Below are 115,343 nucleotides of genomic sequence, written 5' to 3' on the forward strand. Positions count from 1 at the left end.
AATATCGATTTATGGCATATGCCATAAACCTAAGTTTGCAAAAATCGTAGAGTGAGTACACGAGTAGAATTCGACGAAAGAATGACATTCTGAATTAGTGACATTTTTGCCGCCTAGTCAAAATAACCATGCAATCAAATTATAGAACACGGTATTTTTACACTGCCCTGATTATTTTGACAATTTTATGCCAGACACCAATTTTATTGACATAGAGAGATCATTCTCTTGCTTTCGTATGACGTAAATTTCATAAGCAGGTCTAATATAACCCCCATAGAAAATCTTGATTCAAAGAGGGATAAAATGAAAAAGACAATGTTGGCATTAACAGGTGCGGTTATCATTCTAGCTGGCTGCCAAGACGAAAAACCAGCTGAAACGACCGCTGTAGAAGCTCCTAAGGTTGAAGCGACGCAAGTTGTCACCGCTGAAACAACGGATGCAATGCCAGTAGTAGAAGAGCAGGCAACACAAGAGCAAGGCATTTCTACAGAAACATTTGTAGACAATGAGCACAATGCGAATAATTCACTTGATTGGAACGGAACTTACCAAGGTACGCTTCCATGCGCAGACTGCTCTGGCATTGATATTAGTATCACACTGAATCAAGACGGAACATACGTGCTTGAGCAAAGCTACCAAGGCAAAGAAGATGGTCAGCTAAAATCTGAAGGACAGTTCAGTTGGAATGAGAGCGGCAACACAGTCACACTGTCCAATGAAGATGCGCCAAACCAATACTTCGTAGGCGAGAACATGCTAATGAAACTCGATATGAACGGCGAAAAAGTACCAGGTGAACTTGCCTCTAACTACAACTTAATCAAGCAGTAATAAGATTGTTAGTTATCTGAAAAATAAATAACCGAGCATTTACCGCTCGGTTTTTTCTATCTGTCCTGATAATAGCCGCTTTGCGACATCCATTTCCCAATCCCCCCAAGCCATCACTTTATCTACAAGCACTGCTGCTTCAACCAGTTGGTTAACTTTATAATCTCTGTTTGTTTGGCTCGACTCTTCTTATGCACAAAATAAAAGCTATCCCCTGTATCTAGACCATGCGATGGGATGTATACCAAATCGTGCGCCATATCGCGTTCGTTGAGCATAAAATCATTCGCGAATGCAATACCTTGATCGTAACGCGCTGCCTCTATCGCCAGTAACATGTGGCTAAAATGCTGAATATCCACATTGCCAGGTAAAGAAAAACCACCAACATTGCACCATTCCGCCCAATCTTTTCCCCGCTCACGATAAATAGAATCGGTTGAAAGCAGTGGATATTGCCAAAGCGCTTCCGGCATGGGTTTATCTTGGATCTCTTTCCATATTTTATGGCTACAAACGGGATACAAGATATCTTCGTATAAGTAGACAGACATGTAGTTTCGCTTTGGTTTCTGTACGGTAATAAAACAATCTCCGACACTGTCCGTCTGTTCGGGATCGCCCGATACCATGTTAAGCGTAAGCTCGATTTCCGGGTAGAGGCGCTTAAAATCAGACAAACGCGGGATCAGCCATTTCACCGCTAGCGAACTATAAATAGCCAGACGAATACTGCCCTTCTCACCCTCACGCACCTTCTGACTCGCCATTGCAATAGTACTAATCGCAGGGCTGATGTCTTCCAGATATCGCGTACCAGTATCAGACAAAGAGAGTTTTCTCCCTTGGCGAACAAACAGTGATTCCCCCAAATAATCTTCGAGTAAACGTATCTGATGACTCACGGCACTTTGCGTCACATTTAACTCTTCTGCAGCAAGAGAAAAACTCAAATTTCGCGCGACAGATTCAAAGCAGTGAACCGCTCTTAATGGGGGCAATTTCATTATCTAAAAATCTCATACTTAAAATAATAAATATCACTTCACTTCATCCTATGACATCACCTACTCTTGCGCAAAGAAAGAGGAGATAAAAACGTGAAAGTCACATCTGTCGGAGCAGCAATGCTGCTATTAATTGTTGGAAACCTGATTGCAGTGATGTCAGACTCTTTGATTAAAGTCGTTGGTAATGAGGTGCCTGTTTTTCAGTTCGTGTTATTTCGACAAATTTCGGCTGTGCTTTTTCTGCTACCTTTTTGCTTACTCGATCGACCAACCTATTTTATGGAAGGGTTTAAGTGGCATGCCATTCGAGCTCACGTATGGCTACTTGGTGCGGTCTTCATGGTATTTGCGATCTCTGCTTTGCCTCTGGCGACCGCGAACGCTATTTTCTATGCAGCCCCATTAATTATGCTACCTATTGCTGCGCTATTTTTCAGAGAACAGCTTTCTAAACAATCAGTTTCTGCGGCAGTCATGGGGTTTGTCGGTGTATTAGTGATCATTCGTCCGGATCAAATCGGTTGGGCGGCGATTTCTGCATTTATCGTTGCTGTATCAATAGCGATTAACAACTTATTAATTCGCAAGTTACCAGGAAATCAGTCCGTCGCACATACATTGCTCATGACCAACCTGGCAGGCATTCCCGTCGCGCTGTTGTTGGTCTTCATTGAAGCGAAACCTTGGGACTGGAGTGCTTTCCCTATCGCTGCAGGTTCAAGTCTACTTATTATGGTGTATGCGGCGACTTGTGTAATGGCGTACCGTTCGATAGACAGTAATAAGATTGCGAGCGCTGAATACAGTGGTTTGATAGGCGCGGTCGTCATCGGGTTTATCTGGTTTGACGAAGTGCCGGATATTTATATGGTCATCGGTACTGCCATGATATTAGTGCCTCTGGTTTGGCTATCGAAAAAAGAGCGTCGCATTCAAAAACAACAGGCTCAAAGAGAAGCAAGCAGAGAGCAGGAACCACATCAGGTGCACGTTACCTGAACTCAATTAAACAAAAGCCCTTTTAGTGAAGCTTTGTCGTTTAATAAGGCACAATTACTCCCTTAAGTTATTAATAGTTGCCTGTCAGACACTGGTCGCATATTATGAACGAGCTCAAGCCTAAAGCACCCAACACTCGCGGAAAGAACTCAGTTCATGGCAATTTCGCTTCCCTGTTCTGGTAGCAGGCACAATCTGTTTTTACCTTCTTTTTAGCTTCTGTTTAGGCGAGTGTGGAAGAAATAAGAAAGGTGAAAAATGCAATCTCAAAATAGCTTCTCTATTAACCTAAAACAGCAAAAAGCCATCGCGAAAAAGCGCTTAAAAGCGATTCGTCAAAGTGACCATTCCGCTCTGGAGCAGGTAAAAAAATTCCACTCTCAGCCTGATGCGCTATCTTTCAATACTATTCAACTTGCTGATGTTCAACATGCTTTAGCCAGAGAACTGGGGTTGCCAAGCTGGAGCAAACTTAAAGCTCATGTGGAAAATTTAGAATCTCATAAGCGCGCTATTTCGTTAAAAGGACGGGCATTGGACCATGACCTAAGCACGCTCCATGTTCGCTGCGGTCACGATATTCAACAACGTCTCGTAGAGAGTGGTTTTGAAGGTCATTTTTTACCAATGATTGACCCATTATGCATTGGTCCAATACCAAATAACGAGCAATCATTTTTAGCACTTCGTGCTCACTATGTAGCCAGCACACTTTTGCCAGTAATGGGACAAGCAGATTCTGTACAAGATATAGTGCAGCAGGGACAAAGAAACCTAGACACACTGCTTAACGATAAATTTGAACGAATCGTATTTTGGGTAGAGCATGATAGCTATGATCAACTCATGCTTCTTCGCTGCCTGACTTACCTTGAGGATGTGAAAGATAAGGTCATTGAAATCATCGAGCTCAATCAATTCCCTGGTACTGAACGTTTTATTGGTTTTGGTCAGCTACCAGTAGAAGCAATACGCTCATGCTGGCAATACCGGAAACCTCTCAGTACAAAATTGATGAGTCAGGCTAAACGATGTTGGCATGCCGTGACGTCAGAAAATCCAAACGCTATTGTGAACCTTTTACAGCAACATGAATTAGATAGCCTGCCAAATATTCGCGCTGTCCTCATACGACATTTACAGGAGCTTCCCCATTCAGTATCCGGTTTAAGCTCAACTCAACGCCTCGCACTTGATGCACTAAAAGATCAGGTTAACAACATATCCGTAATCAACTGGTTTCAGCTCTATCAACAACGCGAGCCTCTACCCTATTTAGGCGATGTGATGTTTTACGCATTGATGATGCCGCTAGTAACAAACGAATCACCGCTAATTACAATAGATTCAATGCATAAAAACTGGTGGGAGCAACAAGTAAGCATTACCCAATACGGTAAGCACTGTTTAGAAGGTAAGGCTAAGTTCACACAAGAATATTGGGTTGGCGGTATCCGAAATAATGAGCAAAGTCGCTGGGTATGGGATCACTTACATCTATCCACTCTCTCCAATGAACAACATTCATACAGCTAAATAACACGGTTATAGATTGCATATCCACTGGCTAGCTATTCTAAAGTGTTAGAAGTGAGATGAGATATGCAATTCAAATCACAACTCCCCCAATTGTAACAATGCATTGCCGTTAGTTTTATATTCGATAAATATGTTAATTTTTAAACGTTAACCCCACTCCAAAGGTTAAAATACAGTTAAAATAACATTTTAATTGGTGATCGTAGTCACATCTATCAACCAACCATTGGGATTTTCTTTCGTGTTCTTTCACTCCGCTGCTAATCTGCACGCCACTTTGAAATGAACTCAGAGTGCATAACTATAAGGAGTGTTCTCATGAATACCAAGAAACCGATGTCGCTTACTAGCCGTGTAATTTTAGGTATGGTAGCGGGTATCTTGACAGGATTTGCAATCCGCACACTTTTTGCCGACAACGGATTTGTCGACGCATACATTGTTAATGGATTATTTGAAGTTGGTGGCCAAATTTTTGTAGCCAGCTTGAAAATGCTGGTAGTACCGCTAGTGTTTGTCTCACTGGTTTGCGGTACTAGCTCTCTGAAAGACCTATCAACGTTAGGTCGCATGGGTGGCAAAACGATTGGTTTATACGTAGCAACCACAGCAGTAGCCATCACTCTTGCTCTGACGATGGGCACATTGTTTCAGCCAGGAGCGGGCGCAGATCTTACAGCAGTAAGTTCATTCAAGTCTGCTGAAGCGCCATCTTTGGGTCAGGTGATCATCGATATGTTCCCTACAAACCCAATCAGCGCAATGGCTGAGGGTAAAACTCTTCAAGTGATCGTGTTTGCCGTTCTATTCGGCATTGCGATCAGCGCTGCGGGTAAGTCGGGTGAACGTATCGCTTCATTTTTTACTGATCTGAATGAAGTGATAATGAAGCTGGTTGCAATTTTGATGAACCTTGCACCTTACGGTGTGTTCTTCTTAATGGCGAAACTGTTTACTGGCCTTGGTCTGAGTGCAATCATCAATCTTGCGGAATACTTCGTTGTTCTTGCAGGTACACTACTGCTTCACGGCCTAGTCACGTACAGCTTGATGCTAAAAGGCTTTACTGGTCTGAACCCAATTACGTTCCTACGTAAGATGGAAGACGCCGTGATGTTTGCATTTTCTACTGCATCATCTAACGCGACAATTCCTGTTACTATGGAAACGGCTAAACACCGAATGGGCGTTGAAAACCGTATTTCGTCATTCACAGTACCATTAGGTGCGACCGTGAATATGGATGGTACAGCGATCATGCAAGGTGTAGCGACGGCGTTTATCGCTCAAGCATTCAACATTGATTTGACCATGGGTGATTACCTAATGGTTATCATGACGGCTACGCTAGCATCTATTGGTACTGCAGGCGTTCCTGGTGTTGGTCTGGTCATGCTGGCAATGGTACTAAACCAAGTAGGCTTGCCGCTAGAAGGCATCGCACTAATTATGGGTGTTGACCGTCTGCTAGATATGATTCGTACCGCAGTGAATATCACCGGTGATAGCGTTGTAACTGTTATTGTTGCGAAATCAGAAGGCGCATTGGATGAAGCTCGCTTCAACGATCCAATGGCTGGCGTAGCCGAAGAAGAAGTACATCTGAAGCGCGCAGACGCATAAACCGTTTTACGGTTACCATTATCCTGTCTAAAACAAAGCCCTGATGGAAACATCGGGGCTTTGTTTATTTAAACCATGTTGTTATTTCGCCATCGAATGTAGCTTCTCTCTGGCCTGCTTCTCGTGCTCTGGCGTAATGGCATTGCCAACTGTGTTCGCAGCCAGTGTTAGCGCTGCCATATCATCAGTAAATCCAACACCAGCTAATACGTCTGGCACCAAATCGGTTGGCAGAACGAAATATGCTAACGCACCGCCAAGAATCGCTTTGTGGCGAACAGAGGTACTGGAATCTGTCATCGCAAGCCAGGATTTAATACCCATTACCGCAAGCTCTTCACCTGCTTTCCTGACAGATTTCTTCATCTTATGCCAGAAGGTTATCTCATCTGGCACTTTTAGTGTTTCACTACCGGCGTCATTAGGCGTCGATTTTAAAGACATGGCTGTAGTCATCGTTGCCTCCTGATATTTATGACTGTGACGCTCATACTAATAGCGTGAACCTGAACGCGAGATTAATAGCATAAGATTATCTTAGGTGGCAGATGAGATAAGAAAATATAAAAACCCCCAAGCCAAGGGTTGGGGGTTGAGAGCTATATTAGTGCAATGAACGTTTTATTGAGCGATCTTCTCTAGTACACGCATCAACATCTTGATGCGAGGCTCAATAGATTCTAAAAGTAAGTATTCCTGCTCACTGTGGAAGCCCGCGCCGATTGGACCAAAGCCATCTAATGTTGGAACTCCTAAAATAGCGGTATTGTTAGCATCAGAACCGCCACCAACCTCTTTCCAATTAATATCAATAGAAAGCTCACTGGCAGCCTTTTCAACCAACGCCATTAAACCTTTGGTTTGCAAACTCGGTAACATTGATGGTTTATACGCTTCTCGATCTAACTGAATGCTTACCCCGTCAATAAACGGAGTTTCAACTAACCCGTTCAGCTTAGTGTCGACCTCATCGTACTCTTCGTTGCTCCAAAAGCGCACATCCACGATCGCTTCAGCTTGTGCTGGCACAATGTTCGCCCCATTACCGCCCGACACAATACCCACGTTTAAGGTAGTGCCAGAGTTGAAGTTGGTCATCGAATTAATAGCGAGAATCCAGTTCGCCATTTCGGTAATCGCACTACGACCATTCTCTGGCTCATTACCCGCGTGAGCCGCTACACCATTGAACGATATTTTGTAACGCGCCATGCCTTTTCTTGCTTTCACCAACCCACCGTCTGCACGTGCGGCTTCTGCTACCAGCACATTCTTGGCATTTTTCGCAACAGACTGAATCCAATCAACCGAACCTAGTGAACCTGTTTCTTCATCCGGGTTCATGCAAACACAGATCGACAGCTTTTCTAATACCGCTTTATCTAAATTTCGCATCGCATAAACGATGTTTAACAAACCAGACTTCATATCTGACACGCCAGGTCCGTACGCTTTATTTTCATCCATAGACATCGGACGTCGCTCAGCTGTACCTATAGGGAAAACCGTATCCATATGGCCAATCAGCATCACATCTATCTGTTCTGCCTCTGGCTTATTACGAATCTCTAGCCCTACTCCTGCTTTGCCACAATCAATACGCTTTACATTCCAGCCGGACAACGCTTGAAATTTTGCCTCAAACTGAGAAGCAATAAATTCAATGCCATCGGTAGTGTAAGTTCCGCAATCAACGTTGATTAATGGACGTAGCTCTTCGAGATAATCTTTGAGAGAAAACAGCATGATTGACTCCTAAACAAACAGGTTCATGACCAACATTGCACCAAATGCGTTTAGCACTGAGATTGCAATCATGATAGGGATATAGCGACCTTCTGTACCGATAGGACCCATGATGCGTCCCATATATTGGACCTGAGAGCCCATCAGGTAAATTGCAGGAGCAAGAATCGCGATATGAGTGCCATTTAGAATACCTTGGTCAAACAGCGTGATAACCACACCTACAGCGCCACCCATCGACATCCAGGCGCCAATAAGTACGGCTGCCGCTTCACCTGGCAAACCAAATATCGCCATCACCGGAGAGAAGATAGACCCCATTAAATCCAGCGCGCCTGTGATCTGAAGCGCTTTGATAATGACAAATGCCATAAGAACGTTTGGTAAAGTAGAAGTTGTCGCGATCACCCAACCTTTCTTTGCGCCTTCAACGAAAATATCCGTCACCATAGGCTTACTTGTTTTTACATCACCCATTATGCTGTCTCCTCTTTCAAATTCTCAGATTTGTTTTGTTCTTGTTTGTCTTCTTTACCTTCAGTGATGTTTAAGTAGATGCGGAACAAGTTTGCACCGATAATCTTAAACACAAACATGACCACAACCGCCAAACCGATAGAAGACGTCACAGCTAATGATCCATCCGCCATGGTTAAGGTAAATAACACAGCGCCTGATGAGAAGAAGTTAACGATGGTTGCACCTGCCGTGAACTGGAACATAGTAAATACATCCGTTTCACGTTTGGTGAGATGACCTTCATCTTTAAGTTGACGCGTCATTGCAGCACCAGCATCGGTACTTTGAAGAGAAGCAATAAGCGCCAAGCCTGAGTTACCCGGAATACCCATCAGAGGTCGTAGTAAGGGAGTCAGCAGTTTACGTGCGGCATCTAATGCACCGTAGTGTTCTAGAACGTTGATCATCCCTAATGCGAACATCACGGTTGGGATAAGTGTAAGGGCAAAAAGAAAGCCATCTCGGGCACCGCTACCACCAGTACCACGAAGAGATGTTGTCGCGACTTTTAAACCATCAGCCGTTTCAGTGACACCATACGCCACCTTACCAAAAGAGCCATTCAACGTTGTGAAGTCAAAGACTCCATACCATTGGTTTGATTGCAACATGCCAGAGAAGAAAACAACGGCAAACGCCAGTGCGATATAGCACCCTAACGTCACCTTACGATCAGTTTGAATCAGATTTTTCATAAGATTACCTACACATGGGGGATATGACACATATGTTCAACTTAATCAGATGCTCGAGATAAGATCGAAATCAATCAGTTATTCAAACTAATATAAAAAACTAAAACGATATTTTATTTTATGATTGCAATCACAATTGAAGTATAAGAATAAATAATAGATAAAATTAGGAATTTTAATCTTACTTAATTTTGTGGGAATTACTTCGAGATAATATTCAGATTTGAAATAAAAGCCCTTCTTTGAAAATCCAAAGAAGGGCTTTTAACTGCTTATTTCTAGCCTGGAATTACCTATCACGGCCTACAAACGCAATCACGACTTTGTCATTACCAAGTGAACGTGAGAATACGTACGCTCCGTCTTGAGCGATCACTTGATGCTTGCCAGCACCAACTGCAGGGTGTGCTTTACGGAACTGACCAAGCGTCTGCCAGTGTTTAAGCAACGCTTGTTTGTCATCAGTCAATTCCCAAACCATGTCAGAACGCGTGCCTTGATGAAAGTCATCCGCATACGGGCCAATGTTACGCCCGATTTCATCGCCATAATAAACCTGAACTGCGCCAGGGCTTAATAGCAATGCATTCGCCGCGTTGCGCTGCATACCGTAATCTTTGAAGCGAGAGAAGAACAACTCGGTATCGTGAGAAGACATATAACTAACCGGGTTAAAGTCTTTCTCGTTGGCAATGGTATCGGCATAGCTTTGGTAGGTCTCTGCCATTTGGCTAAAACAGGCGGCACCTTTGTCGAGCTTCTTCTGCATGTCAAAGTTGATCAGAGCATCGAATCCATCGTCAAAATAAGGGCTGCGATATGCGGTGTGTCCCCATACTTCGCCCATCATCCAAAATGGTTGACCCGACTTACCGTTCTCTTTACGCCACTGTTGTAAGCTTTGAGAGGCCTCCTGCTTCAGGCGTTTCCAAACATCACCTTCCACATGTTTAACTGTGTCAACACGGTAGCCATCAATACCAAAGCGTTTCACCCAATCCGCCTGCCATTCAATTAAATAATCCGACACGGTGTAATTGTCACGAGCCTTAACACGAGTACCCGGGTTGTCGAGTAACCACTTTGGCGGTGTCACCGCTTTATCTGATTCGGTGACAAAGTCCGGTAATCCAGCGAGCGACATGGTGATATCACTGCTGCCTGGCTCGGGATAGCCCGGCAAACCGGCTCTTACCCAATCACCGCCCCACCAGTTAATCCAGTTCGGGCTTTGGTAATCGATGTTTTGATGGTAACTATGCCAGTTTTCCCCACTCAGAGGCTGCCAGTCCCCCCACTTTTCAGGTAAATCAGCGCCCGACTTTAGCACTTCAAGACCATCAAACTGCAAGTCGGCTAATGTAGAATATCCTGTATGGTTGATTACCGCGTCTAGCAGCACTTTCAGACCACTTTTATGCGCTTCTTCCACCAGCGTTTTCAGGTCATCTTCGTTACCAAAGTTCTCATCTATCTTAGTGAAATCACGAGTCCAGTAGCCGTGATAGGCATAAAATGGGAACGAACCACTGTCCCCACCACCAACAAAGCCATGCACTTGCTCTACAATCGGTGACAGCCAAATCGCATCCGTACCCAAGCTCTTGATGTAGTCCAGTTTCTCAATCACACCTTTAAGATCACCACCATGGAAGGTACCAATTTCTTCTTTTCCATCTTTTTTACGGCCGTAGCTTTCGTCATTGCTACTATCCGCATTATTAAATCTATCTACCATTACAAAGTAGATATTGGCATTGCGGTAATCGAATGGTACTGCTTCTTTGGTCTTTTTGATGGGTTCAAGCAATACAATGCCACCAGAAGCTTTGTCAGGAGTGAGCGATACTTTTTGGTCTTTGACCTCTACGATTTGCCCTGAATAGGCATCTCGCAATTTCGTCCCATCAGGAAAACTATCTCCCAACGCGATAGACACTTCACCACCTTGGTAGACCTCACATTGAACTTGTGGAATTGGGCGTTTGAACTCGGTTTTCGCCGCTTTCTTTGGTTCACGTTTGAATAGGAGCGTTTTCGCTTCGTCATCATAGGCAAATGAGTAATCGCCGGTAAAACGAATCTGTAGAGGAAGCTCTGTTGGTTCACCACAGTTTAACGAGATCGGCTGATTAAACTTGACGGTTTGGCCTTCTGGCGCCGTACAGTCTCCTTCAACACCGGTTATTTTTAGTGTGTAGCTATCTTTGGTCAGTGGTACAACTAACGCTTGTGCAGAACTAAGTGGGAAGTCGCGGCTATTCGTTGTGGTCGATATGGAAATATTGGGTTCGGCAATGGCACTTGCCGACACAAGTAATAATGTCGTCGTGATCAGGTTCAGTTTCATCGTTCAGTCCATTGGTTACGCAGACAAGCTGCGTGAATGTAATAGTTTTATTCACGCTAATCTTGCCTGTATAAGAAACTGAACACATCATTCTAAAAGACTACGCCCCAAAGCTTGGGATAACTCACACTTTGCTGGTGAAGAGGCGTAGTTCGTCTAATTTACAACTGAACACTGCCAAGGTTACGCATTTGGTTCAAAGCCCACCTTGTACGGCGCTGAGTGTAATTACTTTGCGGGAAAACTTTAATTCGGTAAGGATTGGGTAACACCACCGCTAATTGTGCCGCTTGCCACTGGGACAACCTGTCTGCACTCACACCATAATAGTTCTGTGCAGCCGCTTCAGCCCCATAGATACCCGGACCAAATTCCACCACATTGAGGTAAACCTCCAAAATGCGCTCTTTGCTCCACATGGCTTCCATCAGCAGGGCAAAGTACAACTCGTAAGCTTTGCGAACATAAGAATGAGATGGAAACAAAAACAGATTTTTTGCGGTTTGCTGAGTGATCGTACTTGCGCCTCGGGATGGGCCATTTTCATCCGCATTGGCTATTACGTTAAACAGAGACTCAAGGTCGATGCCATAGTGCGTAGGGAATTTCTGGTCTTCGGTCGCAATCACAGCAAGTTGCATGTTCTTAGAGATTTGAGACAAAGGCACCCATTCATGGAGGCTATGCTCTGGATAGTTCGTTGGCGGCGAAATGAGTCGACTGAGTTTCCATCCCCAGATTGGAGGATCGACGAACTTTCCCGCGCCCACTAAAACTACGGGAACGAGTAATAGTATCAACACCATTTTAAACAGAAATGACTTCAGCCTTTTCAACATGTGTAAGATCCCAACAACTCCGAGCTTTAAAAGCAAGCGAGCAAGAGTGCCGGATTATGTGACGAAGAACAAGTTTTGAAGGTCAAAGTTTGGTCAAAAAAAGCCCGATTTACAATGTAAAGCGGGCTTGTTTCAGTAGGTGTGCTTATTTAACAAGTTTGTAGAATACGGTAGATAACGGAGGCAGGCGAAGTCCAAGAGACTGAGGAAGTGACTCACTCTCTATCTCTTCTGTCTCCACACTCGTATGAACCTTAAAGCCACTACCATGATATTTGCTATCATCGGTATTAAGCAAAAGCTCATATCGACCTTCATTCGGAACGCCTAAGCGGAATTTCTCGTGTGGCACCGGCGTGAAGTTAGTGATGACCAAAATACGCTCACCATCTTGGCTAATACGCTCATGAGCCAAAATACTTGCATCCGCTTCGTCTTGAAGACGCCATTCAAAGCCTGCCGACTCACAGTCTTGGTCATGCAGCGCAGGATCATTACGGTAAAGATGGTTCAAGTCGCGAGTCAGAGCCTGAACACCTTGGTGACGTTCAAAATCCAGCAAGAACCATTGCAACTGATCATCGTGGTTCCATTCCGAGGTCTGGCCAAATTCAGCGCCCATAAAGTTCAGCTTCTTACCCGGCTGACCGTACATGTAACCATAGTATGCACGTAAGTTTGCCGTTTGTTGCCACTCATCACCCGGCATCTTATTGTGGATAGACGCTTTACCATACACCACTTCATCATGCGACAAAGACAACACATAGTTTTCGCTGTGTGCATAAATAAGCGGGAACGTGATGGTATTGTGGTGGTATTTGCGGTGAACAGGATCTTCTTTCACGTATGCAAGGCTGTCGTGCATCCAACCCATGTTCCACTTAAATCCAAACCCTAAACCACCCATGAATGTTGGAGCCGAGACACCTGGGAACGCCGTAGACTCTTCAGCAATCGTCATGGCGTTCGGGAAGTGCTTGTACACCTCCTCGTTCATCCACTTCAGTGTCGCGATGGCATCGTAGTTCTCATTACCGCCGTCGATGTTAGGAATCCATTGATCGTGGCTACGTGAGTAATCAAGATAAATCATAGAAGCGACCGCATCTACGCGAATACCATCGATATGGAATTGTTCGAACCAGTACAGCGCATTCGCGACGAGGAAACGACGTACATGCTCACGACCGACATCATAGATATAAGAGTTCCAGTCTTGATGCCAACCACGGCGAGGATCAGGATCATGGAATAGTGGTGTACCATCGAAGTTGGCTAAACCGTGACCATCTGAAGGGAAGTGTGCTGGTACCCAGTCAAGAACTACGCCAATGCCTGCTTGGTGACAGACATCCACGAAGTACTTAAAGTCATCTGGCGAACCGTAGCGGCTGGTTGGCGCAAATAGGCCAACTGGCTGGTAACCCCAAGAGCCATAGAATGGGTGCTCAGAAATCGGCATTAGCTCTACATGGGTATATTCCATATCGACTAAGTAAGGCACTAAATGATCCGCCAACTCGCGGTAGTTCAAGAACTCGCCCTGCTCATTACGTTTCCACGAACCGACATGAAGCTCATAGAAAGAGAGCGCTTCATCGCGTTTTTTTGTTACTGGACGCTTTTGCCACTTCTCATCTTGCCATTGGTAACGGTTATGGTCGTACGTAATCGAAGCAAAAGATGGGTATTGTTCTGAGTAAAAGCCCCAAGGGTCTTGTTTATGAGGAAGCCCTTCCCCATGTGGACCTTTGAGTTCAAATTTGTATTGCACACCCTCTTGCAGTTCCGGAACAAACAACCCCCAGATTCCGTAATCCAGACGTTGCATCGGATGGCGACGACCATCCCATTGGTTGAAGCCACCAATCAGACTGACTGCTGAGGCATGTGGGGCGTATACAAGGAAACGGACACCAGAGATGTTTTTACCACCACGCTCTAACGTAACAAATTGTGAGCCCATGTAGTGGTACATATCTATCGGTGTATGCAGATGTTCGTACTCTTGGTAGATATTATGATATTGGTATGGGTCATCAATAATCTGCTCAACACCAGCCCAATCCACCGCTAAACGGTAGTGCGTGAGATGTAATTCGCGCTTTTCTTTGAGTATAAAACCACTCTCGCCTTCGCGTTGAAGCTCTACGCGAGGTTCGCCGTCAATGATCAGCTCAACCTTATCTGCACCTGGCATCCAGACTCTCAGGGAACCCTCACCATTATCAATGAATGGCCCGAGTGTCGCAAACGGGTCTGAGTAAGATGCCTGATCTAGCAATTCATAGGCACGTTCGTACTTTTTCTTTGTTCTCTTTAATTCATTGGTTTTAGTGTTTTTCAAACCTTTCTCCCTAGAGCCAACACCCACCTAAAACGAATAAATTTTAAGCAAATATTGGTTTGCACAACCAGCGTAAACTTACTAAAAAGCACTGCTTTACACGTCAATGTTACAAAGCAGTCACAAAAAACGAAAATGCCCGCTATTATCGCGGGCATAATAACAGTACTCCATCCTAACGGATTGTTCCTGAAGAATGAGTGACCTAGATGGAAATTTCTTACCTGAGAACCAACAAATTGAATATCAGCTCATATGTCTAAATCACTCTATTCATTTTACTTGCCTGCCTGCGCACGAACTTCAGTCAGGCGTTTCGCAATTCGATTCACATCTTCACGGCTGAAAATTTCATCTAGGTTCATTGACAGCTTACGACGCCAGTTAGGATATTCATCTACTGTACCAGGGATGTTGACTGGTTGATCCATTTCCAGCCAGTCTTCGAGCTGAACACTAAGTAGCGCTGAATCACCAGAGGCAACGTGAAGTTGAAGTGCTTCGCTCAGGTAAGAATCCATTGGGACATACTGCGCATCGTGACCAATGCCTTCAGGTAGGTAACCATGCCAGCGAACGCTATCCAGAATGCCTTGTTTGCACTTCAATCGGTCAGCAAACAGACCTTCCAGTTGCTCTTCATCTGGGTACAGGCCAATCTCACGACCCATTTTCAAGTCATCACAGTGCCAGAAACCACGTAACGTTGGCATATCGTGTGTACACAGTGCCGCCATAGACTGCTCTGCGTAATGTTCCGGAGAAATGAAACCGCCATCTTCTTTTGATGTTTCGAAGAAGAATACTTTGTAAGAGTGCACACCCGCATCGCGAAGGATATCGACGATTTCATCTGGCACAGTACCTAAATCTTCACCGATCACAGAACACTGATGGCGATGAGATTCAAGCGCTAAGATTGCCAGCATATCTTCTACTGGGTAGTACAGGTATGCGCCTTCAGTTGCCTTCTCACCTTTAGGAATCCACCATAGGCGTAGCAAACCAAGCACATGGTCAATACGCAGCGCACCACAGTGCTTCATGTTTGCACGCAGTAACTGGATGTACGCCTCGTAACCTGTTGCTTCCAACACTTGTGGATTTAACGGTGGCAGCCCCCAGTTTTGGCCCAGAGGACCAAGCACATCAGGTGGTGCACCAATACTTGCGTCCAGAACAAGGGTACCTTCGTCAGCCCAAGTTTCGCTACCGGAATCTGCCACGCCTACTGCCAGGTCACGGTACAGACCAACAGACATACCTTTTTCTTCCGCAAGTACTTGAGCTTCTTTGATTTGATCGTCTGCAATCCACTGTAGGTACATGTACAAGTGAACACGATCCTGATTGTCTTTGATGTATTTCTGAGTACCCACAGAATCAAACGAACGGTACTTATCAGGGAACGCTGGCCAACCCCACATATTTGAGTCTTCAGCGTGAAGATCAGCATGGATTGCATCAAACGCCGCTTGATGCAACAAGCTTTCGCCGCCTTTCTCGACAAAGTCTAAGAAGGTTCGGGCACGTTCAGTATTCTTGTCCAGGTGGCGTGTTTTAAACTCGCTAAACAGAAGCGGTAATACGCTCATCTTAAGCGCAGAAACTTCTGTGTAATTCACCCAGTGTGAGTCACGAGCTTTTTGCAGACGTTGCTGGAACTCAGCGCTGCCAACTTGTTGTTGCGCTTCTGCACTTAGTGCGAATTCAGGTACAGAAACCACATCAATGTACATGATGTTCAACCAACGACGAGACGATGGGCTGTATGGGCTAGCACCTTCTGGGTTTGCTGGGAACAGTGAATGAATTGGGTTCAAACCAATGAAGTCACCACCGCGAGACGCAATGTCGCTGACAAGTTGCTTAAGGTCGCCAAAATCACCAATACCCCAGTTATGCTGAGTACGCAGTGTGTAAAGCTGGATGCTCGGACCCCAAAGCTTTTTGTGTTGGTTTAGCTCATCCTGTTTGTAACAAGCTTTAGGTGTAATGATCAGTGACATTTCATAAGGTGTTTTACGACGCTTACGGCTGATGATCAATTTGTGATAACCCCATGCCAAATTTTTTGGCAATGCAAACACTAGAGGGCCACCCTCGGCACGTTCGTCACGAACAATCTGAGACTGAAGATAGCCTTCAAGTACCTCTCCTTGCTCTGTTTCTAAACGCCAGCTGAATTCACTCTCACGAGCACTCGTACCTAGGTTTAGTTCCACTTCGACAGGGTCGCCGTCACGTAAAACAAGAACAGGGGCTAGTACGTCTTTCTTATGTTTTCTCTCAGCAGAAGCTAATAGTTTTTCGTCGCTGCTAATATCGTAGCCAAGTGACGCGAGCAAACGGCGCAAAGTCTCATCAGACACTTTAGCCTCTTCTCCCCAGGCGCTCACGTAGCTATCAGCCAATCTCGCCATTGCCGCGACTTTCTTTAATACTGTTTGTTCTTTCATCGCTTTCTCCGAAGGTAATACAAACACCTTCCATGTAGGGTTTTATAGTTATCAATAACTTATATTTGGAAATAACCAAAGGTAGCGCTCGGCTACCTTGGTCGTATACCCAAGTGACTTCAAGATGCAAAGTTTAGAGCAGGGTTACTTGGGTATATTCTCTTATTAACGGTGAACCGGTTCTAGTTTCCAGATGTTATTCACATAGTCGCGAATTGAGCGGTCTGATGTGAACTTACCTACTAGAGCAGTATTAAGGATGGCTTTCTTAGCCCAACCAGCCTGATCTTTATATTGCTTATCCATATCTTCATGCGCTTTCACGTAAGACGCGAAGTCTGCAAGACATAGGTATGGGTCACCGCCATCAAGCAGGCTATCGTACGTTGCACGCAATAGACCCGGTTGACCTGGAGTAAACTCTTCACCCGCTAGTAAATCCATCGAAGCTTTCAACAGGTGATCCGCATTGTAGTAATCAAATGGGTTGTAACCTTGAGCTTTCAGCGCTTTCACGCCTTCAACGTCCAGACCGAAGATGTAGATATTCTCGTCACCAACTTCTTCACGAATCTCAACGTTCGCACCATCCATCGTACCGATAGTCAAAGCACCGTTAAGCGCCATCTTCATGTTACCAGTACCCGATGCTTCTTTACCCGCTAGCGAGATTTGTTGTGATACATCCGCTGCTGGAATAATGATTTCTGCCATACTCACGCGGTAGTCAGGAATGAATACCACTTTTAGCTTGTTACCGATGCGAGTATCGCTGTTGATCTTCTCTGCAATTTTGTTGATTGCGAAGATGATTTCTTTCGCTAGGTGGTAACCCGGTGCCGCTTTCGCTGCGAAAATAACAACACGTGGTACACATTCGAAATCAGGTTCGTTAAGAATGCGGTGGTATAGAGACAATACGTGTAGCAAATCTAAGTGTTGACGTTTGTACTCATGCAGACGCTTGATTTGAACATCGAAGATTGCATTGGTATCAAGCTCGATACCCATGTGCTCTTTCACCCATTTAGCCAAGCGTTCTTTGTTCTCTTTCTTTACTGCCATGAATTCTTTTTGGAATTTCTCGTCAGTTGCGTACTTCGCGATACCTTCTAACAGCTCAAGCTTCGCAGGCCATTCGTCACCGATTTTGTCTGTGATTAACTTAGACAAACCAGGGTTACAGAACTTCAACCAACGACGTGGGGTGATACCGTTCGTTACATTATGTAGGCGAGTTGGGTACATTTCGTGGAACTCTGGGAACAGGTCTTTCTTAACCAATTCAGAGTGAAGCGCTGCCACACCATTTACTGCGTAAGAACCGATAACACTTAGGTTAGCCATGCGAACCATGCGGTGGAAACCGTCTTCAATAATAGAAAGCTTCTGTTGCTTCGCTACGTCACCTGGCCACATCGCGCGTACTTCTTGTAGGAAACGATGGTTGATCTCGTAAATGATCTCCATGTGACGTGGAAGTAAGTGCTGGATAAGCGACTCTGGCCATGTCTCTAGTGCTTCTGGTAGCAAAGTATGGTTAGTGTACGCAAATGTGTGCGAGCAGATTTCCCATGCCGCTTCCCAAGTCAAACCTTTCTCATCTACAAGGATGCGCATTAACTCAGGGATCGCGATTGTTGGGTGTGTATCGTTAAGTTGGATTGCCTCTTGCTTAGGCAGTTCTTCTAGTGAGTAACCTGCTGCTTCATGACGGCGCAGAATATCGCGTACTGACGCTGCAGAGTGGAAGTACTGTTGCATTAGACGAAGTGTTTTACCTTTCTCGTGGTTATCGTTCGGGTAAAGCACTTTAGTGATGTTACCTGCGTCGATCAGCGCGTGCTGAGCTTCGAAGTAATCACCATTATTAAAGCTAGCTAGAGAGAATGGTGCAATTGCCTGACATTCCCAAAGACGCAGAGGGTAAACCGTGTCTGATTCGTAACCTACGATTGGAAGATCCCACGGCATCGCTTTTACCGTCATGCCAGGAACCCATTTACGAACTTCTTTGCCATTCTCGTTAACCACGTCAACATGACCGTAGAAGCCGATTTCCTGTGCAAGTTCTGGACGAGCGACTTCCCAAGGGTAACCTTCAACTCCACACCATGCATCTGGCGCTTCTTGTTGACGGCAATCTTTGAATGACTGTTTGAACAGACCGTATTCATAGTGAAGGCCGTAACCTACAGTAGGGAATTCTTGTGCTGCACATGAATCCATAAAACATGCTGCCAGACGACCAAGACCGCCGTTGCCTAATGATGGATCGCGTTCTTCTTCTAGAAGGTCAGTTAAGCTATGACCTAACTCAGTCATTGCCTCTGTCACTTGCTCGTACAGACCCATGCTGATTAAGTTGTTACCTGTTAAGCGGCCGATCAGGAACTCTAGAGAAAGGTAGTTAACACTCTTCGCGCTCTTGATACGAGGATCTTCTTCAGTTGCAAGCAAATCAAAAGTAGTGAACTCAGCCAATGCGCGACCCATTGCCAGGTACCATGCGCGGCTATCTGCGTTTTCAACGGTGTGTGCGTAAGTCACTGATAAGTGTTTTTTTACGCTGTCCTGGAACGACTTTTTATCAAATTTTTTCTGTTGTGTAGGTTTCATTAAGAAATTCTCACGTCTTTTAGTAATTCATCTGCCATACATCGTGCATTTAGCGGTGTGAATAAACATCCTCCTAATTCTCCTCCTTTGAAGGAGGAGGAATGAGGGCGTAGAGGGGGGTACCCTCGATCAGTTAGTGATCTAAATCTCAACAACACTTAGTTCGTTCGAGTTCTTAGTGATTTCGATCACAACCGAATATGAGAAAAGCATGAATTATAGTTATGACGGTTTTTAGGACTCATAGAACCTACGATGCAAAATTTGTCTTAGCGATCACATTTGCCCAGTTAACGACAATGAAATCTGCCAAACGCTGTGCAGAAAAATACATACTTTACCAATCTAAAACGCCTTAAAGTGATCTTGTTCACAAATCAAGGGCGTAGTTAGTGCCATTTAGGTTCTCTCGTGAGAATTAAGAAGTGGATCAAAGTAAGCTGCATTTCTGATGTCGTAACATCCCAAACGCTTTATAAGACTTGTACACTTTTTAAACACACTAAAATCGAGTAATTGTTCGTTTTAGTTCATTTTTATACCTAAATAACCTTGAGATAAGTACCGTAATCACCAGAAATATAACAACATAATTAGGTTCACCTTATTAGCTGAACTGCAAAAGGGTTGCTCAGTAAGGCAAGTACTAAAATGTATCTTGGCACATATGAGAATCTTGAAGTTATTTAGGTATACATAAATTAAGGACATAATTACTAATGTGGATTCCATCTAAGCTTACTCGCCCAGGTCGTTTACACAACGCCATTGTACGTCCTCGAGTGCTGGACCTCCTGCAACAAGCCCCTTACTACAAATTGGTTTTGTTTCGCTCTCCTGCTGGCTACGGTAAAACGACAATGGCTGCTCAGTGGCTGTCAGATAAGCCCAACGTTGGTTGGTATAGCATCGATGACAGTGATAACGACGGCTTTCGTTTTGTCAATTACCTGTTGCAAGCATTGAACAAAGCAACCAACTACAGTTGTGCTAATGCCCAAAAACTGGCGGAAAAGCGCCAAATATCCTCGTTGCGCTCTCTATATAGTGAACTCTTTGCAGAAATGGCTGACTTTCATCAGGAATGCTACGTAGTACTTGATGACTACCACCTGATCACCAATGATGAAATTCATGAATCCATGCGCTTCTTCTTAAAACATATGCCAGATAACCTGACCGTAGTGGTCACTAGCCGTGCTACACCACCTTTGGGTACAGCGAATCTGCGCGTACGCGACTTGATGATCGAAATCGGCAATGAAATGTTGGCATTCGATACAGAAGAAACCACACGCTTCTTTAACCAGCGTATCGCCGATGGTATCGATGAAGATATGGCGAATAGCTTGCGAGCGTATGTTGAAGGCTGGCCTTCTGCGCTACAACTCATTGCTCTGCAAGCGCAACATCAAAACCGTACTTTGGCACAAACCGTTGAGTCGGTATCTCAGTTCAATCACGCGCATCTATGGGATTACCTGGTAGAAGAGGTGTTTGATCTGCTCGATCACGAGACTCGCCACTTCTTAATGCAAGTATCGGTTTTAGACCATTTTAACGATGAGCTAGTGTTTGCGTTGACTCAGCGTGAAGATGCGCTTGGTATGATCGAATCCTTAAATCGTTACGGCTTGTTTATTTATCCTCTTGAAGGCGAACATAACTGGTTCCGATTCCACAACTTGTTCGGCGAGTTTTTATCTCACGAGCGTCAGGCTCGAATACCTCAACAAGAGAAAGACCTGCACCGTAACGCGGCGTTGGCATGGTTACAGCAAAAGTCGCCACATCAGGCGATTCACCACGCTCAAAAGTCAAATGACAAACACTTAGTCGTTGAAATTTTGAATGAATTTGGCTGGAAAATGTTTAACCAAGGCGAGCTAAGTACCTTGGAGCGGGCGATTCATCAGCTAGATTCGGAGCTGCTGTTCAGTCATCCGAAACTGACCATGTTACGAGCCTGGCTGGCTCAGAGTCAGCATCGCTACAACCAGGTCGGTCAGTTACTAGAAGAAGCCGAAGCCGAGCATAAAAAACGCAATATTGAGCTTGATGTTCATTACCAAGGTCAGGCAAACGCTTTACTAGCGCAGGTGGCGATTAACAGTAACCAACCAGAAAGAGCGCTTGAGCTGGCAGAGCTTGCGTTAAGTAAGCTCGATCACACTATCTATCGCAGCCGAATCGTCGCAACGTCCGTCGTTGGAGAAGTAAACCACGTACTGGGCAAACTCGATCGCGCATTGCCAATGATGCAACAAACTGAAAAATTGGCACGTCAGTATCAGGTTTACCATCAGGCACTGTGGGCGATTTTGCAGCAAAGTGAAATACTGATTGCTCAGGGTTACGTCCAGGCCGCATTCGAAGTGCAGGACTCAGGCTTCCGCTTAATCGAAGAGCACCAGCTCCAACATGTTCCGCTGCATGAATTTTTGCTGCGTATCCGTGCGCAAGTCCTCTGGTGCTGGAATCGTTTAGACGAAGCCGAAGAGTGTGCTTATAAGGGTTTACAGATCCTTGAAAACCACTCACCAAGTAAGCACTTACATAGCTACTCGATGCTGGCTCGTATAGCCATAGGACGCGGTGAACTCGACAAAGCCGGTAAGTTTATTGAGCACATTCAACACTTGATGAAACAGTCTACTTACCACGTTGACTGGACTGCGAATGCGTCACTGTCTCTAATCCTATTCTGGCAAGCCCGCGGTAATACCGAAGCGATACAGGAGTGGTTAAACACCGCAGTTCGTCCGGAATCTGCGTGTAACCACTTCTGCCAGTTACAATGGCGTAACATCGCCCGAGCGTACATTAACCTCGGACAGTATGACGAAGCACGTCAAGCGCTGGACTTTTTACAAAGTGAGGCACGCCGAAGCAAACTGGTAACCGATACAAACCGAAATCTGGTCGTAGAAGCCGTTTTGGCCGCACGCCAAACAAATGAAGAACAAGCGAAAGCATTATTAAAAGAAGCACTGGTTATGACCAACCAGACAGGTATGGTTGGAAATTTCCTGATTGATGGATCAACAATTGGCGGCCTGCTAGAGAAGCTCAGCCTTCGCCATGAGCTGGGTGATTTGGAGCGCCATCGAGCACAGCAACTGATGAAAGACATTTCATCGAACCAACGCAGCCGTTCAATTCACTTTGACGAAGACTTCATTGAAAAGCTGGTGAACCACCCGAACGTACCGGAGTTAGTACGCACTAGCCCGCTAACTCAACGTGAATGGCAAGTATTGGGATTGATTTACTCTGGCTTTAGTAATGAACAAATTGCACAAGAGCTCGATGTAGCAGGTACTACCATCAAGACCCACATTCGTAACTTGTATCAAAAACTGAATATTGCAAACCGTAAGGAAGCAATTATTACAGCAGAAAATTTGCTGCAGTTGATGGGGTACTAAAACAAGTTAGTCACCTTAATCAACACTAAGAAGGGTTGGCGTATTGCGTCAGCCCTTTTTTATTTAAGAACTAACAGAAACAGTAGTACACAAAGTAAGCAGAGATTTTGTTCAGACAAAAAAATAGCCAACCGCAATGATCGCGATTGGCTTATATATACTGTGAACAATCTGTATTCACTAACAACGTCAGTTGGCTAGGTGACCCTCGGCTTAAGAAGGGTCGCGGCGTATTAAGCATATAACATGCCAACTTTAATAGACTTATTTTTGCGATTAAGATCCCATACATAACTTCTTTCTGACACATCTCGTCGCAAAACGCGAAAATATATTGCAATTGGCAATTTCATTTTGCAAAAAAAAACACGCTTATTTACAGGAAAACGCATTCTGTTTTGAGATGCTGCGAAAAAGCGCCCAGCGTTTGTGAATTAATCAAAAGGTTAGATATGAGCCACAATACCAATCGTAGTAAATAACTGGACATTCTAGCTTGATAAAATACTCGATAACGGCGTTAACTTTTCGTTTAAAAGTAAGTTGATTGTAGAATAACTACTTATCGAAAAATGTTGCCTTATTCTAAAGCATTTTATCTAAGCTATTTCTGAACACTGACTTACTGTGATTGGTATAACTACTATTTCATACTTTTTTGACAGCAATGTTTGTATACTCTCTGCCATCTAAACGACTTAACCGTAGAAAAATGAATTATCTAATTACTTTCTTCAAAGGAATCGCCATGGGAGCCGCCGATGTGGTTCCCGGTGTCTCAGGCGGTACCATCGCTTTTATTACTGGTATTTACGATACGCTGCTAGAAAGCATTCGACGAATTAACCCTTACCTTTTGACGATTTGGAAAAGACAAGGAACCAAAGCCGCATTTAATCACATTAATGGCTTTTTCCTCATTTCTCTTTTCTCGGGCATTTTCGTTAGCATCGCGACGCTTGCAAAGCTGATCACCTGGCTACTGAATACGCACCCGATTCCGATTTGGTCGTTCTTCTTTGGGCTGATTTTGGTTTCGGTGTACCACATCGTTAGACAAGTAGAGAAGCGTGATGCTATTCGCTTCATTACACTATTGGTTGGCGTGGCATTCGCGTACAGCATTACTGTGCTTAAGCCTCTGCATATGGAGCCAACGATGTTGAATACGCTCATTGCTGGTTCTATCGCGATCTGTGCAATGATCCTGCCGGGTATTTCAGGCAGCTTCATTCTATTACTGATTGGCATGTATACACCGGTACTCGCCGCAGTGAAGGGATTCCAGATGGACATCTTAGCGCTGTTTTTAGCTGGCTGTGTGATTGGTCTGCTGACGTTCTCTCACCTGTTGTCTTGGCTGCTACGCAAATTCCGTGATGCAACGCTTATGTTCCTGACTGGCTTGATGATCGGGACCTTACCTAAGATTTGGCCATGGAAAGAAACGTTAACTTGGCGTACCAACTCAAAAGGTGAGCAAGTGCCGCTACTTCAACACAATTTATCTCCGTTTGAATATGAGCATATCACCTCCCAACCATCACAGTTGGTGATAGCGATTGTGATGATGCTGGCTGCGATCGCTCTGGTGCTTAGCTTAGAAAAGTTCGCAGATTCAAATAAATAAAATTCATTACCTGATAACGGAGCCGATGGCTCCGTTTTTTATTCAATCTAATAAAGCGGACACAAATTCTCGAACTGATCTCGTTGAGAGTTGCTTAGATGTGCTACGATGCTCAGCATGTTAAGTGATAAATGCTGAGCCTTAATGAAACTGTTAAACATAACAGGCGTCGCTGTGGCGCTGGTCGCTGGATTTTACGCCCCTACTTTAATCAAAAGCTTATCAACTTCCTCAGAACTCAAACCGCTTGATGAATATTGCTTTCTATCTACGACGGCTTGCGTCCAGCACGATGTCTCCATGATACTCAATGTCGACAACGCGCAACCGTTAGTTCCGGCGAAACTGACTGTTGAATGGTCAGACAGTCAGGCTGAACAACTCGTACTGAGCCTGTCGGGTCGAGAAATGGAAATGGGAGAACCCAAATTTCTCCTAAAAATGGTTTCTCCCGGAAAATACATGGGTGAAGTGGTTTTGCCTGTCTGTACTCAAGAGTCAATGACTTGGGTAGGAGAGCTAAGTGACGGACAAAACACGATTTATCCCGCCATCAAAATGCATAGATAAGGAATCCTTATGAGCCGTAACTGGTCCCTCATTCTCATAGTCGCATTCGTACTTGGGTTTGGCGCTAAAAGCTATTTAGACAACCAAGAAAAGATCCCTACCGAACAATCTGAGCCTGCAAAGTCAGAACAGACGGTCCTGTTTGGTGAAAACGAGCAACCAGTAAACATCTTTGATGAAAACGATCCACGTATTCGTATCGTATATTTTGGATTTACGCGTTGCCCGGACGTTTGTCCAACGTCGCTAGCGATGCTGGCAGGAGCGCTGAATCAAATTGATGATGCACAAAAAGCCCAGCTACGCCCGATGTTCATCTCTCTTGATCCTGAGCGTGATGAAGCCGATGCATCAGCAAAATATGCTCACTACTTCCACCCAATGATTGAAGGCTTGTCAGCGCCACTGAACATCACAACCCCACTCGCTCACAGCTACGGCGTTATTTTCCGTAAAACAGAGTTAGAAGGCTCTGAGCTGAAATATACCTTGGACCACAGTTCCTATTTCTACTTCTTAAAACCCGATGGAACGTTGATCACTAAAGTCCCGCACACGCTGACACCAGCGCCAATTGTCGAGGCAATTTCACAACTCACCAGACAGGAAGATGCGAATGAAGGTTAAACAAGTATTCAAAACGTTGGCGATGAGTGCTTTGCTTCTTAGCCCTCTCGCCCAAGCCAAATTGGACGTGATGACACATGAACCATACGCCAGAGCGATGGCACCCGGAGCAACCACCAGCGCTGTATTCGTTACCTTTGCTAACCGTAGTCAAGAAAACATCAACATTGTTGCTGCGGAAACGCCAGCGGCAGGGAAAGTGGAACTGCACGATGTCATCAAAGAAGGTGACGTGATGAAAATGCGTCAGATAGACCATATTACACTCAGCGCCAAGGAAACCACTGAGCTTAAACCGGGTAGCTTGCATATTATGCTGTTTGACCTGACGCAGCCGCTTAAAGAAGGCGATGAAATAGAAGTCACGGTGACGTTCGATAGCGGTCTGAAACAGAGCTTTAAAGCGCCTGTTAAAAATGTGATGGAAATGATGAAACACTCCGCACATTAAACTTGTCACTAAGGCTCCTGGAAGAGGAGCCTTATTTTTATTCATTTCCCAATTAGTTGACTGCTATTTATCTAAAGTGCATTTCTGTGCTTTACCCCTCATATGTGTATGCTTAATTAAGATATAAACTAATCTCCACCATCGAGAGATAGACAGGTAGTATGTTCCAAGGGCTAAAACGCATCTTTAAATTCCTGACTCAGGTGAACCCAAATATGGATCAGGATGTCGATACGATCCTGGCGGCGATCGGTGGCATTGAAAATGTTTTAGAAACTGGCGCGTGTGCCACACGTCTCAGACTGACACTCAATTCCACCGCCATAGTCGACAAAGAAGCACTGAAAAAACATGGGGCTCACGGTGTAGTAGTGATAGACGAGCGCCATATCCAGATCATCTATGGCCTGAAAGCCAACACATACTCGCAGATTATGGAAGAGAAAAGGACTAGCCGCACGTAGCGCTTTTAAGAGGAATTCTCTACCTTAATATTATGAGAGCGGCTATACTCTCCAAGTTTCATTCACCAACCGTTTTCAACGAACTAAAGAGGACTCAAAATGATTGTAATGCAAAACACTAACTGGGCATCGCAAGGGTAAACGTCCAAAAACTGTCTTAGTGGCCTAGCTACACCTCTCCCTTCTTTGCCCGGTCTTCACCGGGGTCAAATCTATCCGAATTAGACCCTAATGCGATTTGTATTAAGGCGCTTTGTTGCGTCTGGGATAATTCAATAATGAATAAAACAACTACATTTTTTGAAACACTAACCTCAACGAAAAATCCATTAAAGCGTTTAGGTTGGAAACCGTATTTTCAGCAGCAGCTAACTTTGGATGATTATGAAAATACACTGTTCGCACGAGTTATTGCTCATCACCGAAGTGGTTATTTATTAGCCAGTGAAGGTGGTCAGATTCACCTAAATGCTCACTCCACATTACCCAGCATGACAGTCGGTGATTGGGTCGTATTGGATAATAACCAGCAGTTTTTACGCTTGCTTGATCGGCGTAGTTTGTTCAGCCGTAAAGCAGCAGGTGAGAAGGTCGCCGAGCAACTCATCGCGGCCAACGTTGATACAGTATTCATCGTTTGCTCCCTTAATCACGACTTCAACTTGAGTCGTATTGAGAGATACCTGGCATTAGTCCACGAAGCCGAGGTGGAACCGGTCATCTTGCTGTCTAAAGCAGATCTGTGTGGTAACGCTGATGAGTTAAAAAACCAAGTACAGAAATTGGATCACCTTTTGGTGGTCGAGACCGTAAACGGCCTGGATCAAAACAGCGTCAGCAAGTTAATGAACTGGTGTAGCGAGGGACAAACCGTAGCATTTATTGGCTCATCCGGCGTTGGTAAATCTACACTCGTGAATGCGTTACTCGGGCAATATGAGCAAGCCACTAGTGATATCCGTGAGGACGATAGCAAAGGTCGCCACACCACCACCTCTCGTTCCATCCATCTTTTACCATCCGGCGGTATTTTGATGGACACTCCAGGGATGCGTGAAATTCAGCTCGCAGCTTGTGAATCGGGGGTTAGCGAAACGTTTTCTGATATTGAAACGCTTGCGGAACACTGTCGCTTTAGTGATTGCAAACACCAAACGGAACCGGGTTGCGCAGTACAAATTGCAATTGAGAATGGCACTCTCGATGCCCGGCGCTTTAACAACTATCAAAAGCTAATTCGGGAGCAAGCTTTTAATGGTGCTACGCTGGCTGAACAACGAGCTCAAAGCAGGCAGTTTGGTAAACTCACTCGCAACGTAATGAGCGAAAAACGTAAACGCCAGCAAAGTTACTAGCGTTTGAGTTCTTTCTGGTCAATCCAATTAAAGGAGGCATTTGTCTCCTTTTTAGTAACGTTATTCAAAAGCATCATTCATAACCCCCAATATTTTGCAACACAAAGAACTTATTTTGATAACATTGAGCAAACATTTAATCCAAAAACAAACTAAAACTAGACACAAAATATTACCAAGCTAAGATATGTGGCATTCAGCCCAAGAATGGTTGAATATACAAAAACAGGATAATTGATAATCATGTGTTTTAGTGACTAGTAGTGAAGCTACCCCTTGTTCAAACAAGGACATTATCGCCGTGTAATGTTTAGCTATTGCTCAATCACTTAAGCACAACATTGCAGGAATGAAGTATGCAACACAATAGCCTCGTTGCCCGATATGCTCGTGGTAACCTCGTTCTCCAAATCCTAGTCGGTATCGTCTTTGGTATCTTGCTTGCGACAATTTCACCAAGTCATGCTGAAAGTGCGGGTTTAATTGGTAGCCTTTTTGTTGGAGCGCTTAAAGCAATCGCCCCAATTCTAGTTTTTGTTTTGGTTGCAGCGTCTATCGCAAACCAAAAGAAAAACCAACACACTTACATGCGTCCAATCGTAGTTCTCTACCTGCTAGGCACTTTCTTTGCTGCGCTTTCAGCCGTGGTTCTAAGCTTCCTCTTCCCAACCACTTTAACGCTTGTAACTGGCGCTGAAGGTACAACACCTCCTCAGGGTATTGCAGAAGTTCTACACACACTGCTGTTTAAGGTGGTTGATAACCCAGTAAATGCTCTTGTAGAAGCAAACTACATCGGTATTCTTGCTTGGGGTGTTGGTCTTGGCTTGGCTCTGCACCATGCATCAGCGACAACGAAAGCGGTATTCGAAGATCTTAGCCACAGTGTGTCACACATCGTGCGCTTTATTATTCGTCTGGCACCATTTGGTATCTTTGGTCTGGTTTCATCAACGTTCGCAACAACAGGCTTCAGCGCGCTAGCGAGCTACGCTCACCTACTAGCGGTTCTATTGGGCGCTATGCTGATCATCGCACTGATTGTAAACCCAGCAATTGTGTACTTCAAAACCAAGCAAAACCCTTACCCATTGGTATTCCAATGTCTGCGTGAAAGTGGCGTAACTGCATTCTTCACACGCTCAAGTGCTGCGAACATTCCAGTAAACATGGCATTGTGTGAAAAACTAAAACTAGATGAAGATACTTATTCAGTGTCTATTCCTCTAGGTGCAACCATCAACATGGCAGGCGCAGCAATCACTATCACAACGCTAACGTTAGCTGCAGTGCACACCTTGGGAATTGAAGTTGATCTAATGACTGCTCTGCTTCTAAGTGTAGTTGCATCAATATCTGCATGTGGTGCTTCTGGTGTTGCAGGCGGCTCTCTACTTCTAATTCCTCTGGCTTGTGGTCTGTTTGGTATTTCAAATGACGTAGCAATGCAAGTGGTAGCGGTAGGCTTTATCATTGGTGTGATTCAAGACTCGGCAGAAACAGCACTAAACAGTTCTACAGACGTGGTCTTCACTGCCGCAGTTTGTAGCTCAGAGCACCAAAAAGAACATCAATAATCTGTTTGATATTCTATAAAAGGGGGGGAGCCAATTGGCTCCCCCCTTTTTTAAATCAACCATCCGTTAAACAACAGACAATGCCACTTCTTCAATTGGGAAATGTTTGCTTGGTTGTACAAACTCTTGTTGAGCGGCAATAGTCTGCAACTCCCACTCTCCGGCATGGTAAGTGGCACTAAGCACGCCGTAACAAGCATCGTGACAGTGTTGGAAAGACTGTTTCGGGCTCCAGCCTTTCAGCAATCCGGCCGTGAATATAGCCGAAATCAAATCACCTACGCCAACAGGTTGCTTCGCAAATTCAAAATGAGGTCGCTTGGCAAGATAAATACCTTCTTGGGTAGCAAGCAACATATTGAAGCTGCCGTTATCCAGACAGTAAAGGTGTTTTACCAACACGACTTTTGGGCCTTTCGCTAAAGCGCACTGACAAGCTGTTACGGCATCTTCCAACGTATGGATTTCCATTTCAGCAAACTGACTAAGTTCAAACTGATTAGGCACAATGACGTCAGCCATTGGCATAAGACGCGTCAGAAGATTTTCAGCTATCCCTGGAGCAACAATACAACCTTTGTCTGGTGCGCCCATCACTGGATCACAAACGTACAGCGCGTTTGAATTAGCACTTTTTACTTTTGTGACCGTCTCTTCTATTGCCAGACACTGCTCTGCGCTGCCTTGATAGCCAGTTAAGACTGCCTGGCATTTTTCCAGAGCGCCAATATTGCCTAAGCCACGAACAAGATCGCTGATATCATCAGCAGAGAATGCACGACCCGTCCAACCTTCTTGATATTGGGTATGATTAGAAAACTGCACGGTATGAATAGGCCAAACTTCAAACCCCATACGCTGCATAGGAAAAACAGCGCTGCTGTTACCAGCATGACCAAAAGAAACATGAGACTGTATAGAGAGGATACCTTGCATAAGTACCTGTCCTCTTATTTTTGTTATCAATAATTCAAAGACTGCGGCAAGCGCCAGTTTTGCGAAACGGCTAGTGTATCCGACTAGCCCCGATTTTCTAACTCAAATCTTTGTGAATATCATCAGAGTCAGCTAATGCACTGGCCTTAAGAACTATTTTTTTGATTTCCATTTTGTCCTTATTCAGAGCGATTTCTAGGGTATCTCCTTCCCTTATACCGAGTTGAAACAGTATCGCGCTTGGAATGACTACGGCGGTATCGTCACCGATTCTAACAGGTTGACTTATCATCTTTAGTCCTCCAAATGTAGAAAATGACCTTTAAGTTATTGGATGAATAGAAGTCTACAAACAATGAGCCTTCCACACCGTATATGGGAAGGCTCTTAATCATCTTTTTTAATTTGCTAGCGGCTCATGTTTCGCTGCAATCAGACCGTAAGCACTCCAACCTAAGAAAGTGACTATCGAACCCCACATCATAGCCTCGTAGCCAGAGCCATAAAGTGCGTAGAAGCTATAAACAGAGCCAATCAATGCAATAATATTGGTCGCTCTCATCTCACGTTCTGGAACATTCGCCACTTGCTGCATGATAAAGATAGCGCCCATACACAAGATATAAGGGATAACATTCGTTACTACAGCTAAGTTAACTAGCGCTTCAAACTGCTCGCTCAACGTCGGTGATATGGTCATTAGTGACAAGACAGATTGAATGATTGTGATGGCCACCATACCTTTGATTGGCGTGCCACGTTGATCTACTTGAGAGAATAGTTTAGGGAAAAATCCAGCATCAGAAGACGATTTAAACACAGAAGCAATTGTGAACTGCCAGCCTAATAGCGAACCAGCGCACGCCAATACGGCCATCCCTGCTACTGCTTTACCCGCTGTTGAGCCAAGCATGACCGACCATACTGTTGAGAATGGTGCTGTAGAAGCTGCTAGCTCAGAGTTCGCTACGATACCAGAACAGATGTTAGTCGATACAATGTAAACTACCGCTGCGATCAACGTACCGCCTAGCACGGCTATTGGTACGTTCTTCTCTGGATTGTCCACTGATTCTGAGTTAGCACATGCTGATTCAAGCCCAAGGAATGCCCAAAGTGTCATTGCAATTGACGCGCTGACCGCTTCACCAAATGGCAGGTTGTGAGGGTTCCATGCTTCAATGTACATCGTAGGGTCAAACCAGAACCAACCGATGATACCTAGTGAACACACAGGCAGAATTACACCCCATACGCTGAAAGAACCAATTTGCCCCGTAATCTTTGCCCCGCCGAAGTTGGCGAAAGTACAAACCCAAAGAATAGCGACAGTGTACAAACAGGTTTCGACTGGAGATAGCGTCACTTCAAAGAATGCAGATCCGTACCCCACACAGGTAATAGCAATTGCAATATTCGCGATAAGCAGCGACAAACCGTAAGTCCATCCGGCCATAAACGCACCAGATTTACCGAAAGCGTAAGACGCGTACCCGTTCATACCACCATCGCGCTTACTAAAGCGACCACATTTAGCAAACACATAAGCCAAAGCCAATGATCCAGCCGCCGTAATTAACCAAGACAACACTGATATCGTGCCTACTTCTGCCAGTTTACTTGGCAACATGATAATACCGGAGCCAGCCATATTGATGAACGTCAAAATGGTTAGCTGCACCACTGACATTTTTTTAGTTTCAGTACTCATAATTTATTCTCCACGAATAAGCAGTTCGCACCGACGCTAGAGCGTGGTACGAACAGCTAGATTAATCTTTTAGGACATAACAATGTGCAGTGGTTCGACCGTCGACATCTTCAAGGTAAACACCTTGAATTTCTGGCGCAAAGCCAGGGAATCTGTTGATGCCTTCTTCTAGTGATAGGAAGTAATCCACTACATGTTGAGTCCAGATTTCCCCGGTTATCACACAGATAATACCTGGAGGATAAGGAAGAGCCCCTTCAGCAGCTAAACGGCCAACGGCTTCTTTTAGCGGTAAATAGTCGCATTCACCGCGGAAGTATTTGCGTGTTGCCACGTCTGGTTTGTGGACCATTTGAGGGAAATGCTCACAGCGGAACATCGCTTTTTGTAGCTGTTTCACATTCAGCTCTTTGTACATGTCATGCATTTCCTGACATAGCTGACGGATGGTGTAGCCACGGTAGCGATGCTTGTTCGCTTGGTAGACGCCAGGTAATACGATGCTGAGAGGTGCATCATCCCGAATGAATTTTTCGAATCGATTAATTTGAGCCACAAGGTGGCGGATCTTACCCATATCTTCCGCAGGGGTGAGTAAGAACAAGATAGAGTTCAAATCACACTTCTCTGGGATGATGCCATTTTCACGAAGGAAGTTTGCCAACAACGTTGCTGGAATACCAAAGTCTGCGTAGCTACCGTCCTCTGCGATACCTGCTGTAGTTAACAGCAATTTACATGGGTCAACGAAGTACTGGCCTTCACCGTAGCCTTCAAATTTATGCCAGCTTGCATTTGGCTCAAACATGAAGAATTTCTTGTTAGTTGCGATCACGTCCGTGTCATAGCTATCCCAAAGCTGACCATCGACTTCCTTTGGAATGAAAGGACGAATAAGCTCACAACTCTTCAGTATTTCTTTCCGCGCTTCAATACCTGTTTTTACTGCACCTCTCCATAACCGTAATCCTGCCTCGCCATCGTGGATTTTTGCATTCACATCCAGCGCAGCAAACAACGCATAAAATGGAGAAGTAGACGCATGCATCATAAAGGCGTTGTTGAATCGTTTGTGGTTACAGTAACGAGCTTGTCCTTTGATATGACGGTCTTTTTTGTGGATTTGCGAAGTTTGTGAGAAGCCAGCTTGTTGTTTATGAACTGACTGAGTAACGATCACACCAGCGTCTTCTGGTTTCAGATCCAGTAACAATGGAGAGCAATCTTTCATCATTGGGATAAATTGCTCGTAACCTACCCATGCAGAGTCAAATAGAATGTAGTCACAAAGGTGGCCGATTTTATCCATGACGTAACGAGCGTTGTATATAGTACCGTCGTAAGTACCTAACTGAATGATCGCAAGACGGAATGGGCGTTCATCACGCGAACGTTCAGGTGACACTTTTGCGATTTGACCACGAATGTACTTTTCATCAAAACAGTGCTCGTCCATACCACCGATAAAACCCCAAGGGTTACGCGCAGTTTCTAAGTAAACCGGCATACCTCCAGCTTGAATTAACGCACCTTGGTGATTGGATTTGTGGTTATTGCGATCAAACAGCACCAAATCACCTTCCGTTACTAGCGCATTACACACGACTTTATTCGAAGCAGAGGTTCCGTTTAGTACAAAGTAAGTTTTGTCCGCGTTAAACACTTTTGCCGCATGTACTTGTGCTTGATGTGCTGAGCCTTCATGGATAAGCAAGTCGCCTAAATCAACATCCGCGTTACACAAATCACTGCGAAATAGGTTTTCCCCAAAGAAATCGTAAAACTGTTTACCTGCGGGATGTTTTTTGAAGAACTGACCACCTTGATGTCCAGGACAGTCAAACGCCGAGTTCCCCATCTCAACATAGTGAGTCAACCGCTTAAAGAATGGAGGAAGTAGACGACATTCATACTTGGTGACTGCTTCATTGATTTGACGGCAGTAGTAATCGATAGATTGTCTTTCTAAATCAATAACACCTGTTAACCAAACGTAATCTTCAGCAGAGACTGGATTTTCGTCGGTAACTAAGAATACAGGGATTCCATAGCCAGTTTCTGAAATTAATTTATGTAGACCAGCTTTAATGTCTACCGAAGTAATAATAGCAGCACCAACATCTGTTAATTCAACTTGATCTAAAGGTTGTAAACTACGATTAAATTGTTCATCTAGAGATTCAGCTAATATGCTAAAATCTTCTGGCATGTAATTACTAACACCTATAATTAAACGCTTCATTTGTAATATCTCTTTTTGTTCTATAAATATGACAAGGACAGATATTACAAAATAAATATTTATTTAAAATTCAGGAATCAAATTTCGTGATTAATTTTTAACATTCAAAAGACTTATTTGTTGAAATTAAAATTTCGCGATCCTCATCACTTTAGAACCTAAGTCCAAATGATATTGAAAATATAATAAATAGAAAAATAAATTAAAAATTATGTGACGGAAACCTTTGTCATAAGTAACTAAATAAAAGAAAAATAAAATTTTGAGATTTACATCACTATATAATTATCAATAGTATATTATTAGATTTTTAAATATTAATATTTAACTAAATTTAAACATATAATAAAAAAGCCATCAACATGTGTGTTGATGGCTTTTTACTTTAAGTGTAAAGGTAAACGATTCAGTTAAATAGATGACTATCTAACTTAACACCGCTGTGCGACCACTGACGGTAGCGCTTTACTGCATTACCCGACGAGTACATCGTATGTTTACAGTCCATACATTCAACGAAATATAAACCGTTCATACCCGCCATCACATGTAGCCTCCGGCTATCGCAACGCTTACAGGACAAGCGCTTAATTTTAGTATTGACGTCAATACGTCGAGCGAAGTTTAGCGTTTCGTGAGAACATAAAGCGTCCACTGCACTGTCCTTAAATGGATGCTCACTAAGTAAATAATTAATGGCGTAATCATACACAGGGGGAATCGAAGATTTTCCGCTTTCAATATTGGTTATCTTAGCTATGGAAACTCCTAACAAAGATGCAAACTCGGCTTTGCTATATTCCAAGATGAACCTTGAGGAGATAAACTTATCTGCACTAATGATTCTCAACATACACAAATCTCTAACAAAAATAATACAGCGAATGGTGCTTTCCCCATTTACTGTTAAAACATATAATGAAATTTTACTTAGAAATATTTATACGCATATTATGCGACGTTTTAATTCATTTATTATCTTGCAATTAATAAAAAGCAAAATCAACAAATAAAATTTACAATTAGATACACAAACTGAAAATTAGCAATAAAAAATTTAATATTAATTATTAGATTAAGTAATGTCCATGGTTGAACATTTTATTTATAGCAAGAAAATAAATACTACATTAAGCATAGTGAAAAATTATAAACTTTAATTTGATCCTATTAAATACCAATAAAAAAGGGGGGATTTCCCTCTATTCATAAGTTTATCTAGCATAGCCTAACCTAGGTATACAAAATCTGTTGATGAATCGAACAAGTAATAGACAAATGATTAAACTAACTTAAGTACACTCGACAATTAAGAAGAACACTGTTTTTCGTGATAGAAAATGAAGTATGGGTATCAGAATCAAGCATCGCAGGCATGAGATCAATAGCTTCAGATAACACTCACTTTTAACAATATTTATAGTTTTCAAGAAAGTGCTTTGACGAAGGAGAAATGAGGCATAGTGCAAGGTGAGTGCCAATCAAGTTGTCGAGTAAAGAAAAAACCTCTGTACCGAGGCTTTTCATAGATTAAGTTTGTAAAAAATTCTGAGTAAAATCGAGGACATCTTTGGAAGGTTGGGATGATTTTGACTCAGTACCAACCGTCACCATATGGTGCTGAAAGTTGCTGGTACTCCCGCCATGCAACCAGTCTTGTTCTAAACTTTCGTCCTCCGCCAGTACTTCACTTAACTCTTCTTCGTTAGGGAAATACGCTTCGCGTTTATAGACTTTGTTCAAGGCGCGGATAATGGCGTGTCTTTTTACCATACCAGTAGCCAATTTTCGTTGTAATGGTTTGGCAATCGCCTGTAAACCAACCACGACATCCACACCAATGTTACCTGCTACCCGATCACGCAAAATACGAGCAGGCTCGTATCCCATATTGGCCGATAGAAACAGCCAAATGTAGGCGATAGCATTACCGGTTTTACTCGAATCTTTCCAGGCTTCACCGGCATGGTACATCGCTTCTGCATGACCGCTTTCAGCCGCTCTTTCCAGCCAATAACGACCTTTCAAAAAACTCTTTTCAGCTCCTGTTCCGTTTATGTAACACAAGCCAACCTTGATTTCTCCAGCAGCGCTACCTTTCTCTGCCGCTTTCATAAACCAATAGAGCGCATCAGCTTTGTACCCTGACGTATTGTCAGGGGAAAGCTGCCATTCGCCCATATATAGCATTGCTTCAACGCAGCCTTCTTCGGCAGCAGATTCAATTAACTCGTGCCCTTTCGGAATGTTCTTTTCAATGCCTCGGCCAAATACCAACGCTTTTCCAGCAACGAATTTCGCGTCGATATCACCTTCCATTCCTTTAATGGCAGTACGCCAAAAATTTGCCTGCTCTTTAAGAACCACATCCTCACGTACGCGTTCACTGAGCCGGACGATACCATACATCGCGCTGATATTATCCAGCTTCGCGGCCTTATCGTACCAATATAAAGCTTGCTTGATATTCCCTCTTTCTGCTTCTTTAGCTAGAAATAATATCGTCGGGATATGCCCCGTTTCAGCTTTAAACTCGCGCTCTTGAAGCTCTTGCTCACGCGCCTTTTTCATCGCATTCCGGTATGCGGCATCACGCGCTTTCCTCTCGGCTTCGAGACGTTGCTTTCGCATCGACAACGTGATCATCCAGACAAATATCAGGACAAGTGAAAGGCCAGTTGCCGCAACGGCAATGCCTATACTACTCATAAATAGCCTCTTTATTAGTTGGGCTCCAATCTCCTCCCAGCAAGAGGAAATACTTAACAGTCCAATACCGTCCTAGTTGCGGCATATATAGTCTATAGCGACCACTGAGAGAAATTCTGAAGTTTAACTGCAAAGTATTAGATCATTTTATTTATGAGCCACCAACCTTATTTTTCTACGATAATTATCTCCCCATTTTTTATAGAAGGTAATCACGTTTTTGGGGCTGAGACATTCTCCTCCCCTATCATCCCCCCTAACTACTCCTACTAGAATTTACATTTTGATGATGCGTCAGATCTCTCACTATGCGCTCGTTTTAATATTAACTTTGTGAACCAAGTCAACTGTGTAAGAAAATTTTCACTTGTAAAAAACTTAACTGCCTGCACTCACATTTTGCTGATGATTCAGTGTATTAGCATCTCTTTGAACATTTCCTTTCGGCATTTGCACCAAATAGGACGTGTTGTTCTTCTCGTTCTTGAGCCAGAAAACCGACGCGCTCTTTATATCAATTCAATAAAAATGGATTTGTAAACGTGGACAAAAAAACATTCAAATTATCAACAATTGCCAAAACCATACTGCCTTTGATTTCCGTCGTGGTGATCAGCGGTTGTGGCAGTGACAGTACCGACGACAATACCACCAGCCCAAGTTCAGGCCTGTACCCTGCGGGAGAGAATGAAGTTGTTGTTTATTATAAACGTGATGTTGCCTCTGCATCGTCAGCAAGCGACTACGATGGCTGGGGTCTGCACCTATGGAACGGTGAAGGCTGTACCAGTACCGATTTAGATGCCATGGGCATTACAAGTGGCGGTACAGATTGGTCATCGCCTCGCCCATTCGATGGCATCAGCGATACCTACGGCGCGTACTACGTGCTTAAAGTGGACCCTGACGCGTCTGACCCATACGAATGTATGAACTTCATCTTACACAATGGAGATGACAAAGCCTTCGGCAGTTCAAACTCTAAGGTTGAGCTGACTAAGATTGGCGAATCCAAAGGGGTATTTGGTTTTCACGGTAGTAGCGAACTTTACTATGAGCCAATCGAAGAGCGCCCAGTCGACGTCGACGGTCAAAAAGCACATTGGTTAGATGCAACCACGATCGCGTGGGAAGCAGCAGCAAACGCTGATTCAATGAAGCTTTACTACAGCCTGACCAACGACATCCAGATGGATGAAAACAAACAGATCACTGGCGGCACGGCGGTAGAGCTAAGCAAAGCAGGTGATCTGTCTGACGAATTGAAATCTCGCTTCCGTCACCTATCGAGTCTGCAAGCAGCGGGGATCGATGTAGATGACGCGACTCTACGCACCATTCTGAAATCACAAATCGTGGTGGTGGCTTATAATGCCGATGGTGATGTTATTTCTGCCACTGAAGTTCAAAAACCAGGTGTATTGGATGCTGTCTTTGCCGATGCAGATGCTGGTAACGCCATCGGCCAGGAGCTGGGCGCTATCGTAGAAGGCGGCGCAGCAACCTTTAAACTTTGGGCACCAACGGCTCAAGACGTTTCTTTGATTATCTACGATGAGAACCTGCAAGAAGAGTCCACCGTTACCATGACGGAAGATGCCGTCACTGGTATTTGGGTTTCAGAGCCACAAAGTAACGTAGTGAACAAATTCTACCGCTACCAAGTGAAGGTTTACCATCCAACAACGGGGGTGGTGGAAACACGTTTGGTAACCGACCCATACTCATTAAGCTTGTCTCTAAACTCACTTTACTCACAAGTTGTCGACCTTGACGATGCGAGCTTAATGCCACAAAACTGGGACAACTACGATCGCCCAACAGTTGAGAAAGATGAAGATCACGTATTGTACGAGTCACACCTTCGTGATTTCAGTTTCAACGACTCCAAAGGTACACCAGCGTACAACGGTAAATACCTGGCATTAACAGAAGCAGATCGTGAGTCTGTATCTCATCTTCAAGCGCTGAGAGACGCAGGTTTAACAACACTACACATTCTGCCTGCATTTGATATCGCAACTGTAGATGAAAATGCAGACAATCGCGTAGATATCAATGACACCGTCGGCAAACTGTGTGGCATTAAACCAGATGCAGCAATCTGTGAAAGTGAAGATGATGCGAAAATCATTGAGGATGTACTGAACGGCTACGATCCTTCAACCGATTCAGCACAGGCATTGATGAGCGATCTACGCGCTTTGGATAGCTTCAACTGGGGTTACGATCCATTCCATTACACCGTACCTGAAGGAAGCTACGCGACAAACCCGAACGGCTCTCAACGTATTCTTGAATTCCGTGAAATGGTTCAGGCAACACATAAGATGAACCTCAAGCTCATCATGGACGTGGTGTACAACCACACCAACGCATCAGGCACAAATGAGAAGTCAGTTCTGGACAAAATCGTACCGGGATACTACCACCGCCTAAACGTGAATACCGGTGGCGTAGAAAACTCGACCTGTTGTGATAACACTGCAACTGAAAACCTGATGATGGGTAAACTTATGGTTGACTCTCTGAAGGTGTGGGCTAAGGACTACAAAGTTGACGGTTTCCGCTTTGACTTGATGGGGCACCAGCCAAAAGATGTGATGGTTTACGCTTTGGATCAAATCCGTCAAATCGACCCTAACACGCTATTCTATGGCGAAGGCTGGGACTTTGGTGAAGTTGCCAACGACGCGCGATTTGATCAAGCGACTCAACTAAACATGGCTGGCACAGAGATTGGTACCTTCTCTGACCGTCTGCGTGATGCGGTTCGTGGCGGTGGTCCATTCGATGGTGGTGTCGATTCAGATGGTAAACACTCACTTCGCTACAATCAGGGTTTTGGTAACGCGGCATACGCTAACGAAGAAACCAAGACTGACACAGATTCAGTGAGTGGCCGTCTGCACAATCAAGACTTAGTTCGTTTGGGCATGGCTGGTAACTTAGCTGAGTATGTACTTCTGGATTACGCAGGTGAGACCAAGCTTGGTAAAAACATAGACTACAACGGTGCGCCTGCGGGCTACACTAAATTGCCTTCTGAGAACATCTCTTACGTTTCTAAGCACGATAACCAAACTCTTTGGGATAACAACGCATACAAGATCGCAACAAACACCAGCTCGGCTGAGCGTGCTCGTATGCAAAGCGTTTCGCTATCAACAGTGATGTTGGGGCAAGGTATTCCGTTCATCCACATGGGTTCTGAGCTACTTCGCTCTAAGTCAATGCAGCGCGACTCTTACGATTCTGGTGACTGGTTTAACCGAGTATTCTTTGATGGTAGTGACAACAACTGGAACGTAGGTTTGCCTCGCGAAGACAAAGACGGCGATAACTGGGATCTTATCAAAACTATCGTAAGTGACAGCACTGCGAAGCCTGACACGGCCGACATTGAGCTAACTAAACAGCAATTCCTCGAGTTACTGAAAATCCGTACTTCAAGCGAACTGTTCCGTCTGGATACCGCTCAGGAAGTCATGAACCGAGTCGACTTCCGCAACGTTGGTCAAAATCAAGTCGCTGGCTTGATAGTGATGTCTATCGATGACGGTGTGTCCGCAGGCCAAGATCTGGATCCAAACAACGACGCGATTGTAGCGGTGATTAACTCATCGTCTGAAGAACAATCGTTCACTGTAGCGGGTGCGAGCGGCTTTGTACTTCACACCATTCAGCAAAACTCTGCTGATGATGTCGTGAAAGGTGCGAGCTTCTCCGGAGAAACCTTCACAGTACCTGCACTAACGACAGCAGTATTTGTACAACCCCAAGCTGGCACACAAGGAACAGGCCTGCCTGTGAATACGTCGAACAAAGACGTATCAAGCATCCCTCCTTACGGTGAAACTGTTGTTTACGTGAAAGGTACAATGAACGGTTGGTCTGACAGCTCTGACTGGGCTATGACCTTCATCGGTAACGGCGTGTATTCTGTAACAGGCGTATTGGAAGCAGGAGACCACGAGTTCAAATTTGCGGACGCTGGTTGGTCGAATCCAAATATTGGTTGTAGCGTAGCTGACCTGGCAGGAGATTCACTTGACCTGGGAACGGGTGATAACTGTACGCTGACTGTGGCTGAAACTGGCAAATACAACTTCATCCTTAACGCACTTAACGTTCAAGATGAAAGTGTAGACAAACCTGTCGTTTCGGTAACGAAATCTGCAGATGCACCAACGTTTGGGGATACTGCACTTTACCTACGTGGTGACGTGACAGACGCAAGCTGGGGCGCTATCGAAAGTGCGAAATTCAGCTATGTCGCGAACAATGTCTACTCATTAGACATTAACCTGACTGCAGGCACATTCGATATGAAGATCGCAAGTTCAGATTGGGCAGATGCTACTAACTTCGGTGGTCAGGGCGCAATTGAGTTCGGTACGCCACTAACGATGGAAGTCGGTGGTTCAAGCGGTAACATCAGTATCACTGTACCAGCAGACGGAAGCTACAACTTCCACTTCAATGCAGCAGATACCTCAGCACCAATCGTAACAGTCACTCAAAACTAATTGATTGTTCGATACCAAAGGGGGAAGCAATTGCTTCCCCCTTTTTTGTATTTTGATAAGCCCAAATGACCCATTATTTATCGTGATTAGTATCCACTCGAGTAGAAAAATAAAAAGCCAAGTGGTGCCTTTCAGATTGGCAACACCACTTGGCTTAAAAGAGAAAAGAGTTCATACAATCTTATTGAGAGACAGTAAAGAACCGAGCTTGCAAAGGTGACATCAGGATTTGATACTGACCGTTACTTGAGATGATCGTCTCATTCGTCAGTAGATCCACAAGATCTTTATTACTGCCGACGGAGTCCTCGCTCAGTATTACAGTTCTCGCACTGTCTAACGTATTCAACGTAAACAACACCTGCTCTGAACCAGATGTTTTCAAGTCAACATAACTGCCATTGCTCGCCAGCACGTTTGTACGTGAACCTTGGGATAACGCTGGATGCGCAGCACGCATAGCCATCAAAGATTGCAAATAATCTTTAAGGTCAGCCTGATTAGCATCTAGGGTTGCAGTAATGCCTTCTACTTTGGCGCTGCTTCTGGCGACGTGGTCATCACACAGCCCCACCAAGGCACAAGTATTGGTGTCTTCTTTTACTGCAAAGCCATCCACTTGATCACCAATTTCATCACCATAATACAAGGTAATCGGACCGGTATAAGCCGCCTGAAACGCAAACGCTGCTTTGTGACGCAGCCAGTATTCCGCGTCATTCACATCGGCCAATCCACCTCGTTGTAGCAAGTCACCAAAGCGCACCAAATCGTGGTTTCCTATCATCAAATTTGGCTGTGCATGATTTGGATATTGCTGATGCGTAATGTAGCCATCATCTAACCAGTCGACGCCTCTGCCACCAATACCGCTTTCGTTTACCGCTAAGGTTTCCACAATACGGTAACGCATCGGGAAGTCAAAAGCGGAGCACAAGGCAGGATCAGAGTCTGTGCCGTAGGCTTCATCAGCAATATCTGACTCCCCCTTCCAGATTTCAGCCACCATGTAACCGAGAGGATGAACCAGTTTACCTTCACTGTTGGCGTAAGTCACATTCTGTGAGGCTTGATCCACTGCTTTACGGAGCTGTGTCCAGGCATCCGTCGGTACCTGATATGCCTGATCCAAACGCCAGCCGTCTATTTTCAGTTCATTTATCCAATAGGTTGCTACTTCTTTGTAAAAATCGAGGCTAGCTGGATAATCAACTGGGTTATTTGACCCCGATGGCAATAAGCCGGAAGGAGATGGCTTAATCAGCCCTGCTTTGTGGTGACCAAATACGCCATCAAAAAAGACATACAAACCTCGTTTATGTGCTTCATCCACCAGCGTTCTTGCCGTCTCTAAATCACCGAAGCGTGGATCAACGGTGAAGTAATCTGTGGCAAAGTAACCCGTTGCGTCCAAGCGATCAGCCCAGTCATCCTGACCATCAATGGCTTCAGACTCAAAGATGGGAGTCAACCAAATCGCATTCATACCTAAATCCTGAATGTAATCCAGTGAATCAATGATACCTTGCAAATCACCATTATGGTGACTCGTACCATATCCTGTGCCAAAGCCGATACTGCTATCACCATCGACAAAGCTCTCAACCATGATCTGGTAGGTACGAAGCTGATTACTCTGATCCAAAACACTGGTTTGGCAAGCATAACCAGTGTCAGGTAACTCAGTACTTCCACTCCCGCCACCGGATGAGTTACAACCTGATAATGCTCCCGCCACAGCAAACGCCAAGACGGACTTATATAAATACTTATTCATAAAGCTCTCCCAAAAAATTAGCCCCGACATGTATTCATGCAGGGGCTAATTAAATAAAACGCAAAACTAAAAATAACTTAATAGAAGATTACTGACATTTATTTACCATGACACTAAGCGGCTTACCTTCCCCTTCAAATTGAAGGCTCCACACATATTTCCCGTCTTCTTTAATATCAACGACCGTGTCTGTTCCGTAACCACCAAATGTTAATGGTGTTAATTCACCCACATTCATTCGATTACCTTTAGCCGTAAATTGTGGGAACCATAACTCAGTCGCGTATTGCATTTTGAATGAGCCCACTTTCTCTTGCGTTACTGCTTGGTAGAAGTTATTTCCTTTGTAAGAATATTGGCGTTGAGGGACATGTTTCCAATTTGAATCTGCAAACGTACCAACGACAAACAGAGGTTTTTTGATTGGGCCATTGTCTGCACTATCAGGGTTATCACATGCTTGCATGAACGCAATCACTTCCGCATCAGACATAGAATTAACGGGAGTTGCAGCCGCTTCTGGTTCAGACGTAGATTGGCAACCAACTAAGGCAACAAGTAAGGCAGCGGCAAGTGAAGTCTTCATCGTATTCATATTCAAATTATTCCTTTTTATTTGGTAAAGTTCATCAAGCGAGGAAGAAATAATATTAATCCGAGCTACATTGTAATTCTGAAAAAGTTATTTCAACTTTATCTTTCTGAGCTTGATTACTTGTGTAGAATTATTTCCCAATCATTGAGAAATCAGGTGAGGAACTGTATTTAATTATTGCTCTAAGCAATATTAAAGACAAAGAAATAAAAATAAATATGTGAAAAGGTTAACTATATGTAGGGGTATTTTTTAACCGTTTATATTCTATAAAAAAGGTCAGCATAATGCCGACCCTTTTTATTCGATTATTTGCTATTTACTGCTTTCACAAACACTTCTTGAGCACCTGTAATACCCAACTCTTTCGCTTCATCAAGTAGGGTTAAGGCTTTAGGAATATTTTCTTCTGCTACCGCTCGTTCAATTGCACGGTGGTAGTAACCGGTTAATTCTGCACCTTCAGGAATATTATCGTTTTTCGCCACGATTTTTGTCGTGATGATGTCATTTGCAGATACCGATAAACGGAACTGGCCTAGTGGGCTGTGCTTAGCAAGCGGATCAGCAATATCTGGCGGCTGAGTATGGCGAGCCTTAGCATAGGCTTTAGCCGGATGCAGGATCTGAGAACTTCCTTTTAGATCATCGGAAGTGGTATAAACCAATACATGAAGGTCTTTACCACTCATGTCAGGAATAACATTGAGATTAAGTACGAATTTGTCGTTATCCAACATTTTTGCTGGTACGTACTTAAACTTTGAGAAATCTGCTGAGTAAACCGTTTTTCCATCCGAGTTTATCACTAAGACATTTGGCGCATAAAATTGAAGATCGGTATTGACGAATGTCTCAAGTTGTAGATCGAGACTACCACGATTGCCGGGAAGAGCGAATGCAGCGATAGCGCCGGCACTGTTGCCATCTAGTAGCATTTGGCTTTTATCAGTCAAAGCAAAATCAGTAGTCACAGGTACATCTAACGGTACCCATTGAATTTCACCGGATTGAGTGATCACTTGTTGCTGATCATTTGACGTCATCTCTACTTGTTCTACAGACGCACAGCCAGACGCCAACATGCCCAGCAGTACGGGAGCAAGCCATTTTCTCATTACTGTCTACCTCGAATTTTTATTGTTTTTGAAATAAATACAGCCAGATAAATTCTGGCTGTATCATTCTAGGACAATTTAGGACTTAATGGTTAGATGATTACCACCAAGCTTCAGCTTGTACACCAAATTGGAATGAATCGTCTGAATTACCGCTATCAAACGTATTTGCGTTATCATCTCTATCAGCATTTAAGTAAGATGCGTATAGACGGATTTCCGGACGAGCCCAGAAGCTAGAACCAGCAGACCATGCTTGCGCTACAGTAATCTTGCTGAATTTGTTTTTATCACCGTCGTTATCATCAACAGCGTAACCTGCTTCGAAGATAGTCTTGTTGTTTTCATCCCATTTGAACACTGGGCGAGCAACTACAGAGAATGTTTCCCACTCGTCTTGACCATCCCACATGTCGTTACCAACACCGTATACTAATTGGTGACCAACTTCCCAGTTATCGCCCAGACCAATTACACCCCAGTTGATAAAGCGGTAACCGTCTGCACCGTCTTTAGCTTCTGCGCCGTACCAGCTACCGTCACCGTAGAATGCGAACGCTTTCGAGTAACCTTCAGTACCGTATTGGAATACTGTTTTGTTGAAACCAGAATCCAGACCTTGCGTTAATTCAGCCGTAAACATAACGCCATCATTCGCGTCTTTAGCTGCGCTTGAAGCACCGTCAGTTTCGTTCACGATTGCGTAGTCAAGACCCATTTCCAGAGTTGCATTTGACCATAGAGAAAGGCCCGCGTAACGTAAGTCTAGAGTATTAACGTTTGCAGAACCGTCGTTATTTGGATCAGCAATGTCACTACGATCGTTACGAACCCAGGCAAAAGAGAGTTTACCAGGGCCAGCTTCGATACCTTCGATACCAGCACCTGCACCTGAGATGTTCCAGTAGTAGAAGTCAGAGATATGAACATCGTGACGTTGGTAGAAGCGCTTACCTGCCCAAAGTGTCGCTTCAGGAGCGAAGTTTAGCAGACCTTTTGCTTGTACGTTGAACTGACGTAGAGCGAATTGCGCGTCATCAACACACTCAACTGCGTCGCCAGCATCGTTTAGGCCACAGTTAGTAGAAGTACTTTCCCAGTCGTTAGAGCCATTAGAAGTCATTGCAACCATAGAGTCTACATAGAACGTTTTGCCGTTGTTGTTGTAAACTTCTTGGCCAAGTTGTACTTCACCGTAGATATCGCCTTCGTTACCTAGACGACCAACTTTGTTCTTTTCGAACGTTACTTGTTGACCACCATCGGCGCTTACACCGACGCCAGCACGCATGTAACCATGAAAATCCACTGCGAATGCAGAGCCAGCAGCTAAAGAAGCAGCCACTGCTGCAGCAATTACACTTACTTTTTTCATTCTTAACTCCATTAAGGGTATTTATAATTCTGTCTTCCCTGCTCTCTCTCGGTGAATAAAGGCAGATAAAACGCACCAATAGAAAGAGAGGTAAGATGGGAACAAGTCCCCGTTTGTTTCAACAGTATCGAGACTACCCGAGGCGTAAAAGGATGACTTCCTCCGCCCCAAACTAAATTAGGGGGGATGAGAAGGGAGTAGAAAATATACCGAATGGCGTTTTATCTAGATATATCACGAAATTAGGGAGTAGAACGTAAATGTTTTCAATGGCGAATGGATACAAAACGATAAATAGATCAAACTTTAAACATAAAACCCATTATTTAAAGTAATTAAATTACATGAATATTTTATCTTCTTTTCTATTTAAAGCTGTTGACCTTAGTAAGACAAAGTTTTTAACTTATAGTTTCCTATAGGTAGCAATAAATAATTAATTAAAGAATCGCCGATGACGCAACTTCGATCCCATCCTTACCCATTGGGTGCAACAGTAAATAAAGAAGGCTGTAACTTCTCTATTCATGCGCCTGAGAATAAAGACATTAAGCTGGCCTTATTTTCGGATGAAGGTAAGTACACTCTCCACGACTTACCCGGAGAGTACGCGGGTATACGCCATACCTTCATCCCTGAGATAAAAGCAGGTCAAAAGTATGGTTATGTTGTCACCCATCAAGATGAAAAACTTCTCATCTCCGACCCTTACGCGAAATCCATAGACAAAGCGCTCCACTATCAGCCCCCTTTTACTCCAGCCAAAAGCTTTGATATGCCTAAGTGTGTCGTTATTGAGGACACCTTTGATTGGCAGGAAACGGATCACCCGCGTATTCCCAGAGAAGAGATGGTGCTGTTTGAAACCCATGTCAAAGGCCTCACTCAGTTACATCAAAACGTCGAAGCAAGTAAAAAAGGGCGTTATCTCGGACTGGCTTCTCCGGAAATGTTGACTTTTTATAAACAGCAGAACATTAACACGTTGCAATTGCTACCTGTCGCAGCGTGTATGCACGAACCTCATTTATTAGAGATGAAAAAGGTAAACTATTGGGGCTACAATCCGTATCTGTTTATGGTTCCGGATCCTCGCTATGCGAAAAAGGATGCGGTCACCGAACTGAAAACAACCATTCGTGAACTTCATAAACATGGTATCGAGGTGATTCTCGATGTGGTTTACAACCACACAGCAGAAAGTGGCGAAGGCCCGACAATTTTCAACCTCAAAGCCCTTGATTCACGTTTTTACATCAAGCATGGCACCCACTTTGCGAATTATACTGGCTGTGGCAATACCGTCGATCTGACATATCAGCCCGCTTTAAACTTAGTAATGGATACACTGCGCTACTGGGTCAGCGAGTTCAAAGTCGATGGATTCCGCTTCGATTTGGCCGCTACTCTTGGCCGCCAGGGTGATAATTACAACCCTGAAGCTGCGTTTTTTAAAGCCGTAGCGCAAGATCCGATTCTGCGAGAGACAAAATTGATCGCGGAGCCTTGGGATATAGGTCCAAATGGCTATCAGGTTGGTAATTTCCCATTTGGGTGGAATGAGTGTAACGACAAGCTTCGCGATATATCTCGGAGCTTCTGGCGTGGCGATCAAGGCTATTTAAAAGAGTTTGCAACCCGTCTGATGGGTTCTCGTGACATATACAGCGCAGCAAATTGGCCATACAAGTTGACCGTCAACTACATCACTTACCATGATGGTTTCACGCTACAGGATCTGGTTTCCTACAAACAAAAGCACAATGAAGCAAATGGTGAAGAAAACCGCGATGGACACGGTGACAACCGCTCAGAAAACTACGGTGTAGAAGGCGAGACGGAAAACCTGATGATCATCGCGACTCGCGAGAAGCAAAAACGCAACCTCATCGCGAGTTTGCTATTTGCCTTTGGTATTCCTCACATCCTGACTGCAGACGTGTTGTCTCATACTCAGGGTGGCAACAATAATGCCTACTGTCAGGACAACGAAACCAGTTGGCTTAACTGGAGTCAGACGGAACGTAAGCAACATTTCAAAATATGGATGTCGCAAATGGTAGCCAACCGTAAAAAATACATGGTGCCATTTATTCGCTCGTTCAGTGGCGATAATCGACATAATAACCGCATTTTCTGGCGTAGAACCGATGGACGCTTAATGGAGCACGATGACTGGAACCGTTTGAGCTCAGTGGCACTTCATCTCGGGATTGGTAAAGACGATCAAGAGTTGGTGTATTTAATCAACCAGACCAATGCCACTGCTCGCTTTAAGTTACCAAACGATCGCAAACAGAACTGGATAACGATTTGCGATACCAACGTGCGCAACTTAAATCCAGGTCATGCCGAAGGCGAAGTTCTGCTTTCACCGACTTCTATGGCGATATTGCATTATCAACCTAAGCAGAAGTCGAAATAAACTGTATTTAGGATAAGCCAACATCCCAGTCTACAGAGACAAAAGCCGATGCATATTATGGCATCGGCTTTTATTTAAAACATTACGGGAACGTTCCCTATGATTAAATGCGCTTAAGAAAAATAAAATGGCCTTTAGCAGGTTTCACGCTCAATATTTTGGAAGGTCAGCACCACTTTGCTCATTTCCTCTCCACGACCTTCTATCCGTTCAAGTAACATTTTAGCTGCATTTTCCCCTGCTTTATCAAAAGCATAATTGAATGTAGACAAGCTAGGAATGCTGATACCTGCCAGTTCATCATTGCCGACACCCAGCACACGGACTTGCTCCCCGACCTTAATCCCAATTTCGCGCAGAGCCTTAACCGCACCAACGGCAATACGGTCGGTCGCACAAAACAGACCATCGACATCCGGATAAGTCTTTATTAACTCCTGCGCTTGTTGATAACCCGACTCAATAGTGAAATCCCCACGCGCATGGAATAGCAACGCTTGTTGATGGAAGTCTAGAGCCTGCTTCAGCCCTTGGGAGCGCAGTGTGTCAACCGCAATATCTGCACCTTGAACACCTATAAAACCTATACGTTTACAACCTGCGGCAATCAGGCGATTGCCCGCTTCGAACCCCACACGGACATCATCATGAACGACGCTTGGTACATCGTGTAGCGAACCATCCTGCCCTACCAGCACAACAGGCACATTAGATTGCTGTATGGCTTTAATCAATTGCGCATCAAGGTGGGTCGCATAGAGAATGATACCTTCGACTCGTTTTTGATTAAATATTTGAATGTACTCAACTTCCTTCTCATAGAGCTGGTGTGTATTGGCCAGTAATACGTGCTTTCCTGACTGTTCAATAACCGCCGTCAGACCATCAACGCCTTGAGAAATAGCATGAGATGAAACGCGAGGAACGATCACGCCAATTAAGTTGGTCTTTTGTGACTTAAGGTCTTTCGCAACTTGGTTCACTACGTAGCCACACTCTTCCACGGCTTTACGAACTTTGACTTTTGTTGCTTCTTTTACCCCGTACTCATTGTTAATCACGCGAGATACGGTGGATTTAGATACCCCGGCCAAACGCGCGACGTCGTGCAAACTTGCCATATTGCCCCTATTCCAATTCTTTATTGGGATTGTTTGCAGAAATCTATCTGTATCCCTAGTTAGTTAACGTGATTTTACCCTCGTTAAGCAGAATTTTGTCGACCAATATGGGGATCCCACTCACATATTTTAGTCTTATGTTTTGACCGCCAGTGAATAATCATCAAAAATCCATTTTGCAAACGTTCCCAAAAATACAAAAACGATAAGTCAGGTGTTGATATGTACTCAGACCACAAACTATGAAAGGGATGAGTAATATTAAGCCAAGTAAGCCACGAAAGTGGGCGTTAGAGCAGCAGAATCTTTCACAATGATCATGCTGACCTATTGGCGATAGCACTTGTGTACATTTTAAATTTCAGCAATACCAATCGGGGTGTGCAATGAACTATCCAGTCATAGCGAAACAACTACTCGAGCATTTAGGCGGTAAAGAGAATATTCAAGCCCTAGCTCACTGTGCTACGCGCTTGCGCCTAGCGCTAAAAGATGAAGCAAAAGTCAACGAAGAAGCTGTCGGTAACTTAGATGGCGTAAAAGGCCAGTTCAAAGTGGCAGGCCAATACCAAATTATTTTCGGCTCAGGCATCGTAAACCAAGTCTACGCTGAGATGGCAAAGCAAACCGGCTTAGCTGAGATGTCGACTAATGATGTTGCTTCTGCTGGGGCACAAAAACAAAACATCGTACAACGCGCAGTAAAAGGCTTATCGGACATTTTCGTCCCAATCATTCCAGCGATCGTTGCGGGCGGCCTTCTGATGGGGCTTTTCAATCTGCTTACCGCGCAAGGTCTGTTTATTGAAGGCCAGTCAATCATAGACGCGTATCCAGGCTTGGCTGATCTAGCGAGCATGATCAACACATTCGCCAATGCACCTTTTGTTTACTTACCCGTTTTACTGGCGTTCTCTGCTTCAAGGAAATTTGGTGGTAACCCATTCTTGGGAGCTGCACTGGGTATGCTGATGGTTCACCCAGACTTACTGAATGGCTGGGGCTTCGGCAGCGCATCTGTTTCGGGAACGGTTCCAACATGGAACATTATGGGCTTGGAGATCCAAAAGGTAGGCTACCAAGGCTCAGTGCTTCCAGTTCTAGTGTCAGCATTTATTCTGGCAAAAGTAGAACTCGGTCTGCGTAAGATTATTCCTTCAGTCTTAGACAACTTGCTGACGCCGATGCTGGCGATCTTCATCACCGGTTTCGTGACTTTCACGCTTGTGGGTCCTTTTACTCGAGACCTTGGCTTTATGCTGGGCGACGGACTGAACTGGCTATACGATTCTGCTGGTTTTATCGGTGGCGCACTATTTGGTTTTATCTATGCTCCATTTGTTATCACAGGCATGCACCACAGCTTTATCGCGATTGAAACTCAGCTTCTGGCAGACATCGCAACAACTGGTGGCACATTTATCTTTCCTATCGCAGCCATGTCGAACGTAGCGCAAGGTGCAGCAGCATTAGCGGTAGGCTTCACAACTCGTGACACAAAAATGAAGGGCATCGCAGTACCATCAGGTATCACAGGACTTCTAGGTATTACTGAGCCAGCGATGTTCGGTGTAAACCTCAAGCTGCGTTATCCATTCCTGGCAGCCATCGCAGGCTCAGCAATCGCAAGTGCATTCATCACCCTATTCAATGTGAAAGCGCAAGCGCTTGGTGCGGCTGGCTTACCTGGCATCATCTCAATCTCGCCAGACAAAATTAGCTACTACATTATCGGCATGATTATTTCTTTCGTAAGCGCATTTGCCCTGACAGTCGTACTGGGTGTGCGCGAGAAAGCAAAGCAAGGTAAACAAGCAACCGCATAACCAGTTTTAGCTCCTTGTGGTAACCACTTACTTATCTTAGTTTTTCGTGTTCGGTAGAGTAGAAGAACCGAGCTGAAAGAATAGATAAGTCCCCCCCCCCCTGCCTTAATACCTGAGCAGTAAGCCAGTCAGAATGTTTCTGACTGGCTTTTTTTATTTCTACTGCTGACTTCCTTTCCACTAGCTCATTTGGTGTTGAAAGCATTAATGAACCCATGTATATTTATGAGCTATTACTTTATATGAGCCATATTTTACGAGGCAAATGACCATGGCAACCTACCTCTATTCGCGTTATTCACCTCGGAACCGAGCCTACAGTGAAAACCTCAAGATATTAAAAGCAGCCGCTCCCGAAGCGAAACATTTTGAAGATCGACTACGAGGCTGTGTTCCACCAGCAGAACGCCAAGCATTCCAGCAATTAATTAACGCCATTCAGCCCGGCGACACTGTCATAATCTGGTGGCTTACCACCTTTGGACGTGATTTTAATCAGTCACTTAACACGATAAAGCAACTGCTTGATAAGAAAGTGACGCTTAAAACGGTGTGCGAACCTATGTGTTTTGAGCCGGACTCTGTCGAAGCTCAAACCTTGCTAACCTTGCTTTCAGGATATGGGAAAGTGCAAACCCAACATCGCTTGTTCGCGGCAGAGCAAGGTCGTCGAGCGCTCAAAGGTCAACCTGATGTATGGAAACAGAAGTTTCGTGGCAGACCTGCTGATAAAGCCAAACATCAGCAAATAGCCACATTATTGCTTGAAGGGAACACGCTACAAAATGTTGCGGAGGAGTGCGAGGTTAGCCTATCAACCGTAAAACGTATCAAGGCAAAATTGAATGACTTTGATGACGAAGGTGGATTAAGAACACGTGGTAAGACGGGGCTTTCCGATGGTGAACCGTCATGAAGCAAGGGATTCATTTTCGTGCCATTCTCATCGCCTGCCTGATCATCAGTGTCGGCCAGCTAAGTATGGGCTTAGTTATGCCTTCCCTTCCTTGGATCGCAAAAGACTTCTCTATTTCACTTGATGAAGCTCAGCTATTAGTGAGTATTTACTTACTTGGATTTGGCCCGTCACAATTCATTTACGGTCCTGTATCCGATGCATTAGGGCGTAAAAAAGTGCTCTTGACTGGCTTACTAATAGCGATGTCAGGCTTAGTTATGATCATCCTTGCAAGCGACACATTTGCAGGTATGGTCATGGGCCGTTTTCTACAAGGGTTGGGAACGGGTTGCTGTGCGGTATTGGCACGCGCTTCTACCCGAGATCGCTTTAGCGGTAGTGAACTTCCGGTTGCCTTGTCTTACATCGCAATGGCTGCTTCTATTACGCCTTTGATGGCGCCAGTAATTGGCGGTTTTATTAACTTCCACTTTGGCTGGTCCATGGTGTTTATTTCACTGCTGGGTTACGTATCAGTTGCGTGGGTCATTATCGCTTTCCGCTTTACAGAAACGATACCGAATCGCTCTTCGATACCATCACCAAAAACGATGTTGCGCCAATACCGCAACTTACTCTCGACACGTTACTTTATGAGTTTTGCCAGCATCAGTTGGATGAATTTTAGCTTGATGATCACCACCGTTTCGGTAATGCCATTTATTATGCAGAACCAAATCGGCATGACTTCTGATGAATACGCGATGTGGGCGCTAATCCCTGCCCTCGGAATGTTAGGTGGTACAACGATTTGTAATCGGGCCAGACCCATCATTGGCAATAAGAAGATGCTGCTCTGTACCCCAGTGCTACATATCAGCGCTGCAATTTGGTTGTTTTTCTGCCCTATAGAGCCTTTGTACCTGATGCTGGGCCAACTGCTGATGATTTTGGGTAATGGTATTGCGCTACCCTGCGCACAAGCTTTGGTAATGCAACCCTATAAGAAGCAAGCAGGTTCGGCCGCCGCAATGTCTGGTGGAGGTCAGATGATTACGTCTTCTCTTGTCAGCTTGACGCTGGTGCAGTTAGGTTTGAGTCAAGCCTGGCATCTTTCCATTGTCATAGCCCTGTTTTCTGCAATCACGTTAGCCAACATACTGCGTGGTTTTAACGCCCCACTTCCTGAAGAACAGTAATAAACGAAAAGCATCGCAGTGCCTGACGAATCCACTCTGAAGTGGATTCGTTTTGATAGTTTAAGAATTTTTCAGACTGACCAAAATCACACCAACAGCGATTAACCCAATCCCCATCCAGTTAATCATACTTAGCTTTTCACCCAGCAGCACCACTCCAAATATGGCCACCAGCACCACACTGAGTTTATCAATTGGCGCCACTTGGGAGGCTTGCCCTAGAGACATCGCGCGAAAATAGCAAAGCCATGATGCACCGGTGGCTAAACCGGACAAGACTAAAAATACAAAGCCTTTAGTAGAAATATCACTAAGCGCACTAAACTGCTTAGTCGAATAGGCGATCAGACTGACCAAAACGAGAATCACGCACGTCCGAATAAAGGTCGCCAAATCTGAGTTAATGTTCGCGACACCTAGCTTTGTCAGTACTGCGGTGAGTGCCGCAAAAACCGCAGACAATAGCGCCCAAAACAGCCAAGATGTTTGTAGCATTCCCTTTCCCCTTTCATTACTTAAGTACAATAGCTAAAAAGAAAAAGGCGTTACAGTTGTGCTGTAACGCCTTTATTAATTGGTTAGATTCGACTAAAAGTTTGCTGTCATACCTACATAGTAAGTACGCGGAGCTTCAACATAACCAATATCTTCAAGCGCTTTAGATACGCTCTCATCTGTCAGGTTGGTAATACCCGCACGAACTCGAAGTGAGTCATTCACCTGATATACCGTACCCAAATCTAAAGTCGTGTAAGCGTCTTGAGTCAACTCAGAATCAATTTTACGCTCACCACGGTAACGAACACTCGCAAACAGATCGAGATCTTTGGTTGGATACCAGTTCAGGCGAGCGAATGCCGAGTGCTTGTAGCGCTCATTGAGTTCTTCACCTGTCGATTTATCTTCTGTATCTAAGTAAGTGTAGTTACCTGACATTGCCCATTGCTCAGAAAGTTGAACGCTACCAGACATTTCTACGCCCTGGATAACCGCTTTCGATACGTTGGTGTAGGATTTGTATGGATTCGATATATCACGATCAATCGCGTTTCCATCTTCATCAATACAGCTCATAACAGAGCTTGACCAAGACCCTGTTTCACAGAAGACATCGGATTGTTCGATCAGGTTATCAACCTCATTGCGGAATAGCGCCGTTTCAATATTCCAGTTCCGAGCACTATACAGCGCAGAAAGTTCGTAGTTAATACTGGTTTCCGCGTCAAGGTCTTCGTTACCTACAATATCACAGTTGCCTTTACAGCTAATCAACTTAAAGTCTGGGTTATTTTGTGTCATAGTTGGCGCTTTAAACGCTTTGCCTACGCCACCTTTTAATACTAGGGAATCTGTCGTTTGGTGCACCAGGTAAATACGTGGGCTGAATTCTTCACCATATTGTTCATGTTTATCAAAACGGCCGCCAATGGTTGCGGTTAAGGTGTCTGTCACTTCCCACTGATCTTGAGCAAAAAACGCACCTTGGTAGGCTTCCGCTTTGTTACCCACTATGTTTTCTGGGTTAGTCAGTTCGCTGTTCTGGTAATCCATACCAAACGTGAGCGTATGACTTTCACCCAAGTAAGTCGTTGCCGACGCTTCAACTATTTGCGTCAGTTCTTCAATGGAGTCCGCCCCATCATTGGCAGCTTCTACGTTTTCCACATTCTCACGAGAGTATCGTACTTGAGTATCCCCCCAAGACCATAATCCAGAGTGTGAAATTGCCTGACTGTCACGTTTCACTCGCGAATTAGAAGTAAGTATCGTCGTTGCACTTTCAGCAACCGTATCACGCTCGTCATCACTGTACCCTAAGTCCAAATCGATAAACTGATTTTCCGATAAGTGCCATGACAAGGTACCAAACATCGACAACGTGTCACGCCCCTCTAACGCTGTAATTTCCGAACGGTCGTAATCAACGCCCCTTACCGTTTTAGTACCTGAGTAAGGTTGCCATGCGTCACGACTGGTTTGCGAAACAGAGAATCGTGCAAATAAGGTGTCATCAATCAACGCACCTGACGTTGTCAATCCAACGCTGTACTTCTGGCCGCCATTACTATCATTTGGTGTGGCGTTATCCAAACTAAGCTGAGAGCTCCAGTCATTTTCTGGGGACTTAGTAATGATGTTTATCGTACCGCCCATACCGTCAGAACCGTAAAGCGCCGACATAGGACCACGGATAATTTCGACACGTTCAATCGAATCCATAGGGATTGCAGAAAGGTCGAAATCGTTACCACGAACGATCGCACTTGCTGAGCTCATACGACGGCCATTCACCATAATGAGGGTGTACTTTGAATCCATACCACGGATAGAAATCTGCTGACGTCCCGCACGTGTGCTGTCGTAATCAGCCTCCACGCTGGTTTGGTTGGCAACGATATCTGCCAATGTAATACCTGGGTCATTCGCGATATCTTCTGCTGTAATGACAGACATCGACGCAGGTGCGTTTTTCAGCTCCAATTGAGTACGTGTTGCCGTTACAACCATCTGTTCATCGACATCGGTTGGTGCAGTAGTATCAGCCAATACTGAAAATGAAGTGGATAGTGCAACCGCCACTGCTAATGGTTTCGGTGCGAACAGAATCGTCTTAGACATATTAAAACCTGTTATTCTTATTGAAATTTATAATGATAATGGTTCGCATTAAATATGTTTTATTTACCTAAGACAAGTTCCCCTATATCCAGCCAATAAATTACCACTATGCAATTTATGAATAATGGAACATTTAATCATTCACCTTCAATTGAGCCATATATTTCTTTGAATAACGACTTAACCCAAATGCACATCGGATCGTTATGATATCGTTTATGCCAATACAAATAGACCGATTCGCTATCGAGACGAATTTCCTCCGGGACCGTTTTGGTCACCAGTCTACGCCCAAGACAGGCTCCTTCTGCAAATGGTGTTGGTAAATGAAAAATCACGTCCGTTTCCTCGGCGATTGTTGGTGCAACATTAAAATTTGAAAGCTGCAGTGGGATAGATAGTGGCCGGTTCTTATCCACTACCCCAAGCTCGGCAAATCGGTGATTAATCGATAACGTTTTTCCGCCTTGCAGAGAAATCTGGCCAAAGTTACATTCCAGTAGCATGTCTATGGTCAACTCTTCGACATTCGCCAAAGGATGATTTTCACTCATAAGGAATCGATAGTCGCGGCTGGCAATTTTCATTCGATACAGATTTTGCTCCGAGCTTGGTGGCGACGCAGTGGAGAGCACGAAATGCACGTCACCGGTAATCAGAGCATCGAAGTGCCTTTTAGGGATAGAGTCTACGTCGACAATCATATTGGGCGCTTCTTCCCTGATGCGCGAAATCACGCTTGGAAGCAGCATGATGACCTGTGGTACCAAACCGTAGAAGCGTATCGTACCCTTGCTCTTTTCCGGTACAAAAGACTGGCCATACATCAGCTTTTCTAATCCAGTCAGTACCGTGTTCAAATCTTGTTTGATCACCTCTGCTTTTGGTGTCAGTTCATAACCGTGGGCCGTTCTTACCAGAAGTTCATCGTTGAACAAATTTCTGAGCTTTTGTAAAGAGCGACTCACAGATGGTTGACTCATATTTAGCAAAATTGCGGTATTAGATACATGCTTCTCCTCAAGTAAGTTCTTGAGAATAAATAATAAGTTTAAGTCGACCTGAGCTAAATTCACTTTTTGAATACCCACTATTCTTATAATACTGTTGCTGCATATAGACTATCTGCTAACGTATCTGCAATCAATAATCATTCTTATTTGTTTTTAAGAAAATTTAGTAACATAGCTTTTCAGCTTACCTTGCGGTCCGTTTTTATGGTTTAGTCGCTTTTTCAGGTAGCCCGCTGATTATGCGCACCTTTTGGAAATCATTATGTTTGGTAAAACTTCTCTTCGTATAGCAACAGGGACTTTGCTACTTGCATTGGCGCCTATGGGGGCAATCGCAAAAACCTACCAACACAGCTTGGGCTCGGTAGAAATTAATGAAGTACCGAAACGTGTAGTCGTGCTGGGCTACGGTAGTCTGGATTATATCGATGCTCTTGGAATCACGCCTGTTGGTGTGCCAAAGACACTGCTTCCAGCAACGTTGGAAAAATATAAAGCCGATTCTGTGGCGAATACCGGAAGCGTAAAAGAAGTGAATTTCGAGACATTATTTACGCTCAAGCCTGATCTCATCATCGCAGAAGCGCGAATGGCAGATAGCTACAAAGATCTCAAGGACATCGCACCAACTTACATGTTCGAAATCGATAACACAGACTACTGGAAAACCACCCAAAAGCACTGGCGTAATCTTGGCGATATTTTCAATAAAGAACAGCAAGCTGAGAAGCTAATTACCGATGTTCAAGACCAGATCGATCATCTTCACGCAAAAGTGGCCGCTCACCCACCGCGCGCTTTGACGGTTTCTAACAGCGGCAACAACCTGGCAATGTTCGGTGAGAACAGCCGATTCTCATTTATTTATGATGAAGCCGGTTTTAAAACATCAAAATCAGACAACGTGAAATCCGTGGCCGGTAAACACGGCAACCTGATTTCGTTTGAATACATTGCAGACGCACAACCAGAAGTACTGTTGGTCCTAGACCGCGAGCAAGCGATCGGCCAAAGTAACGGTAAAGCAAAGGCACTGTTTGATAATGAACTCGTGAAATCTACACCAGCCGCGAGAAATGGGCGTGTCATGTTTATTGATCCAGCAGCCTGGTACTTAACTGCAGGTGGCTACCATTCAACCCAAACCATGATTAAAGAGCTTAATCAAGTCGTTGTTAACTAAGCAATCTCCCTTTAATCACCCTATTCAAGATGACCTTTCCGCTCATGGCGTGAAAGGTCATTGTCGTATTTATAAAGCTGTATCTTCACTATGAAATTACATCATATTTTGGCTTTCGTTTTGCTCATCGTCCTCGCAGGTACTTCCCTGTTAGTCGGAGTAGCAAACGTATCTCTATCGCAGATATTAGCTGGCGACAGCCACAGTTTGAACATTCTTTTGGTCAGTCGCCTGCCTAGATTACTCGCCATTATCCTGGCCGGAGCAGGGTTGAGTATCGCCGGATTAATCATGCAACAAATCGTGCAAAACCGATTTGCCGCCCCTTCCACCACGGGCACTGTGGACTGGGCAATGTTCGGTTACATCGTCGCTCTGATCTTCTTTGCAGACATGAGTAGCTGGGTTCATCTCCTCACCATCTTCGCTTTTTCTGTACTTGGCACTGTCATTTTTGTCCGCTTCCTGCAACGTTTGAAGTTTAAGAACACGGTTTTAGTCCCACTGATTGGCATCATGTATGGCAATGTGGTCTCTTCAATGACGACCTTTGTCGCGTATAAATATGATTTGGTGCAGACGCTTGGTTCCTGGACAGTAGCGAATTTCGCTTCTGTACTGCGTGGTAACTACGAGTTCTTATACTTAGCGCTGCCAGTATCTATATTGGCTTACGCCTACGCCAACCGCTTCAGCGCAGCAAGCGTTGGTGAGAGCTTCGCGAAAAACATCGGTTTGAACTACCAACGCATCGTGTTAATTGGCGTAATTTTAGTCGCAGTCTTATCGTCATCTGTCGTGATGATTGTAGGCATGATTCCTTTCCTGGGGCTTATTGTGCCGAACTTAGTATCGATATTCATTGGCGACAACATGCGTCGTAACTTGCCTTGGACAGCTTTCGCAGGCGTGATTCTCGTGCTGACCTGTGACATTTTAGGTCGCCTGATTATCTTCCCTTATGAAATCCCAATTTCGATGATCATCAGCATCTTAGGCGGTTCTGTTTTCATTTATCTGGTACTGAGAGACAAAGCGAATGCGTGATTCCATCAAAGTCATGGTACTCGCGGCTATCGCAGTACTAATTTGTGCCGTGTTTATCGGTAAAGGCTTAACGCCTGACAACTATCAATTCTTCTTATCTCGCCGCATTCCAAAAGTGCTGGCGATCGTGTTGGCGGCCATAGCGATTGCGTCCTCATCGTTAATTTTCCAGACCATTACCAATAACCGAATCCTGACGCCATCAATCCTGGGTTTTGATTCGCTGTACGTGATGATTCAGGTGATATTAGTGGTGATGTTTGGCGGTCTGAGTGCGTTTATCATCAATAGTAAACTCAACTTTGTCTTATCGACTGGCATCATGATCGTGTGTGCGATGACGCTGTTCAGCTTCTATTTTCGAGGTCATCAGCGCAACATCTTTACTCTATTACTCATTGGTATCGTGCTAAGTAGTTTGTTCAGCAGCATAACGGGCTTTTTCACTATGGTGACAGATCCGGACGAGTTTAACTTCATTCAGGGCTCCATGTTTGCCAGCTTTAATAATATCAACAGTGAGTTGGTGTACTGGTGTGTAGCTCCGTTGCTGTTGTGTGGTGCTTATTTAATGCGTATTGCCCACAAGCTGGACGTGATGTGGCTCGGTGTTGATAACGCCAGAAGTCTGGGTGTCGATACGCACAAACTGACAATGCAGGTCATGTTCATCATCACACTTATGGTGTCTATCTCCACAGCACTTATCGGCCCAATCCTGTTCTTTGGTTTAATTGTTGTTGCTCTGACCCGCCAAATATTTACCGGCTACCAGCATCGCCTTCTGATTGTCGCCAGTTCTGTGCTGTCAGTGGTTTTGCTGTCTGGCGGCCAATGGGTGGTCGAAAACCTGTTCGATTTCGACACCACCATCAGCGTTATTATCAACTTTATTGGCGGCGGTTACTTCTTAATGCTGCTTATGAAAAATAAATTCGATTAAAGGTTTATCCCATGATCCGTATTCAAGGTTTAAGCAAAAAATACAACGAAAAATACGTGGTGAAAAATGCTGATGCCCTTTTTCCACTAGGTAAAGTTACCAGCATTATAGGCCCAAATGGCGCAGGGAAAAGTACCCTGCTTTCCATGGCAAGTCGCCTGACGGAGAGTGATGCAGGTACAGTCGTCATTGGTGACAAACCACTCGATCAGTGGAACACGGAAGATTTAGCAAAACGCCTCTCTGTTTTGCGCCAATCCAACAACATCAATATGCGTTTTACGGTGCGAGATTTGGTCGCATTTGGGCGTTTCCCATACTCTCAGGGACGTTTAGCAGAAGAAGATCACCGCATCATCGAAGAGTCCATGCAGCATCTGGAAATCGACCATTTACAAGATCGATTTATTGACCAACTTTCTGGTGGCCAACGCCAAATGGCATTCATCGCTATGGTCGTCGCGCAAGACACAGATTACATTTTTCTTGATGAACCACTGAATAACCTCGATATCAAGCACTCCGTAGATATCATGAGCACACTGCACAAGTTAGCCAAACTGAAGAATAAGGCGGTAGTTATCGTGATTCACGATATTAACTTTGCTTCCTGTTATTCAGACCACATCGTCGCGATGAAACTGGGCGAAGTGATAAAAGCGGGTACGGTAGACGAAGTCATCGATGAGGCGGTACTAAGCGATATTTATGAGATTCGGTTTATCGTTCAGGAAATCGACGGTAATCGTATTTCTTTATACTATCGACATTAAGATTAAGAGGCGGCCTTGAGTCGCCTTTTTGTCTTTAGGACAGGAAAACATGTGTCTCTCCTCGCTAATAGTGGTACTGTACTGAACAGTCTGATTTAAACTGGGTTTTGTTATGCGAGCGTCCACGCAACAGAAAAGAATTCGAATCATTGAAGTGGCCACTGAGCTTTTTATTGAGCAGGGTTACAAAGACACGTCATTGGATCAAATAGTCGCCATTTGCGGCGGCTCAAAACAGACTTTATACCGCTATTTCTCCAATAAGGAAGGGCTGTTTATTGAGGTCCTATCGTATAACACGCAAGCTAGTTTAGAGTCGGCATTCCAACTTTCAGAAAAACACGGAGAGTCTCTGCAAGAGACTTTGGAAGACTTCGCGAAAAAGTATTTACGCGGCATTTGTTCCAATCCGGTTCTATCACTCTACCGAATTATTTCTGCAGACTTTTATAAACACGACTCAATACCGAGACAATTTTGGCAAACGAGCCCAATGCGGATTCATCAACACTTAATTGAGTTTTTAAAGACAGACACCGTCAGCCAACAATTACGTATCGATGATCCAGACATCGCTTGTGGGCAGCTTCTTGCTCTGATCAAACTCGACTATCAGACCAAAGCCTTAATGGGATTTGAGTTCCCGAATGAAGAAGAGTTGACTGCCCACACCCATAAAGCAGTCACTGCTTTTCTATCGCTCTATCAGAGATAGTCAGCTACGCCTCTCGGGGCCGCTCACTGAGCTAAAAAGCACCCTACTTCTGACTTGCTTCGCGTTTTGCCACTATTTTCTTGCCAATCAGAAGAATAGGCGCAAGCACAACAACCGAGAAAATAAAGACTATCAAAGCGTTACTTAATGCCAACGTCGTGGCTTGCTCTTTAACGATAGCACCGAGTTGCCCTGCCCCCACTGAGGGATTGGGTAGATGACCATTAGTCAGAATCGTACTGGCAAGCCCTTGTTGGTAACTAGAGAGTGTATCGCTCGTCTGTTCTATGGTTCGTCCAATCTCACCCGAGGCTTGCGCACTGTGCGTATTCATCACACCAGAAAAAAAGCCACCAGCGATAACCCCACCTATGGTTCGGAACAAGTAAAAATTGCAGATACCTTCGAGGCGTTCGTGATCCTTAAAATAGGTTAACACCGCAATCGTCACAGATACGTTCAACATCCCTACACCGAAACCACGCAGTAACATAGGAACAAGCAAAGACTCTGCCCCAGCATAACTTGGTAGCAAACTGAATTTATGTACCGATAGTAAGATCATCAATACACCCAATGGGACAACCGCATCAACCAATGTTCGTCGTAAATAAAACACCGATACACTAATCAACATCCCGCCTAACATGGCGTAGAAGAAAGGCAACTGGGCATATCCTGCGTTTAAGTGGTTATAGTTCATTGCCATCTCAAGAAAGTTTACAAACAGTGTATTACTTGCCATCACAGCAAAACCTGCCAGAAACGCGTTATACATGTAGACGTTGGTTTTCAGCGTGTTGTGTAATTCCGTAGATGCGGTATTTAATCGGCGTCGCTTGGTTAACAGGTAAATCAAACACAACCCTAATATGGCCGCTACCAGAGTAAGCTGGAAGAAAACCGTTGAATCAAGCCAGTTGTAGTAACGGCCTCGCATCAACAAATAAACGCTCAACCCTACCGCCAATGCTGATACCACATAAACGACTAAGTGTGATTTAGGCTTCTCAACCATTTTTATTGGTTCAGGTTTATAAACGCTGGCGAGAACAAGGGCAGAAAAATACAACCAAGCCGCGACGACACAAAACAACGACCAATCAAACACTTCTAACAATTGCGCCATTAGCCAAGGATAGAGCCCCATTGGTGCCAACGTAGTCAAGACTAACGTCAGTGCAATAATCGCGGGTAACCAGCGCTGCTCAAATACATCAAGCAAATAGATATTGACCACCACCAGCAATACACTCATGAAGAAACCACAACACAGCCAAGTCAGTGTGAATAACCATGGAATCGGTAACTGCATATAGAGAAGCATACTTGCCGCTATCTCTGCGATCAGAGCGGTGACCAAAAGCCGATAAGCACTCGAGTTACGGACCAAAATTGACGCAAATATGTAGCCCGTAACTTGAGCGATCAGCATACCAATTTTTACCCGTGCAACTTCATCGAGCGATAACCCTACCGTCGCCGCCATTTCATGCGAAAGCTCAGTAAACATCACCGAACTAATGCCAAACGCGGCAAGTGCGAATAGCACCCATATCAATAAAGGAGTACGTGATTTCATCGGAAATTACCCTTGCTTTTCGGTTTTAATCGCTACCTCCACAGAGAGCCCCGGATAAATACGTTTTCTCAGCTCTTGTGGAATATCTAACTCGATTCGCACAGGTACTCGCTGAACTACTTTGACGAAGTTACCCGTCGCATTTTGTGGTGGAAGTAAACTAAACTGAGCTCCAGTTGCAGGTGTAATAGAAGCAACTCGACCATTTAGAGGCTTGTCAGGGAACATATCCAGAACCACTTCAACCTCCTGCCCTTGAACCACATTTTCCAACTGAGTTTCTTTGAAGTTGGCTTCGACCCAAACATAATCCGGAACCATGACAATAAGACCCATACCAGGCTGAACAAACTTACCAACCTGAACTTGTCTATCTGCAATAAATCCATCAAATGGCGCTTTTACCACCGTTCTTTCTAACGCGATGTTGGCAAGACGCAGGTTCGCTTCCGCTCGTTTTTTCTGGGCAATAAGTTGTTTCTTTTCGGTTTTCAACGCTTCGTACTGCTTTTGTTCTGCGTTTAGCGCCAGCTTAACCGTTTCCAGTTTGCTGCTTGCTTCAATAGCGCGCGTCTTCTGGGCTTCGAACTGGTTTTTACTGACCGATTGCTTTTTCACCAGACTTGACAAACGATTCAGCTCCGCTGCCTGATGCTCTGAATTTGCTCGCGCGCTATGAATGCTTTGCTTTGCCTGCTCAATTTTCACCAATTGCATTTCGGTTTTAGTTTGGTTAGCTGTAATGGCAGCATTTGCAACATCTAAAGCGGATTCAGCGATCTCTTTATTGGCAATAAAGTCCTCATCATCGATTGAAAATAATGGCGTGCCTTTACTTACCCATTGGTTGTCCTCAACAAGTAACTGGCTGACTTGTCCGGCAACTTCAGGAGAGATAGCCGTCACATCGGAATGGACGTAAGCGTTATCCGTCTCAACCAAATTCGGCTGATAGAAACTGCAACCAACACCAAGCAGAGAACCTAAAACAAGCAACGAAGCGATGGCTTTCTTTTTCATTATGAATACCTCAACGAATGAACTGCACAAACTGTACTGTACGGTACAGTTTTAGTAAAGTTACTTTTGATCAAATTTAGCAATAAGGATCTAAGGCATTGAATTAAAGGTTCTTCGTCTTAAGTGAGGAGTCACATGCAGTCTGTTTATAATTGGTGTAAATATTTGTGTGGTTGCGTCAGCTCAATCTGATTGAATACTCGATAGATCCAGCAACCCAACTCTTTTCATTAACTGTATTTGTCGTGCCTCAAAAAAGAACAACCTTGTTCCAAAATAGTGCAACACTTACACACCACCAGAAAAGAACACAAATCATTTCAATATAAAACAATGAGATAAATATTGGCCCGTATTTTGCTGTATCAGATTAGATACTGAATGAATGGATGACTGATTGTTCATGCATGAGTCATCAGCAACTTACCAAGCGTTGACGCTGTACGTTGTGAGTTAAATTGTTTTGTTTACTTAGTTCTATCAAGGAAACTTCGTATGTTGTGTACAAGCCACATCAGTAATTGGATAACGTTAGATTTTAAAATCGCCTTCTTTTTCCCTGCCCAGTAACACCTCTCATTGGGTGCACAACACTGTGCGTTTTAGATTGGTTTGCTAGTCATTAACAGCACCTCCAATTTAATTACCCCCAACATTTAAAGCATACAGATACAAGAAAACTCAATCTGACCAGATTCGAAAGCATATCTGCTTTCCTATATCAAAAGTCCGTTTGATTATTCTCTACGTTTATTTCTGAATTTAAGCATTCGGGAAGGCAGAGTCTTATTTAAACCTATCTGTATGTATCAAAAACGATCAAAGAACTATTCATCTTTTAGGGAAAATAAAATGGAAAACTTTAAACACCTACCTGAACCATTTCGTATTCGAGTGATTGAGCCTGTAAAACGTACGACTCGTGAATATAGAGAAGAAGCGATACTAAAAGCGGGCATGAACCCTTTTCTTCTTGATAGTGAAGATGTGTTTATCGATCTTCTTACTGATAGTGGTACTGGTGCCATTACGCAAGAGATGCAAGCAGCCATGCTACGTGGTGATGAGGCATACAGCGGTAGCCGTAGTTACCATACACTTCAAAAAGCAGTAGAAGATATTTTCGGTTATCAATACACCATCCCAACTCACCAAGGCCGTGGTGCAGAGCAGATTTACATTCCGGTACTGATTAAAAAGCGAGAAAAAGAAAAAGGCCTCGACAGAAGCAAGATGGTCGCGCTGTCTAACTACTTTTTCGACACAACACAAGGTCATACGCAACTAAATTGTTGTGTTGCAAAAAACGTCTATACAAAAGAAGCCTTTGATACTTCTGTCGAAGCAGACTTCAAAGGTAACTTTGATCTGAAAAAATTAGAGCAGGCAATTTTAGAAGTCGGCGCAGAAAACGTACCGTATATTGTCAGCACGATTACATGTAACTCAGCAGGCGGTCAGCCTGTGTCACTTTCAAACCTTAAATCGGTTTATGAAATTGGCCAAAAATACGATATCCCTGTGATCATGGACTCGGCTCGTTTTGCGGAGAATGCTTACTTTATTCAGCAAAGAGAAGCAGGCTACAGTGACTGGTCAATCGAAGAGATTACCAAGGAAAGCTATAAATACGCAGATGGTCTGGCCATGTCAGCAAAGAAAGATGCCATGGTACAAATGGGTGGCTTACTTTGCTTCAAAGACGACTCCATGATGGATGTATACACAGAATGTCGCACTCTGTGTGTCGTTCAAGAAGGTTTCCCAACATACGGTGGACTGGAGGGTGGAGCAATGGAGCGCCTTGCGGTTGGACTCTATGATGGTATGCGTCAGGATTGGCTGGCATACAGAATCGGCCAAGTGCAATACCTGGTAGATAAGTTGGAAGACATTGGTATTGTCTGTCAGCAGGCAGGCGGACACGCTGCCTTCGTCGATGCAAGCAAATTGCTTCCTCATATTCCTGCAGAACAATTCCCTGCGCATGCACTGGCGTGTGAGCTGTATAAAGTTGCGGGTATCCGCGCAGTAGAAATTGGTTCCCTTCTACTTGGCCGAGATCCTGCGACAGGCAAGCAGCACCCATGCCCAGCGGAACTTCTACGCCTGACGATCCCTCGCGCTACGTATACACAAACGCATATGGACTTCATTGTCGAAGCATTCAAAGCGGTCAAAGAAAATGCCTCGAACGTTAAAGGTCTGGACTTTACTTATGAACCAGAAGTTTTACGTCACTTTACGGCACGACTAAAAGAAGTCGATTCCAAAGTTGAAACTGCATCAGTGAACGTAGTAGCAACTGCATAAATATTAAAATTTAAGCGCAGCTAAGCCGGTTGCGCTTTTTATTTATTTTGATAAAGGATTAGCATAATGAATAAAACCCCATCTTTAGTTGGTGGCTCTTGTATTATTGCCAGTGTATGTGTCGGTGCAGGTATGCTTGGCCTACCGAGTGCAAGTGCTGGTGCGTGGACAGTATGGTCAATTCTAGCCATTTTATTAACCATGGTAGTGATGACTATATCTGGATGGATGCTGTTAGAAGCTTTCAAGGAATATGATTTAAAAGTCTCTTTTAATACTGTTACAAAAGAGCTTCTTGGTAAAAAAATTAATTTTATTAATAACCTGACGGTGTATTTTGTTGGTGGCATTTTACTTTATGCCTATATTACCTCTTCCGGATTAATTATTCAGAGCTTGCTTGATATCGATAGTAAAAGCGCTTCAGTTATTTTTGTTGCGATCTTTTCTGCTTTTGTGTGGCATTCGACCCGGGCAGTAGACAGAATCTCAGTTCTGTTGATTCTCTTCATGATACTAAGCTTTGTATTTGGTATATCTGGTCTGGCCGCAAATATTGATACTTCTATCTTGTTGGATACGATCAGTCAGGAATCACAATACGCACCCTACGCTATGGCAGTATTACCCGTTGCTCTAACTTCATTTGGTTACCACCACTCCGTTGCCTCTATGCGTGCCTATTACGGTGAAGAACGCAAAGCTAAATATGCGATTCTGGGCGGTACTGTCATCGCTTCGGCTCTGTATTTGTTATGGCTCACAAGCATCTTTGGTAATTTGCCTCGCGTTAATTTTGGCCCTGTTATTCAACAAGGTGGTAACGTCGATGCACTGTTAGGTGCCCTGAGTTCTGTGATTGAATCAGAAAAAGTAAGTCAGGCGATCAACAGCTTTTCAATGGCTGCGATTCTGTCATCCTTCATCGGCGTAGGTCTGGGAGTCTTTGATTTCTTGGCGGATCTATTTAAGTTTGAAGACAACCGTACTGGACGAGCTAAAACATGGGCTGTTACTTTTGTACCGCCTCTGGTTTTATCCGTTATCGCTCCGTTTGGCTTTGTCAGTGCCATTGGTTATGCTGGCGCAGCCGCAACGGTATGGACCTGTATTGTACCTGCACTATTGGTTAAAAAAGCACGCAAAGAAAGTGGCACTAAAGGGGGCTTTAGAGCGCCAGGTGGTCAACCTATGTTGATGGGCGTCATCGCTTTTGGTGTACTTACTGCCGCGTTCCACTTTATGGCTATGATCGGACTACTACCAGCTTACACTGGTTAGAATCCATGATCGCTCAGTCAATGAGCTCTTAATACTGAAAATAAACATAAACGTCACCTAACGTACGGTGGCGTTTTGTTGTCCTTCATCCAGCTTTAAATATCGAATCACTTTATAAGCTAGCCATTCTGGATTATCTAAAGGGATATCGTGACCATCACCGTGGTTATATATGATCGGCATGTCCCAAACTTGAGCAAGTGATTGAGTAGCAATATTACTGACCAGCGAATCTTCGAGTGAAGAGATAAACAGTATTTCATTGTTCGGACGTTTCGCTTTGAACATAATGGCTGCGAATAACTGACGCAAAAAATTCATGGTTGTCGTTGGATATAACTTGCCAAGCATCACCCAATCATCAATAACTTTTTGGCTTAACGGCTGATTCGAAACCATTGAATAAATGATGGACTCTTTTTTCTCTGGGCCAGAAAGTAAGGCTTGAATGATGTTGAGGTAGTTCGCGGGCTTTAATCGTTGGTAAAACGGGCTTACGCCCCGACTGCTGGTATTGATACAAATCACCCGCCTTACCTGATCGGGATACAATTCTGCCCACTTCAGCGCAATCATACCTCCCATGGAAATGGCGATGATATCGACCTGAACATTTGAGGCTAGTTGAAATCGTATGCTCTCAACCATTTCCTCAATAGAACATGGCGACTTGTCTCCGGAAAGCGCACCAGTACCAGGAATGTCCACGGCGATCACTCTCTGGTCAGGAAGAAGCTCATTCAGTAGCTGTGAAAATTCTCCCCAATGATATTGACCACGAAAAAGCCCGCGTATCAATACGATATCCTTGCTCATTTATCGTCTCCCTGCTCACTTATTCACTCAGGTTGGTTGGCGTCGACTAATGGCCCGACTTCAACATCAGAGCACCCGCTGTGCTCGGTTAGCCATTGTTCAACTGCCAAACGATCCTCTTCTGAGGATGAATCGTAGCGGCGCTCCGGGACAATGAAGCCATCAAAGGATGTCAGGTCAGCTCCACCGCCCATCACTAAGCCTCGCTCTTCGATAAACGACAAGAAATCATCGATAATTTGATCACATTCCGCTGCTTGCTTTACGTGCAGGTGACAAAAAAATGCAAAGCCTAAAACTTTAAACTCATCGACATAAAGCTTTTTTCTCAATCTTCTGGATCGGTTAGTCGCCATATTGATTCCTTGAAATCTACGATATTACTTAAAGTCCAAATTTCTACATTAATACAGTGTAGTCGCCTCATTTAAAGCGTGTTAACCGTTTTGGGCCAAGATAGTTTGTTGGAAGCGATAACGATAGAAAGGAAGGTAACGCAGATGCCCTTAAATATTTATTGTTAGAATAAATATTTAAAGCATTTGATAGAATTAATAACACCGGGCAGATGCCCGGCGTTATTGAGAACTTTGGAGAAAAAATTTAACTATGCGTCCGGCTTTATTGCGTACTTTCCTGAGCCAAGAAATATGATCGCAATTGAGGCAAACAGATACACGCCAATGCCTTCAACCGCCCATGCACCAAACTTATTTAAGGTGAACAAATCTCCCATGTTTAGAAGGTAAATAACCATTAAACAGGTGCCGGCAACAACCACTGAAGCCAAACGAGTGTAAACACCAATAATCATCAATACTGGTGCAACAACCTCACCTAAGTAGACCCCATAAGCGATAAAAGCGGGTAAACCATGGTCCACTAACAGGCCCTGTATAAAATCCGTACCGCCGATAACTTTGTGGATGCCGTGTAATAAAAATAGAAATGCAAAACTGACACGTAACACTAATTTACCCAGATCGGGTTTCGCCAATACTCTATCGATAAAATTCATTAATTCACCCATAACCACTGCCCTTTTGAGTCTAATAATACTCACTATAGAGATCTGCAACGGCTATTATCAGCTCAAAGGATTAATCAACTCCATCAATTTTTCTGAACAATATCATTGATATGAATCAATTAAGCTTCGCGAACTTTCCTATATGCCCGAGCGCCATCGGGAGTCAGCGATTCTCCCCCTTTCACCACCGTTTATGTTGTAGGTGTGAATATTTGTTTGAGTTCATCGAATAACCACTGAAATACTGGTCCATTCATTCTGCCTTTTTTAAACACTAAATCGACGGGAGCGTTCCAGGGTTTATGGTCAAAAGCCACTTTAATTTTATGGAGTTCACCAGAGTCTATTAAGTCATTCACCAAAAATGAAGGCAAATAAGCCCAGCCTACCTGCTGCTTAACTAACTCCAGAGCACTGTAATGACTTGAACTCCACCAAACTTTTGGTGCAATGCTGATCAATGCCTGCGATTCTACTTTTGATTTCCCTCGAATTGCCAGTTGGCGAAATGGCGCCAAATCAGATTGCAGTTCAACCTCAATATCCGCAAGCGGGTAATCCGGATGACAAACCGGTAGGTAATCAATACTCCCCACATAACAGAAGTCGACCTGCTTTAGCACTTCGATCTCGGTAAACATCACACCGATATCCACATCACCATTTGCAACTTCAGTGGAAATATCACCAGAGGCTAAACTCAATACATCAATCTGAATAGTGGGAAACTGTCTATCTAAACGTTTAAATAGATCAGCTAATTTAGGGCTATATACACCGTCATCTATAGCGATCGTTAACTGGCTTTCTTCCTGATTCTCAATAGATTGAGCGATTTTCTCAAACTCGTCCGCCTGAGCTAACAGGTTTTTCGCACTGCGGATTAAACGCTCTCCCGCCGGAGTCAGCTTTGGGCTTCTGGCCGAACGGTCAAACAGTTCGACTCCCAAGTCGATCTCTAACGTACTGATACCATGGCTCACTGCAGATTGAACCTTGCCCATTTTCCTTGCACATGCGGAAAATGATCCCAGCTCAGCAGAGAGGACTAACATCCTGACTTGTTCCAAACTCAACATATGAAAAAATTCGATAGTTATTAACTTTTATCTATCGTAATAACAGATACCATGACCCGCAAATGTTTTTATACCCAATTAGGTGGAAATTATGAGCTGGTTATATCTGCTTTTAGCTGGTCTTACGGAAATTGGATGGCCGGTTGGATTGAAAGTTGCTCAGTCAGGGCACAAGGTATTAGGGATATCAATGGCGATACTATTCATGGCGATCAGTGGTGCACTGTTATTTGCGGCACAACGTGTGATCCCTATGGGTACAGCCTATGCGGTCTGGACTGGCATTGGCGCTGCAGGGACATTTCTTGTCGGCGTTTATTTCTACGGAGATCCGACTTCAATGGTGCGCTACATTGGCATTATGCTGATTTTGTCTGGTGTAGTCATGCTGAAACTTGGTCATTAATTCAGAATAAGCATTAACGCAGCTATTGCTGTACCAGCGTTAATGCTTTTCTAAACACTCCTATACATTAGGTTAATCCACCATTGAAAAGTTGGCGGAAGCCAGATCAAAAGAGCTGAGTAATGGGTGTGGATTCACTCCGGAAACGAGCACAATATCGACAGCAGGCAATGGTGGCATATTCGCTAGAATTTGCAGGTCGCTTGAGACGCTTAAACGCCCCATCGCACCAATTGCCAGTCCTTCTCTGACTATAGCCCTTTGAGCTGACGCGGTATTACAACACGCTAAAAGCTGGTAAGAGATGCCCCTTTTCGTTAACCCATCAATTGCCGCTGCATGGTATTTGCAATCTGGCTGGAAAAGCGCGAGTGGTAAAGGCTTAGTCTTATCCATTTGGTAATCCTGATTGGCAATCCAAACACCTTTATCGTGGGCAAGCCAGTGTCCTTCTTCGCTATCAGCAGAACGCGTCAGTATGGCTGCATCAATTTTACCTTCATCCAGCCACTCTCGCAGTGTGACACTAGGCTGGCTAAACACTTGAATGGAACATGTGGGTTCTGCTTGTTTCAGGATACCAATAACTTTTGGCAGAATGGCGTCGTTGTAATCTTCCGGACAACCTAGCCTGAGTGGCAGCTTATCCTGATAACGACTCACCTGATTAACCGCATGATTGTGTAAAGTGACTAACTGCTCAGCATGAGCTCGTAATGCGAGTCCGGCTTCACTCAGCACAAGGTTACGCCCTTCTTTGACGAACAGACGAATGTTCAGTTCATCTTCCAACTTGCGCATCTGGGCACTAAACGCAGACTGAGTTCGGTTAATTTGCTTCGCTGCCCGGGTAAAGCTACCAGTATCTGCAAACGCGAGAAGACTTTTTAAAGCATCAATATCCATACTAAGCTTATCTATCGGTTTTATTAATGTGTCCTATCAAAACTATCCGTTAGTTTTCGATAAAACAATCCGTTACCGTAAATGTTCCTTATAAGTGCTGAAAAAACAAGGAAGTATTGATGAAACTTTACATCGGCAATCAAAACTACTCGAGCTGGTCATTGCGTGCATGGCTTATCTTTATGCAATATGACATCGATGTTGAAATCAAAAAGATCAAACTGTTCACCGATGATTTCTACAAAACGTTAGAGGGTATTACACCAACCGCCAAGGTTCCGACACTGGTTTGTGACGACGTTACGGTCTGGGACTCACTGGCGATTCTCGAATACGTTAACGAAGCTTACCTGAATGGAAAAGCATGGCCACAACATCAGTCAGAGCGAGCCAGAGCGCGTGCAATTTCAGCGGAAATGCATTCTGGATTTATGGCACTACGTAACGAAATGCCAATGAACTGTCGCGCCAAGAGAACGGTATCTTTGAGTCAAGAAGCACTTAAAGACATCGCACGGATTGATCAAATCTGGTCAGAGCAAATGGAACAGTACCCGGGAGGCTGGCTCTTTGGAGAATGGTCAATTGCAGACGCCATGTACGCACCGGTTGTATTGCGCACACTCACTTACGGCATCACACTGTCAGAAAAAGCGACCCAATATCAGCAAAAAGTGCTGCATAGCGAAACCATGCAGCGCTGGCTAGCGGAAGCCAACTTAGAAACAGACATCGTCGAGGAAGATGAAGCAGGAGAACCAATTTAGTTCTCCGCATCACCACATAAATAAAAAGAGCCTTTGACTACAACGGAGCGTTCTCGTCAAAGGCTCTTTAATTGGGTTGCTTGTTAAACATCAATCAATAGCAAGGCTACACACTAAAAAATCGATCGACGTGCTTAACCAGCTCCCCCGTATCGATGGCCTTGCAGTTGTAACCTGCTGGTTTAAACGTCGTTACGTCTTCAGCCGCGACCATGGCATTGACCACCGACTCCTCAACAGCCTGAACCGCAGCCATGTAGAAATCGTCAAACAGCTCATCGTTCACACACGTCATTGACGCGTAATGTCCTGACAACTGAGGCAAATCTTGTTGGTTCGCGGTACTGAACGCCAAAAAGATATCGCCCGAGTTATTGCCGCCCGGTGAGCCATTTCTACCAATGCCAATTGCCGCGCGCTTAGCCATGCGTTTCAGTTGATGAGGGAGCATCGGTGCATCCGTGGCAAGTATCACGATGATTGACCCCATCTCTTTCTCTTCAGGCATCATCTCATCTTGCATGTATTTCCCGATAGGCACACCCAGCACATTAAACCAAGGACGAATTCCGTGATTAGCCTGGACAAGCGCTGCGACGGTATAGCTATCGTCACCCACTTTGACTACTCGGGAAGACGTCCCCGTACCGCCTTTAAAACCGTAGGCGATCATGCCTGTACCACCACCCACATTGCCTTCGGCAATCACACCATCTTGGGCGCTTTCTAACGCATCAAACGCATCTTGCTCTGTTACGTGCATTGCATTGATGTCATTAAGAACACCATCATAAGTTTCTGCGACAACGGGCATTGCCCATAAATGATTGTCTGCCCAGGCATCTTTGTAATGATTCACCATCCACTTTACCGCAGCATGATGAGTGATCCCGACACCATGAGTATTCGTGATCATCAGTGGCCCACAAAAATAACCGCCGTCCTGAATCCAGTGAGTTCCGGTCATTTCGCCATTGCCATTCAGTGCATAGCTTCCCGCCCAAACTGGCTGCGGAGTCTTTGAGTATCCGCGAGGCAATATCGCTGTTACCCCAGTTCGTACTGGTGAGTCAGGATCATCTTTGAGCAGGGTCTTATAGCCAACCAACACTCCAGAAACGTCGGTAATCGCGTTGTTCGCACCAGTCACACCAGGAAACGGAAGACCTAGCTCTCTAGCTCTGAGTTTTCTCGTCATATCTAAACTCCATATCCTTATATTGAGCTTTTCTTAGATTTAAAGTAGATGCCCACATAAGCGATAACTAATGAGAACAGCAGCATTAGCGTCGCTATAGCATTGATTTCCGGTTTAATTCCTTTTCGGATCATGCTGAGTATGTACACAGGCAAAGTGGTCGAATCCGTACCACTGATAAAGTAAGTGATCACCACATCATCAATAGAGATGATGAAACTGAGTAAAGCGCCACCAATCACACCGGGCAGAATTAAAGGCAAAGTAACGCGTTTAAATGTTTGCCATTCATTGGCACCTAAATCGGCAGACGCACTTTCTAATAACGGGTCCATCCCTGCCAGTCGTGAACTGACAACGATAAAGACATAACTGATTAAGAACGTACAATGGCCGATAACAATGGTCGTAGAGCCGAGAGTCAGACCTGAACCGATGAAAAATATCAGCAGCGCAATTCCCAGCACGATGTCTGGCATCACCATAGGAACGTGCATTAACATTTTATAAAACGGCTGCAGTTTGAAGCGAAATTGCGCTAATGCGAGCGCAACCATGGTGCCTAATACAGTGGAGATTACGGTTGCACTGCTTGCGACGACTAAACTGTTTTTTAGTGCATTCAGCAGTTGCCCGGTTGAATCAATATACGTGTCCGGCAATTGCATTTCTGTCTCCAAGCCAAACATGATTCGGTACCAGTCCAAACTCGCACCTTCCCAGTTCATGATGTTTACAGGGTTAGCGTTGAAGGAATACACCACAATCAAAATGACTGGGGCATAGAGAAAAACAAAAAACAGTAAACTGTAAGTCGATAAGATCCTTTTAAACATCGAGTTCCCTTGCATACTATTTCCTTACTGGTTTGCCGGAGAGCGGTTAATCCGATAGAAAAACACGCTTAGTAACACCAACATAAACAGCGTGATAATCATCGATAACGCGGCACCAAATGGCCAGTTTCTCGCGTAGAGGAATTGCTGCTCGACCATATTGCCAATCATCAGGACCTTGGCACCGCCAAATAGCTCAGGAATAACGAAATTGCCTAAACTCGGAATAAATACCAACACACTGCCCGCCATAATGCCTGGCAGCGTCAGCGGAAATATCACTTTGCGAAAAGTTGTAAATGGCGTTGCTCCAAGATCTTCAGACGCCTGAATCAGCCTTGTGTCTAGCTTCTCAACACTTGAGTAGATAGGCAGGAACATGAACGGCACAAAAATGTAAACCATGCCAATGATCACAGCGGTACCTGAATACATGATGCTCAAAGGCTCAGAGATAACGCCTGTCCACTCTAAAAATTGATTGGCGAAACCGGAGTCTCGCAGAATGAGGATCCATGCATACAAACGAACGATCATGCTGGAAAAGAAAGGAAGTGTTATCAATAAGATAAACAGTGACTTCATCTTAGGTGATAAGCCGCTGATCCAAAACGCGACTGGGTAGCAAACCACTAATGAGCAAATAACCGTTGCAGCAGCTAAGCCAATTGAGCGAAGTAAGATCTCCAAATAAACAATGTCGAACTCTTCATAAAAACCGTCAGCCCAGCCTAGAATTCTGCCGTAGTTCCAGTGGTAAAAACTCCATTCAACACCGCCGTAAAGCCCCGGCTCCAAAAAGCTGTAGGTCAGCATGATCATTAGCGGAATTAAAAAAAACACGCCCAGAAATATCGACGTCGGGGACAGCATGACTAGCAGCGATACTTGTTCTCGGGAGAGCGTCTTTGAGGATGGCTTCATGCAACCTCCCGCTCAGTTTTCCTTTCAAAACTGATCCCATGTGGGGCACTGACCTGATAATAAAGTGTCACTGTATCACCTGCGTGATAACTGCCATCACTGCGGCGAGCCAAAGCGGTGACGGATTGGCCGTTGACTAATTTACCATGCAACTGGTAATCGGCACCGACGAAAACGACTTCGTCGACGGTCATATCGATACCATGAGTCAGCCCTTGATCAAGCGCCGGTTTCAATGAAAATTGCTCAGGTCTCAGCAATAATTCAACACGATCGCCAACGTGGTAATTATCCGCTTCACAGAAAATCTTCACCCCTGCACAGTCGACAACCGCTACGTGGTTCTCTACCAAAATCACCTTACCGTTAAATAAATTACTTTCGCCGATAAATGTCGCAACGAATTTATTTTTAGGCGTATGGTAGATTTCATCTGGCGTCCCCATCTGCTGGACCTTACCGCCGTTGAGCACGACGATACGATCTGACATGGTCAAGGCTTCTTCCTGATCGTGTGTAACAAAAACAAAGCAAATACCGAGCTCGGCCTGCAAACGTTTAAGCTCTAGTTGCATCTTCAGTCGCAGGTTCTTATCCAACGCAGATAACGGTTCATCGAGCAACAAAAGTTTAGGGCGATTGATAATAGCGCGCGCCAGAGCGACGCGTTGTTGCTGGCCTCCGGAAAGCTGCGACGGTACGCGCTTTTCAGTCCCGCTGAGGCCAACCATTTCCAGCGCCTCTTTGACGCGCTGATTACGTTCATCTTTTTTGACTTTGGCAACATCTAGTCCGTAGCCGACATTGTCTTTGATGGTCATATGCGGAAATAGCGCATACGACTGAAAGACGGTGTTCACTGGACGTTTGTGAGCAGGGAGTTTAACGATGGACTCGTTATCAATTAACACGTCACCTTTATCTAAACTTTCAAACCCGGCAATAATTTTCAGCAATGTGGTTTTGCCACAACCCGATGGGCCTAACAAAGTGATGAACTCTTTTCGCGCGATGGCGATATCAACCCCATCGAGCGCTTTAATCACACTGCCCTCAGGCGTAGTAAACTGACGATAGCCACGGCGTATACGAATGTATTCTTCGGATAGAGAATCTGACATCTGAGTCACCATTTACAATAGTTGAGCACGGGCTCAGGAGATAAGCCCGTATTTTGAGTTAATTAGTGAGTGCGGATCTTGGTCCAAACACGATCATACAGCTTGATGTCTTTGCCTAGTTCAGCAAAGAGTTGCAGCTTTGAACGAACTTCAGCTGTTGGGTTGATGTTTGGATTATCTCGAATGTATTCAGGAAGAAGTGCTATCGCATCTTTGTTAACGGAGCCGTTCATTTGCTGCTTGGTATTCAGTGCGGCAATTTCAGGCTGAGTGAAGAACTCTAAGAACTTTTTCGCATTGCTCTTGTTCGGTGCCGACTTAAGTACACACATGTTTTCCTGATACATGGTCGCCCCCTCTTTAGGGATGACGTAACCAAGCTCGTCCGGCGTTTGGAATACGTATAACATTGCACCGACATACCATTGCGCAGCAGCGATATCACCCGACTGTACCAACGGCGCGCTGTCATACGTAAATGAAGAGATATAAGGTTTTTGTTTAATGATGAACTCTTGCGCCTTTTTCAGATCATCACGATCTGTCGAGTTCACGCTCTTTCCCTGCTCTATCAAACCAATGCCGATAACTTCACGCATGTCATCCAGCATTGCGATTTTCTTACCCTCTTTTGGCAGCTCGAAGAACTGTTCCCACGACTCGATGGAGCTGACCTGTTTCTTGTTATAAAGAATACCGACCGTACCCCACGCATATGGTAAGCAGTATTCACCTTTAGGGTCTGATTTCGCGTTTAAGAAACTGGTATCGATATGTGAAAAACCGGCAGTTTGGTTAATATCCGTTTTCTCCAGAAGGTTAAGCTGAAACATGATGTCTTGCATGTGAACAGAGGGAAATACGATATCGTACCCTGTCGCGCCAGCTTGCAATTTCGCTAACATTTCTTCGTTGGAGGTATAGGTATCAATACTGACTTCGATACCCGTTTGTTTGGTAAATTCTTCAAGAACGGCAGGGTTGATGTAATCGCCCCAGTTGTATAGCTTAAGCGCCTCCGCAGAGACGGCTTGTTGAGATATCCCTAATCCCACCGTTGCGATTGCTGCTGCCATTGTTTTTCGATTTATTAAGCGGGTGTAACTATTAACATTTAATGCCTTCATGTATCCACCTTCCATGTGTTTAAAGCAAGCTGTTTAAAACTCTTTTAATCCACTAAATCATCGTTTCGATGTCAGTAACAATTCTTTTACATTGGCATGTTTATTTCAATATCATGATATGTTATTCATGTAACATATTAATAAGCGTCTGATAAACAGTAAGTTAGAGACGCCAGTATAGAAAATAGCCAAAAATTTGAGTTAAAACGGCTAGTTAAAGCACCGTCACAGGGCAACGCCGCCCCACATAAGTGCATCTAAACACAAGGAAGTGTTATGGTTCATACATTTAGTAATCCGTCAGACATTGTAACCTCGGCAACCGCACAAAAGTTAAAGTCATTGATACCCAAACTTTCTGTTTCCGAAGCAAGAGTAGCGCAGTATATCTTGCTAAATCTGGAGCAGATCAGTTTTGAAACCGGGGTATCTATTGCAGAAAAAGCAGCAGTCAGCCAGATAACCGTCAGCCGTTTTTTAAAGAAAGCGGGATATCACGGCATTTCGTCTTTAAAAGATGAAGTAAAAAAAGAGCATATCGAGAACAAATACAACAGCGATGCTGATATTCCAATTGATAGCTTTTATCAAGAGCATATGAAGAACGACATGCAAGCTTTGATGCGGCTCTATGAGCAGTTTGGTACCGCAACCTGGGATGGACTGGTTGGCTGTGTCAGTGCCGCACAAAAAGTGTATGTAACAGGTTTTCAGTCAATCAGAGGGACGGCTGAGGACATTACCCGGAGGCTTTCTTTTGCACGGGACAATGTTCAATACCTCTCTGCCCACGACGGGATGCTCGCAGAATGGCTGGGAATGGAAATACAGCCCGCGAACAAAAAAGGCTACGATGTACTGGTTGTGCTGGATATCGTCCCGTACGCAGCTGAAACGAAAAAGCTATGTGAAGAGGCCAAGAAGCGCGGTATTCAGATCGTCATCATCACCGATGAATTCTGTTATTGGGCGGAAGACTTCACACCTCACGTCTGCCACACCAAATCTAAAGCGGGGTTATTTCTGGAATCGACCTGGGGAATCGTCATGGCAGCAAATATGCTGGTGCACAGAATTGCCCAGCAGAATCCTAACAGTCAGCAACGCGTAAAACGTTGGCACAACCTGTCTAAAAGCATGAACCTATTCTAAGCAAGACTAGATTAGCACTTGTTAACCAAACACATTTCCCCCAGCGCAAGAGCTAGGGGAAATGTGAATTAGCCAAGGAATTGAGTGCTATTTATTGCTTGGGAATGCAAATTGCGCGGTTTCGTTGTTTTGCGGCTTTGGCCATTTCTGAGTAATGGATTTGCGTCGAGTATAAAAACGCACACCGTCAGGACCGTAAGCATGAAGATCGCCGAATAACGAACGTTTCCATCCACCAAAGCTGTGATAAGCCACTGGAACCGGAAGCGGTACGTTGACACCGACCATCCCCGCTTCAACTTCGTCACAGAATATCTCTGCAGTTTCACCATCGCGTGTAAAGATACACGTCCCGTTACCGAACTCGTGTTCGTTAATGAGCTGAATACCTTCTTCAAGGGACTTCACACGCACTACACAGAGCACAGGACCAAAGATTTCATCGGTGTAAATCTTCATGTCTGGAGTGACGTTATCGAACAAGCTGCCGCCAATAAAGTAGCCGGTAGAGAAGTCAGGAACAGAAAGACCTCGACCATCCACGACTAACTCAGCACCCGCCTCAACACCACTCGCAATATAACCACAAATCTTCTCAAGATGCTCTTTGGCAATCACTGGCCCCATATCAACTGAATCTTGTGTATAGGCACCAACTCGCAGTTCTTGAATCAGGGGAGTCAGTTCTTTAACCAGATTATCTGCCACTTCATCACCAACACACACGGCAACAGAAATCGCCATGCAGCGCTCACCACACGAGCCAAAGGCCGCACCCATGAGTGAGTTAACTGTGCTCGATACTTCTGCATCCGGCATGATGATCGCGTGGTTTTTAGCTCCGCCAAGGGCCTGTACACGTTTGCCGCGCTTAGTGCCTTCTGCATAAATATATTCAGCAACAGGTGTTGAGCCGACGAAACTCATCGCTTTCACTTCTGGTGCTTCGATTAATGCGTTGACGACCTCTTTGCCACCATTAACAACGTTGAGTACACCGCTTGGCAGCCCTGCTTTATGTAATAGTTCAACAATGAACAGGGTTGAAGCTGGCACCTTCTCAGACGGCTTAAGAATGAAACAGTTACCGCACACAATCGCAAGTGGATACATCCAAAGTGGTACCATCGCTGGGAAGTTAAATGGCGTGATACCGGCAACGATACCTACAGGCTTGTGATCACTCCACGCGTTGATACCCGGTCCAGTTCCTCTTGTGTATTCGCCTTTCAATAGCTCTGGCGCGCCACAAGCGTATTCAACATTCTCGATACCACGCTGAAGCTCGCCTAATGAGTCTTCTATCGTCTTACCATGTTCTTCACTGATCAAACGCGCGATTTGGTCTTGGTTCTCTTCTAATAGATCTTTAAACGCAAACATGATTCGCGCTCTTTTCAGAGGAGGCGTTTTGCTCCACGTTGGGTATGCGTGTTTCGCCGCCTCTATCGCTAAAAAAACCGTTTCTGCGCTTCCCATTTCAACCTGACGAATCGGCTCGCCAGTTGCTGGGTTGTAAACATCAATCGTTGAACCTGAATGTGAGAATTTGTCGCCGGCAATAAAATGCGAAATAACGTCCATGCTTTGACTTCCTTTTCTTGATTTTTAATTTAGTTGATTCAGTGTTTCGTAAACCGCGTCAAATAAACGCTCAAGGTCATCAGCTTTGGCATTAAACGTCGGACCAAATTGAATCGTGTCTCCGCCTGAGCGAACATAAAATCCTTTTTCCCACAGAGATAATGTACATTCGAACGGTCGAATGGTTGGATCATTGTCTCTTGGTGCGATCTGAATTGCGCCAGCTAAACCACAGTTTCGGATGTCGATAACATGGTTCGCCCCTTGGATCGCATGCAGCTTGCTTTCGAATATAGGCGCAAGTTCGTGTGACTGCTGAATCAGCGAGTCTTTTTCTAACAGATCCAGTGTAGCTAGACCTGCGGCACATGCGACCGGATGCGCGGAGTACGTGTAGCCATGTGCAAATTCGACCATGTGAGAAGGTAAATCCTGCTCCATAAAGGCCTGATAGATCTCATGAGAAGAGATCACCGCGCCCATAGGGATAGCGCCGTTGGTCAGTTGCTTAGCCGTGTTCATGATATCTGGCGTCACGCCGAAATACTCAGCACCACTCCAGCATCCCATGCGTCCGTAGGCCGTGATAACTTCATCAAAAATCAGCAGGATGTCATGCTGATCACAAATTTCGCGCAAACGCTGTAGGTAACCTTTTGGTGGCACAATCACGCCCGCAGAGCCTGACATGGGTTCAACTATAATTGCGGCAATATTCGAGGCGTCATGAAGTTCGATGAGTTTCAAAAACTCATTCGCGAGTTCTTCACCACCCGTTTCCGCGCAGCCTTTTGTAAAAGCTAAATCGGGTTGCAGAGTGTGGGGTATATGGTCAGCATCGACTAACTGGCCAAAGGTTTTTCTATTACCGCCAATGCCGCCTAGGCTGGTTCCACCAAAGTTAACGCCATGATAACCACGCGCTCGGCCTATTAACTTGGTTTTCGACGCTTTGCCTTTTACACGCCAGTAAGCTCGTGCCAATTTGAGTGATGTGTCGGCACATTCAGAGCCAGAACCGGTAAAAAGCACATGATCGAGTCCTTTAGGCATCTTCTCGACAATTTTGTCCGCCAGTTTAAAGGAAAGCTCATGGCCAAATTGAAATGCCGGTGAGTAATCCAACGTGCCTAACTGTTCGGCCACCGCTTTTTGGATCTCTTGACGACCGTGCCCCGCACCACATGTCCACAGCCCGGACAAAGAGTCATAAATATCTCGGCCGTTGGCATCTTTCAGCCATGAGCCTTGAGCTTGAGTGATGATGCGTGGGTTTTGGTGAAAGCTTCTATTGGAAGTAAATGCCATCCAATGAGCAGAAAGATCTGGATTGATTCCATCTTGTGCAAATTTATAGTTACTCATCGTTATACCGTCCTTGTATTGACTGGACTTATTTTTACCACATGAGTATGTTAAGTAGATTATAAATTTACCTTACATAAGTTATGAAAAAGCTCAACAATAATAACAAAAGCATCATCCATCAGATCACCGATTTTGATATCAAACTGATTCGTCTGTTTAAAACCGTGGTTGAGTGCGGTAGTTATACCGCTGCGGAACCTGTTCTTGGCATCACAAAGTCGGCGATATCCTTGCAGATGAGTGACCTTGAAAAACGCTTGAATATGAAGCTTTGTCATAGAGGCAGAGGCGGTATCACCCTGACCGACGAAGGGGAGGCGGTATTAGAGTCTGCCGACATTCTCCTTGCTTCTATCGAACAATTTCGTAATGACGTAAACCAAATCAATAATGAGCTGCGTGGCGAACTTAATATCGCACTGGTCAACAATCTGGTCACGCAGCCTCACATGAAAATTACCCGCGCGTTAACGCACATTCGTAAGATGAGTGAAAAAATCAATATTAACATCACGATGTCTTCTCCTGCGGATATAGAAAAAGGCTTAATTGACGGGCGGTTTCACGTTGGTGCATTCCCTGCAAACAACAAAAGCAATAACTTCGATTACCGCACTTTATATAACGAAAGTTATTGCCTTTATTGCAGTCATGAGCACCCATTCTTTACTGAAAGCGATCAGGCTATCGAACGCCTTAAGCAGACCAATTCCGTCATCACAAGACACAAAATGTCTACAGAAGCGACCGATCTGTATCAAAAGCTAAAATGCACGGCAACTGCGTCCGACCATGAAGGCATCGCTTTCTTAATACTTACAGGTACTTACATCGGATTTCTACCACAACATTATGCCGATTATTGGTGTAATAAAGGACAAATGCGAGCCCTATTCCCTGATGAGTTTCATTTCAGTTCAGATATTTCATTGGTGACAAGAAGTGGATTAAAACACAACCAAATCCTTAATAAGTTCATTGAAATCATAGAGTAAGTATTTATTAGCAATCGTTATCTTTACGACAAAAAACTTCTTCTTTATTTGCGGCATTTTTTATTGCGCGTGAAAACTTATGACCTTAATATCGCGCTGCTTCTTGATGATAGCCAATCCGAGTACATCACAGCTGTTTTGTGGCAAGGCGATAGAGCAACTATCCAAGAGTTTCTTTGACGGCGGTAACCCCGCTTTTATTGACGCTCCACTTTTCATCACAATGCCCATGAAAAGTGCCTACTTAACTTGGAGGTTTGCTATGGCTAATTCTGCGTCTGTATTGGGTTTTCAATCTTTTTCTTCTCCGGCTCTACCTGCTGAGACAGTCGATCTTATCGAAACTGCGGTTGCACAACTTGGTGCACCTTTATTGATGCTGGACTGCAATATTGTTCGTAAAAATTACCGCGCCCTAAGCCAAGCATTGCCGAATGTCACTCTGCATTTTGCGCTTAAACCGCTACCTCACCCAACAGTGGTCAATACCCTATTGGAAGAAGGCGCAAGTTTCGACTTGGCGACGTCTGGTGAAGTAGATTTGGTGAAACAACAAGGCGTACCAGCAGAACGTACTATTCACACTCACCCTATCAAACGTGATCGTGATATCCGTGATGCGCTTGCGTATGGCTGTAATGTGTTTGTGGTTGATAACTTAAATGAATTGGAAAAATTCAAAGCTTACAACCATGACGTTGAACTGCTTGTTCGTTTGAGCTTCCGTAACTCAGAAGTATTCGCGGATTTATCGAAAAAATTTGGCTGCACACCAGAGCAGGCACTGAACATCATCGAAACAGCAAAAGAGTGGAATATTCGTATTAAGGGTCTATCGTTCCATGTAGGTTCACAAACGATGAATCCTCAAAAATACGTCGATGCTATCCGCACTTGTAAACAAGTGATGGACGATGTCGTATCGCGTGGTTTACCAGCATTGAGCACACTTGATATCGGTGGTGGCTTCCCTGTGGAATACACTGAGAATGTAATGCCAATTGGTGAGTTCTGCGTACCGATTAACGAAGCGCTAAACGAATTACCAGAAACCGTTCAAGTGATTGCTGAACCAGGACGCTTTATTGTTGCAGAAGCAGTCACCAGTGTTGCATCGGTCATGGGTCAAGCAGAGCGTGACGGGCAAATTTGGTACTACCTGGATGACGGTATCTACGGTTCATTCAGCGGTCTGATGTTTGACGATGCACAGTACCCAATTGTGACATTGAAACAGGAAGGTGAATACCTACCGAGTGTATTGTCGGGCCCAACCTGCGACAGCATCGATGTGATAGCAGAAAATGTGATGCTACCAAAACTGGAAAACGGTGATTTGATCATCGGCCGTATGATGGGCGCTTACACCAGCGCAACGGCAACAGATTTTAACTTCTTCAAACGTGCAGAGACCGTTGTTATCAACGAGTTTGAAGAAAACAGCCAACGTATGTTTGGTTAAGAACTACTCAAAACTTATTAACGCATAATAACGCTGCCAATATAAAAACGCCACTGGACTGAAGTTCAGTGGCGTTTGTTTTTTAAATTGGTGAACCTAAAAAGCAAGTGCGAATACAGACCTCTTAGACTCTGACTTATGAAGACAATACTTCTATTAGTTCAACGTGATCTGTACTGAACGTTCAAGCTGAGCGTTATTACCGTTCGTCAGCGGTTGTTGGTCCGAAACACCAGTAGTGTGAACACGTTCAGCATCAATACCTTGATCAATCATGTATTGTTCAACGTATTGTGCACGCTCGCTTGAAACACGTTCATTAGTCAGCGCTGAACCTGTAGAATCCGTGCGACCTACGATTTCTGCGGTTAAATCAGGGTTATTGCGCCCTTTTCTATAGAAGTACTGGTCATATATTTATCGCGTAAGCGTTAGGCGACGCTACTTCATATCTGGTTCAAACAGATTACGCTTCATGTAAAACTTCACCCAAATCGCACTTATCGCTATCACTAAAGCCAAAATTCCACCAGTGATCGTATAGACAAGGGATGTCATTTCAGGAGAAGGCGAGTTGTTCAGCGCAACATAACCCATTCCAACAATGCCTAAGATTTGCGGCACCGGATAGAAAGGCGTTTTATAAGGGCGCTTTTGCTCCGGCATACGTTTACGTAATACGATGACATTAATATGTGCCACCATGTAAGCCAGCAGCCAGCTCGTCGTTGCCGCGATTACTAATACAATCAGTGAATCGATATCGAGGAACAGGAACGGTATGGAAGTGCAGCCAGCCATCACGACGATGCCTACCCATGGAGCGTCAAAACGGTTCAGCGCTTTAAACTGTGGGAAGACCTGATCTTGCATTGCCATACCATGCAACATTCTCGGGATAGAGGCCAAAATAGTATTCACTGTACTGCACGTTGCGGCCAGTGCCATCACGGTGGCAATCACTAGGCCAGCATTGCCAAAGACAGCATTGATGTAATCAAGATACGGGATAGATGAGCCCACTAACGTTTCCACGTTGAGGTAAAGGCTGGCTCCGTATGCAAAAGCGAGAAATATTAGAAAGATCAACAATAAAGAGAGGTGCATAGAACGGGGGATATTCTTGACGGGATTTTTCACTTCTTTGATCATCGGACAGATAAACTCAACACCAACCATCAACCACATCGCCAGAGCAACTAAGCCAATAAAGCTGCCATCAATCACGCCGCCAAAGCTCCAATCCACTGTTGTGCCAGTGAGTTCCGGATGTGGCTCACTCAATCCGGTGATAGCACACAGTCCTACAAGAATGAGTGCGGCTACCAAAATAAAGGCCAGCATGTTCTGAACTCGGGCAAAAACATCCGCACCCACCATGTTTGTCACACTAAGAAGAACGAGAATACCCAGAGGCACCACTTTCTCCGGCAGTACACCAGGTAGTAGCTCGCTCAACATGGCATCCACTAAGAACAACTCAACTGGCAGCGCTAGTACCGACACTACGACATAGCCTGCAAACACAGCGACAATAGCGGGAAAGTGTCCGATCGCTTTTTTTGTGTAGGTAGCAAGTGATCCTTCCTGTGGAAACATCAGAGATAATTCTGCAAAGCTCATTGCATTAAACTGGGCCAAAACAAAGGCAGTGAACATGGCTGCAATGAATGCCATCCCACCAAGGCCGATGCCTTGCGTCGCCGAAATCATGGCCCCCTGAACAATCACCAGGCCGATGCAAATCGCCATCATTGTTCCAAGCCCAATCTTTAACTTTTGATTCTTAGTCGCTGATCCTTCAGCTATATGAATTTTGTTAGTGTTGACTAATTCGTTCATATTTCTATTCCTTAGATTACTTAAATCAAGATACTTATTTAGGTTGGTATAGCTACAATCGCGCAAACCGATAAGGCTTGGGATCGACCAGTGGTGTGTGACCACTCACCAAATCGGCGGCCAACATCCCTGCCGCTGGTCCAGTACCAAACCCGTGACCAGAAAAGCCAGTCGCAATCGTCAGTCCCGGTATGGCATCCAGACTGTCTATAACCGGCTTGGAATCCGGCGTGATATCAATCAGCCCTCCCCACTCTTCGGCTATTTCAGCTTGCTGAAAATCAGGCCAAGCTTTACGTAGATTGCTTAATGCTTCCTGGTTTAAGCCAGAGTTATGATCCGGGTTCATAACGCGAATCTCTTCGAACATTGAAGATTTATTGCGTGACCAGCGTTTTGACGCTTTAAGATCGTCAATGAAATGTCGCCCAACCGAAATTCGTAGCGCATCGCGCTGTTGTTTGAGCTGACCCAAATAGCGGTGACCAATCAAAAAGTGGTCTAGCGTCAGGCGAGCTTCAATTGCTCCACGCTGCATGATGACAAAGCCGCCATCTAAGTGTTTACGAAATGAAAAATTAGGTCCTGCAACCGCGATGTCCGTTGGACCATCCATCGGCTTAGAACGCATCACAGAGCAAATCAATGGTAAAGAAGGTAAAGAGACACCATGATGACTCAAAAACGCTTTAGACCACGCACCTCCTGCAAGGAGTACTTGCTCACAACGAATCTCACCCTTTTCAGTAACCACGCCACTTACTTTTCCACCGGACAGCGACAAGTTACGTACTGCGCAGTTCTGAACAATCACAGCGCCTTTTTCTATCGCCGCTTTCGCCATCGCACTGGTGGCGATTGAAGGTTCTGCTCTACCGTCCGATGGCGTGTATATGCCACCCAGCCACTTCCCTTCTCCTCCCGGCACCATCGCTTTGATATCGTCAGCGCTCAGTAATCTTGAGTCCAGAGATAGCGACTTAACTGAATCAAGCCAGGATTCATAGGCGCCCATCTGCTTTTCATTATCCGCCAGGAACATGATGCCGCTTTGCTTATAATCCACATCACGATTAATTCGCTTTGCCATTCCCGCCCACAATTGATCAGAAGCAAGAGCCAGAGGAATATCCTCCGCGTGACGATTGGTTTTTCGGATCCAGCCTAAATTACGCGAAGACTGTTCTGCGCCGACAAAACCCTTTTCAATCACAACGACAGGAATGTTCCTCTCTGCTAACGTGAGCGCCGCATTAATGCCTACAATGCCGCCACCGATAATGACGACACTGGTCGACACAGGTAGCTCGTTAGGCGTCTCTACGAATTCGAGTGTTTTTACCATCTCTATGTCCCTTAAATATGATAAGAATCTGCTTTGCTAACCGATGATCCGTTTTTCGGTTTCGCTATTGGAAGCTCCTCGGTATGCGGTCACCTCCAGCTCAACTTTATAGATGCTAGAGCCGAGCGGAGGACAAGTGACGGTAGTCGCAGGATCGATACCTTTGAACTTGCTGCCGATATACTCCATCACGGCACTGACATCTTCCGGGTTTTGAATAAAGACCTTAGACGTCACGACATCAGCCAAGCTGGCATCCACAGCAGCCAGTGCCCGCTCTATGTTTAGAAATACCTGTTCAGTTTGCTCGAAGACATCGTCCGGCATTTCGTTGGTTTCCGGGTTTCGTCCTGCAGTATTGGAGACAAATATCCAGTTATCTACCGTCACTACACGTGAGTAACTTGCTATCTCTTCGAATCGGGAGCCGGTTTTCACCTTGATGATTTTTGCCATGATTTATTTTTCCTTTGTTCTTGTTATGTAATTCGGTTTAGCTAAGTACCGGTTCATCCCACAGATTCAGCGAGACACCGATGCCTTTCTCAACGGCGTTGCGGTAAATTTTAGTTGCCCACGCCACGTCTTCGACCGGCATTCCACCGACTGACATCACAATGATTTCTTCATCATTTTTACGTCCCGGAGTAACGCCTGCGACGATGTCACCCAGATCTTCCAGTTCGCTTGCAGACAACTCACCAGCATCAATCATGTCCATAAAACGCATACCAACCAGAGGGATGATGTTATGTGTAGGTTTAGGCACTTCTTCAAACCACGCCTGATATAACCCTTTGTTATCCAGCACTTTACGAACATCGGATTTTTCCATGCCTTTATCAAGACGACAGCTTGCTGGCATCGCAAGGAATGCACCCGGTTTTACCCATTCGCGCTTAACTTCAGGATAAGTAGAAGGATCTCCGGTCTCTCCGGAGTTACAGTAAGTCACCAAATCCGAGCCACGAACCGCCTCTTCGACGGTATCGACAATCTGTACATTAGTAACTTGAGGGTAAGAAGCCGCAAGCCAAGTCATAAAGCTGTCCAGGCTCTTTGTGCCACGGCCTTTAATTTTGATGGTGTCGACTTGCGGGCAGGCAGCGATGAACGCAGCGACGGTCGTTTTACCCATTACACCCGGGCCAAGCAAACCAATCACCTTGGCATCTTTTCTCGCTAGATGGCGTGCGCCCACACCCGGTACTGCACCGGTTCGATACGCTGAAAGCAAGTTTGCCGACATGTACGCCAGTGGCGCGCTGGTTTCAATGTCATTGAGAATAAACATCAGAATCGAGCGAGGAAGACCTTTCTCTCGGTTGGCGATATTTGACCCATACCATTTCACGCCACAGGTCTGGAAATCACCGCCCAGATAAGCAGGCATCGCCATCAATCGTCGGTCTGCCGTTGGTTTTGGCATCATAGGGAAAGGTGACTCATCTGGAAATGTCACCATCGCGCCGTGCGAATCGTTATTCGCTCCCGCCATTCGATAGTCACCTTTCTGGAGCAGTGAGAACATCTCCTCCATCGTGTCTACACAGCCAGGCATATCCGTTACGCCCGCTTTAATCATGTCCTGCTCTGAAAGGTAGATAAAATCAATTTTAGTGCTGTCTGACATAACGCCACCTATATCCATATAGTTTGTAGTTTGCTGCTTCATGCATTAATCAATGCGCTCCGGAAATCCGCCATTTGTGAATCAGGATGTTTCCGTCTTGAGCCATTGCTTTCGATACTATTGGGCGTTTTGCTCGGCGTATTGAATTTTTGCGACATTGGGGATCAGGAGGGCTATCAGAAAAATATGGCACCTTGCTTGCTTTACTTGCTGAGTTAGCGGCTTATCGCAGAGCAGTGAGGAGAGTTGGATGGTGGCTTCATCAATGATGTTCAATATTTCAGGGATTCACTCAAAACAACCTTGGTTTGTATTGAGTTCAGAGCAATTTCTAACTCGACTCTCAACCAATAATCCCGAAGTATCACACTTCTACAGCTTTATCGCCGGCCGCTCAGAGTACCCAACCACTGCCATTCCGGATGGGTGTATTGATATCGTCTTTGACTGTGATGCCGACACCTCTGGCGCTTTAGTCTGTGGAACGAGAGTAGAGGCTTCTTCGGTTTTATTTGAACGGGGTCATCGCTACTTCGGCGTGCGATTTACCCCAGGAGTTAAACCAGATTTTCTGCAAGCCTCAGCTAGTGAACTCACCAACAAAGAATATTGCTTACAAGACGTTATGCCCCACTCCAATGAGCTGATTGATTACGTTTTAGAAGCAAAAGATTTTTCAAAACAGGTCGACGCGGTAAGCCAGTTTCTCAACACGAAAAGCCCACGAAACTCGACTAATGTGACCCAGCAAGTTGTCGCTAAAATCTGTCTACACAAAGGAAATATTCAAGTTCAGGAATTAGAGAGATTTTCGGGATATACCAGCCGAACTTTGCAACGTATGTTCAAAAATGACATTGGACTGACGCCGAAAGGATTTAGCCGTGCAATTCGTTGTCAATCAGCGATTTACGATATTAATCACTGTGAAAAGCTGACATTTTCTGATCTGGCTTCAACTCTGGGGTTCAGCGACCAACCGCACTTCCTGCGTGAGTTTAAAAAGTTAGTTAATGTCACTCCGCTGGAGTATCAAAACAGAGTGAAAGAAAAGACATATCTGGAACGAATTCATTGCTATTAAAAGCACCGTAATGGTGCACATTGCTCTATAGTTGTACCCATATCCTAGGAATTTCCTTCCTTGCTTTGCCACACTTGACGGTATCGAGCTAATCAATAATCCGTATTCGGCTGAGCTCTTGAGGCTTAACACAAGAGCTCGTTCATTACTGGCGGCTAATTAACTTATCAAGAACGGTTAAACCTTTTTCCATAAGCTCGACTTTAACGACTTGTGATAGGTTTTGATCGGTGATGATGCCATCAAACTCCTCAATATCTAACGCATGGAAACTACCAACACGACCATATTTGGTAGAATCCGAAATCAGATAGTTTGTTTGAGCGGCTTTTGCAATGGCTTTTTTTACCCACACTTTTCCCTCATTAGGTGTGGACAATCCTTTTAAACTCCAGGAAGAAGAAGAGATAAAGGCAATATCAATGTTCATCCCCGCGAGGAACTCGGCAACCTTACCGCCGACACTTGATTGGTTTTCACGGTCAACCTTTCCACCCGTATGGTATAACTCACATTGACTGTGGGTCATCAGATAAGCAGCTATCGAAAAGTCATTGGTGATGACCAACAGATCGTCTCGGTCGACGATTTGATGAGCAATGCTTAACGCCGTCGTGCCAGCATCCAGATATACGGTGGCCTCTTTATCGATTAACGTTGCAGCGATTTGAGCAATATGAGCTTTTTCATCCGCCTGTTGTTCCACCTTAGCATCGTGTGACAGTTCACTATGCAATACCTGAGCAAGCTGCACCCCTCCAGATACAGAGATCACTTTCCCTGAAGACTCTAGCTTTACAATATCGCGACGAATCGTCATATGTGACACACCAAGATGCTCTGTTAAATCAGAGATACTGAGGACTTCCTGGTGTGACAAAAGGGACAAAATTGTTCTTTGGCGTTCTGCTGGAATCATTATTTCACTTCAACTTCTTGTTTTTCTGGATCCTACCAAGCTTTATTCAACTTGTGAATATCTGTGAACATATGTTGCTTTCACAATACCAAAGATGTGAACTCACTCAAAACAACGGTATTTCAACACTTATAACGACAGAAATATCATTTAAATGTTAACTTTTGTTAAAAATGTGACTTAGGACGAAGTCCAGATGTTAACCTTCACATATAATCACAACAACGAAACAAGAATTAACAAAATTCAGTTCAATATTTACCAAGAAGGCATTGTTACTATGAGTGAAGTTCAATCTGTCGGTGTGATCGGTTTAGGCTCAATGGGTATGGGCGCAGCAAAATCTTGTGTGCGTGCGGGCCTTGATGTTTACGGTTTTGATTTAAACCCTCAAGCTCTTGCAGAGCTAGCAGAATTTGGCGCAAAGGCGGTTTCAACGAATGCGGTAGAGTTTGCAGACAAGCTGGATTCAGTTCTGGTCCTTGTCGTTAATGCACAACAAGTAAACACCGTTTTGTTTAAGACAGGTCTTGCAGCTTCATTAAAACCAAACACGCCAGTCATGGTCTCAGCAACCATTTCTGCTGATGCTGCCAAGCAAATAGAAGCAAAACTTGCAGAGCACAACCTGGTCATGCTGGACGCGCCAGTATCTGGTGGCGCAGTGAAAGCGGCTGCAGGTGAGATGACCATCATGGCATCGGGTGCTCAAAGTACATTTGATGCACTTGATCCTGTTCTCAAAGCAACTGCAGCAAAAGTTTACAACATCGGTGAAGCGATTGGTCTTGGCGCGACGGTGAAGATCATCCACCAACTGTTAGCAGGTGTTCACATTGCTGCCGGTGCAGAAGCAATGGCTCTCGCAGCTCGCGCAAATATCCCTCTTGATCTTATGTACGATGTGGTAACAAACGCTGCAGGTAACTCTTGGATGTTTGAGAACCGTATGAAGCATGTGGTTGATGGCGATTACTCACCAAAATCAATGGTCGACATCTTTGTTAAGGATCTCAACCTTGTGTCAGATACAGCGAAAGATCTTAAGTTTCCTCTGGCGCTTTCTAGTGCAGCACTGAACATGTTTGTCAGCGCGAGCAACGCAGGTTTTGGTCAGGAAGACGACAGTGCGGTAATTAAAATTTTTGATGGCATCACGTTGCCAGGCGTAGATAAGTAAGCGCAGTAAGGTGGAGAAGTAATTATGTTATTAGGCGTTATCGCAGATGACTTTACAGGCGCAACTGACATTGCAGGTTTTCTGGTTGAAAACGGCATGCGCACTGTGCAATTAAACGGAATCCCAACAACAGAGATTGACGTAAACGCAGACGCGGTTGTGATCAGTCTGAAGTCTCGCTCTTGCCCTGTCGATGAAGCAATCAAAGACTCCGTCGCTGCACTTCAGTGGCTGCAAGGACAAGGCTGTCAGCAGTTCTACTTCAAGTACTGCTCAACGTTTGACAGTACATCTGAAGGCAATATCGGTCCTGTGACCGACGCTTTACTAGCCGAGCTCGGTGAAGACTTCACGATTGTTTGCCCTGCTCTGCCAGTAAATGGTCGCACGGTTTACAACGGACATTTATTTGTGTTCGAGGAACTGCTAAGTGACTCAGGCATGCGCAATCATCCAGTGACACCGATGACTGATTCAAGCTTGATCCGCATGATGAATGCTCAATCAAAAGGTACAACCGGCTTGGTTAACTTCCAAACGATTGAACAAGGTGCAGAGGCCGTCACTCAGCGTTTTACTGAACTCAAAGAGCAAGGTCATCGTTACGCTGTAGTCGATGCGTTCAACGCCCAGCATCTGGTTACGCTGGGACAAGCGGCTAAATCGCTAAAACTTATTACTGGTGGTTCAGGTCTGGCAGCGGGGCTTGCTAAAAACTGGGCTGTACAGCTCGAAGATCAGAGCAATGCCAAACAAGAAGGTAAACCGGCGAAAGCACCAACGGTCGTATTTTCTGGTTCGTGCTCTGTGATGACCAATCAACAAGTTTCGGTTTACAAGCAGCAAGCACCCCACTTTGCAATCGATGTTGAGACGTGCCTGACAGAAGAGGATTACTCGGATGTCGTATTTGATTGGGTAATGACAAACATCGAAAGCGAGCTTGCTCCTTTAGTCTACGCAACGGCAGACGCGAGCACGCTAAAAGAGATTCAATCGAAATACGGCGCTCAGGCTTCAAGCCATGCTGTGGAACAGTTCTTCAGTAAATTAGCCATCAAGCTTCAATCAAATGGCGTGAAGAACTTCATTGTTGCAGGCGGTGAAACCTCTGGTGTCGTGACTCAGAGCCTTAAAGTGAAAGGCTTCCACATTGGCCCTCAGATCGCACCTGGTGTGCCTTGGGTTAAGTCGGTAGAAGGTGAACTTTCTCTGGCACTTAAATCTGGCAACTTTGGCGATGAAAACTTTTTCGCTAAAGCACAGTCCTTCTTTGCATGAGTGAGGTACGAATGAGCAACAATTCGAAGACGGAGCAAGAGCTTCGGGAACAAATGGTAACACTGGCGCGTTCTATGTTTGAGCGCGGCTATGCCACCGGTGGTGCGGGCAACCTTTCGATAAAACTAGAAAATGGTCACTTTCTGGCAACACCGACCGGCTCTTCATTTGGCCGCCTTGTGGCAGAAGAGTTATCAGTAGTGGATATCGATGGGAATCACATCTCAGGTAAGAAGCCTTCAAAAGAAGTGGCTTTCCATCTGGCAATTTACCGCAACAACTCTGAGTGCAATGCAATTGTGCACCTGCACTCTACTTACTTAACCGCGCTATCTTGTCTGGAAGGGTTGGATCGTGAGAACGCGATAAAAGCGTTTACTCCATATTATGTTATGCGTATCGGAGAACTACCCGTTATCCCTTACCTTCGCCCTGGCGACCCACAGATTGCAGAGGAACTGTCACAACGAGCAAGCGATTACCGCGCATTCTTACTGGCGAATCATGGCCCGGTCGTGACCGGCACTGACTTTGAAGATGCGGTGGATAATGCAGAAGAGCTCGAAGAAACAGCGAAACTGGCGTTCATTCTTAAAGACAAAAAAATTCGTTACCTAACGGATGCAGAGGTCCAAGACCTAAAAGGGAGAGGTAAATAATGGCTAAATTTGCAGCAAATCTCACTCTGTTGTTTACAGAAGTACCATTTCTGGAACGTTTTGAAAAAGCACACCAGGCTGGTTTTAAAGCAGTGGAATACCTTTTCCCTTACGCATACGAGCCACAGGAACTGGCAGACAAAATGCAGCAATTTGGTTTCGAACAAGCCCTGTTCAACATGCCTCCTGGTGACTGGGATGCTGGCGAAAAAGGCTTTGCTGCAATCCCTGGCCGCGAAGATGAGTTTAAAGCCAGTGTAGACACAGCGTTAATGTATGCCGACAAGCTGAATTGCAAAAAGGTACACGCGATGTCAGGCATCGTTGATAAGCAATTTACTCGTGAGCAACATGTAGAAACTTTTATCGCTAACATTCGCTATGCCGCAGACAAATTTGCCGAGTACGGCATTGAGCTGATGCTTGAACCTTTGAATAGCCGCGATGTTCCGAACTATTTCATTGCTCATCAGCGTGATGCGGTTGAGTTAATTAAGCAGGTCGACCGACCAAATGTGAAGCTGCAACTGGACCTTTACCACGCACAAATTATGGATGGTGATTTAAGCACCCTTATCCGTGAGGTTGCGCCGTACACGGGCCATATTCAAATCGCTTCAGTACCAGAAAGACATGAACCTTCAGAAGGAGAGCTGAACTACCCTCACCTGTTCAATGTGCTAGATGACTCAGGTTACCAAGGTTGGATTGGTTGTGAATACAACCCAAGAAATACCACAGAGCAAGGACTCGATTGGGTCAAGCCGTACCTATAACTGATGAAGATGTAACAAGCGCTTTGCTCAACAAAGCTAGATGAAATATAAAGCCTATTTAATCAATTAGATTAAATGTCATTAATAACAATAAGTGCTGTGGGTATCGCTTGATTGCCCACTAGCACAAACCCTACACACGAGACAAAGGAAACAAAAATGGACGGAGCATTAATAGGAATTGTGATTGGCATCGTTGCCATGATGGGGATGATCGTAAAAACGCGTATCCCAGTAGCACTCGCAATGGTTATTGCCAGTATCATCATGGGCCTGTTTGCAGGAATGGCCCCAACGGAGCTCATTGACGCGATCAAAGCTGGCTTCGGCGGCGTTCTGGGCGGTATCGGCCTAATCATCGCATTTGGCGTTATCATGGGTGCGTGTTTTGAACGCTCTGGCGCTGCGGTTCGCATGGCGAAAACCTTCGTAAAACTTTGTGGCAAAGGTCGTGAGGATCTCGCGCTTGGTTTCACCGGCGTACTCGTGGCAATCCCTGTATTCTGTGACTCTGCGTACATCATTTTGCACTCTCTTGTCCGCGCAATTTCACGTGATACGGGTAAATCAGCGGTTGGCTTAGGCGTAACGCTTGCTCTAGGTCTGCTGATCACTCACGCACTTGTTCCGCCAACACCAGGCCCAGTTGCTGTTGCTGGTATTCTTGGCGTAGACCTTGGTGAATACATGCTTTGGGGTCTGATGGTATCAGTCCCGATGATGCTGCTATCTATGATTTATATTCGCCGTGTAGGTAATGAATACTACCGTGTACCAAATGGTGAATCTTGGATCACAACTCAAGCAGATTGGGCAAACCTTGAAAAAGTAAAAGCGACGAATGACAAAGAACTACCTGGTAACTTCTTATCGTTCGGTCCTATCCTGATCCCTATCGCACTTATCCTAATCAACACGTTGGTTGGCAAAGGTGATTCAGCACTACACGTGGTTCTTTCTCTGCTGGGTAACCCTGTGGTTGCGGTTGGTCTAGGTGTTCTAATGGCGCTTTATGGTCTGACTCGTAAGATTGACCGTAAAGATATGGTTGGTTCAATGGATGATGCGTTATCTACAACAGGCTTAATCCTTGTAGTAACAGGTTGTGGTGGCGCAATGGGTGCAGTACTAAAAGCGTCTGGTGCTGGTCCACAGGTTGCTGAAGCTATCGCAAGCAGCGGTATTCCACCACTACTAGTTCCATTGGCAATTGCATCTATGCTTCGCCTGATTCAAGGTTCTGCGACAGCCTCTATGATGGTGGCAGCAACTATGACTCTGCCTCTTGTAGAAACTCTAGGTCTGGACCCAATTTTCGTTGCACTAGCGTGTGCTGTAGGCCCTGTTGGCTTCTCTCACCTGAATGACTCTTACTTCCACATCATCAACCGTACGCTAGGTATCACTGAACTGGCGGATCAATTGAAGATTTGGACTGTATCGTCAACTGTCGCATGGGCGGTCGGTGCATCAATTGTTATGCTACTGAACTTAGTTTTTGGTCAAGGTGGTACCTTCATCGACCCACTAGTACCAATCGCTGTACTTGTCGCGGTTATCATTGCGGTGAAAGTCAAAAGCGGCAAAACAAGCTCAGTTGAATCCGTAGCTTAATCAAAAAGTCATCGATAAATAAAGAGGCTCATATTGCAGTCAGCAGTATGAGCCTTTTTGTTATTATGATGAAATATTCTCTGCGCGATCTTTACCTTCCCCCAAGGGTAACCATTATCCTTATGGCTACTTATCTCAGTCATATAGAGGACACATCATGAGCTGCTGTAATAAGCCCCCACGTGGTGGTAGTAATGATCTTGGATTAATGATGAAGTTTTTTCTGGTTATGCTGGCTGTCATTCTTGCTTTAGCCTTAATTGCAGGCATGTTTTAGTTACTCTGAAGACAAGAGTGATGAAATCAATGGCAAGTAACCACTCCTTTTAGCCTGCCAAATTAAACACTTATTTCGACGATACCTCACCACTGTAACGTTGCACCGGTGCGACCTTGAGTGGCGTAAGTTTTAGGTTATGGAGTACGCTGTTGCCTCCAACGGATACCGCCGTAAGCTCATTGGTATCCTGAACGCCAAATATCAGATTAGAAAGTGATATCTCTCCATCGTTAACGAAGACCTCTACGGAGAGCGTATCGACAATGATGTCTAGTTTTACGACACCGTCGCGTGCACGAACTACCGCTTTACGTTCCTCACGGTATAAATCAGGCATCAAGCTTGCTATTGCATCCCTATCACGTCTGATAAACACGGTTTTGTCTTCGAAGTTATATCCAACGATGGCGTAATGACCATCCTTTCCCTTGAGATGCAATTGGAACTCGCTAGCATCGGAGTGCACGTCAAGGTCGACGTTAAGGCGGTAAGCGTCAGATGTCGGCTTAGGGAAATCTGTCCCCGATGACTCTAATACTTCGAGTGTCGAGCGAGTATAAGCTTCACCTTCAAGTCCGGCTATTGCCTCAATCGGCTGGGAAAAAAGGACTGGTTTTCCGCCTACAGAATGCAGTTTTATTTGACGAACAATAGAATCAGCGGCGCCATGCCATGCTTTAGTTGGCAACTGGTTGGCATAGCCCCAATTGTTGAGCCAGCCAATCACGTAGCGAGATTCGAGACGCTGTTTAGCCCCTGAGTTGGGATCTTCCCACGATACCATCGCATAGAAATCAGCACCGGCATCAAGCCACTGCGGTTCTTCGCTTTCTGGTATAAAGCGTTTTCCATCCCAACTTCCGATCCAATAAGCCGTACCCGTCGTTTTTCCTTTTCTAAAACCATTCGCTCCGGACGCAAGTATCCATCGAATATCACTAGGATCGCCATCAAGCGAGAGTGGAAAAAGATCAGGACACTCTAGAAGACCGAGGTCATCACGTTGGAAGTCGGATTGATGCGTCCAGTGCTTCAAATCTGGGGACGAATAAAAGCCGATTTTGTTCCCCTCAGCAAGCGCCATGAGCCATTGACTGTGCTCTTTATCCCAAATGACCTTTGGATCCCGCCAATGTTCAGCCCCTGGGTTATCCATGATTGGGTTATCGTCATACTCTTTAAAGTGGTACCCACCATCGGTTGAAACAAAGAGTGACTGACGCTGTACACCTTCGTGTTGCTGAGTCGCAATAGCAATAACCGCTCCGGTACCAAAGCCAGCCGTATTGTTGGCGTCAACTACGGCGCTACCAGTTTGAATATCGCCAAGGCCGTTTTTATATTTGTGGATAGCCACACCATGTTCCTGCCAGTGGACGAGGTCTTTTGATGTCATGTGATACCACGCAGTCCCGTTCCCATTTGGGTAGTCCGCGTTATAGAGATAGTAGAAATGCCAGATACCATCGATAAATAAAGGACGCTGAGGATCGTTCATCCAGTGTCTGTTGGGGGTAATATGTATCGCCGGTCGATAAGGTGACCACTCTGTAGGACGAGTAAACGGTGACAAGCTTGCAGACGCCAGTTCATCACCAGAAGGTGAGTGGCTGACAGTAAACAAAGCAACTAAAACGCAGGCAGCAGTGACAGCTCTTATGTTCGTCAGTGATTTCAATTTAAAGCGCATAATCCTTCTTATTATCATAGAGGGGCGGAATACCCGCCCCTCTGATTTATGAAACGTAGAACTTCACGAACTCTATTTGAGTGTTTTCTCGATCACGCCGCTCGGATTAACGTTTAAATTTGCCGGGATATCTGCCCAACCACCCAATCCATCCGTTCCGTAAGAGTAATCGACCTCTGATGTGTCTCCATTAATCAGGACTTTCACCGTTGGTGCCAAAGTGCCCCCGCGTCGGAAGTTTTCTTTAACTCCGACAGTATCGATGAATGATTGAATCAACCCATCAGGCATCACATAGTGTGAATAAGACTGGAAGTGGCCTGCTGGCTGGTTATAGTCTGGATCGTAAGGTGTTCCTGGGTAGAAGTTCAGGTTCGTTGGGTTACCAAGCACTAACCCTGATCCTTGGTTCAGTGGCTGGTAATCACTACGGATACCATCGCCTACAAAGCCATACACCCCTTCAGGACCAGTAATACCATTTGCAAAAGTCGTACTGTGGCTGATAGTGAATAGGTAGTATTTACCATCTTTCTGATAGATTTGAGGACGTTCGGTCTGGTCAGTAACACAGTTTGCCGAAAGGATCGGTGGTAAAAACTCCCACTCAGTAAGATCATCATTCGTCGCTCGCGCTAAACCAACATTACCGATCTGGAAAGTCGCTCCCGATGCATTCACTTCTCTCACCGTTTCAGCATAAGGGTCACCATCCTGATACCCCAGATCTTCCTCGGTACACTTCGCCGAGCCCCTTTCCATGGCTGAGTTACCCTCAAAGACCATAAAGGTTTCACCTGGGTGAGCAGGATCTTCAAAGGTGAATGGGTCACGGAAGTTAAAGTAAGGGTTCTGTTCAGCCGTCTGGTAGTATGTACCGTCTGCTTCCAGAAGATTAATCACCTTATCGAATCCAGTGAACTTCACGCCATTTTTATTCGCGTGTATCTTACCTACACTGAGTGCAATACGTGGATCATATGGCTTGATGTCATTGCCCTCTGAGTCACGATAGAACGCCACATCAGTAAAGAAAAGCTTGACCTCACCACCCGGAAAAATTCGAGCAGAGCCAGACCACTGAGTCTGATGACTGTATGACTGGTCCTCAAAAATTTGTCCGGTGACGCCTTCATCAAAAACAAGCCCACCATAAGTCCAGCCGCCGTTTTCAGGGCGCTCTTCCGCTGGAATGCCCGCAGGACGATAGAAGTAGCCGATCTTCGCAAAGACGTGGCGATCATCAAATCCGAGACTGCGATCCGCAACAAGAGAAAAAATAACCTCCTGCCCGTTAATACTGTATTGGTTAGCGTCCGCGTCAGTTAGTGGCCATGAGTCCCATACCCAGACCTGTTCATTGGACATGTCAGGAAAATCCTGCGGTACATTCGGCATCGTGTACTCTTGTGGCATTGAGTTCTCACGCGATCCTGCCATTGGGTCAGACATACGCTTGAGTTGGCGAGCATCAGCTCTGGTCCACTTAGCTGTGAAGTTACTCTCTGGTGCGAAGGCTTCTTGAGTGTGTACAGTAGGCTCAGGTCCCGGTTGAAGCTGATTTGCAAAAGCGAACTGGCTCACTCCTGCCGTTGCTGTACCCATTAACATCCCTAAAATAGGAACTCCCGCTTTAAATTTTTTAGAACGCATTTTACTTACCTTTGATAATAAATAATTTCAAATATCCATGTTCTAGAAGTGGTTAACCCTCAGAAATGTCACGAACTAACAACGTCAAAATCCATTCTATACAGTCTCAAAATATCGAAATCTTCGGTAACGTTCCCGAAAGCAGGTAAAACTTAACCCTTCACTTCCAAATCACCGTTAAAAACGACTGGATATGTCCGTGAACGAGAACATCAAAGCAAAAACTTGGTATTGCGATACGAATAAATTTAATTAGTCGGCATACAAAACTGGCGGTCCCGCTATCATAGGAAATTTCCGTTAGATCGGAGACTTTGCGTCACCCCCTTTCGGAGGTTTTGCCTTTGTCAGTCAAGCAACCGCCCGCAAAGGAGATATGATTAACTGGCGGTGGACAAGCCTTTTCTGTCCACGCGAAAAATCATAACAACAGAAAATGACATTTCAAGGACAACAACCATAAGCATATAAAACTCTGACAATAGCCAGGCATCAGTGAGCTTTTATTTATGAATTGGCGTACCTAACAAGGCCTTACTGAAACTGATGTGGATCCGGTTACAATAAATTTCTTAAGATAAATTTATGCATCCTTTCTAACCATTTAATTTATTAACTAAAAATTGTCATTTCCATGACAATAAATAAATTATAAATCAAATTCGATGGTTTTTTATACATAGATACACTTTTACACTTCCGTCACCAAGAATAAAAAGGGAACGTTACCAATTACTCAGTAAGAGGATTCAAGGTAAGATTAAGCGATACTTATCTGCCGTTACGATTTCCATTCAAGCAACTTTATACGGGTAGAAAATATCTGCCATGTATATACAAAAAGAAAAAAAACCAGCAGATTAGCTGCTGGTTTTTTGAACACACACTGGTTAGCTCAGAGCATGTACGAGAGTTTATTTAGATAGTTAAACTAGGTCGAATCTGTCAGCGTTCATCACTTTCGTCCAGGCAGTGATGAAGTCTTTCACAAACTTCTCTTGGTTATCATCCTGAGCATAAACCTCAGCGTAAGAACGCAAGATAGAGTTTGAACCAAACACCAGATCAGCACGTGTTGCGGTGTACTTCACTTCGCCAGTTTTACGATCACAAATATCATAAGAGTTGCGGCCTGTTGGTTTCCAAGTGTAAGCCATGTCGGTTAGATTGACGAAGAAGTCATTCGTTAATACACCAATTCGGTCAGTGAATACCCCGTGTTTGCTACCACCATAGTTCGTGCCGAGTACACGCATACCACCGATAAGAACCGTCATTTCTGGTGCTGTTAAACCAAGTAGTTGCGCGCGGTCCAGTAACATCTCTTCCGGCGTAACGATGTAGTGCGTCTTCTGCCAGTTACGGAAACCATCAGCTAGCGGCTCAAGTACGTCGAATGACTCCGCGTCAGTTTGCTCTGCTGTCGCATCACCACGGCCAGCCGAAAATGGCACCTCAAAGTCGAAGCCTGCTGCTTTCACTGCTTGTTCAATACCGACGCTACCACCCAGAACAATGGTGTCTGCAACGCTGATACCAAATTCTTCAGCCAATTTGGTAAGTTCAGCCAGTACTCGCTCTAGGCGTTCTGGTTCGTTACCTTCCCAAGCATTTTGAGGAGCCAAACGGATTCGCCCACCATTTGCGCCGCCACGAAGATCAGAACGACGGAATGTACGAGCGCTATCCCATGCCGTAGCAACCAAATCAGAAATACCTAGACCAGCCGCAGCAATCTTAGCTTTCACTGCTGCTACATCGTATCCAGTGGTGCCCGTTGGAATAGGATCTTGCCAGATTAAGTCTTCAGCCGGAACATCAGGACCAACGTAGCGAGACTTAGGCCCTAAATCACGGTGAGTAAGTTTGAACCATGCGCGAGCGAATACTTCGTTAAAATAAGCCGGATCTTGGTAGAAACGCTCTGAAATCTTACGGTATTCAGGGTCTACTTTTAGCGCCATATCAGCGTCCGTCATCATTGGGTTGTAACGGATTGAAGGATCTTCTACGTCGACAGGCTTATCTTCTTCTGCAATTTCTACTGGCTCATATTGCCAAGCACCTGCTGGGCTCTTTGTCAGCTTCCATTCGTGCTCCAGCAGCATTTTGAAGAAGCCGTTATCCCATTGTGTTGGGTGCGTTGTCCAAGCACCTTCAATCCCACTGGTCACAGTATCACGACCGATTCCACGAGACTTATGGTTATTCCAGCCAAGACCTTGCTCTTCGATATCAGCGGCTTCTGGCTCTGGACCCAGTTCTGCCGCATCACCGTTACCATGCGCTTTACCCACGGTATGACCACCAGCGGTTAACGCAACAGTCTCTTCATCATTCATCGCCATGCGAGCAAAGGTGACGCGCATATCTGCTGCTGTTTTTAGCGGATCTGGATTGCCATCGACACCTTCTGGATTAACGTAAATCAAGCCCATCATCACTGCAGCCAGAGGGTTCTCAAGATCACGATCACCAGAGTAACGGCTACCTTCGCCACCTGACGGAGCTAACCACTCTTTCTCCGCCCCCCAGTACGTGTCTTTTTCGGGATGCCAGATGTCTTCACGACCGAAAGCAAAACCAAAGGTTTTCAGACCCATTGATTCGTACGCCATATTACCGGCCAGAATCATTAAGTCAGCCCAGCTGATTTTATTGCCGTATTTTTTCTTGATTGGCCACAGTAAGCGGCGTGCTTTATCCAGATTACCGTTATCAGGCCAGGAGTTTAGAGGAGCAAAGCGCAGGTTACCGGTAGACGCACCGCCTCGACCATCAGCAGTACGATAACTACCTGCCGAGTGCCACGCCATACGAATCATCAAACCACCGTAGTGACCCCAGTCGGCTGGCCACCACTCTTGGCTATCTGTCATCAGTGCTTTGAGATCATTTTTCAACACTTCTACATCAAGCGCTTTCAACGCTTCACGATAGTTGAAGTTTTCTCCCAGTGGGTTCGTTTTTTTATCGTGCTGATGAAGAATGTCCAGATTTAGAGCATTCGGCCACCAATCCATAACAGTAGAACCCATTGATGTCATACCGCCATGCATCACTGGGCACTTCCCTGCAGAATGGTTATCTTTACTCATAAAGTTCTCCTTAAAGAGATATGTATCTTTCTGAAAGTGAATATCATTTACCCTCAAGCTAACATAGGTCTAAAAGCAGTTTTCAATCCTTTATCTCTTTAGCCATTATTTAAGAACGATACGACAAGCAGGCCAGAAAAATACTACAGGCAATCGTACGCCTTGAAACTCAGCCTTATCTTTATGAATTAAGGAGGATTCACAACAATTTGCTATTGATAAAATAACCAATGTATAAAAAGATGGATTTCAATATGGACCAACGCCAAAATCAGCAGCTTCAATTTGAACAGAGCGGGGAAAATCTCATCGTCGGGAATATCGCCGATTGCCCGATATCTCCGCAACAACTGGCATTAACGACGAGTGAGTCTCCTTATGTGATCGAAGCTTTTCAAAGTGGGCTGACGGCTGAGGTGTTTCGGGTTCGGTTTGACGGGAAAGACTACACGCTAAAGAAGAAGCGCCCAGAGGCAAAGGTCAAAAACATCAATGGCCAGCTTTCGTTTCTCAATGAAGTGCAACGTCGCTCTGATTTGCAAAAACAGAAAGATTGTCCCGACAAATCCCACGACTTCGCCTGTATTGTTCCGACGGTCTACGCGGATTACCGCTTAGGTATCATTCTGTCCAAATGGATTGAAGGCAAGCCAGTTAGTTCCGTTTCCTCTTCATTGCTTTACCAACTATTTTCTACCTTGTCCGCCTGCGAAAAAATTGGCCTGTTCGAATGGGATTTATGCGCCGGAAACTTGCTCGTGGATGATGACTACAAACTGTGGTTGTTCGACTTCGGCTACATGTACCCATTCGATCCGTTAACAGAGCTCAATAGCGACAGTCTTAACGCACCTATCTTTCAATTCTGTGAGCGCTTCGAAACCCGATTCCTTTCTGGATGGTTGTTAGAACATAATTGCTCTCAGAAAGAGTCATTGGCAGTGTTTAAAAACGTAAAGCACGAAGCTCTGAAAATCCTCTTCGAACAGTGTGAGTGGCTACGCAAAAACAAGGCAAGTGAAGCTGTCATCCATGCTAAAGAAGGACAACTTTTCAAATATCAGGCTGCCTTGCAGAGCGAGCAGCAGCTAGAGAAATTGTTTATTGTTGAGATGTTCCGTTCTCATGTTCTGGATATTGAGGATGACATTGATGGCAAGAGCTGCACGACAAGCACGTTAAAACGTGTGGACACCGTTCTTGAGATGATAAACGATCATTATGACTTCCTCCGCGAACAGGGAGCACTTTTCTATCACAATGAAGGGAAAACAAAACCAGAGCTGATCGACGCCTATCGAGAAAAACTTGCTCTGGTGAGGAAGTATCAACTCGATAAACGTCATCCCTAGTCAAAGATCGCTTGCCTAGGTTTCCAATTTAGACCTTATGACTAAGCCACTACACATTAAAGTGGATTTAGAATGATCGTCGTACGTTTTGCTCGCGGCCCAAATACCGAGCGTGCGCGAGACTGAACTTCTTCCAGAGTGACACTTCTGGCCGATTTTTCAACGTTCAGCAAGACATCTAAGCCGTAATCATGCACCAGATAGCGGCCATAAGCCCAAGCTCTTTGGCTCGGCTTATCTTCCATTCCCTGCATGGCGACCATCAATTGTTGCGCCGCAATATCGACCTCTTCTTGAGTAATGTTTTCTGCCAAGTGATCAAAAATTGTATTGAGCTGACGGTCCATCATTGCCACATCTTTTGGATTTACCTGGGATTCAAAGATCCAATCCGAAACTCGCTCACGATCTTGTATCATCGGGTAAATACTCGGGTTGTAATCCAGACTCAACTCTTCACGTAATTGGTCCAGAATGCGTGCCGTACTGATACGCTGCAGGATATCGACTATCATGGTATCCCTCCCACTTTGGGCATCATCGTTGGCGTTGGTCAATCGCTGTAAGTAAAGTGAAGACGGTTCGTGGCCGTCTGTCATGACGGAGCGACTCGGAGCATCTGGGTTCAATGCCACATGGTAATCAATTGGCTCGCCGGGGCTCATTTCGATAGACGCAACATACTTGCGTAAAAGTGGCGTAAGTTGCTCTGGCTCCACATCGGCTACAATCACCATTTTGAAACCATCATTGAACTTAAATAAACGGTTGTGAACAGCCAGTATCTGTTCCGGTGTTACATTATCAACTCCGTTACTGCCTAAGATGCGGTGACGACTATCAGGCTGATAAGCGTTGACGTTCGCTTCCTGAATCAACTTACCCGTCGGTGATTCAAAAAAGGCACGACGTTGCTGTTTAAACTCTTGCTTCACCGCAGCCAGTTGGCGTTCATCGACTTTTATCTCTGTAGCGAGGTTATACATTGCATTCAATGCATTTTCTAAACGCGTTTTTTGCGTGGTCATTTTGACGCCGTGACTAGTGGTATCCAGCATTGGGACAAGAGCAATGTTATTTGCGCGTAAGTAACCATCCAGCTCCGCCCCTGAAAACGCCCCTAACCCGCTTCTTACTGTTGCCATCGTAGCGATTTCAAACGCCGGATATAGCGATTTATCCAGTGCGGCTTTGCCTCCTTGGCTGGCAAAATACAGGTAAGCCCGGCCTCCGGCTTTATGATCTTGTTGGAACCACACGTCTACACCATTGGAAAGCGTGTAGACCTCAAAACCTCCAGACTCTTTGCGCGAGCTTATAATGCTGCCTTCCTCAACTGGCTGAAGGAATCCATCAGACGCAATATAGCCCTGTGACTCAGAGTCCAAAGCAGAAGGCTTTTGTCCCGGCTGGAAATAAGCCGAGTTCAACGCTGAAAAAGCACCGGCAAACTGGGTGCGCGTTTCACTTTTACCCATGCCAATAGAAAAACTCGGCGCTTGGGACAAGAGCTCTGCAAGTTGAGCATTTATACGGTCTAAAGTGGTAATGTCGAGAAATGAGGCCAAACTCTGTGCGTAACTCTCTTTTGACTGGCCGGCGCTGTTTTGCTCTAACTGAAATACCCGTGATTCTGCATAGCTGTTTGGTTTGCGTTTACTCCAGTCGGAGTCCAGATTCGCCAATTCACCTTGCCAGTTCGCCATGATGCTGTCTAATTCCGTTTGGGTAACACCATAATCACGCAGCGAAGATAACGTGCTGATAAACAGTGTGTGCATCTGTTCACGTCGCTCTGGCGCAAACGAGATACCAGCAGACATCATACGGTGATAGTTAGAATAGTATGGCTGGGCATACGCGTACTGAAACGGAACTGCAGCGTCGTTAAGATTCGCAATCAAACGTTGCTGGATTAATTGTCCTGCCACTTCATCCAGCCATTCCAAATGTTGCTGCTCTATGGTTTGACGACCGATAGATCCCCGCTCAATGACAAGATGCAAACTTGGTGACTCAATGGAGTTACTAGGTAAGATTTCGTTTTTGGTGTTCACCCGAATATCGCGACGCTTTTTGACCACGTCGTCAGACGTACTGTCCCAACTGGAAAACGTCTTGTTAATTATTTTCGAGAGCGAGTCGACATCCACATTGCCTGCAATGATCAATTCAGCATATTGTGGCTGATACCACTTTTCATAAAAGCTTTTGAGCCCTGTTGATGTCGCATTTTCAATCGAGTCTCGTGTACCAATTGGATCATGCTTCCCATAAGGTGTGCCTTCAATTGAAGCTTGATAAGCATTGAGAGCAAAAGGCTTATCATCCGGATTTGTGCGTCGCCATTCCCCTAAGATTACGCCTTTTTCTTTTTCGACTTGGGCAGGCGAAAACGTCAAACCATCCCCAATGTCCCGCATCCAGATTAACGCTTCTTGCAATTTACTTTGGTTCGCGAGATCTAATTTGTACCCCGTTTGCTGATAGGTAGTGAACGCGTTGATATCCGCCCCAAAACTTCCGCCGGACTGTTCAAACAATTTAATCACTTCGTTACCAGAAAAATGGTTGCTGCCATTAAAAGCCATATGCTCGACAAAGTGCGCATAGCCTTTTTGGTCGGCTTGCTCCTGAAACGACCCAATGTTCATCACCATACGGACTGAGATCTCTTGATCTTGTGTCGGGTAGATATGGTATTTCATTCCATTCGAAAGCTGTTCAACATGCCAGTTGGCATCATCCTGAATCGGAGTGGAATGAGGGGTAACCGCGCAACCTGACAGCAGTAACGCCGAGATTAACCAAATACTGCGCATAGCAATGATCCAAAATTATGTCTATGAAACTCAATATATCCCTCGCAGCATCACTTCACACGGGTTATCCGCTCTGCGACCCAATTTCGTGCTCCAGCTCGCACTTGATATTTAGCATCGCGACCGCTTCTACACTTTCAAAGAGAGTCTTTCTATATGGGTTTGAATTGCTCCCATCACTTGAAGGTAGGAAGTACTAACTAACAGTGAAACCCTCAGTTTTATTTAGCCAGCAACCTGCGAGTTGGATAAAATTAATCAATATTTAAGTGGAAAACGAAGCTTTCTCCCAGGCGATCAGGATGATCTAAAGTCTCAATCTCCATGTGATGGCTCTTGCCTTTTCGATTCATCACTAACTTGATTCTCTCCCCTCTTCCTGGCGTAGAGATTGCCAACTGAAAGCCCGTATATTTTCTCTCACAAAGCAATAAACACGGCGTGTCGACCTCAAGAGTATACCCCCTTTCTGTATCGGTTCCCGGTATTTCAATATGGCCCGCTCTGCGAAAAACACAGCCAATATTGTCCCGATAAACCACCGCCTGAAGTACCGGACTGTTAGCCAATACCTTAATATAAGGCTGAGCCACATACCGTTTTGTCTCCGACAATGAAGCTCCAGGTAAAAGTGTATATTCATAACAGGCATTTTGGGGTTGGAGGCCATGGTCAATCGACAAGCTAAACACCCTTCCACTCATTGTTTCCTCATTTAAGTGAGCATTTATTCGCTGCCAACAGCCGTGTTGAATATGAGTATGTAAGTGAGCATTCACATCACCGAGAACATAACCTACGTTGGCATGATGAAGCCAATTTTTGGCTTTAACTATCGTAGACTCCACTTTCAGATCTGCACCATTTACACAGACAGGGAAATAGTGGTGACACTGGTTAATGGTGGTCATGACCGGTTGTGGGTGCTCAGAACAAATGCCAGTACCGAGAGCAACAATCGCCCCATCATAAAAGAACCAGGATTTCAGTCCTTGGGTTTGCTTCACATCTAACTCGAAACTGGAGATCCCCCAACGGCCATTGCTGACACCACCAGTCCAATCAGTTTGTTGCTCGATTTGTCCCCATTCATGTGCAGGCATGGCAATTTGTGGACACGTCACGCCCGGAATCTTAGCCCAGTCCCAATAAGAATAGATATCGTGGTACTCGCTACCTGTCACACTAATATTCATACTGCCAAACCCCAACCAAAAACCCAGAAGGTTCTCCTGATTGCCAGTTTCAATCGGTTTGATGCGACGAGAGTTGGCTTTCACAGACACCGCGAATTTGTTATTGGCCATAACTGAGTAGTCAGAACGCCAGAAGTGCTTAAACCCAGCAAAAGGATATTCATGCCCCTGAAGATGCTCGAGATGGCTTTGAAGCTGAAGGCGATAATCAGGGAACAAAGCAAGCAGCATCTTAGCTTGAGTCATCAGCATTATTCGGCAGTGAGGTTTTTCCAAATCAGGTTTGGCGATAGCCCGGCCGCAGGCGTTGTAGTCCCAGCGTCCTGTCCGGGTCATCCACACCGAGCCTTGTAGATAGTAATCCAATAACAAACGTTGTTGCTCTGATGAAAAACGGAACCGAGTCTCCGCACAAACATAGGCCCAGGGTAGTGCGACATTGAGAAATGACTCCCCGTATCCCCCATTTTGTAATTGCGGCCCATGCTGGTGATAAGAGAAATCAACCTGTATTCCCTCTTCCTGAGTAATAGCGATCGTTTCTGCTATCGCTTTTATCGCCTTGGCAAAGAGGGTTTCATCGCTTTCTAACAATCCACGATATGCCACTCCATTGGCAAGATCGACGCGATTAGCGCCTGTCATCGAAACTTTATTGGGCAGATCTTCTATCAGTTTTTTCCTTAACGCCTGACTAAACCCGTCATTGAACAACAACGCGATTGGCCCCTGAAATCGTTGCTTACCGATTTGATTCCACCACCAGTTCCAGTTCGTTAGATTGCTTTGATACCAATACTCCAAAGCCTGCTCTGCAATAGAACGAGCCTTTAAACAACGCTGATGATTATATTGGCAAGCGAGAACCAGCACGCGCTGCAAATAAGTGTGTATGACTTGTCCATCGTGCACAGCATCCGCCAAATGGATATCTGGCCAACCGGAATGAGGAGAGAAAGTGGCTTGCCACTGCGCTATTTGCTGTTGCCAGACCTGCTGTGTTTGAAGAGACAATTGCTGTTCAACAATTGTTTGTGACACCTTACGTCGAATCTGCATCAATTGTTGTGAATCCATGATGCACGTAACTCCTTAATTAAGCTAAAAACGGGGGATGCAACAGTCAACCTCGTTCACTGTCAGAAAATAAAAAAGAAGGTGCTCTCACACCTTCTTTGACTTCATTAGTTATCGAACCAACACCACTCATACGGCTGTAAAGCCAATTGCTGTGGTTCACCCTGCGTATTGAATACAGTCACCTGCTGAGCTTGATTGGTGAAGTTCACTGCTGTGGCTTTGTTGGTCTCTGGATAAAAAGCGACATCTACATACGGGTTATTCGACAGCCATGCATGAGAAAGATCATCCTGCTGAATCAGCCACAACAGAATGTGTTGTAGCAAACGAGCGTTTTCCATACTAAATGGCAAGTTACCCAGATACACAGCTCGGCCAGCTCCGTATCCGCGCGCCGTTAACGCCAGATGTTGTCCTTGCGCTGCCAATACCGTCAAGTCATCCGCTTGTGGATACACATAGCTTGGGTTACCGAAGTCCTCGTCACCCTTAATGAACTGACTTAAGTAATGGTTTTCCGCGATTTGCAGTGGCATGGCGACGCGTCCCATCGTCAGAGAGGTTTCTTTCTCTAATCCAAATACATCGCCAAGCTGGAAATAACGGCCATTTTTCTGCCATGCAGAAGGGTCGGACACACCCAGTAAACCACCACCTTCGGCAACAAACTGACGCAACGCAACGATGACTTTAGGGTCATCCCAACACTCACCACCACTCCATGCTGAATTCGCATCACCCGTGTTGATGATGACTTTGATCTCAGAGTCGATGCCTTTTTCTGCAATGTCATCAAAGCTGATAAATTCAACGTCAAATGGCAGTCCAGATAAGCACTCAAGTATATTGTTACCTACCAGCTCCATCACATCAGGACGTGGCGGTACATAAAAACGCTGGTCTCGTGCCTGATTTTGCAGCCAGCTACGAGCAGCGCCCCATGCGCTCAATACCGCTACTTTTCCTGCCACTTTTTTCGATTCACTGCGTTGAGTGTAATCGAGATAATCACCGAACTGACGTGAAATTTCTGTAACATGGTCAATAAAGTGCGGGAACTGGTTCGCAAGTGACAAGTAGCCGCCATAGCCAATGCGATCTAACGGCTTTTGCAACATCGCACGGCGAATCTTGGTCCAGTTAGACATAGACTCAACCACAGGATCATTCCCCTCACGGAATACATCCGGGAAGAAGTAAGGGTAAAAACGCGCTTCGCGAATCTGATCACCGCCTGAATCGGTTAAACGACGCAGTGCTACGCCATCTTCTACCGCGCCGACATTGATATCGATACCAATCTTTTGATAACTCTCAAGGAACGGTTCCGTCCCAATCCAGTGGTCGCCCTGGAACATCGCCGTTTTTTTGCCTGCTTGATGAGCCATGTTAACGAGCTCTGCAGCAAACTCCACAACGAACTCTTGGACAAAGGTCATCCAGTCTTGATAGTGTTTCGATGGCACTTTATAAGTACCGTTGTAATAACCGGCATCGACGAAATCCTCTGGGGACAACTTATAGCCAAAACGTTTTTCAAAATCTTCTAACGCTCGCGGACTTACGGTTTCGCCATAACCAGTCCAATCTCGGTAAATGTCTTGGTTTTTTTCACCAGTATCGATGACAAATAAAAATGCAAACGTAGTGAATCGAACCACGGTGGTATTCGGATGCGTTTCTAACCAGTGCGCAAAATGGTTTAACAAATGTGCACGACATTCTGGATGATATGGGTCGAGACTCTTGATTCGAGGACCTTTCCAATCGTTGGTCAGCGCGTTATACATTGAGACGCTGTCCCAAACCTGGCGTGCCATAAAGGTAATGGTGTACTCGTGATAAGGGATCGCATCAAAGAGTTCAATACGCTGATGTTCCGCATCAAATTCCCACTTGTCAGTTGGAATCACTTCGTTCAAGGTGCGGTTTCTAACTTCCCACCAAAGCTTGGGATCGCTGTCGTCATCCAGCTCATATTTGTCTTTGCTGTAACCATTGAGCGGGTAAATCTCAACGCGATCACTCATCGCCGTCACAGGGAAAGACATCAGATATTTACGATGTAAGCACTCTGGATGCTGATTGGCGTATTCCTGATCGGCACGAACAAGGCACATCACCGAATAGATGTCACTGTCTTGCTCTGCTAATGAATCTGGCATGGTTGTACCATCGCTGTCGCGGAGTGCATCCGCTTGCCAACGCTGGTATAAATCCAGTACTACTTCTTCCTGCCCTTCTTCGACAGGCAGGGTCATATGACCTTTACGAGAGGCAACTTGGGTCATGATAGGCTCCAAAAAGTTGGGAGAGGCAGGGGGCTTTTTTCCCCCTGAATGGATAATCGAGTGCGCTTACCAGAAGAAGTTCTGATATCCGTTTGCGCGCATCAACGCTTCTAGATAGTAGTAATCGCCGTATGGCAACATGTTGTCGCACAGGCCAACTTTGACAAACGAAGCACCATGCGCAAGCAAACCAAGGGCAGATTCATCGCCCGTTAAATCACAACTATTCATCAGACCTTGTAGTAAGAAGTTACCCCAATCTCGGTACTGCTTCGCTTCTTGTGGGTCTTGAATACACTGCGAAATCAACAGTAACCCCGCTGCAGTAATCGCGCCTGCAGAACTATCTTTATACTGAATCTCTTCACTTGGTAGAGAGTAATCCCAAACTGGAACGCCATCGTCTGTGATTTGCTCTACTGCGTAGCGGGCTAGTTTCTTCGCTAGCGTTAGGAATTTCTCGTCTTGTGTATACAGATAAGTTTGGGCGAAACCATGAATGGCCCATGACTGTCCGCGAGCCCAACAGGAATCATCCGCGAAACCTTGGAACGTCTCACCTTTGATCGGCTGTTGTGTTACGGGATGGAAGTTAAATGAGTGATACGTTGAATAATCCTCACGCACAATATGCTTCGCTAAAGTCTCACTGTGTCGAGTTGCCGCTTGCGCATAAACCGGAGAACCTGTCACTTTTGACGCCCAAAATAGTAACGCCGTATTTTGCAGCGAATCGATAATCGATTTGCCTTGCGTAATTTCAGGGCCAAGAGGATGAGTGTCATTCCACGCAACAATGTAACCACCAATCTTTCTGAAACGATGAATCAGGTGATCTGCGGCACGAATTGCCATCATTTTGGACTCTTCATCGCCAGTCAATTTGTAATCGGCCACGCAACTTAAACTGTATTGGAAACCTAGGTCGTGATCTAACCAGAAGGGATCAAGCAGCATGTCGGCAAAATATTGTTTGCGCATCTTCGCACTGTTTTTAAACTGCTGATCGGCTGTCATTTGATAACAGAGCCATAATTCTCCTGTCCAAAAAGACGAGACCCAATCAAACTGGCCGCAGTAATCCCATTGGTGCTCAGCAGTACCTATTTTTGGATTACGCTCACCAATTTTAGGAATATTGCGCTTAATCGCTTCTACCACCGTAGATAGATGGTTCACCACTTTTTTTTCGTCCAGCGTACTTGGCAACGTACGCAAAGTTATCGTTTCACTCATGCCGAAAATCTCTTAAAACCTTTGTAATGCAAAGTTAGGGTTATACTTAATAATATTTCTATAATTTACAGTGCCATATCATCATAAACACATCGCCTCATCACTTTTAAAAACGGCATTTCATTTTTAACATGTAATTTCAATATAAAATGAATATCGGATTTTTATTGTGATGAATAGTTGAGCAATCCAACCGCTAAACTATCCTTGCTTGTAGTGAATGTCTGAGGCACTGCGTAAGCGTTCAGCCGCTTGCTCAGGCGTTAAGTCGCGCTGACTCTCGGCTAGCATTTCATATCCCACCATGAATTTTCGTACCGTGGCACTGCGCAGTAGAGGTGGTAAAAAGCTCGCATGAACTTGCCAATAAGCGTCTGGATTACCTCCGATAAACGGTGCGCCATGCCAGCCCATTGAGTAAGGGAAAGAGCACTGAAAAAGATTGTCGTACTTGGTGGTTAACAACTTAATGGTCTTAGAAAGATCAGCCTGGATCTCTTGAGTCATATCAGTCAGTCGACTTAGCTTAATTTTTGGCAACACCAAAGTTTCGAATGGCCAAGCCGCCCAGTAAGGAACCAATGCCACCCAATAATCACTTTCGACAACAATACGCTCGCCAGAAGCCACTTCACGCTGTACATAATCCAGTAGTAGAGGACTATGGTATCGAGCAAAATAGCGCTGCTGATGTTGGTCTTTTTTTGTGACTAAGGTCGGGACAAAGCTGTTTGCCCAAATTTGACCATGCGGATGAGGTTGCGAGCACCCCATGCTTTCACCCTTATTTTCAAACACCTGTACCCAAGGGTAACGCTGGCTAAGTTCTTTTGTCTGTTCCATCCAAGTGGTAATCACCTGTCCGATTTCTTCCAGACTCAATTCTGGTAAGGTGCGACTG

89 protein-coding genes and 1 riboswitch (1 of these 90 running past the window's edge) are annotated in these 115,343 nt (G+C 44.9%); of the genes, 37 read left to right on the forward strand and 52 right to left on the reverse strand.

The window, feature by feature from the left end; translation table 11 throughout:
- Positions 1-306 precede the first annotated feature (306 nt).
- The gene (locus WJM94_RS08310) at positions 307-840 is read left to right on the forward strand and encodes a copper resistance protein NlpE (protein ID WP_444493780.1); all 534 of its coding nucleotides are present in this window, start codon (positions 307-309) and stop codon (positions 838-840) included.
- A gap of 122 nt (positions 841-962) precedes the next feature.
- Here the strand turns inward: WJM94_RS08310 and WJM94_RS08315 are convergent, their stop codons facing one another.
- Positions 963-1,847, reverse strand: a complete 885-nt coding sequence (locus WJM94_RS08315; RefSeq protein ID WP_444493781.1) for a LysR family transcriptional regulator — start codon at positions 1,845-1,847, stop codon at positions 963-965.
- A gap of 93 nt (positions 1,848-1,940) precedes the next feature.
- Between WJM94_RS08315 and WJM94_RS08320 the strand changes: the two genes are divergently transcribed.
- The 3 genes from WJM94_RS08320 (at position 1,941) to WJM94_RS08330 (ending at position 6,011) form a co-directional block, all read left to right on the forward strand.
- Complete coding sequence (locus WJM94_RS08320; protein ID WP_444493782.1) at positions 1,941-2,849, forward strand: DMT family transporter; 909 nt, start codon at positions 1,941-1,943, stop codon at positions 2,847-2,849.
- Positions 2,850-3,107: 258 nt separating this feature from the next.
- Complete coding sequence (locus tag WJM94_RS08325; RefSeq protein ID WP_444493783.1) at positions 3,108-4,385, forward strand: DUF1835 domain-containing protein; 1,278 nt, start codon at positions 3,108-3,110, stop codon at positions 4,383-4,385.
- Positions 4,386-4,706: 321 nt separating this feature from the next.
- Positions 4,707-6,011: a dicarboxylate/amino acid:cation symporter gene (locus WJM94_RS08330; protein WP_444493784.1), complete on the forward strand. Its 1,305-nt coding sequence runs from the start codon at positions 4,707-4,709 to the stop codon at positions 6,009-6,011.
- Between the two features lie 81 nt (positions 6,012-6,092).
- On the opposite strand, the gene WJM94_RS08335 is transcribed toward WJM94_RS08330, so the two are convergent.
- The 9 genes from WJM94_RS08335 to WJM94_RS08375 form a co-directional block, all read right to left on the reverse strand.
- On the reverse strand, positions 6,093-6,467 hold the full coding sequence (locus WJM94_RS08335; RefSeq protein WP_444493785.1) for a YkvA family protein: 375 nt from the start codon (positions 6,465-6,467) through the stop codon (positions 6,093-6,095).
- A 165-nt stretch (positions 6,468-6,632) separates the two neighbouring features.
- A complete protein-coding gene (locus WJM94_RS08340) occupies positions 6,633-7,757 on the reverse strand; it encodes a M20 family metallopeptidase (protein WP_444493786.1) in 1,125 nt (374 codons plus the stop codon).
- A 9-nt stretch (positions 7,758-7,766) separates the two neighbouring features.
- Entirely contained in the window at positions 7,767-8,234 is a 468-nt protein-coding gene (locus WJM94_RS08345) for a YjiG family protein (RefSeq protein WP_444493787.1), read from the reverse strand.
- A complete protein-coding gene (locus tag WJM94_RS08350; protein ID WP_444493788.1) occupies positions 8,234-8,971 on the reverse strand; it encodes a nucleoside recognition domain-containing protein in 738 nt (245 codons plus the stop codon). Before WJM94_RS08350 ends, WJM94_RS08345 begins: the two co-directional genes overlap by 1 nt.
- Positions 8,972-9,260: 289 nt before the next feature.
- Positions 9,261-11,321 (reverse strand): alpha-amylase, encoded by a 2,061-nt coding sequence (locus tag WJM94_RS08355; RefSeq protein WP_444493789.1) that lies wholly within the window; start codon positions 11,319-11,321, stop codon positions 9,261-9,263.
- Positions 11,322-11,482: 161 nt separating this feature from the next.
- Positions 11,483-12,160 (reverse strand): monofunctional biosynthetic peptidoglycan transglycosylase, encoded by a 678-nt coding sequence (gene mtgA, locus WJM94_RS08360; RefSeq protein ID WP_444493790.1) that lies wholly within the window; start codon positions 12,158-12,160, stop codon positions 11,483-11,485.
- A 145-nt stretch (positions 12,161-12,305) separates the two neighbouring features.
- The gene (gene glgB, locus WJM94_RS08365) at positions 12,306-14,510 is read right to left on the reverse strand and encodes a 1,4-alpha-glucan branching protein GlgB (protein ID WP_444493791.1); all 2,205 of its coding nucleotides are present in this window, start codon (positions 14,508-14,510) and stop codon (positions 12,306-12,308) included.
- 278 nt (positions 14,511-14,788) lie between these two features.
- Positions 14,789-16,969, reverse strand: coding sequence for a 4-alpha-glucanotransferase (gene malQ, locus WJM94_RS08370; protein ID WP_444493792.1), 2,181 nt, complete (start codon positions 16,967-16,969; stop codon positions 14,789-14,791).
- Between the two features lie 165 nt (positions 16,970-17,134).
- Positions 17,135-19,588 carry a glycogen/starch/alpha-glucan phosphorylase gene (locus WJM94_RS08375; RefSeq protein WP_444493793.1) on the reverse strand — a complete coding sequence of 818 codons (2,454 nt, stop codon included), beginning with the start codon at positions 19,586-19,588 and terminating at the stop codon, positions 17,135-17,137.
- Positions 19,589-20,307: 719 nt separating this feature from the next.
- Here WJM94_RS08375 and malT point away from each other — a divergent pair.
- From malT to sstT, 8 genes are all read left to right on the forward strand, one after another.
- Positions 20,308-23,016: an HTH-type transcriptional regulator MalT gene (gene malT / locus WJM94_RS08380; protein ID WP_444493794.1), complete on the forward strand. Its 2,709-nt coding sequence runs from the start codon at positions 20,308-20,310 to the stop codon at positions 23,014-23,016.
- 712 nt (positions 23,017-23,728) lie between these two features.
- A complete protein-coding gene (locus WJM94_RS08385) occupies positions 23,729-24,646 on the forward strand; it encodes a DUF368 domain-containing protein (RefSeq protein ID WP_444493795.1) in 918 nt (305 codons plus the stop codon).
- Between the two features lie 144 nt (positions 24,647-24,790).
- Positions 24,791-25,216, forward strand: a complete 426-nt coding sequence (locus tag WJM94_RS08390; protein ID WP_444493796.1) for a hypothetical protein — start codon at positions 24,791-24,793, stop codon at positions 25,214-25,216.
- Positions 25,217-25,225: 9 nt separating this feature from the next.
- Entirely contained in the window at positions 25,226-25,843 is a 618-nt protein-coding gene (locus tag WJM94_RS08395; RefSeq protein WP_444493797.1) for an SCO family protein, read from the forward strand.
- Complete coding sequence (locus WJM94_RS08400) at positions 25,833-26,294, forward strand: copper chaperone PCu(A)C (protein WP_444493798.1); 462 nt, start codon at positions 25,833-25,835, stop codon at positions 26,292-26,294. Before WJM94_RS08395 ends, WJM94_RS08400 begins: the two co-directional genes overlap by 11 nt.
- A 161-nt stretch (positions 26,295-26,455) precedes the next feature.
- Entirely contained in the window at positions 26,456-26,758 is a 303-nt protein-coding gene (locus WJM94_RS08405) for a glucose PTS transporter subunit EIIB (protein ID WP_444493799.1), read from the forward strand.
- A gap of 278 nt (positions 26,759-27,036) precedes the next feature.
- Positions 27,037-28,113 carry a ribosome small subunit-dependent GTPase A gene (gene rsgA, locus WJM94_RS08410; protein ID WP_444493800.1) on the forward strand — a complete coding sequence of 359 codons (1,077 nt, stop codon included), beginning with the start codon at positions 27,037-27,039 and terminating at the stop codon, positions 28,111-28,113.
- A 356-nt stretch (positions 28,114-28,469) separates the two neighbouring features.
- The gene (gene sstT / locus WJM94_RS08415; protein WP_444493801.1) at positions 28,470-29,690 is read left to right on the forward strand and encodes a serine/threonine transporter SstT; all 1,221 of its coding nucleotides are present in this window, start codon (positions 28,470-28,472) and stop codon (positions 29,688-29,690) included.
- Positions 29,691-29,756: 66 nt separating this feature from the next.
- On the opposite strand, the gene pdxY is transcribed toward sstT, so the two are convergent.
- The 6 genes from pdxY to WJM94_RS08445 all read right to left on the reverse strand — a co-directional run bounded on the left by pdxY (position 29,757) and on the right by WJM94_RS08445 (position 37,288).
- Entirely contained in the window at positions 29,757-30,626 is an 870-nt protein-coding gene (gene pdxY, locus WJM94_RS08420; protein ID WP_444493802.1) for a pyridoxal kinase PdxY, read from the reverse strand.
- Between the two features lie 97 nt (positions 30,627-30,723).
- Complete coding sequence (locus WJM94_RS08425) at positions 30,724-30,918, reverse strand: AbrB/MazE/SpoVT family DNA-binding domain-containing protein (protein ID WP_444493803.1); 195 nt, start codon at positions 30,916-30,918, stop codon at positions 30,724-30,726.
- A 108-nt stretch (positions 30,919-31,026) separates the two neighbouring features.
- Positions 31,027-32,337, reverse strand: coding sequence for a putrescine-ornithine antiporter (gene potE / locus WJM94_RS08430; protein WP_444493804.1), 1,311 nt, complete (start codon positions 32,335-32,337; stop codon positions 31,027-31,029).
- Between the two features lie 61 nt (positions 32,338-32,398).
- Positions 32,399-34,579, reverse strand: coding sequence for an ornithine decarboxylase SpeF (gene speF, locus WJM94_RS08435; protein WP_444493805.1), 2,181 nt, complete (start codon positions 34,577-34,579; stop codon positions 32,399-32,401).
- Positions 34,580-34,985: 406 nt separating this feature from the next.
- Positions 34,986-35,432: a helix-turn-helix domain-containing protein gene (locus WJM94_RS08440; RefSeq protein ID WP_444493806.1), complete on the reverse strand. Its 447-nt coding sequence runs from the start codon at positions 35,430-35,432 to the stop codon at positions 34,986-34,988.
- Positions 35,433-36,109: 677 nt separating this feature from the next.
- Complete coding sequence (locus WJM94_RS08445; protein WP_444493807.1) at positions 36,110-37,288, reverse strand: tetratricopeptide repeat protein; 1,179 nt, start codon at positions 37,286-37,288, stop codon at positions 36,110-36,112.
- 542 nt (positions 37,289-37,830) lie between these two features.
- Between WJM94_RS08445 and pulA the strand changes: the two genes are divergently transcribed.
- Positions 37,831-41,817: a pullulanase-type alpha-1,6-glucosidase gene (gene pulA, locus WJM94_RS08450; RefSeq protein ID WP_444493808.1), complete on the forward strand. Its 3,987-nt coding sequence runs from the start codon at positions 37,831-37,833 to the stop codon at positions 41,815-41,817.
- A 181-nt stretch (positions 41,818-41,998) separates the two neighbouring features.
- Here pulA and WJM94_RS08455 read toward each other — a convergent pair whose 3' ends face one another.
- From WJM94_RS08455 to WJM94_RS08470, 4 genes are all read right to left on the reverse strand, one after another.
- Positions 41,999-43,594, reverse strand: coding sequence for an alpha-amylase family glycosyl hydrolase (locus WJM94_RS08455; RefSeq protein ID WP_444493809.1), 1,596 nt, complete (start codon positions 43,592-43,594; stop codon positions 41,999-42,001).
- Between the two features lie 88 nt (positions 43,595-43,682).
- Positions 43,683-44,189 carry a glycosidase gene (locus WJM94_RS08460; RefSeq protein WP_444493810.1) on the reverse strand — a complete coding sequence of 169 codons (507 nt, stop codon included), beginning with the start codon at positions 44,187-44,189 and terminating at the stop codon, positions 43,683-43,685.
- A gap of 308 nt (positions 44,190-44,497) precedes the next feature.
- Positions 44,498-45,307, reverse strand: coding sequence for a MalM family protein (locus WJM94_RS08465; protein ID WP_444493811.1), 810 nt, complete (start codon positions 45,305-45,307; stop codon positions 44,498-44,500).
- Between the two features lie 100 nt (positions 45,308-45,407).
- Entirely contained in the window at positions 45,408-46,682 is a 1,275-nt protein-coding gene (locus WJM94_RS08470; RefSeq protein ID WP_444493812.1) for a maltoporin, read from the reverse strand.
- Between the two features lie 454 nt (positions 46,683-47,136).
- Between WJM94_RS08470 and glgX the strand changes: the two genes are divergently transcribed.
- A complete protein-coding gene (glgX, locus tag WJM94_RS08475; RefSeq protein ID WP_444493813.1) occupies positions 47,137-49,107 on the forward strand; it encodes a glycogen debranching protein GlgX in 1,971 nt (656 codons plus the stop codon).
- Between the two features lie 134 nt (positions 49,108-49,241).
- Here glgX and WJM94_RS08480 read toward each other — a convergent pair whose 3' ends face one another.
- Positions 49,242-50,228, reverse strand: coding sequence for a LacI family DNA-binding transcriptional regulator (locus WJM94_RS08480; protein ID WP_444493814.1), 987 nt, complete (start codon positions 50,226-50,228; stop codon positions 49,242-49,244).
- Positions 50,229-50,614: 386 nt separating this feature from the next.
- Between WJM94_RS08480 and WJM94_RS08485 the strand changes: the two genes are divergently transcribed.
- From WJM94_RS08485 to WJM94_RS08495, 3 genes are all read left to right on the forward strand, one after another.
- Positions 50,615-52,054 (forward strand): sucrose-specific PTS transporter subunit IIBC, encoded by a 1,440-nt coding sequence (locus WJM94_RS08485; RefSeq protein WP_444493815.1) that lies wholly within the window; start codon positions 50,615-50,617, stop codon positions 52,052-52,054.
- A gap of 271 nt (positions 52,055-52,325) precedes the next feature.
- Entirely contained in the window at positions 52,326-52,970 is a 645-nt protein-coding gene (locus WJM94_RS08490; protein ID WP_444493816.1) for a recombinase family protein, read from the forward strand.
- Positions 52,967-54,151 carry a multidrug effflux MFS transporter gene (locus WJM94_RS08495; protein ID WP_444493817.1) on the forward strand — a complete coding sequence of 395 codons (1,185 nt, stop codon included), beginning with the start codon at positions 52,967-52,969 and terminating at the stop codon, positions 54,149-54,151. Before WJM94_RS08490 ends, WJM94_RS08495 begins: the two co-directional genes overlap by 4 nt.
- A 60-nt stretch (positions 54,152-54,211) precedes the next feature.
- Here WJM94_RS08495 and WJM94_RS08500 read toward each other — a convergent pair whose 3' ends face one another.
- The 3 genes from WJM94_RS08500 to WJM94_RS08510 all read right to left on the reverse strand — a co-directional run bounded on the left by WJM94_RS08500 (position 54,212) and on the right by WJM94_RS08510 (position 57,846).
- Positions 54,212-54,646 carry an EamA family transporter gene (locus WJM94_RS08500; RefSeq protein ID WP_444493818.1) on the reverse strand — a complete coding sequence of 145 codons (435 nt, stop codon included), beginning with the start codon at positions 54,644-54,646 and terminating at the stop codon, positions 54,212-54,214.
- Positions 54,647-54,739: 93 nt separating this feature from the next.
- Complete coding sequence (locus tag WJM94_RS08505; protein WP_444493819.1) at positions 54,740-56,770, reverse strand: TonB-dependent receptor domain-containing protein; 2,031 nt, start codon at positions 56,768-56,770, stop codon at positions 54,740-54,742.
- 137 nt (positions 56,771-56,907) lie between these two features.
- A complete protein-coding gene (locus tag WJM94_RS08510) occupies positions 56,908-57,846 on the reverse strand; it encodes a LysR family transcriptional regulator (protein WP_444493820.1) in 939 nt (312 codons plus the stop codon).
- Between the two features lie 199 nt (positions 57,847-58,045).
- On the opposite strand from WJM94_RS08510, the gene WJM94_RS08515 reads away from it, so the two are divergent.
- The 5 genes from WJM94_RS08515 to WJM94_RS08535 all read left to right on the forward strand — a co-directional run bounded on the left by WJM94_RS08515 (position 58,046) and on the right by WJM94_RS08535 (position 62,444).
- Positions 58,046-58,966, forward strand: a complete 921-nt coding sequence (locus tag WJM94_RS08515; protein WP_444493821.1) for a siderophore ABC transporter substrate-binding protein — start codon at positions 58,046-58,048, stop codon at positions 58,964-58,966.
- 90 nt (positions 58,967-59,056) lie between these two features.
- Positions 59,057-60,013, forward strand: a complete 957-nt coding sequence (locus WJM94_RS08520) for an ABC transporter permease (RefSeq protein ID WP_444493822.1) — start codon at positions 59,057-59,059, stop codon at positions 60,011-60,013.
- The gene (locus tag WJM94_RS08525; protein WP_444493823.1) at positions 60,006-60,956 is read left to right on the forward strand and encodes an iron chelate uptake ABC transporter family permease subunit; all 951 of its coding nucleotides are present in this window, start codon (positions 60,006-60,008) and stop codon (positions 60,954-60,956) included. The genes WJM94_RS08520 and WJM94_RS08525 overlap by 8 nt, the downstream gene beginning before the upstream one ends.
- 11 nt (positions 60,957-60,967) lie before the next feature.
- Positions 60,968-61,729: an iron ABC transporter ATP-binding protein gene (locus WJM94_RS08530; RefSeq protein WP_444493824.1), complete on the forward strand. Its 762-nt coding sequence runs from the start codon at positions 60,968-60,970 to the stop codon at positions 61,727-61,729.
- A 112-nt stretch (positions 61,730-61,841) separates the two neighbouring features.
- Positions 61,842-62,444 carry a TetR/AcrR family transcriptional regulator gene (locus WJM94_RS08535; RefSeq protein ID WP_444493825.1) on the forward strand — a complete coding sequence of 201 codons (603 nt, stop codon included), beginning with the start codon at positions 61,842-61,844 and terminating at the stop codon, positions 62,442-62,444.
- Positions 62,445-62,487: 43 nt separating this feature from the next.
- Here the strand turns inward: WJM94_RS08535 and WJM94_RS08540 are convergent, their stop codons facing one another.
- Together WJM94_RS08540 and WJM94_RS08545 are read right to left on the reverse strand one after the other, a co-directional pair.
- A complete protein-coding gene (locus WJM94_RS08540) occupies positions 62,488-64,026 on the reverse strand; it encodes an MFS transporter (protein ID WP_444493826.1) in 1,539 nt (512 codons plus the stop codon).
- 6 nt (positions 64,027-64,032) lie between these two features.
- Positions 64,033-65,046 carry an HlyD family secretion protein gene (locus WJM94_RS08545; RefSeq protein ID WP_444493827.1) on the reverse strand — a complete coding sequence of 338 codons (1,014 nt, stop codon included), beginning with the start codon at positions 65,044-65,046 and terminating at the stop codon, positions 64,033-64,035.
- Between the two features lie 495 nt (positions 65,047-65,541).
- Here WJM94_RS08545 and tnaC point away from each other — a divergent pair, with 495 nt between their 5' ends.
- The 3 genes from tnaC (at position 65,542) to WJM94_RS08560 (ending at position 68,640) form a co-directional block, all read left to right on the forward strand.
- A complete protein-coding gene (gene tnaC / locus WJM94_RS08550; protein ID WP_444493915.1) occupies positions 65,542-65,616 on the forward strand; it encodes a tryptophanase leader peptide in 75 nt (24 codons plus the stop codon).
- A gap of 282 nt (positions 65,617-65,898) precedes the next feature.
- Positions 65,899-67,359, forward strand: coding sequence for a tryptophanase (gene tnaA / locus WJM94_RS08555; RefSeq protein WP_444493828.1), 1,461 nt, complete (start codon positions 65,899-65,901; stop codon positions 67,357-67,359).
- A gap of 66 nt (positions 67,360-67,425) precedes the next feature.
- Positions 67,426-68,640: an aromatic amino acid transporter gene (locus WJM94_RS08560; protein WP_444493829.1), complete on the forward strand. Its 1,215-nt coding sequence runs from the start codon at positions 67,426-67,428 to the stop codon at positions 68,638-68,640.
- A gap of 57 nt (positions 68,641-68,697) precedes the next feature.
- Here the strand turns inward: WJM94_RS08560 and WJM94_RS08565 are convergent, their stop codons facing one another.
- The 4 genes from WJM94_RS08565 to WJM94_RS08580 form a co-directional block, all read right to left on the reverse strand.
- Entirely contained in the window at positions 68,698-69,456 is a 759-nt protein-coding gene (locus tag WJM94_RS08565; protein ID WP_444493830.1) for an alpha/beta hydrolase, read from the reverse strand.
- Between the two features lie 23 nt (positions 69,457-69,479).
- On the reverse strand, positions 69,480-69,812 hold the full coding sequence (locus WJM94_RS08570) for a YggL family protein (protein ID WP_444493831.1): 333 nt from the start codon (positions 69,810-69,812) through the stop codon (positions 69,480-69,482).
- Positions 69,813-70,063: 251 nt separating this feature from the next.
- Entirely contained in the window at positions 70,064-70,474 is a 411-nt protein-coding gene (locus WJM94_RS08575) for a DoxX family protein (protein ID WP_444493832.1), read from the reverse strand.
- Between the two features lie 203 nt (positions 70,475-70,677).
- Positions 70,678-71,565 carry a LysR family transcriptional regulator gene (locus WJM94_RS08580; RefSeq protein WP_444493833.1) on the reverse strand — a complete coding sequence of 296 codons (888 nt, stop codon included), beginning with the start codon at positions 71,563-71,565 and terminating at the stop codon, positions 70,678-70,680.
- A gap of 91 nt (positions 71,566-71,656) precedes the next feature.
- On the opposite strand from WJM94_RS08580, the gene WJM94_RS08585 reads away from it, so the two are divergent.
- Positions 71,657-71,971 (forward strand): DMT family transporter, encoded by a 315-nt coding sequence (locus tag WJM94_RS08585; RefSeq protein WP_444493834.1) that lies wholly within the window; start codon positions 71,657-71,659, stop codon positions 71,969-71,971.
- A gap of 72 nt (positions 71,972-72,043) precedes the next feature.
- On the opposite strand, the gene WJM94_RS08590 is transcribed toward WJM94_RS08585, so the two are convergent.
- The gene (locus tag WJM94_RS08590; RefSeq protein WP_444493835.1) at positions 72,044-72,877 is read right to left on the reverse strand and encodes a LysR family transcriptional regulator; all 834 of its coding nucleotides are present in this window, start codon (positions 72,875-72,877) and stop codon (positions 72,044-72,046) included.
- A 119-nt stretch (positions 72,878-72,996) separates the two neighbouring features.
- Between WJM94_RS08590 and WJM94_RS08595 the strand changes: the two genes are divergently transcribed.
- Entirely contained in the window at positions 72,997-73,644 is a 648-nt protein-coding gene (locus WJM94_RS08595; protein WP_444493836.1) for a glutathione S-transferase family protein, read from the forward strand.
- A gap of 106 nt (positions 73,645-73,750) precedes the next feature.
- Here WJM94_RS08595 and WJM94_RS08600 read toward each other — a convergent pair whose 3' ends face one another.
- The 5 genes from WJM94_RS08600 to WJM94_RS08620 form a co-directional block, all read right to left on the reverse strand.
- Positions 73,751-74,842 carry a DmpA family aminopeptidase gene (locus WJM94_RS08600; protein ID WP_444493837.1) on the reverse strand — a complete coding sequence of 364 codons (1,092 nt, stop codon included), beginning with the start codon at positions 74,840-74,842 and terminating at the stop codon, positions 73,751-73,753.
- A 17-nt stretch (positions 74,843-74,859) separates the two neighbouring features.
- A complete protein-coding gene (locus WJM94_RS08605) occupies positions 74,860-75,678 on the reverse strand; it encodes an ABC transporter permease (RefSeq protein WP_444493838.1) in 819 nt (272 codons plus the stop codon).
- 24 nt (positions 75,679-75,702) lie between these two features.
- Positions 75,703-76,602, reverse strand: coding sequence for an ABC transporter permease (locus tag WJM94_RS08610; protein ID WP_444493839.1), 900 nt, complete (start codon positions 76,600-76,602; stop codon positions 75,703-75,705).
- Positions 76,599-77,723: an ABC transporter ATP-binding protein gene (locus WJM94_RS08615; RefSeq protein WP_444493840.1), complete on the reverse strand. Its 1,125-nt coding sequence runs from the start codon at positions 77,721-77,723 to the stop codon at positions 76,599-76,601. Before WJM94_RS08615 ends, WJM94_RS08610 begins: the two co-directional genes overlap by 4 nt.
- A gap of 62 nt (positions 77,724-77,785) precedes the next feature.
- The gene (locus WJM94_RS08620; RefSeq protein WP_444493841.1) at positions 77,786-78,850 is read right to left on the reverse strand and encodes a polyamine ABC transporter substrate-binding protein; all 1,065 of its coding nucleotides are present in this window, start codon (positions 78,848-78,850) and stop codon (positions 77,786-77,788) included.
- A 276-nt stretch (positions 78,851-79,126) separates the two neighbouring features.
- Here WJM94_RS08620 and WJM94_RS08625 point away from each other — a divergent pair, with 276 nt between their 5' ends.
- Entirely contained in the window at positions 79,127-80,002 is an 876-nt protein-coding gene (locus tag WJM94_RS08625) for a MurR/RpiR family transcriptional regulator (RefSeq protein ID WP_444493842.1), read from the forward strand.
- A gap of 87 nt (positions 80,003-80,089) precedes the next feature.
- Here WJM94_RS08625 and WJM94_RS08630 read toward each other — a convergent pair whose 3' ends face one another.
- Both WJM94_RS08630 and WJM94_RS08635 read right to left on the reverse strand, forming a co-directional pair.
- Positions 80,090-81,586: a CoA-acylating methylmalonate-semialdehyde dehydrogenase gene (locus WJM94_RS08630; RefSeq protein WP_444493843.1), complete on the reverse strand. Its 1,497-nt coding sequence runs from the start codon at positions 81,584-81,586 to the stop codon at positions 80,090-80,092.
- Positions 81,587-81,610: 24 nt separating this feature from the next.
- Positions 81,611-82,951 (reverse strand): aspartate aminotransferase family protein, encoded by a 1,341-nt coding sequence (locus WJM94_RS08635; protein ID WP_444493844.1) that lies wholly within the window; start codon positions 82,949-82,951, stop codon positions 81,611-81,613.
- Positions 82,952-83,034: 83 nt separating this feature from the next.
- Here WJM94_RS08635 and WJM94_RS08640 point away from each other — a divergent pair, with 83 nt between their 5' ends.
- On the forward strand, positions 83,035-83,949 hold the full coding sequence (locus WJM94_RS08640) for a LysR family transcriptional regulator (RefSeq protein WP_444493845.1): 915 nt from the start codon (positions 83,035-83,037) through the stop codon (positions 83,947-83,949).
- A 262-nt stretch (positions 83,950-84,211) separates the two neighbouring features.
- Positions 84,212-85,411, forward strand: coding sequence for a type III PLP-dependent enzyme (locus WJM94_RS08645; RefSeq protein ID WP_444493846.1), 1,200 nt, complete (start codon positions 84,212-84,214; stop codon positions 85,409-85,411).
- 156 nt (positions 85,412-85,567) lie between these two features.
- On the opposite strand, the gene WJM94_RS08650 is transcribed toward WJM94_RS08645, so the two are convergent.
- The 5 genes from WJM94_RS08650 to WJM94_RS08670 are packed head-to-tail and all read right to left on the reverse strand — an operon-like array spanning position 85,568 to position 90,231.
- Positions 85,568-85,828, reverse strand: coding sequence for an OmpA family protein (locus WJM94_RS08650; RefSeq protein ID WP_444493916.1), 261 nt, complete (start codon positions 85,826-85,828; stop codon positions 85,568-85,570).
- 24 nt (positions 85,829-85,852) lie between these two features.
- Positions 85,853-87,253: an APC family permease gene (locus WJM94_RS08655; protein ID WP_444493847.1), complete on the reverse strand. Its 1,401-nt coding sequence runs from the start codon at positions 87,251-87,253 to the stop codon at positions 85,853-85,855.
- 52 nt (positions 87,254-87,305) lie between these two features.
- Positions 87,306-88,598, reverse strand: a complete 1,293-nt coding sequence (locus tag WJM94_RS08660) for an NAD(P)/FAD-dependent oxidoreductase (RefSeq protein ID WP_444493848.1) — start codon at positions 88,596-88,598, stop codon at positions 87,306-87,308.
- A 36-nt stretch (positions 88,599-88,634) separates the two neighbouring features.
- On the reverse strand, positions 88,635-89,036 hold the full coding sequence (locus WJM94_RS08665) for a RidA family protein (protein WP_444493849.1): 402 nt from the start codon (positions 89,034-89,036) through the stop codon (positions 88,635-88,637).
- A 55-nt stretch (positions 89,037-89,091) separates the two neighbouring features.
- A complete protein-coding gene (locus WJM94_RS08670; protein WP_444493850.1) occupies positions 89,092-90,231 on the reverse strand; it encodes a tyramine oxidase subunit B in 1,140 nt (379 codons plus the stop codon).
- 250 nt (positions 90,232-90,481) lie between these two features.
- Here WJM94_RS08670 and WJM94_RS08675 point away from each other — a divergent pair, with 250 nt between their 5' ends.
- Positions 90,482-91,315 carry a helix-turn-helix domain-containing protein gene (locus tag WJM94_RS08675; RefSeq protein WP_444493851.1) on the forward strand — a complete coding sequence of 278 codons (834 nt, stop codon included), beginning with the start codon at positions 90,482-90,484 and terminating at the stop codon, positions 91,313-91,315.
- A 145-nt stretch (positions 91,316-91,460) separates the two neighbouring features.
- Here the strand turns inward: WJM94_RS08675 and WJM94_RS08680 are convergent, their stop codons facing one another.
- The gene (locus WJM94_RS08680) at positions 91,461-92,234 is read right to left on the reverse strand and encodes a DeoR family transcriptional regulator (protein ID WP_444493852.1); all 774 of its coding nucleotides are present in this window, start codon (positions 92,232-92,234) and stop codon (positions 91,461-91,463) included.
- Positions 92,235-92,514: 280 nt separating this feature from the next.
- Between WJM94_RS08680 and ltnD the strand changes: the two genes are divergently transcribed.
- The 5 genes from ltnD (at position 92,515) to WJM94_RS08705 (ending at position 97,744) form a co-directional block, all read left to right on the forward strand.
- Positions 92,515-93,414: an L-threonate dehydrogenase gene (ltnD, locus tag WJM94_RS08685; protein WP_444493917.1), complete on the forward strand. Its 900-nt coding sequence runs from the start codon at positions 92,515-92,517 to the stop codon at positions 93,412-93,414.
- Between the two features lie 24 nt (positions 93,415-93,438).
- Positions 93,439-94,695: a 3-oxo-tetronate kinase gene (gene otnK, locus WJM94_RS08690; protein ID WP_444493853.1), complete on the forward strand. Its 1,257-nt coding sequence runs from the start codon at positions 93,439-93,441 to the stop codon at positions 94,693-94,695.
- An 11-nt stretch (positions 94,696-94,706) separates the two neighbouring features.
- The gene (gene otnC, locus WJM94_RS08695) at positions 94,707-95,354 is read left to right on the forward strand and encodes a 3-oxo-tetronate 4-phosphate decarboxylase (RefSeq protein ID WP_444493854.1); all 648 of its coding nucleotides are present in this window, start codon (positions 94,707-94,709) and stop codon (positions 95,352-95,354) included.
- Positions 95,354-96,130, forward strand: coding sequence for a 2-oxo-tetronate isomerase (gene otnI, locus WJM94_RS08700; RefSeq protein WP_444493855.1), 777 nt, complete (start codon positions 95,354-95,356; stop codon positions 96,128-96,130). The genes otnC and otnI overlap by 1 nt, the downstream gene beginning before the upstream one ends.
- Before the next feature lie 159 nt (positions 96,131-96,289).
- Positions 96,290-97,744, forward strand: coding sequence for a GntP family permease (locus WJM94_RS08705; protein ID WP_444493856.1), 1,455 nt, complete (start codon positions 96,290-96,292; stop codon positions 97,742-97,744).
- A 347-nt stretch (positions 97,745-98,091) separates the two neighbouring features.
- Here WJM94_RS08705 and WJM94_RS08710 read toward each other — a convergent pair whose 3' ends face one another.
- The 3 genes from WJM94_RS08710 to katG form a co-directional block, all read right to left on the reverse strand.
- On the reverse strand, positions 98,092-99,714 hold the full coding sequence (locus WJM94_RS08710) for a glycoside hydrolase family 32 protein (protein ID WP_444493857.1): 1,623 nt from the start codon (positions 99,712-99,714) through the stop codon (positions 98,092-98,094).
- Between the two features lie 72 nt (positions 99,715-99,786).
- Positions 99,787-101,367, reverse strand: coding sequence for a glycoside hydrolase family 68 protein (locus WJM94_RS08715; RefSeq protein ID WP_444493858.1), 1,581 nt, complete (start codon positions 101,365-101,367; stop codon positions 99,787-99,789).
- A gap of 268 nt (positions 101,368-101,635) precedes the next feature.
- Positions 101,636-101,720: riboswitch (cyclic di-GMP riboswitch) on the reverse strand.
- A 573-nt stretch (positions 101,721-102,293) separates the two neighbouring features.
- On the reverse strand, positions 102,294-104,465 hold the full coding sequence (katG, locus tag WJM94_RS08720) for a catalase/peroxidase HPI (protein WP_444493859.1): 2,172 nt from the start codon (positions 104,463-104,465) through the stop codon (positions 102,294-102,296).
- Between the two features lie 254 nt (positions 104,466-104,719).
- Here katG and WJM94_RS08725 point away from each other — a divergent pair, with 254 nt between their 5' ends.
- On the forward strand, positions 104,720-105,817 hold the full coding sequence (locus WJM94_RS08725) for an AarF/UbiB family protein (RefSeq protein ID WP_444493860.1): 1,098 nt from the start codon (positions 104,720-104,722) through the stop codon (positions 105,815-105,817).
- A gap of 56 nt (positions 105,818-105,873) precedes the next feature.
- Here WJM94_RS08725 and WJM94_RS08730 read toward each other — a convergent pair whose 3' ends face one another.
- The 5 genes from WJM94_RS08730 to WJM94_RS08750 all read right to left on the reverse strand — a co-directional run.
- Positions 105,874-108,639, reverse strand: a complete 2,766-nt coding sequence (locus WJM94_RS08730) for a M16 family metallopeptidase (RefSeq protein WP_444493861.1) — start codon at positions 108,637-108,639, stop codon at positions 105,874-105,876.
- 254 nt (positions 108,640-108,893) lie between these two features.
- Positions 108,894-110,912 carry a polysaccharide lyase 8 family protein gene (locus WJM94_RS08735; protein WP_444493862.1) on the reverse strand — a complete coding sequence of 673 codons (2,019 nt, stop codon included), beginning with the start codon at positions 110,910-110,912 and terminating at the stop codon, positions 108,894-108,896.
- A 107-nt stretch (positions 110,913-111,019) separates the two neighbouring features.
- Positions 111,020-113,206: a 1,3-beta-galactosyl-N-acetylhexosamine phosphorylase gene (gene gnpA, locus WJM94_RS08740; protein WP_444493863.1), complete on the reverse strand. Its 2,187-nt coding sequence runs from the start codon at positions 113,204-113,206 to the stop codon at positions 111,020-111,022.
- Positions 113,207-113,272: 66 nt separating this feature from the next.
- Complete coding sequence (locus WJM94_RS08745; RefSeq protein WP_444493864.1) at positions 113,273-114,442, reverse strand: glycoside hydrolase family 88 protein; 1,170 nt, start codon at positions 114,440-114,442, stop codon at positions 113,273-113,275.
- A gap of 201 nt (positions 114,443-114,643) precedes the next feature.
- Positions 114,644-115,343 carry the 3' portion of a UDP-glucose--hexose-1-phosphate uridylyltransferase gene (locus WJM94_RS08750; protein WP_444493865.1) on the reverse strand. It continues 347 nt past the right edge of the window, so only the last 700 of its 1,047 coding nucleotides appear in the window; its start codon lies beyond the right edge, outside the window; it ends in the stop codon at positions 114,644-114,646.

Source organism: Vibrio sp. YIC-376 (assembly GCF_052353105.1).
Lineage (GTDB): Bacteria > Pseudomonadota > Gammaproteobacteria > Enterobacterales > Vibrionaceae > Vibrio.

Excerpts from the sequence above, each read along its gene's own strand:
- WJM94_RS08310 (WP_444493780.1), top strand. The coding sequence starts at position 307 with ATGAAAAAGACAATGTTGGCATTAACAGGTGCGGTTATCATTCTAGCT.
- WJM94_RS08315 (WP_444493781.1), bottom strand. The coding sequence starts at position 1,847 with ATGAAATTGCCCCCATTAAGAGCGGTTCACTGCTTTGAATCTGTCGCG.
- WJM94_RS08325 (WP_444493783.1), top strand. The coding sequence starts at position 3,108 with ATGCAATCTCAAAATAGCTTCTCTATTAACCTAAAACAGCAAAAAGCC.
- WJM94_RS08330 (WP_444493784.1), top strand. The coding sequence starts at position 4,707 with ATGAATACCAAGAAACCGATGTCGCTTACTAGCCGTGTAATTTTAGGT.
- WJM94_RS08335 (WP_444493785.1), bottom strand. The coding sequence starts at position 6,467 with ATGACTACAGCCATGTCTTTAAAATCGACGCCTAATGACGCCGGTAGT.
- WJM94_RS08340 (WP_444493786.1), bottom strand. The coding sequence starts at position 7,757 with ATGCTGTTTTCTCTCAAAGATTATCTCGAAGAGCTACGTCCATTAATC.
- WJM94_RS08345 (WP_444493787.1), bottom strand. The coding sequence starts at position 8,234 with ATGGGTGATGTAAAAACAAGTAAGCCTATGGTGACGGATATTTTCGTT.
- WJM94_RS08350 (WP_444493788.1), bottom strand. The coding sequence starts at position 8,971 with ATGAAAAATCTGATTCAAACTGATCGTAAGGTGACGTTAGGGTGCTAT.
- WJM94_RS08355 (WP_444493789.1), bottom strand. The coding sequence starts at position 11,321 with ATGAAACTGAACCTGATCACGACGACATTATTACTTGTGTCGGCAAGT.
- mtgA (WP_444493790.1), bottom strand. The coding sequence starts at position 12,160 with ATGTTGAAAAGGCTGAAGTCATTTCTGTTTAAAATGGTGTTGATACTA.
- malQ (WP_444493792.1), bottom strand. The coding sequence starts at position 16,969 with ATGAAAGAACAAACAGTATTAAAGAAAGTCGCGGCAATGGCGAGATTG.
- WJM94_RS08375 (WP_444493793.1), bottom strand. The coding sequence starts at position 19,588 with ATGAAACCTACACAACAGAAAAAATTTGATAAAAAGTCGTTCCAGGAC.
- malT (WP_444493794.1), top strand. The coding sequence starts at position 20,308 with ATGTGGATTCCATCTAAGCTTACTCGCCCAGGTCGTTTACACAACGCC.
- WJM94_RS08385 (WP_444493795.1), top strand. The coding sequence starts at position 23,729 with ATGAATTATCTAATTACTTTCTTCAAAGGAATCGCCATGGGAGCCGCC.
- WJM94_RS08390 (WP_444493796.1), top strand. The coding sequence starts at position 24,791 with ATGAAACTGTTAAACATAACAGGCGTCGCTGTGGCGCTGGTCGCTGGA.
- WJM94_RS08395 (WP_444493797.1), top strand. The coding sequence starts at position 25,226 with ATGAGCCGTAACTGGTCCCTCATTCTCATAGTCGCATTCGTACTTGGG.
- WJM94_RS08400 (WP_444493798.1), top strand. The coding sequence starts at position 25,833 with ATGAAGGTTAAACAAGTATTCAAAACGTTGGCGATGAGTGCTTTGCTT.
- WJM94_RS08405 (WP_444493799.1), top strand. The coding sequence starts at position 26,456 with ATGTTCCAAGGGCTAAAACGCATCTTTAAATTCCTGACTCAGGTGAAC.
- rsgA (WP_444493800.1), top strand. The coding sequence starts at position 27,037 with ATGAATAAAACAACTACATTTTTTGAAACACTAACCTCAACGAAAAAT.
- sstT (WP_444493801.1), top strand. The coding sequence starts at position 28,470 with ATGCAACACAATAGCCTCGTTGCCCGATATGCTCGTGGTAACCTCGTT.
- pdxY (WP_444493802.1), bottom strand. The coding sequence starts at position 30,626 with ATGCAAGGTATCCTCTCTATACAGTCTCATGTTTCTTTTGGTCATGCT.
- WJM94_RS08425 (WP_444493803.1), bottom strand. The coding sequence starts at position 30,918 with ATGATAAGTCAACCTGTTAGAATCGGTGACGATACCGCCGTAGTCATT.
- potE (WP_444493804.1), bottom strand. The coding sequence starts at position 32,337 with ATGAGTACTGAAACTAAAAAAATGTCAGTGGTGCAGCTAACCATTTTG.
- speF (WP_444493805.1), bottom strand. The coding sequence starts at position 34,579 with ATGAAGCGTTTAATTATAGGTGTTAGTAATTACATGCCAGAAGATTTT.
- WJM94_RS08440 (WP_444493806.1), bottom strand. The coding sequence starts at position 35,432 with ATGTTGAGAATCATTAGTGCAGATAAGTTTATCTCCTCAAGGTTCATC.
- WJM94_RS08445 (WP_444493807.1), bottom strand. The coding sequence starts at position 37,288 with ATGAGTAGTATAGGCATTGCCGTTGCGGCAACTGGCCTTTCACTTGTC.
- WJM94_RS08455 (WP_444493809.1), bottom strand. The coding sequence starts at position 43,594 with ATGAATAAGTATTTATATAAGTCCGTCTTGGCGTTTGCTGTGGCGGGA.
- WJM94_RS08460 (WP_444493810.1), bottom strand. The coding sequence starts at position 44,189 with ATGAATACGATGAAGACTTCACTTGCCGCTGCCTTACTTGTTGCCTTA.
- WJM94_RS08465 (WP_444493811.1), bottom strand. The coding sequence starts at position 45,307 with ATGAGAAAATGGCTTGCTCCCGTACTGCTGGGCATGTTGGCGTCTGGC.
- WJM94_RS08470 (WP_444493812.1), bottom strand. The coding sequence starts at position 46,682 with ATGAAAAAAGTAAGTGTAATTGCTGCAGCAGTGGCTGCTTCTTTAGCT.
- glgX (WP_444493813.1), top strand. The coding sequence starts at position 47,137 with ATGACGCAACTTCGATCCCATCCTTACCCATTGGGTGCAACAGTAAAT.
- WJM94_RS08480 (WP_444493814.1), bottom strand. The coding sequence starts at position 50,228 with ATGGCAAGTTTGCACGACGTCGCGCGTTTGGCCGGGGTATCTAAATCC.
- WJM94_RS08485 (WP_444493815.1), top strand. The coding sequence starts at position 50,615 with ATGAACTATCCAGTCATAGCGAAACAACTACTCGAGCATTTAGGCGGT.
- WJM94_RS08490 (WP_444493816.1), top strand. The coding sequence starts at position 52,326 with ATGGCAACCTACCTCTATTCGCGTTATTCACCTCGGAACCGAGCCTAC.
- WJM94_RS08495 (WP_444493817.1), top strand. The coding sequence starts at position 52,967 with ATGAAGCAAGGGATTCATTTTCGTGCCATTCTCATCGCCTGCCTGATC.
- WJM94_RS08500 (WP_444493818.1), bottom strand. The coding sequence starts at position 54,646 with ATGCTACAAACATCTTGGCTGTTTTGGGCGCTATTGTCTGCGGTTTTT.
- WJM94_RS08505 (WP_444493819.1), bottom strand. The coding sequence starts at position 56,770 with ATGTCTAAGACGATTCTGTTCGCACCGAAACCATTAGCAGTGGCGGTT.
- WJM94_RS08515 (WP_444493821.1), top strand. The coding sequence starts at position 58,046 with ATGTTTGGTAAAACTTCTCTTCGTATAGCAACAGGGACTTTGCTACTT.
- WJM94_RS08520 (WP_444493822.1), top strand. The coding sequence starts at position 59,057 with ATGAAATTACATCATATTTTGGCTTTCGTTTTGCTCATCGTCCTCGCA.
- WJM94_RS08525 (WP_444493823.1), top strand. The coding sequence starts at position 60,006 with ATGCGTGATTCCATCAAAGTCATGGTACTCGCGGCTATCGCAGTACTA.
- WJM94_RS08530 (WP_444493824.1), top strand. The coding sequence starts at position 60,968 with ATGATCCGTATTCAAGGTTTAAGCAAAAAATACAACGAAAAATACGTG.
- WJM94_RS08535 (WP_444493825.1), top strand. The coding sequence starts at position 61,842 with ATGCGAGCGTCCACGCAACAGAAAAGAATTCGAATCATTGAAGTGGCC.
- WJM94_RS08540 (WP_444493826.1), bottom strand. The coding sequence starts at position 64,026 with ATGAAATCACGTACTCCTTTATTGATATGGGTGCTATTCGCACTTGCC.
- WJM94_RS08545 (WP_444493827.1), bottom strand. The coding sequence starts at position 65,046 with ATGAAAAAGAAAGCCATCGCTTCGTTGCTTGTTTTAGGTTCTCTGCTT.
- tnaA (WP_444493828.1), top strand. The coding sequence starts at position 65,899 with ATGGAAAACTTTAAACACCTACCTGAACCATTTCGTATTCGAGTGATT.
- WJM94_RS08560 (WP_444493829.1), top strand. The coding sequence starts at position 67,426 with ATGAATAAAACCCCATCTTTAGTTGGTGGCTCTTGTATTATTGCCAGT.
- WJM94_RS08565 (WP_444493830.1), bottom strand. The coding sequence starts at position 69,456 with ATGAGCAAGGATATCGTATTGATACGCGGGCTTTTTCGTGGTCAATAT.
- WJM94_RS08570 (WP_444493831.1), bottom strand. The coding sequence starts at position 69,812 with ATGGCGACTAACCGATCCAGAAGATTGAGAAAAAAGCTTTATGTCGAT.
- WJM94_RS08575 (WP_444493832.1), bottom strand. The coding sequence starts at position 70,474 with ATGAATTTTATCGATAGAGTATTGGCGAAACCCGATCTGGGTAAATTA.
- WJM94_RS08580 (WP_444493833.1), bottom strand. The coding sequence starts at position 71,565 with ATGTTGAGTTTGGAACAAGTCAGGATGTTAGTCCTCTCTGCTGAGCTG.
- WJM94_RS08585 (WP_444493834.1), top strand. The coding sequence starts at position 71,657 with ATGAGCTGGTTATATCTGCTTTTAGCTGGTCTTACGGAAATTGGATGG.
- WJM94_RS08590 (WP_444493835.1), bottom strand. The coding sequence starts at position 72,877 with ATGGATATTGATGCTTTAAAAAGTCTTCTCGCGTTTGCAGATACTGGT.
- WJM94_RS08595 (WP_444493836.1), top strand. The coding sequence starts at position 72,997 with ATGAAACTTTACATCGGCAATCAAAACTACTCGAGCTGGTCATTGCGT.
- WJM94_RS08600 (WP_444493837.1), bottom strand. The coding sequence starts at position 74,842 with ATGACGAGAAAACTCAGAGCTAGAGAGCTAGGTCTTCCGTTTCCTGGT.
- WJM94_RS08605 (WP_444493838.1), bottom strand. The coding sequence starts at position 75,678 with ATGTTTAAAAGGATCTTATCGACTTACAGTTTACTGTTTTTTGTTTTT.
- WJM94_RS08610 (WP_444493839.1), bottom strand. The coding sequence starts at position 76,602 with ATGAAGCCATCCTCAAAGACGCTCTCCCGAGAACAAGTATCGCTGCTA.
- WJM94_RS08615 (WP_444493840.1), bottom strand. The coding sequence starts at position 77,723 with ATGTCAGATTCTCTATCCGAAGAATACATTCGTATACGCCGTGGCTAT.
- WJM94_RS08620 (WP_444493841.1), bottom strand. The coding sequence starts at position 78,850 with ATGAAGGCATTAAATGTTAATAGTTACACCCGCTTAATAAATCGAAAA.
- WJM94_RS08625 (WP_444493842.1), top strand. The coding sequence starts at position 79,127 with ATGGTTCATACATTTAGTAATCCGTCAGACATTGTAACCTCGGCAACC.
- WJM94_RS08630 (WP_444493843.1), bottom strand. The coding sequence starts at position 81,586 with ATGGACGTTATTTCGCATTTTATTGCCGGCGACAAATTCTCACATTCA.
- WJM94_RS08635 (WP_444493844.1), bottom strand. The coding sequence starts at position 82,951 with ATGAGTAACTATAAATTTGCACAAGATGGAATCAATCCAGATCTTTCT.
- WJM94_RS08640 (WP_444493845.1), top strand. The coding sequence starts at position 83,035 with ATGAAAAAGCTCAACAATAATAACAAAAGCATCATCCATCAGATCACC.
- WJM94_RS08645 (WP_444493846.1), top strand. The coding sequence starts at position 84,212 with ATGGCTAATTCTGCGTCTGTATTGGGTTTTCAATCTTTTTCTTCTCCG.
- WJM94_RS08655 (WP_444493847.1), bottom strand. The coding sequence starts at position 87,253 with ATGAACGAATTAGTCAACACTAACAAAATTCATATAGCTGAAGGATCA.
- WJM94_RS08660 (WP_444493848.1), bottom strand. The coding sequence starts at position 88,598 with ATGGTAAAAACACTCGAATTCGTAGAGACGCCTAACGAGCTACCTGTG.
- WJM94_RS08670 (WP_444493850.1), bottom strand. The coding sequence starts at position 90,231 with ATGTCAGACAGCACTAAAATTGATTTTATCTACCTTTCAGAGCAGGAC.
- WJM94_RS08675 (WP_444493851.1), top strand. The coding sequence starts at position 90,482 with ATGGTGGCTTCATCAATGATGTTCAATATTTCAGGGATTCACTCAAAA.
- WJM94_RS08680 (WP_444493852.1), bottom strand. The coding sequence starts at position 92,234 with ATGATTCCAGCAGAACGCCAAAGAACAATTTTGTCCCTTTTGTCACAC.
- ltnD (WP_444493917.1), top strand. The coding sequence starts at position 92,515 with ATGAGTGAAGTTCAATCTGTCGGTGTGATCGGTTTAGGCTCAATGGGT.
- otnK (WP_444493853.1), top strand. The coding sequence starts at position 93,439 with ATGTTATTAGGCGTTATCGCAGATGACTTTACAGGCGCAACTGACATT.
- otnC (WP_444493854.1), top strand. The coding sequence starts at position 94,707 with ATGAGCAACAATTCGAAGACGGAGCAAGAGCTTCGGGAACAAATGGTA.
- otnI (WP_444493855.1), top strand. The coding sequence starts at position 95,354 with ATGGCTAAATTTGCAGCAAATCTCACTCTGTTGTTTACAGAAGTACCA.
- WJM94_RS08705 (WP_444493856.1), top strand. The coding sequence starts at position 96,290 with ATGGACGGAGCATTAATAGGAATTGTGATTGGCATCGTTGCCATGATG.
- WJM94_RS08710 (WP_444493857.1), bottom strand. The coding sequence starts at position 99,714 with ATGCGCTTTAAATTGAAATCACTGACGAACATAAGAGCTGTCACTGCT.
- WJM94_RS08715 (WP_444493858.1), bottom strand. The coding sequence starts at position 101,367 with ATGCGTTCTAAAAAATTTAAAGCGGGAGTTCCTATTTTAGGGATGTTA.
- katG (WP_444493859.1), bottom strand. The coding sequence starts at position 104,465 with ATGAGTAAAGATAACCATTCTGCAGGGAAGTGCCCAGTGATGCATGGC.
- WJM94_RS08725 (WP_444493860.1), top strand. The coding sequence starts at position 104,720 with ATGGACCAACGCCAAAATCAGCAGCTTCAATTTGAACAGAGCGGGGAA.
- WJM94_RS08730 (WP_444493861.1), bottom strand. The coding sequence starts at position 108,639 with ATGCGCAGTATTTGGTTAATCTCGGCGTTACTGCTGTCAGGTTGCGCG.
- WJM94_RS08735 (WP_444493862.1), bottom strand. The coding sequence starts at position 110,912 with ATGGATTCACAACAATTGATGCAGATTCGACGTAAGGTGTCACAAACA.
- gnpA (WP_444493863.1), bottom strand. The coding sequence starts at position 113,206 with ATGACCCAAGTTGCCTCTCGTAAAGGTCATATGACCCTGCCTGTCGAA.
- WJM94_RS08745 (WP_444493864.1), bottom strand. The coding sequence starts at position 114,442 with ATGAGTGAAACGATAACTTTGCGTACGTTGCCAAGTACGCTGGACGAA.